At 62.5% G+C, this 82,535-nt stretch carries 80 protein-coding genes; 60 read left to right on the plus strand and 20 right to left on the minus strand.

Features of this window, described 5'->3' with window-relative positions:
• The first annotated feature begins 376 nt into the window (after positions 1–376).
• The 7 genes from RIN13_RS09880 (at position 377) to RIN13_RS09910 (ending at position 8,668) form a co-directional block, all read left to right on the plus strand.
• Entirely contained in the window at positions 377–1,381 is a 1,005-nt protein-coding gene (locus tag RIN13_RS09880) for a bifunctional riboflavin kinase/FAD synthetase (RefSeq protein WP_309107159.1), read from the plus strand.
• A 29-nt stretch (positions 1,382–1,410) separates the two neighbouring features.
• Positions 1,411–2,265: a tryptophan 2,3-dioxygenase gene (gene kynA, locus RIN13_RS09885; protein WP_309107160.1), complete on the plus strand. Its 855-nt coding sequence runs from the start codon at positions 1,411–1,413 to the stop codon at positions 2,263–2,265.
• Positions 2,266–2,300: 35 nt separating this feature from the next.
• Entirely contained in the window at positions 2,301–3,551 is a 1,251-nt protein-coding gene (gene kynU, locus RIN13_RS09890; RefSeq protein ID WP_309107229.1) for a kynureninase, read from the plus strand.
• 237 nt (positions 3,552–3,788) lie between these two features.
• Positions 3,789–4,058 carry a 30S ribosomal protein S15 gene (gene rpsO, locus RIN13_RS09895; RefSeq protein WP_247048644.1) on the plus strand — a complete coding sequence of 90 codons (270 nt, stop codon included), beginning with the start codon at positions 3,789–3,791 and terminating at the stop codon, positions 4,056–4,058.
• Positions 4,059–4,306: 248 nt separating this feature from the next.
• Positions 4,307–6,574, plus strand: a complete 2,268-nt coding sequence (locus RIN13_RS09900) for a polyribonucleotide nucleotidyltransferase (protein WP_309107230.1) — start codon at positions 4,307–4,309, stop codon at positions 6,572–6,574.
• 134 nt (positions 6,575–6,708) lie between these two features.
• The gene (locus RIN13_RS09905; RefSeq protein ID WP_309107161.1) at positions 6,709–8,052 is read left to right on the plus strand and encodes a pitrilysin family protein; all 1,344 of its coding nucleotides are present in this window, start codon (positions 6,709–6,711) and stop codon (positions 8,050–8,052) included.
• 154 nt (positions 8,053–8,206) lie between these two features.
• On the plus strand, positions 8,207–8,668 hold the full coding sequence (locus RIN13_RS09910) for a DUF1579 family protein (protein WP_309107162.1): 462 nt from the start codon (positions 8,207–8,209) through the stop codon (positions 8,666–8,668).
• Between the two features lie 38 nt (positions 8,669–8,706).
• On the opposite strand, the gene RIN13_RS09915 is transcribed toward RIN13_RS09910, so the two are convergent.
• From RIN13_RS09915 to moaA, 4 genes are all read right to left on the minus strand, one after another.
• Positions 8,707–9,024 carry a trypsin-like serine protease gene (locus tag RIN13_RS09915; RefSeq protein ID WP_309107163.1) on the minus strand — a complete coding sequence of 106 codons (318 nt, stop codon included), beginning with the start codon at positions 9,022–9,024 and terminating at the stop codon, positions 8,707–8,709.
• A 16-nt stretch (positions 9,025–9,040) separates the two neighbouring features.
• Entirely contained in the window at positions 9,041–9,511 is a 471-nt protein-coding gene (locus RIN13_RS09920) for a trypsin-like serine protease (RefSeq protein WP_309107164.1), read from the minus strand.
• Positions 9,512–9,646: 135 nt separating this feature from the next.
• A complete protein-coding gene (locus RIN13_RS09925) occupies positions 9,647–9,913 on the minus strand; it encodes a MoaD/ThiS family protein (protein WP_309107165.1) in 267 nt (88 codons plus the stop codon).
• Positions 9,914–9,917: 4 nt separating this feature from the next.
• Positions 9,918–11,051 (minus strand): GTP 3',8-cyclase MoaA, encoded by a 1,134-nt coding sequence (gene moaA, locus RIN13_RS09930; RefSeq protein ID WP_309107166.1) that lies wholly within the window; start codon positions 11,049–11,051, stop codon positions 9,918–9,920.
• Between the two features lie 132 nt (positions 11,052–11,183).
• Here moaA and RIN13_RS09935 point away from each other — a divergent pair, with 132 nt between their 5' ends.
• The 9 genes from RIN13_RS09935 to RIN13_RS09975 are packed head-to-tail and all read left to right on the plus strand — an operon-like array spanning position 11,184 to position 18,685.
• Positions 11,184–11,969 carry a response regulator transcription factor gene (locus tag RIN13_RS09935; RefSeq protein ID WP_309107167.1) on the plus strand — a complete coding sequence of 262 codons (786 nt, stop codon included), beginning with the start codon at positions 11,184–11,186 and terminating at the stop codon, positions 11,967–11,969.
• On the plus strand, positions 11,956–13,182 hold the full coding sequence (locus RIN13_RS09940; protein WP_309107168.1) for a HAMP domain-containing sensor histidine kinase: 1,227 nt from the start codon (positions 11,956–11,958) through the stop codon (positions 13,180–13,182). Before RIN13_RS09935 ends, RIN13_RS09940 begins: the two co-directional genes overlap by 14 nt.
• Positions 13,169–14,698 (plus strand): molybdopterin-dependent oxidoreductase, encoded by a 1,530-nt coding sequence (locus tag RIN13_RS09945; RefSeq protein ID WP_309107169.1) that lies wholly within the window; start codon positions 13,169–13,171, stop codon positions 14,696–14,698. The genes RIN13_RS09940 and RIN13_RS09945 overlap by 14 nt, the downstream gene beginning before the upstream one ends.
• Positions 14,699–14,721: 23 nt before the next feature.
• Entirely contained in the window at positions 14,722–15,981 is a 1,260-nt protein-coding gene (glp, locus tag RIN13_RS09950; RefSeq protein ID WP_309107170.1) for a gephyrin-like molybdotransferase Glp, read from the plus strand.
• Positions 15,969–16,463: a cyclic pyranopterin monophosphate synthase MoaC gene (gene moaC / locus RIN13_RS09955; RefSeq protein ID WP_309107171.1), complete on the plus strand. Its 495-nt coding sequence runs from the start codon at positions 15,969–15,971 to the stop codon at positions 16,461–16,463. The genes glp and moaC overlap by 13 nt, the downstream gene beginning before the upstream one ends.
• Positions 16,460–16,972 carry a MogA/MoaB family molybdenum cofactor biosynthesis protein gene (locus RIN13_RS09960; protein ID WP_309107172.1) on the plus strand — a complete coding sequence of 171 codons (513 nt, stop codon included), beginning with the start codon at positions 16,460–16,462 and terminating at the stop codon, positions 16,970–16,972. Before moaC ends, RIN13_RS09960 begins: the two co-directional genes overlap by 4 nt.
• On the plus strand, positions 16,962–17,420 hold the full coding sequence (locus RIN13_RS09965) for a molybdenum cofactor biosynthesis protein MoaE (protein ID WP_309107173.1): 459 nt from the start codon (positions 16,962–16,964) through the stop codon (positions 17,418–17,420). Before RIN13_RS09960 ends, RIN13_RS09965 begins: the two co-directional genes overlap by 11 nt.
• A gap of 23 nt (positions 17,421–17,443) precedes the next feature.
• Positions 17,444–18,202 (plus strand): 4-hydroxy-tetrahydrodipicolinate reductase, encoded by a 759-nt coding sequence (dapB, locus tag RIN13_RS09970; RefSeq protein WP_309107174.1) that lies wholly within the window; start codon positions 17,444–17,446, stop codon positions 18,200–18,202.
• A gap of 6 nt (positions 18,203–18,208) precedes the next feature.
• Positions 18,209–18,685 (plus strand): hypothetical protein, encoded by a 477-nt coding sequence (locus RIN13_RS09975; protein ID WP_309107175.1) that lies wholly within the window; start codon positions 18,209–18,211, stop codon positions 18,683–18,685.
• Positions 18,686–18,754: 69 nt separating this feature from the next.
• Here RIN13_RS09975 and RIN13_RS09980 read toward each other — a convergent pair whose 3' ends face one another.
• Complete coding sequence (locus RIN13_RS09980) at positions 18,755–19,990, minus strand: heparan-alpha-glucosaminide N-acetyltransferase domain-containing protein (RefSeq protein WP_309107176.1); 1,236 nt, start codon at positions 19,988–19,990, stop codon at positions 18,755–18,757.
• A 105-nt stretch (positions 19,991–20,095) separates the two neighbouring features.
• On the opposite strand from RIN13_RS09980, the gene RIN13_RS09985 reads away from it, so the two are divergent.
• Together RIN13_RS09985 and RIN13_RS09990 are read left to right on the plus strand one after the other, a co-directional pair.
• On the plus strand, positions 20,096–20,533 hold the full coding sequence (locus tag RIN13_RS09985; protein ID WP_309107177.1) for a hypothetical protein: 438 nt from the start codon (positions 20,096–20,098) through the stop codon (positions 20,531–20,533).
• A gap of 9 nt (positions 20,534–20,542) precedes the next feature.
• Complete coding sequence (locus RIN13_RS09990; protein ID WP_309107178.1) at positions 20,543–21,295, plus strand: carbon-nitrogen hydrolase family protein; 753 nt, start codon at positions 20,543–20,545, stop codon at positions 21,293–21,295.
• Positions 21,296–21,313: 18 nt separating this feature from the next.
• Here RIN13_RS09990 and RIN13_RS09995 read toward each other — a convergent pair whose 3' ends face one another.
• Positions 21,314–22,138, minus strand: coding sequence for an alpha/beta hydrolase (locus RIN13_RS09995; protein ID WP_309107179.1), 825 nt, complete (start codon positions 22,136–22,138; stop codon positions 21,314–21,316).
• 150 nt (positions 22,139–22,288) lie between these two features.
• Here RIN13_RS09995 and dapA point away from each other — a divergent pair, with 150 nt between their 5' ends.
• Both dapA and RIN13_RS10005 read left to right on the plus strand, forming a co-directional pair.
• The gene (dapA, locus tag RIN13_RS10000; RefSeq protein ID WP_309107180.1) at positions 22,289–23,197 is read left to right on the plus strand and encodes a 4-hydroxy-tetrahydrodipicolinate synthase; all 909 of its coding nucleotides are present in this window, start codon (positions 22,289–22,291) and stop codon (positions 23,195–23,197) included.
• A 42-nt stretch (positions 23,198–23,239) separates the two neighbouring features.
• A complete protein-coding gene (locus RIN13_RS10005; RefSeq protein WP_309107181.1) occupies positions 23,240–24,931 on the plus strand; it encodes a ribonuclease J in 1,692 nt (563 codons plus the stop codon).
• Positions 24,932–25,014: 83 nt separating this feature from the next.
• Here RIN13_RS10005 and RIN13_RS10010 read toward each other — a convergent pair whose 3' ends face one another.
• Positions 25,015–26,901, minus strand: coding sequence for a chorismate-binding protein (locus tag RIN13_RS10010; protein WP_309107182.1), 1,887 nt, complete (start codon positions 26,899–26,901; stop codon positions 25,015–25,017).
• Between the two features lie 258 nt (positions 26,902–27,159).
• Between RIN13_RS10010 and RIN13_RS10015 the strand changes: the two genes are divergently transcribed.
• From RIN13_RS10015 to RIN13_RS10030, 4 genes are all read left to right on the plus strand, one after another.
• Positions 27,160–30,072 carry a DNA translocase FtsK gene (locus tag RIN13_RS10015; RefSeq protein WP_309107183.1) on the plus strand — a complete coding sequence of 971 codons (2,913 nt, stop codon included), beginning with the start codon at positions 27,160–27,162 and terminating at the stop codon, positions 30,070–30,072.
• 9 nt (positions 30,073–30,081) lie between these two features.
• The gene (pgsA, locus tag RIN13_RS10020; protein ID WP_309107184.1) at positions 30,082–30,708 is read left to right on the plus strand and encodes a CDP-diacylglycerol--glycerol-3-phosphate 3-phosphatidyltransferase; all 627 of its coding nucleotides are present in this window, start codon (positions 30,082–30,084) and stop codon (positions 30,706–30,708) included.
• Positions 30,705–31,184: a CinA family protein gene (locus RIN13_RS10025; protein ID WP_309107185.1), complete on the plus strand. Its 480-nt coding sequence runs from the start codon at positions 30,705–30,707 to the stop codon at positions 31,182–31,184. Before pgsA ends, RIN13_RS10025 begins: the two co-directional genes overlap by 4 nt.
• A 153-nt stretch (positions 31,185–31,337) precedes the next feature.
• Positions 31,338–31,790 (plus strand): helix-turn-helix transcriptional regulator, encoded by a 453-nt coding sequence (locus tag RIN13_RS10030; protein WP_309107186.1) that lies wholly within the window; start codon positions 31,338–31,340, stop codon positions 31,788–31,790.
• Positions 31,791–31,940: 150 nt separating this feature from the next.
• Here the strand turns inward: RIN13_RS10030 and RIN13_RS10035 are convergent, their stop codons facing one another.
• Positions 31,941–32,471 (minus strand): MarR family transcriptional regulator, encoded by a 531-nt coding sequence (locus RIN13_RS10035; RefSeq protein ID WP_309107187.1) that lies wholly within the window; start codon positions 32,469–32,471, stop codon positions 31,941–31,943.
• Positions 32,472–32,512: 41 nt separating this feature from the next.
• Here RIN13_RS10035 and RIN13_RS10040 point away from each other — a divergent pair, with 41 nt between their 5' ends.
• The 6 genes from RIN13_RS10040 (at position 32,513) to dapF (ending at position 38,136) form a co-directional block, all read left to right on the plus strand.
• Complete coding sequence (locus tag RIN13_RS10040) at positions 32,513–32,737, plus strand: DUF3046 domain-containing protein (protein WP_309107188.1); 225 nt, start codon at positions 32,513–32,515, stop codon at positions 32,735–32,737.
• A 185-nt stretch (positions 32,738–32,922) separates the two neighbouring features.
• Complete coding sequence (recA, locus tag RIN13_RS10045; RefSeq protein WP_309107189.1) at positions 32,923–33,975, plus strand: recombinase RecA; 1,053 nt, start codon at positions 32,923–32,925, stop codon at positions 33,973–33,975.
• Positions 33,976–33,982: 7 nt separating this feature from the next.
• Complete coding sequence (locus RIN13_RS10050) at positions 33,983–34,504, plus strand: regulatory protein RecX (RefSeq protein ID WP_309107190.1); 522 nt, start codon at positions 33,983–33,985, stop codon at positions 34,502–34,504.
• 99 nt (positions 34,505–34,603) lie between these two features.
• Positions 34,604–36,160, plus strand: a complete 1,557-nt coding sequence (miaB, locus tag RIN13_RS10055; protein WP_309107191.1) for a tRNA (N6-isopentenyl adenosine(37)-C2)-methylthiotransferase MiaB — start codon at positions 34,604–34,606, stop codon at positions 36,158–36,160.
• A gap of 2 nt (positions 36,161–36,162) precedes the next feature.
• The gene (gene miaA, locus RIN13_RS10060; RefSeq protein WP_309107192.1) at positions 36,163–37,098 is read left to right on the plus strand and encodes a tRNA (adenosine(37)-N6)-dimethylallyltransferase MiaA; all 936 of its coding nucleotides are present in this window, start codon (positions 36,163–36,165) and stop codon (positions 37,096–37,098) included.
• Between the two features lie 93 nt (positions 37,099–37,191).
• Entirely contained in the window at positions 37,192–38,136 is a 945-nt protein-coding gene (gene dapF, locus RIN13_RS10065) for a diaminopimelate epimerase (protein WP_309107193.1), read from the plus strand.
• On the opposite strand, the gene RIN13_RS10070 is transcribed toward dapF, so the two are convergent.
• Entirely contained in the window at positions 38,117–38,731 is a 615-nt protein-coding gene (locus tag RIN13_RS10070) for a methyltransferase (protein ID WP_309107194.1), read from the minus strand. The genes dapF and RIN13_RS10070 overlap by 20 nt on opposite strands.
• 578 nt (positions 38,732–39,309) lie before the next feature.
• On the opposite strand from RIN13_RS10070, the gene hflX reads away from it, so the two are divergent.
• Entirely contained in the window at positions 39,310–40,878 is a 1,569-nt protein-coding gene (hflX, locus tag RIN13_RS10075) for a GTPase HflX (RefSeq protein WP_309107195.1), read from the plus strand.
• Entirely contained in the window at positions 40,871–42,949 is a 2,079-nt protein-coding gene (locus RIN13_RS10080; protein WP_309107196.1) for an ATP-dependent DNA helicase, read from the plus strand. Before hflX ends, RIN13_RS10080 begins: the two co-directional genes overlap by 8 nt.
• A gap of 15 nt (positions 42,950–42,964) precedes the next feature.
• Here the strand turns inward: RIN13_RS10080 and lexA are convergent, their stop codons facing one another.
• Positions 42,965–43,714 carry a transcriptional repressor LexA gene (lexA, locus tag RIN13_RS10085; protein ID WP_309107197.1) on the minus strand — a complete coding sequence of 250 codons (750 nt, stop codon included), beginning with the start codon at positions 43,712–43,714 and terminating at the stop codon, positions 42,965–42,967.
• Between the two features lie 363 nt (positions 43,715–44,077).
• On the opposite strand from lexA, the gene RIN13_RS10090 reads away from it, so the two are divergent.
• From RIN13_RS10090 to RIN13_RS10125, 8 genes are all read left to right on the plus strand, one after another.
• The gene (locus tag RIN13_RS10090) at positions 44,078–44,599 is read left to right on the plus strand and encodes a LysM peptidoglycan-binding domain-containing protein (RefSeq protein WP_375164757.1); all 522 of its coding nucleotides are present in this window, start codon (positions 44,078–44,080) and stop codon (positions 44,597–44,599) included.
• A 78-nt stretch (positions 44,600–44,677) separates the two neighbouring features.
• Entirely contained in the window at positions 44,678–45,796 is a 1,119-nt protein-coding gene (locus RIN13_RS10095; RefSeq protein WP_309107198.1) for a histidinol-phosphate transaminase, read from the plus strand.
• Between the two features lie 61 nt (positions 45,797–45,857).
• Complete coding sequence (hisB, locus tag RIN13_RS10100) at positions 45,858–46,484, plus strand: imidazoleglycerol-phosphate dehydratase HisB (protein WP_309107199.1); 627 nt, start codon at positions 45,858–45,860, stop codon at positions 46,482–46,484.
• Complete coding sequence (hisH, locus tag RIN13_RS10105) at positions 46,481–47,269, plus strand: imidazole glycerol phosphate synthase subunit HisH (protein WP_309107200.1); 789 nt, start codon at positions 46,481–46,483, stop codon at positions 47,267–47,269. The genes hisB and hisH overlap by 4 nt, the downstream gene beginning before the upstream one ends.
• Positions 47,269–47,427: a hypothetical protein gene (locus tag RIN13_RS10110; RefSeq protein ID WP_309107201.1), complete on the plus strand. Its 159-nt coding sequence runs from the start codon at positions 47,269–47,271 to the stop codon at positions 47,425–47,427. The genes hisH and RIN13_RS10110 overlap by 1 nt, the downstream gene beginning before the upstream one ends.
• Positions 47,428–47,479: 52 nt before the next feature.
• Complete coding sequence (gene priA / locus RIN13_RS10115) at positions 47,480–48,226, plus strand: bifunctional 1-(5-phosphoribosyl)-5-((5-phosphoribosylamino)methylideneamino)imidazole-4-carboxamide isomerase/phosphoribosylanthranilate isomerase PriA (RefSeq protein WP_309107232.1); 747 nt, start codon at positions 47,480–47,482, stop codon at positions 48,224–48,226.
• A 2-nt stretch (positions 48,227–48,228) separates the two neighbouring features.
• Entirely contained in the window at positions 48,229–49,098 is an 870-nt protein-coding gene (locus tag RIN13_RS10120; RefSeq protein WP_309107202.1) for an SseB family protein, read from the plus strand.
• Positions 49,099–49,152: 54 nt separating this feature from the next.
• Complete coding sequence (locus tag RIN13_RS10125; protein ID WP_309107203.1) at positions 49,153–50,451, plus strand: MFS transporter; 1,299 nt, start codon at positions 49,153–49,155, stop codon at positions 50,449–50,451.
• A gap of 118 nt (positions 50,452–50,569) precedes the next feature.
• Here the strand turns inward: RIN13_RS10125 and RIN13_RS10130 are convergent, their stop codons facing one another.
• Complete coding sequence (locus tag RIN13_RS10130; RefSeq protein ID WP_309107204.1) at positions 50,570–50,956, minus strand: DUF1844 domain-containing protein; 387 nt, start codon at positions 50,954–50,956, stop codon at positions 50,570–50,572.
• Positions 50,957–51,343: 387 nt separating this feature from the next.
• Here RIN13_RS10130 and infC point away from each other — a divergent pair, with 387 nt between their 5' ends.
• The 4 genes from infC (at position 51,344) to RIN13_RS10150 (ending at position 54,287) form a co-directional block, all read left to right on the plus strand.
• Positions 51,344–52,477 (plus strand): translation initiation factor IF-3, encoded by a 1,134-nt coding sequence (infC, locus tag RIN13_RS10135; RefSeq protein WP_375164758.1) that lies wholly within the window; start codon positions 51,344–51,346, stop codon positions 52,475–52,477.
• Positions 52,478–52,591: 114 nt separating this feature from the next.
• Positions 52,592–52,786: a 50S ribosomal protein L35 gene (rpmI, locus tag RIN13_RS10140; protein WP_009358635.1), complete on the plus strand. Its 195-nt coding sequence runs from the start codon at positions 52,592–52,594 to the stop codon at positions 52,784–52,786.
• Between the two features lie 117 nt (positions 52,787–52,903).
• Positions 52,904–53,353 (plus strand): 50S ribosomal protein L20, encoded by a 450-nt coding sequence (rplT, locus tag RIN13_RS10145; protein ID WP_247048688.1) that lies wholly within the window; start codon positions 52,904–52,906, stop codon positions 53,351–53,353.
• Between the two features lie 37 nt (positions 53,354–53,390).
• Complete coding sequence (locus RIN13_RS10150; protein WP_309107205.1) at positions 53,391–54,287, plus strand: RNA methyltransferase; 897 nt, start codon at positions 53,391–53,393, stop codon at positions 54,285–54,287.
• A 131-nt stretch (positions 54,288–54,418) separates the two neighbouring features.
• On the opposite strand, the gene RIN13_RS10155 is transcribed toward RIN13_RS10150, so the two are convergent.
• Both RIN13_RS10155 and RIN13_RS10160 read right to left on the minus strand, forming a co-directional pair.
• The gene (locus RIN13_RS10155) at positions 54,419–54,688 is read right to left on the minus strand and encodes a GlsB/YeaQ/YmgE family stress response membrane protein (RefSeq protein WP_247048690.1); all 270 of its coding nucleotides are present in this window, start codon (positions 54,686–54,688) and stop codon (positions 54,419–54,421) included.
• 175 nt (positions 54,689–54,863) lie between these two features.
• Positions 54,864–56,075 carry an MFS transporter gene (locus RIN13_RS10160; RefSeq protein WP_309107234.1) on the minus strand — a complete coding sequence of 404 codons (1,212 nt, stop codon included), beginning with the start codon at positions 56,073–56,075 and terminating at the stop codon, positions 54,864–54,866.
• 151 nt (positions 56,076–56,226) lie between these two features.
• On the opposite strand from RIN13_RS10160, the gene RIN13_RS10165 reads away from it, so the two are divergent.
• The gene (locus RIN13_RS10165; RefSeq protein WP_309107206.1) at positions 56,227–56,682 is read left to right on the plus strand and encodes a (deoxy)nucleoside triphosphate pyrophosphohydrolase; all 456 of its coding nucleotides are present in this window, start codon (positions 56,227–56,229) and stop codon (positions 56,680–56,682) included.
• Here RIN13_RS10165 and RIN13_RS10170 read toward each other — a convergent pair.
• The 3 genes from RIN13_RS10170 to RIN13_RS10180 are packed head-to-tail and all read right to left on the minus strand — an operon-like array spanning position 56,669 to position 59,059.
• Positions 56,669–57,835, minus strand: coding sequence for an Rv2578c family radical SAM protein (locus RIN13_RS10170; protein ID WP_309107207.1), 1,167 nt, complete (start codon positions 57,833–57,835; stop codon positions 56,669–56,671). The two genes, RIN13_RS10165 and RIN13_RS10170, sit on opposite strands and share 14 nt — an antisense overlap.
• Before the next feature lie 51 nt (positions 57,836–57,886).
• A complete protein-coding gene (locus tag RIN13_RS10175) occupies positions 57,887–58,531 on the minus strand; it encodes an SIMPL domain-containing protein (protein WP_309107208.1) in 645 nt (214 codons plus the stop codon).
• A gap of 9 nt (positions 58,532–58,540) precedes the next feature.
• On the minus strand, positions 58,541–59,059 hold the full coding sequence (locus tag RIN13_RS10180; protein WP_309107209.1) for a hypothetical protein: 519 nt from the start codon (positions 59,057–59,059) through the stop codon (positions 58,541–58,543).
• Between the two features lie 240 nt (positions 59,060–59,299).
• On the opposite strand from RIN13_RS10180, the gene pheS reads away from it, so the two are divergent.
• Together pheS and pheT are read left to right on the plus strand one after the other, a co-directional pair.
• A complete protein-coding gene (gene pheS / locus RIN13_RS10185) occupies positions 59,300–60,361 on the plus strand; it encodes a phenylalanine--tRNA ligase subunit alpha (RefSeq protein ID WP_309107210.1) in 1,062 nt (353 codons plus the stop codon).
• A 2-nt stretch (positions 60,362–60,363) separates the two neighbouring features.
• Positions 60,364–62,907 carry a phenylalanine--tRNA ligase subunit beta gene (gene pheT, locus RIN13_RS10190; RefSeq protein WP_309107211.1) on the plus strand — a complete coding sequence of 848 codons (2,544 nt, stop codon included), beginning with the start codon at positions 60,364–60,366 and terminating at the stop codon, positions 62,905–62,907.
• A 99-nt stretch (positions 62,908–63,006) separates the two neighbouring features.
• Here pheT and RIN13_RS10195 read toward each other — a convergent pair whose 3' ends face one another.
• Both RIN13_RS10195 and RIN13_RS10200 read right to left on the minus strand, forming a co-directional pair.
• A complete protein-coding gene (locus tag RIN13_RS10195) occupies positions 63,007–63,972 on the minus strand; it encodes a quinone oxidoreductase (protein WP_309107212.1) in 966 nt (321 codons plus the stop codon).
• A 150-nt stretch (positions 63,973–64,122) separates the two neighbouring features.
• Positions 64,123–65,214: an acyl-CoA desaturase gene (locus RIN13_RS10200; RefSeq protein WP_309107213.1), complete on the minus strand. Its 1,092-nt coding sequence runs from the start codon at positions 65,212–65,214 to the stop codon at positions 64,123–64,125.
• A gap of 198 nt (positions 65,215–65,412) precedes the next feature.
• On the opposite strand from RIN13_RS10200, the gene argC reads away from it, so the two are divergent.
• From argC to RIN13_RS10245, 9 genes are all read left to right on the plus strand, one after another.
• Positions 65,413–66,444, plus strand: a complete 1,032-nt coding sequence (argC, locus tag RIN13_RS10205) for an N-acetyl-gamma-glutamyl-phosphate reductase (protein WP_309107214.1) — start codon at positions 65,413–65,415, stop codon at positions 66,442–66,444.
• Positions 66,441–67,607, plus strand: a complete 1,167-nt coding sequence (gene argJ / locus RIN13_RS10210; RefSeq protein ID WP_309107215.1) for a bifunctional glutamate N-acetyltransferase/amino-acid acetyltransferase ArgJ — start codon at positions 66,441–66,443, stop codon at positions 67,605–67,607. Before argC ends, argJ begins: the two co-directional genes overlap by 4 nt.
• A gap of 15 nt (positions 67,608–67,622) precedes the next feature.
• The gene (argB, locus tag RIN13_RS10215; protein WP_309107216.1) at positions 67,623–68,564 is read left to right on the plus strand and encodes an acetylglutamate kinase; all 942 of its coding nucleotides are present in this window, start codon (positions 67,623–67,625) and stop codon (positions 68,562–68,564) included.
• On the plus strand, positions 68,561–69,868 hold the full coding sequence (locus RIN13_RS10220) for an acetylornithine transaminase (RefSeq protein ID WP_309107217.1): 1,308 nt from the start codon (positions 68,561–68,563) through the stop codon (positions 69,866–69,868). The genes argB and RIN13_RS10220 overlap by 4 nt, the downstream gene beginning before the upstream one ends.
• Complete coding sequence (argF, locus tag RIN13_RS10225; protein ID WP_309107218.1) at positions 69,865–70,854, plus strand: ornithine carbamoyltransferase; 990 nt, start codon at positions 69,865–69,867, stop codon at positions 70,852–70,854. The genes RIN13_RS10220 and argF overlap by 4 nt, the downstream gene beginning before the upstream one ends.
• Entirely contained in the window at positions 70,854–71,384 is a 531-nt protein-coding gene (locus tag RIN13_RS10230; RefSeq protein ID WP_309107219.1) for an arginine repressor, read from the plus strand. Before argF ends, RIN13_RS10230 begins: the two co-directional genes overlap by 1 nt.
• A 102-nt stretch (positions 71,385–71,486) precedes the next feature.
• Complete coding sequence (locus tag RIN13_RS10235; protein WP_309107220.1) at positions 71,487–72,692, plus strand: argininosuccinate synthase; 1,206 nt, start codon at positions 71,487–71,489, stop codon at positions 72,690–72,692.
• 6 nt (positions 72,693–72,698) lie between these two features.
• A complete protein-coding gene (gene argH / locus RIN13_RS10240) occupies positions 72,699–74,150 on the plus strand; it encodes an argininosuccinate lyase (RefSeq protein WP_309107221.1) in 1,452 nt (483 codons plus the stop codon).
• Between the two features lie 89 nt (positions 74,151–74,239).
• Entirely contained in the window at positions 74,240–74,998 is a 759-nt protein-coding gene (locus RIN13_RS10245) for a maleylpyruvate isomerase family mycothiol-dependent enzyme (protein ID WP_309107222.1), read from the plus strand.
• 52 nt (positions 74,999–75,050) lie between these two features.
• On the opposite strand, the gene RIN13_RS10250 is transcribed toward RIN13_RS10245, so the two are convergent.
• Positions 75,051–75,545 carry a methylated-DNA--[protein]-cysteine S-methyltransferase gene (locus RIN13_RS10250; RefSeq protein WP_309107223.1) on the minus strand — a complete coding sequence of 165 codons (495 nt, stop codon included), beginning with the start codon at positions 75,543–75,545 and terminating at the stop codon, positions 75,051–75,053.
• The gene (locus RIN13_RS10255) at positions 75,542–77,050 is read right to left on the minus strand and encodes an AlkA N-terminal domain-containing protein (RefSeq protein WP_309107224.1); all 1,509 of its coding nucleotides are present in this window, start codon (positions 77,048–77,050) and stop codon (positions 75,542–75,544) included. The genes RIN13_RS10250 and RIN13_RS10255 overlap by 4 nt, the downstream gene beginning before the upstream one ends.
• A gap of 94 nt (positions 77,051–77,144) precedes the next feature.
• Here RIN13_RS10255 and RIN13_RS10260 point away from each other — a divergent pair, with 94 nt between their 5' ends.
• From RIN13_RS10260 to tyrS, 4 genes are all read left to right on the plus strand, one after another.
• The gene (locus tag RIN13_RS10260) at positions 77,145–77,825 is read left to right on the plus strand and encodes a DNA-3-methyladenine glycosylase (RefSeq protein WP_309107225.1); all 681 of its coding nucleotides are present in this window, start codon (positions 77,145–77,147) and stop codon (positions 77,823–77,825) included.
• Between the two features lie 9 nt (positions 77,826–77,834).
• A complete protein-coding gene (locus RIN13_RS10265) occupies positions 77,835–78,392 on the plus strand; it encodes an adenine phosphoribosyltransferase (protein WP_309107226.1) in 558 nt (185 codons plus the stop codon).
• 79 nt (positions 78,393–78,471) lie between these two features.
• Positions 78,472–80,700, plus strand: a complete 2,229-nt coding sequence (locus RIN13_RS10270; RefSeq protein ID WP_309107227.1) for an AAA family ATPase — start codon at positions 78,472–78,474, stop codon at positions 80,698–80,700.
• 44 nt (positions 80,701–80,744) lie between these two features.
• Complete coding sequence (gene tyrS, locus RIN13_RS10275; protein WP_309107228.1) at positions 80,745–82,058, plus strand: tyrosine--tRNA ligase; 1,314 nt, start codon at positions 80,745–80,747, stop codon at positions 82,056–82,058.
• Positions 82,059–82,535 lie beyond the last annotated feature (477 nt).

Consider the following 82,535-nt stretch of genomic DNA (forward strand, 5'->3'; position numbering starts at 1 on the left):
CACCCTCCTCTGCACCCACCACCACCACCTCATCCACAAAGAACACTGGACCATCCACATGCCCCACGGCATCCCCTGGTTCATCCCGCCACCACACATCGACCCCACCCAACAACCCCGACAAAACAACTACTTCCACCAATAAGCAGCAAACCGAACAGACAAGCGGAAAGGTGGTTCCAACACGGATTGACGCGAGGAGCGCCCAGGCCTTCCGTTCTCAGATGCGGCCCGTTCCAGCTCTCACCTCCCGCGTAGCAGGTACGCAAGCAACGGCTGCCGCGTCGGTTCCCACTTGGATTTGCGGGTAATCTAAAAGTGTTCCGGGCCCAGAGCGGCCCGGTGCGACTCCATGGCAGGCAGTAAGGCGAGGTTGATGGCCCACATCTGGAACGATCTGACTGAGGTCCCGGCGGACTTCGGCCCCTCGGTTGTAACAGTCGGAAATTTCGACGGCGTGCACCGCGGGCATCAGCAGGTGCTTTCGCAGCTCATCCGGACCGCCCGCCTCAACGGTGCCAAGTCCGTAGCAGTCACTTTCGATCCCCATCCCGCTCAAGTGCACAGGCCTGAATCCGCGCCCGAACTCATCATGGGACTGCAGGACAAACTGGATGCCCTGGGAGAACTTGGCCTGGACGCAATATTGGTCATGAAATACTCGCTGGAACTCGCGAGCCTGACTCCAGAGGAATTCGTCGAGCAGGTCCTCGTCGGTGCTTTGAAGGCCAGCCACGTAGTGATCGGCCATGATGCCCGGTTCGGTCGAGGCAATTCCGGCGACCTTTCCACTATGCAGGCACTGGGGGAGAAGTTCGGCTTCAACGTCCAGGTCATCAGCGAGTTCGGTTCCGAAGGCTATCCCTTGCATGACCCCGAACCCGGGGAAGGCAAGAACGACGACGGAAACCGCCGCTGTTCTTCCACTTGGGTAAGGGAAGCCTTGCGCGACGGCGACGTCGCCACCGCAGCGGCTGTGCTGGGGCGTCCACACAGGATGCGCGGCCAGGTGGTCCATGGCGCAGCAAGGGGGCGCGCCCTTGGATTTCCTACCGCCAACCTGTCCTCGGATGCCACTGGCTATATCCCTGCTGACGGCATCTACGCGGGCTGGCTGGTGGACCAGGCGGGCACGCGGTGGCCTGCTGCTATTTCCGTTGGCTCCAACCCCACTTTTGAAGGTGTAAGCCGACAGGTGGAAGCACACGTCATCGACAGGCCGGAAGAGTCGGCCGATGACTTCGATCTGTATGACCAGACAGTAGTGGTTGAATTTGTGGCCAGGCTGCGGGGAATGGTGGCGTACCGTGGGCCTGAAGCGCTCGTCGAGCAGATGCGCCTGGACGTTGTCCAGGCTCACGATCTGCTGGTGAGGCGCTGATTTCCGGTCCTTGGAAGGAAGGCGGCACCGTGGCTGTCGAAAACAACACCAGAAAGCTCGACAAGGGGATTGTGCGCGACTTCAGCTCGCGCATGAGCTATGCCTCCTACCTGCAGCTGCCGACATTGCTCAGCGCACAACAGCCTGTGAGCAGCCCCGAACATCACGATGAAATGCTCTTCATCATCCAGCACCAGACCACCGAGCTCTGGCTCAAGCTGGTGCTTCACGAACTCCAGAGCGCGGCCGAGCACCTCCGCGCGGACAACCTCGGTTCGGCCCTAAAGGAAATTGCCCGCGTCAAGCACATCCAGAAGACGCTGACCGAGCAGTGGTCCGTCTTGGCTACCCTCACACCCACCGAATACGCCCAGTTCCGCGACTTCCTCGGTAACTCCTCAGGGTTCCAATCCAGCCAGTACCGCGCCGTGGAATTCGTACTGGGCAACAAAAACCGCAAAATGCTCCCAGTCTTCGAATCCGATCCCGAAGCCCACGAACAACTGAGGCTCCTCCTGGAGGCTCCGAGCATCTATGACGAGTTCCTCGCTTATCTGCACCGGCAAGGCTTCGACATTCCTGAGTCGGTGCTGAACCGTGACGTCACCCATGCCCACGAATTCAGCCCTGAACTGATCCCCGTGTTCAAGCACATCTACGAAAACGCCGTGGACAACTGGGGGGCCTATGAGGCGTGTGAGGAACTGGTGGACCTTGAGGACAACTTCCAGCTCTGGCGGTTCCGGCATCTGCGGACAGTTCAACGGACCATCGGCATGAAAACGGGCACTGGCGGATCCACAGGGGCTGCCTTCCTGCAGAAAGCCTTGGAACTGACCTTCTTTCCCGAGCTGTTCGCTGTCCGGACGGAGATCGGGAAGTGAAGCGACCAACCCCGGCAGACGTCGGACAGCAGCCATTGGCCGAGCGGACGGCCAGCGATGACAGCCTTTTGGCCCGCGCGAAGCAACTCGACGCAGAGGATCCCCTGGCTGCCTCCCGAGGGCGGTTCATCGGCGCCGAGAGCACCTTGTCCTATCTGGACGGCAATTCGCTGGGCCGCCCTCTGAAAAGAACGCCTGAAGATCTCAGCCGCTTTATCGAGGATAGCTGGGGCGGCCGGCTTATCCGGGGCTGGGACGAGGAATGGCTTGACCTGCCGCAGGCCATCGGCGACCAACTCGGACGCGCTGTTCTGGGCGCTGCCCCAGGACAAGTAATTATCGCGGATTCCACCACCGTGGTGCTTTACAAGCTCATAAGGGCGGCGCTTGCAGCAAGCACCGATCCCGGCCGGAACGAAATCGTCCTGGACACCGAAAACTTCCCTACGGACCGGTACCTCGTCGAAGGGATTGCCCGCGAGCAAGGCCTCGCCCTGCGATGGATCACACCGGATCCCGCCGCGGGCGTCACTGTCGAAGAGGTGCGCGCCGTGACCGGGCCGGCCACCGCCGTCGTCGTCCTGAGCCATGTGGCTTACCGCTCAGGCCACCTCGCGGACCTGCGGGGCATTACCAAAGCAGTGCATGATTCCGGCGCCCTGGTGGTCTGGGATCTCTGCCACTCCGCCGGATCGGTAGAAATTGGGTTGGATGCCAGTGAAGTGGACTTCGCTGCCGGCTGCACCTACAAGTACCTCAACGGCGGACCAGGGTCACCGGCGTTCGCCTATGTCAACGCCCGGCACCTTCCCGGGCTGACTCAACCCATCTGGGGCTGGATGGGCCGCAAGGATGCTTTCGAGATGGCCGCCGGTTATGAAGCAGCGCCCGGAATCCGAGGCTTCCTCAGCGGAACACCCGCCGTATTCGCCATGATAGCCATGCGCGGCATGTTGGACCTGATTGAAGAGGCCGGCATGGAGGCAATCCGCCGGAAGTCGTGTCTGCTTACCGCATTTGCCGTGGAACTTCACGACTCGTGGCTTGCGCCGCGGGGGGCCCAACTTTCCACTCCACGGGATCCGGATCAGCGGGGCAGCCACATCACGGTGGACCATCCTGCGTTCCGGGAGATGACGACGGCGCTCTGGGAACAGGACATCATCCCGGACTTTCGCGCTCCGCACGGGCTCAGGATCGGTTTGTCACCGCTTAGCACGTCGTTCCATGAGCTGTTCGAGGGCATGGCTGCCATCCGTCAACTGATGGGCGCGACTGACGGGTGAACGATGACTGATGGTGAACTACGGACGGCTGCAAGACCAACAACAGTTGGCAGCTTCTGCCCAGTCGTGCTCTGTTTCGACAAGATTAGGCCGCTGCCGGTAAACTAAACGATGGATCCGGCTGCAGTCCGTGGTGGCTGGCTCCTGTTGCGTCATGGCCTTCTCTGGAAAGTCGGACCAGCATCCCCGGCAGTGAATTACTGATTCGGGCCTCACGGCACATCTCTAGGAGTTATTGTGGCACTTGACGCCGCTGTAAAGCAGTCCATCATCAAGGATTTCGCAACGTCCGAGGCCGACACCGGTTCACCGGAGGTCCAGGTTGCAGTCCTGACTCAGCGGATCAAGGATCTCACTGAGCACATGAAGGAGCACAAGCACGATTACCACACCCAGCGCGGCCTGCTGGCCATGGTTGGGCGTCGTAAGCGCATGCTGACCTACCTCAAGAACACTGACATTGCCCGCTACCGTGCGCTCATCGAGCGCCTCGGCCTGCGCCGCTAGTCAGATTTAGGGGGCGGCCCTTTCCTGCACGGAACGGGCCGCCTTCTTCACAATAAAATTCAACAGGAGGATCAACCGCATCACGCATTCGCGGTCCTCGGTAGTGATCCCCGGGAACGGCTTCGAAGAACGAAGCCCCGGCCCGTGGGTCTCGATCGATGACCGGGTGCAGTGCAATCCAGTCGACAGATGCTGGGTTGGGTTGATGCGGCTGGACTTCCGTTAAACAAGAAACGGAGGTGACTCTCTTGGAGGGTCCCGAAATCCAGTTCTCAGAAGCAGTTATTGACAATGGCCGCTTCGGCAAGCGTGTAATCCGCTTCGAAACCGGCCGCCTCGCCAAGCAGGCAGCCGGCGCAGCAATGGTGTATATCGACGAAGACACCGCGCTGCTCTCCGCAACCACCGCAGGCAAGCAGCCGCGCGAAGGTTTTGACTTCTTCCCGCTGACGGTAGACGTCGAAGAGCGCATGTACGCTGCGGGCCGTATCCCGGGTTCGTTTTTCCGCCGCGAAGGCCGCCCGTCCACCGAGGCCATCCTGGCCTGCCGCCTCATGGACCGCCCCCTGCGCCCGGCCTTCGTTAAGGGCCTGCGCAACGAGGTTCAGATCGTTGTTACCGTCCTCGCCATCAACCCGGACGAGCTCTATGACGTTGTAGCCATCAACGCTTCCTCGATGTCCACGCAGCTCTCGGGCCTGCCTTTCTCCGGCCCCATCGGCGGCGTGCGCGTTGCCCTCGTGGCAGACGAGAACGGTTCCCAGTGGGTCGCGTTCCCGAAGCACTCGCAGCTCGAAAACTCGGTGTTCAACATGGTCGTTGCCGGCCGCATCGCTGGCGACGACGTCGCCATCATGATGGTCGAAGCCGAAGCAACGGATAACTCCTGGAACCTCATCAAGGAACAGGGCGCTACTGCCCCCACCGAAGAGGTTGTTTCAGAGGGTCTCGAGGCTGCCAAGCCGTTCATCAAGGCTCTGTGCGACGCGCAGGCTGACCTCGCCGCCCGCGCGGCCAAGCCCACCGTCGAGTTCCCGGTTTTCCTGGACTACGAAGACGACGTCTATGCAGCAGTTGAGTCTGCTGCAGCTGACAAGCTGGCCGCTATCTTCCAGATCGCCGACAAGACGGAGCGCAACGACGCTTCGGACGCGCTCAAGGACGAGGTCACCTCCTCACTCGCCGGCCAGTTCGAAGGCCGTGAGAAGGAGCTCTCCGCAGCATTCCGCTCGGTCACCAAGCAGGTTGTGCGCCAGCGCATCCTCAAGGACCAGATCCGCATTGACGGCCGTGGCCTGACGGACATCCGCCAGCTCACAGCCGAGGTTGAGGTTCTGCCCCGCGTGCACGGTTCCGCGATCTTCGAACGCGGCGAAACCCAGATCATGGGCGTCACCACCTTGAACATGCTCAAGATGGAACAGCAGATCGACTCCCTGTCACCTGTGACGCGCAAGCGCTACATGCACAACTACAACTTCCCGCCGTACTCCACCGGTGAGACCGGCCGCGTCGGTTCTCCGAAGCGCCGCGAAATCGGCCACGGTGCCCTTGCCGAGCGCGCGCTCGTTCCGGTGCTGCCGTCCCGGGAGGAGTTCCCGTACGCCATCCGCCAGGTATCTGAGGCTCTCAGCTCCAACGGTTCGACGTCGATGGGTTCAGTTTGTGCATCAACCCTGTCGATGCTCAACGCAGGTGTGCCGCTGAAGGCCGCTGTTGCAGGTATCGCCATGGGCCTGGTCTCCGACCAGGTCGACGGCCAGACCCGCTACGCAGCGCTGACCGACATCCTCGGTGCCGAAGACGCCTTCGGCGACATGGACTTCAAGGTCGCCGGTACGTCCGAGTTCGTCACAGCCATCCAGCTGGACACCAAGCTCGACGGCATCCCGGCATCGGTCCTTGCAGCAGCCCTGAAGCAGGCCCGCGAAGCCCGCCTGCACATCCTCGAGGTCATCAACGCAGCCATCGACACCCCGGACGAGCTCTCCGAGTTCGCCCCCCGCGTCATCGCCGTGAAGATCCCCGTGGACAAGATCGGCGAGGTCATTGGCCCCAAGGGCAAGATGATCAACCAGATCCAGGAGGACACCGGCGCCGACATCTCCATCGAGGATGACGGCACGGTCTACATTGGCGCCACCAACGGTCCGTCTGCAGACGCAGCACGTTCCGCCATCAACGCCATTGCCAACCCCCAGGTTCCGGAAATCGGCGAGCGCTACCTCGGCACTGTCGTCAAGACCACCACCTTCGGTGCGTTCATCTCCCTGACCCCGGGCAAGGACGGCCTGCTGCACATCTCCGAGCTGCGCAAGCTGGCCAGCGGCAAGCGCGTGGACAACGTCGATGACGTTGTTTCGGTGGGCCAGAAGATCCAGGTGGAAATCACCAAGATCGATGACCGCGGAAAGCTGTCCCTGTCGCCCGTTGTGGCTGAAGAAGAAGGCGCGGGCGAAGAATCAGAACGCGTCCACGCTTCGGCTCCTTCCGAGGGCGCTGACATCTCCGAGTAGTCAGCAACACCAGCAATAACGGCGGGGCCGGTGGACGATCCACCGGCCCTCGGCCGTTAAGCCCCTGAACCTTTAGAACAGCAGCCGCTGATAGCATTGCAGGCAGATTTGACCTGCATCATTGAAAGGCCTTGATGACTGTCGTACCCCTGCCGCTCAAGCAGAACCAGCCCGGTGACACCCTGATCCACGGAGCCGACGGCGGGCCCGTGGTCCGGCGCTCTGTGCTCCCCGGGGGTGTGCGCGTCCTGACGGAGGAAATGCCGGGTCAGCGCTCTGCCACCATCGGGTTCTGGGTAGGCGTCGGTTCCCGCGACGAAGCTCCTGGCCAGCACGGTTCAACCCACTTCCTTGAGCACCTTCTGTTCAAGGGGACCCGCAGGCGTACCGCCCTCGAAATCGCCTCCGCCTTTGATGAGGTGGGAGGGGAATCAAACGCTGCCACTGCCAAGGAAAGCACGTGCTACTTCGCCCGGGTGCTGGACACGGACCTCCCCATGGCAATCGACGTCATCGCCGACATGATCACCGGTGCCGTCCTGGATCCCCAGGAGATGGAGCAGGAGCGCGACGTCATTCTGGAAGAGATCGCCATGGACAGCGACGACCCCACCGACGTCGCCCACGAGCACTTTGTGGCGGCCGTGCTGGGAACGCATCCCCTCGGCAGGCCCATCGGCGGAACCCCTGAAGCAATCATGGCGGTGGCCCGCGACTCCGTCTGGGACCACTACCGGCGCTATTACCGCCCTGACGAATTGGTGATTACCGCCGCCGGCGGTCTGGATCACGACGTCGTCTGCCGCCTTGTGGTGGACGCCCTGCGCGCCGCGGGCTGGGAACTCGAAAGTGGTGCCGAGCCCGTCCAGCGACGCTCCACGGCGCCGGCCAAAATTACCGGCACGGCGGGGTTGCACGTCATCAAGCGACCGGTGGAACAAGCCAACATCATTGTGGGTTGCCCCACCATCGTCGCGACGGACGACCGCCGGTTTGTCATGAGCGTGCTGAACGCTGTCCTGGGCGGCGGGATGTCCTCCCGGCTGTTCCAGGAGGTCCGTGAAAAGCGCGGGCTGGTCTATTCCACGTACTCCTTTGCCTCCTCTTACGCCGATGCCGGATACTTCGGCATGTATGCAGGCTGCACTCCATCCAAGGTGCGGCAGGTCCTCCAGCTCCTGGGCGCCGAGCTCGATAAGCTCGCCCAGGACGGAATCTCGGAGGACGAACTCCGTAAAGCCGTGGGCCAGCTCTGTGGCGGAATCGTCCTTGCCCTGGAAGATACCGGGTCACGGATGTCACGGCTGGGCCGGGCCGAGTTGGTCTCGGGGGAGTACCAGGACATCGACGAGACCCTTCGCCTCATCAAGTCCGTGACCGCAGCTGAAGTCCAGACGCTGGCGCGCGAGCTCGCCGCGGCTCCACGTACCGTGACCGTGGTGGGCCCGTTTGAGGAAAGCGAAACGTTCGGGCTCTGACTCACTCCAACCATGGGGGGTGGGTCTGACGCTGGTCCCGACCTCCCGCTGACTCGCGCCGGGGCACACCGCTCTGGCCACGGTCTGTTGCTCTGGACACCGTCTGTTGCTGTGGCAATGATGGTGCCATAAGCGGCTCCAGTCGGGAGGAAGCATGGACGGTGGGCAGCCCGGCAAGGGGCATTCGGCTCTGGAGGTGTTCCTCGGACACTGGACGGGCGTCACAGAGCTCGCTGCGACCGCCTGGAGTCCGGCGCGGACAGCGGACGCAGAGGTGACATTCACACGCGCGGCAGGAGGCTTCGCCGTCGTTCAGAGCTACCGCCACGTCGAGGCAGACGGCACCCACTTCGAGGGCCACGGAGTCTTCACAGTGGACCCTGACCACCACGAAACCCTGTGGTACTACGTGGACAGCATGGGAGGGCCGCCCGGGACTCCCGCCCGCGGCTCCTGGCATGAAGGAACACTGACGGTTGAGCGTCGCAGTGAGGATGGAACGGCCAGGCACCGGTTCCGAGTGGACGACGGCGTGTTGACGCACACTGCCGATCTCAGGCTTCGGGATGACCACCATTTCCGCCCCTTCATGACGTCAGTCTGCCGGCGCGCCTGACTCGTTCACCCCGCCGTAGCCTTTGACGCCGGCTGCAGCTAAACCTCCACGAAGCTGATCTGGGCGAATTGATCCTCAGTCAGGACAGACCGGATCCATTCGATGACGGCCACCGTGTCCGTGCGGAAAGAGAAGTCGATACCCCGGCACCATGGGTTCAAGCCGAACGACGTGACTGCCACGATCGTGTTGGAAGTGACGTCACCGAGGAAAACGGGACCGCCGGAATCGCCTGAGCACGCTCCGCCCCGACCCTTGCCGTTGCCATTGGTTTGCAGGTTGAATCCGCTGGTCAGCGCATTATTGAGGTTGATCAACCTGCTTTCGCCCATGAGACGCTGACCAAGAGATGTCACGTCTACCGGGTTGATCTCAATGAGGCCGTAGCGAGCCGTATTCGTCGAGAAGGATGGGCTGGTCCAGGATGACAAGGCCGGCATCGCGAGTGTTGGGGAAGGTAACGCCATCGAACCCGAAATTGTACAGCTCGGCGGAAGTGGCACACAGTACTCCGAGCGTTCCCGCAGCGCACGTCTCCGGAAAACCAGTGAACGGGTCAACCAGGGTGGCAGGGTCGAAGCGGGCCGCCGCATCCTGCTGGAAGTAGACGCGGGCGGCAGCTGCTCCTGCAGTGCAATGGCCAGCGGTCAGGAACACCGTGGGGGATAGGAGGGAACCCGAACACCCATGGCTGACCTCTCCAGTCTCGTCATAGAAGACAACCAGCCCAACAAAGGGGTGTTCAAAGTCTTCGACAAAATCGCCGGTGATGGCTGTCGCTGGTGTTGAATACCCAATCACCAGGGCCGTTGCCAGGACGATCACAGCAAATAGTTTCCGCATGATTCCTCCTCAGCCGTGGCCGGAGGTCTTAGTGGACTTTCCGCCACTCATTGGCAGGCCGGTCCTGCCTCTTTCAAAGTTAAAGGAAAGGCGTTCGGGAGCGCCACAGCCTGCGGAAGCTGAATGAGGGGGAGCCTAGCCGCCGGCGAAGGGCGGAAGCACATCGACGACGTCGTCCGGTCCCACCACAACTGACCGGTCCCGGACAGCTACCTCATTCAACAGGAAACTGCTCCGTGACAGGAGGCGCGCCAGCGGCGGGGTCCCGGCAGGAGGTTCAGGACGTTCCACCTCGAGCACAGCTGCGAGGAGGTCCTTCACCGAAGATCCCGCGGGCAGTTCGAAGCGCTCCTCCTCTACACCTGCCGCGGCGCGCGCGGCAGCGAAGTAACGGACGTTCAAGGGTTCAGCCTCCGATGGCGCTCATGCTGCGGTCCGGCTGGACGAAGTCCGGGGCGTCAAGTCCTACATGTTCCATGCCGTGGGCCTTGGGCTTGAGCCACATCGCGTCCTGCCACCGTTCGGCGAGCTGTTGGTCAGTGGCTCCTGCCCGCAGGTGTCCCAAGAGGTCGAACTCCTCCCGGGAGAACAGGCAGCTCATGATCTTGCCCTCTGCGGTGATGCGCGTCCGGCGGCAGTCTGAACAAAACGGCTCAGTGACAGATGCGATGATGCCAACAGTGCCGAGCACGGGACCGGTGGCATCACCGGAACCAGTGTCCCGGCGTCGTACTTCAAAGCGTTCGGCAGGAGCGCCGTCCCGGGCACGCGGGTCCGGACCCAGGACGTAGTCCACCGAAAGCAGTTCGCGGATTTCCGCAGCCGTGATCATGTTCCGGCGGGTCCACCCGTGGTCGGCGTCGAGAGGCATCTGCTCGATGAAACGCAGCTCGTAGCCGCGCTCAAGTGCCCAAGCGAGCAACGACGGCGATTCTTCGTCGTTGATCCCGCGCATGAGAACGGCATTGAGCTTCACAGGCCCCAGCCCGGCGGCCCATGCGGCATCGACCCCGGCGAGCACCCGGTCCAGGAACGGGCGGCGGGTCAGCTGGGCGAAAGTCTCTTCGTGGAGCGAATCGAGGGAGACGTTGATGCGGGAAAGCCCCGCTGACTTCAGAGCAGCGGCCTTCTTGTCGAGCCCCACCCCGTTGGTGGTCATGGAAATGGGAAGTTCCGGATGCGCCTTGCGAAGGGCGGAAATGATATCGATCAGGTCGGCCCGGACGAGGGGCTCCCCGCCGGTGAGGCGAAGTTCACGGACTCCGAGATGGTCGACGCCGACCCGGACAATGCGGACGATCTCCTCCGCAGTCATCACAGCCTGCTTTGCCAGCCATTCGAGGCCTTCTGCGGGCATGCAGTAGGTGCACCGCAGATTGCATTTATCTGTCAGCGACAACCGCATGTCCGTGGCTCGGCGGCCGTAGCGGTCCACCAGACCGGGTGCGAGACCGGCCGGACGGGCGCTGGGGAGAGGCGCCCGGTCACCCGGACCGGAGCCACTTTCGCGCGGCTGCGGCATGCCTAGCTGAACACTCATGAAATCAGGCTACGCCACCATCGGGGCATCCATCACGCATGTGACTTCCATGGATCTTACGGAATCCCAACGTTTGGCCCTTCAGATGCTGAAACGGATGCCCGGCGGTGAACGCGAACCTATGCTGAAGACGTGACCAAGCTCCCGGTGCCGGCCCACGAAAGCGGGAACCCGGCCGAAACAGGCAATCGGCGTATCCTCCTTGTCGAAGACGAACAGATCCTCGCGGATGTCGTCCGGAATTACCTGCTGCAGTCCGGATTCCAGGTGGACGTCGCGGGGGACGGCTTTACCGCCTTGCGGTTGGCGTCCGAGCGGAATCCGGACCTGGTGATCCTGGATCGTATGTTGCCTGGCCTGGACGGCGTGGAGGTATGCCGCCGGCTCAGGCAAAGCATGGAAGTGCCTGTCATTATGCTCACCGCACTGGGGACCGAAGATGACCGTATTCTGGGCCTCGAAGCCGGGGCGGACGACTACATGACCAAGCCTTTTTCACCCCGCGAGCTGGTGCTGAGGGTCAAATCCGTCCTTCGGCGCAGTATCCAGGCCTTCAGCCCGGAACCTCCGGTTGAGATTGGAGGGTTTGATCTCAATCCGGCTGCCCGTACCGTGACGCACAACGGCCGGCCGCTCACGCTCACTGTCAGGGAGTTCGACTTATTGGCCTTCTTCCTGCGCCGGCCGAACCAGGCCTTCAGCCGGGAGAACCTTATCCGTGCCGTGTGGGGATGGGACTTCGGCGATCTCTCCACCGTCACGGTCCATGTGCGGCGGCTCCGGGAAAAGATTGAACGCGATCCTGCCCGGCCAACGCTCCTCAAGACGGTGTGGGGGGTCGGCTACAGGCTGGATCCCTCAGCCGACAGTGAATCCCGGCTAACCGGCCACGAGGGTGTTGCAGATGCAGGCCGCTGAGCTGATCGGCATTGTCGCCTGGGCCTTGCTATGGGCGGTGGTGATCGGTGGCGGCTCCATGCTGGTCCTCAGGTCCCTGCGCCGCACCTCCCTCGCCATTCAGATTTCCGTGGCCGTGCTTGCGACCGTTGCGGTGCTGACGGCGGGTATGGTGAGCGCCTTCAACGCTATGTTCATTTCCGCCCGCGACCTCGAAGTCATGTGGTACATCCTGGCCATTGCCGCCGTCGTCGCCGTAGCCATGTCCTTGATGCTGGGGGCACGGGTATCACGGAACGCACGCGCCCTGGCCGACGCCGCCCGCGATCTTGGCCGCGGCAAGAAGGCCGGCACGGCCATTCCCGTGATGAGTTCCGAACTGGCAGCGCTCGCCGAGGAACTGCAGCTGAGCAGCAAAAGGCTCGAGGAATCGCGCCAGCGCGAGGCGGCCGTGGAAAAATCGCGCCGCGAGCTGGTCTCGTGGATTTCCCACGACCTTCGCACTCCGTTGGCAAGCATGCGAGCCATGGCCGAAGCGCTGGAGGACGGAATGGCCGAGGATGCGGACAGCTACCATCGCCACATCATCTCGCAGACGGACCAGATGGCAGGAATGGTCAATGACCTCCTGGAACTCTCCAAGATCCAGGCCGGTACCCTGCAGCTGACCTCCGAACCACTGGACCTGTATGACCTTGCCAGTGACGCTATCGCCGACCTCGCCCCGTTAGCTGCCCAAAGGAATATAAGACTCGACGGCGGAGGGGAACGGGAGTGCCTTGCCCTCGCGGACGGTCCATCAATGGGTCGGGCCATCCGCAACGTCGTCCTCAATGCGATTCTTTACAGCCCCAGGGGCTCACTGGTGCACGTTGAGGTTGGCCGTGAGGGTGAGGATGCAATGGTCTCTGTCAGGGACAGCTGCGGCGGGATAGCCGAAGAGGACCTGAAGCACGTTTTTGAGACCGGGTGGCAGAAGGACCTTGCCCGGACTCGTGCCGGGCAGAACGCCGGTACGGTCATGGACACCGACGAGAATGCACGCACGCCATACAGCGGGGCGGGGGTCGGGCTGAGCATGGTGGCAGGGATTGTGCGTTCACATGGTGGCACGGTAACAGTGCATAACGTGGGCGAGGGGTGCAGATTTTCCCTTCGGATACCGGCGGAGGGCTCCAAGCCGGTGGAACTGCCAGGCGACGGAAATCAAGGAGGCTCCCATGGAAAGGCCTGAGCGATGGGCGGCTGCAGCGGGCATCGTGGCCATTGGAGCCGGTGTGGCGGGTGGCGAGCTGGTAGCCGGTTTCCTTAGTCCCTCCCTGACCCCCATGACAGCCGTGGGTGGCGCAATTATTGATGCCGTTCCTCCGGCAGTCAAGGACTGGGCGATAGCGGTGTTCGGAACCGGGGACAAGCTTGCACTGCTGACCGGCATGATGGTGATCATTGCTGCGCTTGCTGCGGTGGCCGGAGCCGTGGAGCGGCGGCGGCGTTTCGCAGGCGTATGGCTGATCGGCATTTTCGGCGTGGTGGGATTCCTCGCAGTGCTGAGCCGTGCTCAATTCAGTGAACAAGCGCTTGCCGGGCCCCTGGTCGCGGCCGTTCTGGGTATCGTGCTGCTGCGCCGGCTCATTCAGCAACTACGGGATTGGGAGGCGGCGGAACGGATTTCCCGACAGCCTGCCAGGCGCCGGTTTCTGCAGGGTCTTGCATGGGGAGGAGCCTTAGCGGCTGGCGGGGGCGCGCTCGGAGCGATCCTGAGCGGGGCCGTCGTCGGGGTGAATGACGTGCGGAGGAAGCTGATCCTTCCGCGGCCGCGCTCCGCAGCTCCGCCTATTCCTACCGGCGCCGAGATGGCCGTGGACGGAGTCGGACCGCTTGTGACGCCCAATGCCGACTTTTACCGGATAGACACTGCCTTGAGGGTGCCTGCACTGGATGCTGACGCCTGGACCCTTAAAGTCACGGGCATGGTGGAGCGGGAGGTTCAGCTGGATTTTGCTGAACTTCTGGCAAAGCCGCTGATAGAACGACATGTGACTATCTCGTGCGTTTCCAATGAGGTGGGTGGGGATCTCATCGGCAACGCCTTGTGGCTTGGGTGGCCCGTGCGTGAGCTGCTGCTGATGGCCGGCGTCAAGAGCGGCGCCGATATGGTGCTGTCGCGGAGCGCCGATGGCTGGACGGCGGGGACTCCACTGGAGGCACTGACGGACACCAGGGATTCCATTCTGGCGGTGGGCATGAACGGGGAGGCTCTGCCACTGGAGCACGGGTTCCCGGTCCGAATGATCGTCCCGGGGCTCTACGGCTACGTTTCGGCCACGAAATGGCTCACGGAACTGAAGGTAACCAGGTTCGCGGACGACGTCGGCTACTGGACTCCACGGGGCTGGAGCGAACGGGGTCCCATCAAGATGTCGTCCCGGATCGATGTGCCTGCCACGGACAGGGTGGTGAAGGCGGGCGCCACCACCTTCGCTGGCGTCGCGTGGGCCCAGCACACCGGGATAAGCAAGGTGGAGCTCCGGGTGAACCGGGGGGAGTGGCAGGAAGCGCAGCTGGCCCCGGGGATTTCCCGGGATACCTGGTACCAATGGCAATTGCCCCTGGAGTTCACGCCTGGGCAGTACGAGGTCCAGGTTCGTGCAACAGATCTTGACGGTGATGTGCAGGTAGAAGAACGCCGGCCCGTCGCCCCCGACGGCGCTACCGGCTATCACACGGTTAGAGTGGTCGTGACGTCGTAGCAGCTCTCACCGAAGGCAGGACAATGGACTCCACCCCGCACCGGCACAGCAGCGTGGAGGAGCACAGGTCTGTGGAGGAACACAGATCCGTAGAGGCGCACAGATCAGCAGTCAAGGATCTGCTGAAACCGCTCGCGTCATCCGGCCGGACAGAACGCCTTCCCCTCCTGGAAGCGTTGGGCCGGGCGCTCGCCAGCGACGTGCACGCGCCGCTCGACCTGCCGCCATTCGCAAATTCCCAGATGGATGGCTTTGCCATCCGCACTGCTGACCTTCCTCCGGGCGGCGCTGAACTGCGCGTGGCAGCTCCTGTTCCGGCAGGTGCCGGCGCATCCATCCTTGAGCCCGGAACCGCCGTCCCCATCATGACCGGGGCCATGATGCCCGCGGGGGCCGACGCCGTCGTGCCCATTGAGCGGGCAGTTCCCGATTCCTTTCCCGTCCCTGGTGCTGACGCTCTGGTCCGCTTGCCCGCCACAGTGGCAGGAACCTTCGTCCGCATCGCTGGCAGCGATGTCGCTGCAGGCCAGTTGGCGCTCTCTGCGGGAACGCATCTGGGGCCGGGACAGCTGGGGCTCCTCGCCGGACTGGGGATGGCGGAGGTGGAGGTGCATTCGCCGGTGACGGTGCTGCTGATCACCACGGGGGACGAGGTAGTGGAACCTGGGCTTCCGCTTGATCCCGGGAAAATCTATGACGCCAACGGCACCCTCCTGGCGGCCTCCATGAGGCAAGCCGGCCTTCAGGTGACCCGGACCGGGATCGCCACCGACGACCCACGGGAACTGCAAGCACTGCTGCGCAAACATTCCCACGGGATGGACCTCATTGTTTCTACCGGAGGCGTCAGCAAGGGCGCGTACGAAGTAGTCCGCCAGGCCATGGAGGATCGCGACGTTGAGTTTCTCCACGTCGCGATGCAACCCGGGGGACCGCAGGGGATAGGAACCTTCGACGGCGTCCCCTTCCTGGGGTTCCCCGGGAACCCTGTCAGTTGCCTGGTCTCCTTTGAGATGTTCCTCAGGCCCGCGCTGACCTCGTTGCTCGGAGCACCGGCCACGCGACCGCTGGTCAAAGCCCGCCTGGCGGATCCACTCACCTCCCCTGAAGGGAAGCACCAGGTCCGCCGGGGCACGTTCCTGGCTGACGGCACGGTCAGGCTCGAGGGCGGCCCGTCGTCCCACCTCGTCCACGCCCTGGCCCATTCCAATGCCCTGGTGCATATCCCTGAAGGGACCGCGGCGCTCGCTGAGGGCGCAGAAGTGGAAGTATGGATCCTGTGAACGATCAAGACAACGCCACCGCCCTGACCCATCTGCGCAGCGACGGAACCGCCCAGATGGTGGACGTTTCAGCCAAGGCCGAAACAACCCGCGAGGCAACAGCCACGGCCACCGTCCGCAGCACGGCCGAAGTGCTGACCCTCCTTGGGGCCGGAGGCCTGCCAAAAGGCGACGCCCTGGCAGTTGCCCGGGTGGCAGGGATTATGGCGGCAAAAAAGACACCCGAGCTCATTCCGCTGTGCCACCCCTTGCCCATCTCCAAAGTGACCGTGGACTTCGAATTGGCGGAGGACTCAGTCATTGTGTTCTCGACGGTCCGCACCCGAGGGGTCACCGGCGTCGAAATGGAAGCCCTTACGGCGGCGTCGGTAGCCGCCCTCAGCGTCTACGACATGATCAAAGCGGTGGACAAGCACGCTGTCCTGACAGACATCAAAGTGCTCGCCAAAAGCGGCGGCAAGAGCGGGGACTGGGCACTGTGAACACTACCGAACCACACCGTCACGGAGACGTCACCGGACGGAAGGCCGGCGTCGTCATCGCCTCTACGAGAGCCGCGGCGGGCATGTACCAGGATGAAACGGGGCCGGTCATCATTGATTGGCTGACAGAGCACGGCTTTGAGCCGTTCCCTGCAATGGTGGTTCCGGACGGGGAACCCGTGGGAGCGGCCATCCGTGCCCTGCTGACCCAGCGGCCCGCCGTCGTCATTACCAGCGGTGGCACAGGACTCAACGCAGACGATCTCACCCCCGAGATGACCCTTCCCCTGCTGGATCGTGAGATCCCGGGAATCATGGAGGGCATGCGGCAGGCTGGCCGCGCGAAAACGCCCATGGCCATGTTGAGCCGCGGCTATGCCGGGGCGGCAGGATCAACGTTCATCGTGAACCTGCCGGGATCGCCGAAAGGCGTTATGGACGGACTGACGGTGCTTGATCCGGTCATCGGGCACCTCTGTGATCAATTGGAGGGAAGCAATGGGCATTGAATCCGGATTCGAAGTGGTACATGCCGTCTTGAGTGAGCAACCCATCTCGGTGGATCAGGCCATCACAGCTGTTGAATCGGATACAGCCGGCGCAGTGGTCAGCTTCAGCGGAGTAGTACGGAACCACGACGGCGGCAAGGCCGTTGAGCGGCTCAGCTACAGCGCCCACCCTACCGCCCACCAGGTAATGACCGACGTCGTCGCGCAGCTCGTTGCAGAGTATTCCGCGGACGCGGAGGGGCCCGCCGTGCGGATCTGGGCAGCACACCGGGTAGGCACGCTCGAAATCGGCGACCCGGCGCTTGTTTGCGCCGTTTCAGCGGCCCATAGAGGCCAGGCGTTCGCCGTGTGCTCGGAATTGGTGGACAGGATCAAGGAACAGGTTCCCATCTGGAAGGAACAGTTTTTCAGTGACGGGACTGTTGAATGGGTGGGCGCAGGCGCCTGATCCCCGGCGGTAGGGTTAACGCCATGACCGAACAACTCGCAGTCGCCGTCCTGGGCGCGAACGGGCGCATGGGCGCCGAAGCCGTCAAAGCGATCGAAGCCGCCTCCGACCTGAAGCTCGTAGCGGCGTTGGGACGCAAGGATTCCCTGGACTCGCTCGTTGACTCGGGTGCCGCTGTTGTAGTGGACCTGACTGTGCCGGAGAGCACTGAGGCAAACGTGCGGTTCGCCGTCGAACACGGGATGCATGCCGTGGTCGGCACCACCGGCTGGAACGGTGAACGCCTGGACGCCCTTCGCTCCCTCCTGGCTGCCCACCCTGGTGTCGGGGTCCTTATCGCACCAAACTTCGCGCTCGGTTCGGTCCTTGCTTCCGCTTTCGCAGCCAAGGCCGCCAAGTACTTCGAGTCAGTGGAGATTATTGAACTCCATCACCCGGACAAGGTGGATGCGCCGTCCGGCACTGCAGTCCGCACCGCCCAGTTGATCGCCGCTGAGCGCAGCGCCGCCGGTGTCTCTGCAAGTCCCGACGCGACGACGTCGGAGCTCCCGGGGGCCCGCGGCTGTGACGTGGACGGGGTACGGGTCCACAGCGTAAGGCTGCGCGGTCTGGTGGCTCACCAGGAGGTGCTGCTGGGTGGCCCGGGGGAGCAGCTGACCTTACGCCATGATTCGTTCGACCGGGCATCATTTATGCCCGGAGTGCTGCTCGGCATCCGAGGCGTCGGTGGCAAGCCTGGCCTGACAGTGGGGCTGGACGGCTACTTGGATCTGGGGCTTTAAGCGGCGATGGCCAACGTCCTCCTAAGTCTAAGAAAAAACCGCACAAAGATCTGGGTGGGTGCTGTTACGCTCCTGCTCGTCTTTTATCTCGTGGTCGCCTTCCAGCGCTCTGTCTTGCTTCTCGGTGATCCCAACCTGGTTGCCAAGGCAATCGGTGCCGGCTATCTGGTGCTCCCCGTTATCGGTGCCTGGGCCTTGATCCGTGAGCTGATGTTTGGTGCCCGTACGGAGCAGATGGCCAAGGTCCTCGAAGCCGAAGGCGGGCTGCCGGTGGACAACCTTCCCCGCACACCTGCCGGCCGGATCATCAGGGAAGCGGCTGACCTTGAATTCGAGAAGTACCGCGAGGAAGCTGAGGCCGCCCCTGGGGACTGGCGTTCCTGGTTCCGCCTGAGTTGCGCCTATGACGCGGCGGGCGACCGTAAACGCGCCCGGGCGTCCATGAGGGATGCCGTGAAGCTGTTTCGAGGGATGGCCGGCTGACCTGCCGATACGCTCGGTTATCGGGGCGTTCCCGGGCGGGTGGAGACCTGAGATCCCACAGCCGACGGGTCAGCGGACCCGTGGCGGCTGGTAACGGCCTGCTTGGTTTGCCGCATGCGCCACCCATTCAAGTGGGCCGCGCCATTTGAGGATGGCGAAAAGGGTGCCAAGTAACACTGCAGCGGCCGCATGGGCGAAGTACATGCCGTCCTCGGTCCACCCTTTTGGCAGAGGTTGCCGGTACATCGCGGCGATCACCCACACGTGTGCCGTGTAAAGGCTCAGGGTCATGGCCCCCGCGCCCCTCAAGGGGAGGAGAAGGTCCAGGGCAAGCCATTCACCGAGCCTTCCCAGCAAGAGGAATGCACCAACAACTGCTGCCGCCACTGCCGAGGTATGAAGCAGGTCCAAGGTGGTGGCCGAGTGTGGAGCACTCGATGCCAGCCACCACCACGAACCGGTCTGCTGCACGCCGGACAAATTGACCTGCAGCACACTGTCCAGGGGATAGGACGGGTCCCTGATCAATTCCTGCAATGCTTCCCTGCCGCCCCAGTCATTCATCATCACCACGCCGAACCACTTGGCCAGAACGGCAACCCCGGTTCCAATCGCAACCAGCAGAACGGGAACCGCCGCTTTGATGAGGGCAAGACGTCCGATGACCAGCCCGACGAGCAGGTAGCTGAGCCACTGAAAGACCGGGTAATACCCCGTGAACAACAGGTCACCCAGCAATTGGGCCGGCGTCCCCAGGTCCTCCCATTTCGGATTGTGTCCCAGCTTCAGGGACGGGGAGGCTGAAAGGAGCCAGGGCCTCACCATAAATGCGACCAGGGGAGAAACCAGGATCCAAGTCCCTGCCATAATGCAAAGGCGCTTCAGGCTCATCCCCAGGAATGGCAGCACGCACAGGAACAACAATGCGTAGTGGACCAGGATCACTGCGACGTTGACTTCCAGCCCCCCAAGGAAAAGGCCGACGACGGCGATCACCAACACCCTTAGTGCGACCCCGCGCCTCGCGGCCCACAGCTGGTCCCCGGCCAGCGGGCGCTCTTTCCCTGTGGACAGGGCAAGCCCGATTCCTGCCAGCACCGCAAACAGGGCAGCCGCCCGGCCCGAAAAGGTCAGGCCCACCCATGTCGGGGTCAGGGCCGCGGTCCGCTCGAAGGTAGGCAGTAAATGGGTGGCCATCATGCCGAGCAGCGCCAGGCCCCGGGCTGCGTCTATACCTGACAGCCTGCCAGTTGATTGACCGCGCTTGATGGTCCGGCCGGCTGCAGCGGTGCCACGGGAGGTCATGAGCCGATCGTCTCACATCGCGTCCCTGCAGGTCCGGTTGATGTTCAGGGCTTGGCCAGGAAGAGCCACTTGTTTTCGAATATATGTTCGAATAACATGAACGGCATGAGCAGTCCCATGGAGCCGGTCTTTCCTGAACGCAGCTTTCCCGAGCGCAGTTTTTCTGGACGTGAGGCCGGTCCCTCAGGGGTCCTCAAAGCGATGAGTCCCGGTGTCGTTGGCTTCCTGTTCCGGCGGCTGGTAGCCGGTGAGCCTTCAGAGGACGTGCAGTGGAACCGGGAAGGCACGGAGTTGGCGGCTCAGCCAGTGGGTGCTGAGCTCGCCCGGAGGCTGGCTGAGACAGATCTGGAGGCGCTGACCCCCATGGAGCTTTTCCATTATGTCCGGGCAGCCCAACGGCTCGCGGCGTGGGCTGAGTCGCTAAAGGAGGAGGCTGTGCAGCGATACTGCGACGGGTCTGATCCGCGCGATGGAGTGCCGCTTCACGAGGGCGGGAACGCCGGTGCCGGCAACAGTGGACGACGCCGGGGGAGTTCCACCTAGAATGACGCTGTGACTTCCCCTCTGACTGTCTCTGTCGTCCAATATCGAGCCCTTTACGGGGGTGTGGCGGCCAACGTTCCAGAGCATGTGGCGCTCATTGAAGACGCCGCTTCTCACGGTTCCAGGTTTGTCGTTTTTCCCGAGCTTTCGATTACCGGATACTCACTGGCGCTGCTCCAGGAGCCGCAGCAGTGGATCACCGGTGATGACAGGCGCCTGGATCCCATCAGGGAGATCTGTCGTCGGACGGGAATTACAGCAGTTATTGGCGCCCCGTTGGCGGAGGAAGACGGTACGCGTCGGCTTGCCGCACTTGGCATTCATCCTGAAGGAACAATTGATCGCGCCTTCAAATCCCGGCTCCACGGGCAGGAACTGGAGCTCTTCACGCCTGGCGACGGGGTCAAGTTAATCGAGGTTGATGGCTGGACGGTGGCGCTGGCCATCTGCTACGACGCCGCGCACCCTGCCCACGCCGATTCAGCGGCCCAAGCGGGAGCCGATATTTATGCTGTCTCTGCCCTCTACACCGACGTCGAAAGTCACCGGCTAGGTCTGCATCTGGGCGCCCGCGCCATGGACAACAGAATGTTCACGCTGGTCGCCAATCTCGGAGGCAGCACGGCCCTGGGAACTTCATGTGGGCTGAGCGGGTTCTGGGGGCCCGACGGCCTTGTTATGAAACAGGCCGCCGGCGTCGGCTCCGAAGTGCTCACCACCACTTTGCGGCACGGCGCGATCGAACGTTACCGCGCCGGATAGCCGGCCTCAGCAGGGGTGTCACACAGGGAGACCTGCAAGGAACCCATTCACATCAGAGGCAATCCGCTCTGGAAACTCCCAGAGGAGCATGTGCCCCGCTTCTTCGTAGACCACAAGCCGGGATTGCGGAAGCCGCTGCGCCAAAGTCTCCTCGTCCTGTCGGGACAGCAGATCGTCTCTGCCGCCCCAGAGAATCAGGGTCGGGGCAAGAATCTCTCCAGCCTCCGTGGGTGGAACGGCGTTACCGAGTCCAGCGAGGCTGCTCTTCCAGACCTGGGCGGGCAATTTGCAGCCATCGCTGACGCGGTCCTCGAGGTAATCCTTGGGTACCGGCTGAAACAGCGGGAACCAGGAGAGGGACTCGCGGACCCAGTTTTCAGCTACAGGTTCTGTCAGCTGGTCCACCTCATCGGCAAAGCCGGGCCCTCCGCTGAGGCTCAACGGCGACCCAATCAACACAAGGGCTGCGACCTTCTCCGGATGCGAGATTGCCAGCTGCTGGCCGGCGTACCCTCCGCTGGAGGAGCCGATTATCACGGCCTTGGGTATGGCCAAAGCATCCAGAAGCGCAGCAAGATCGTCGGCGACCTCGGCCAGGGAATAGCCGGAAGCCGTCTTGTCTGAATCTCCGTGCCCGCGAAGGTCAGGGACAACCACGCTCCGCCCTCTCAGCAGTGGACGCAAGCGATCAAAGCTGCCCCTGGACTCCGTCCAGGCATGAACAAGAAGAAGAGGGGTGTCAGCCAGGTTCCCGGCGCCGGGGTCGTCCCGCTGACGGTCTTCGACCAGGCACGCCAACGACACCTCCGTGCCAAGGCGTAGAGAGCGGACTTCCGGCATCATGGCCTCAGTCTAGGAGCCTTCTGCCGGCAACAGAACCTCCTCCCGTCCGCTTGCAAAGTGACCCAAGACCGCTCGCAGCGCAGTCCGATTGACGTTCATCACTCCGATGCCGTTGTTCTAACACGCCGCAGACAAGGTAACGTTTTTCCTATGGCTGACTCTGACATTCGCTCGCACCGCTTCGGGACCCTCCTGACCGCTATGGTCACCCCTTTTACTTCCGACGGTGAGGTCGACTATAAGCAGGCCGCTGAGCTCGCCAACAAGCTGGTCGACGACGGCTGCGACGGCCTGGTGGTAACCGGAACCACCGGGGAAACCTCCACGCTCACTGACGAGGAGAACCTCGGCATGTTCCGCGCGGTCAAGGATGCAGTCGGAGGCCGCGCCGCCATCATCGCAGGCACCGGGACCAACGACACAGCCCATTCGGTGCATCTTTCCCAGCAGGCTGCAGCCCTCGGGGTTGACGGCCTCCTGATCGTCACGCCGTACTACAACAAGCCCAGCCAGGGCGGCGTCCGCGCACACTTCGAGAAGATCGCCTCATCAACGGATGTCCCTGTCATGGTCTACGACATCCCGGGCCGCTCTTCCATCCCGATCCACCCCGAAACAATGATCCGGCTTGCCCAGCACCCGAATATTGTCGCGGTCAAGGACGCCAAAGCCGATTTCGCTGCTGCCACACGGGTTATGGCTGAAACTGACCTCCTCTTTTACTCCGGCGACGACGGACTGACCCTTCCCTGGATGGCGATGGGCGCAGTGGGCCTGGTGGGCGTCACAACGCACGTGGCCACCCGCCGCTTCCGCGAACTGATTGACGCCGTCAATGCGAACGACCTGGGAACGGCACGCAAGATCCACCTGGAGCTTGAGCCCGTGGTGCGCGCAACCATGACCCGCGTCCAAGGGGCCGTCGCGGCCAAACAAATTCTTAAATGGCAGGGAGTCCTGCCCAACTCGATTGTCCGTTTGCCCCTCGTGGAGCCGGACGAAGCCGAGATCGAAACCATCCGCGAGGATTTGGCGCAAGGAGGGCTGGTCTTTTCCTAAGGGACTAAGATCAGGACTCTTTCGCCTGGAAAGAAGTGCATTATGACTCAAGTAGCCCTACCCGGCCTTGTCACGCCTCCGAAACTTCCGCAAGGAACCCTTCGCATTGTTCCGCTGGGAGGTTTGGGGGAGATCGGCCGCAACATGGCGGTCTTCGAAATTGACGGCAAGCTCCTCATTGTCGACTGCGGTGTCCTCTTCCCTGAGGAAACCCAGCCGGGCGTGGACCTGATCCTGCCCGATTTCTCCTACATCGAGGACCGGATGGACGACGTCGTGGCTGTCGTCCTCACACATGGCCACGAAGACCACATCGGTGCTGTTCCCTACCTGCTCCGTCTCCGCAGCGATATCCCCCTGATCGGATCGCAACTGACCCTTGCCCTCATCGAAGCGAAGCTGCAGGAACACCGCATAAAGCCCTACACCCTCACTGTCACCGAAGGGCAAGTGGAGAAGTTCGGCCCCTTCGAATGCGAATTTGTGGCCGTGAACCACTCCATCCCCGATGCTTTGGCTGTCTTCATCCGCACGGCCGGCGGCACCGTCCTGCACACTGGCGATTTCAAAATGGATCAGTTGCCCCTGGACGGACGGATCACGGACCTCCGTCACTTTGCCAAGCTTGGCGAGGAGGGCGTGGATCTGTTCATGTCGGACTCGACCAACGCCGACGTTCCCGGGTTCACCACCGCTGAAAAGGAAATCGGACCCACCCTGGACCGCCTCTTCGGCCAGGCCACGAAACGCATCATTGTTGCTTCGTTCTCATCTCACATCCACCGGGTGCAGCAGGTCCTCGACGCCGCGGTCAAACACAACCGTAACGTCGCCTTTGTTGGCCGCTCCATGGTCCGCAACATGGCGATTGCCGCGAAACTTGGCTACCTGGACGTGCCGGACGGCGTCGTCGTAGATATCAAGAACATCGACAACCTTCCTGACAACCGCGTGGTCCTTATGTCCACCGGCTCACAGGGCGAGCCGATGGCTGCCCTGTCGCGGATGGCCAACGGAGACCACCGTGTGATCGTGGGCGAGGGCGACACCGTTATTTTGGCGTCAAGCCTTATCCCCGGCAATGAGAACGCCGTGTACCGCATCATCAACGGGCTGCTTAAGCTCGGTGCCGACGTCATCCACAAGGGCAACGCCAAGGTCCACGTTTCCGGCCACGCAGCCGCAGGCGAACTCCTCTATTGCTACAACATTCTTGAGCCGCTGAACGCAATGCCGGTGCACGGCGAAACGCGGCACCTGATCGCCAACGGCAAGATCGCCGAGGAATCCGGAGTGCCGGCGGAGAGCATTCTGCTCGCTGACAACGGCACTGTAATCGACCTCAAAGACCACCGTGCCGACGTCGTAGGCCAGGTCGAGGTCGGATTCGTCTACGTCGACGGATCGAGCGTCGGTGAAATTACGGACGCCGACTTGAAAGACCGCCGCGTCCTGGGCGACGAAGGATTCATCTCCATCATCACTGTCATCAACCGTGCAACGGGCAAGGTAGTCTCCGGGCCTGAAATCCATGCCCGCGGCGTTGCCGAGGACGATTCTGTGTTCGATGACATCATTCCGAGGATCAATGCAGCGCTGGAAGAAGCAGTGCTCAACCACACTGATCACACAACCCATCAGCTCCAGCAGGTTGTCCGCCGCGTGGTTGGAACGTGGGTCAACCGCAAGCTCCGCCGTCGTCCCATGATCATCCCGGTGGTTCTGGAGGCATAGCCTTAGAGCACCGTCTCAGCTGCATCAGCTATGAAAAGGCCCGGTTCTGCGAACCGGGCCTTTTCGTTTTTTTGGCGCTTGTCCTATACCGGGGCTTTGTCCCTCGCAAAGGCGGAAGCCACGAGGCGCTCAAGTATCGCAAGGCCGTCGGAGGAAAGAACCGACTCCAGATGTCCCTGGACGGATGCGACTCCGGCTCCTCTTAATGCCATGACGACACCGTCCTCGGCGGAAATGTCGAGATTGAGCCTGGGCGTGACAAGTTGGCCTCTTTCTGCAATGGAGGTGAAGGTGTTGTAGAAGCCGAGGGCAGCCCGCGTCCCGAACACATCTGTCTGTAGCCGCACGCCCTGACGTGGTACCGGCAACGCCTCGACAGGAAGCCCGGCAAGCATCGACAGGATCTGGTGGCTGAGGCAGACGGCGAGCAACGGCCTGCCCAGATCCAGCCTGGAAAGCAGGTGAGAGCGGACCGTCTCAAGCCGAACATTGTTGACCTCGCGGGGGTCTCCCGGGCCAGGGCCGAATACCACCAGATCCGGACCGGAAACATCTGCCACTGAATCCCAGCGGGCCACAGAAGTCCGCAACCCCAAGTGACGCAGTTGGTGGGCAAGCATTTCGGTGAACTGGTCCTCGCAGTCGATGACCAGGGCCGTGCTGCCGGCGAAGGGAGGATGTTGTTCCCATTCCTGGGAGCGGATCCAGAAGGAGGCCAGCTGGTGATTCCGTTCGGCGAGCGCTTCTGCAACTCCGGGCTGGGCGTTCAGGTCAGTCGCCGGCGGCAGGGGAACCGGCGGGATAAGTCCCAGGGCGGCGAGGATACCGGATGCCTTTGCGTGCGTTTCGGCCACCTCGCCTTCCGGCGTGGACAACCGAACAAGAGTGGCCCCAGCCGAGACAGTGACAAGTCCATCGCCGTCGAGGTGGGCAGTGCGGATCAGGATCGGTGCATCGAGTTCATACGAAACGGCACCACTCTCATCAGTCCGCGACTCGAACAACGCCAGGACCCCTGAGTAGTATCCGCGTCCGCCACGTTCATGGCGTTCGATAACGGCGCAGGCGTTCTCCATGGGGGATCCGGTGACGGTCGGGGCAAACATTGTGGCCCGGAGAATATCCCGAAGGTCCGAATCGGTACGCCCCTCGAGCAAATACTCTGTGTGGCTGAGCCTGGACATTTGCTTAAGATACGGGCCGAGGATGCGTCCACCCGCCGGGCATACGCTGCTCATCATCTTCATTTCCTCGTCGACCACCATAAAGAGTTCATCGCTCTCCTTGACGTCGGACAGGAACTTCAGGACGCCTCCTGCCGTCGGGCCTCCTGCCGGGTGCCGGAAAGTTCCCGAGATCGGATTCATCGTCACCAACCCGTCCCTGACGGAGACGTGGCGCTCTGGGGTTGCTCCTACCAGGGAATGGCCGGGGGAGTGGACGGCGAAGGTCCAGTAGGCGCCCTGCTCAGAGAGGAGCAGCGTGCGCATCCAGGCGAGCACCGCTGTTGCCGGCGAGACAGGGGTGGTGCCGCGGAACGATCGGCGGATGACGAAGTTGGCGCCTTCTCCCCTCCCGATTTCGTCCCTGACCACCCGTCGCACTATCTCCGCGTAGTCCTCGTCGGTGGTATCGAACCCCAACGACTCGATGGGTACCTCAGCCTCGGGAAGAGCCGCCAGCGCTTCGTGCAAGGAGACGGTTTCACGCTCTTCCACCAGGAGACAGCGGAGCGGGGCGCCGTCGTCGGTCGCAGCGAATCCACGCTCCCGGACCTGACGAAAAGGCACAAGAACAAGTACGTCACGCCCGCTCCGGCTCCCGTCCAGCGGGATGTCGGCCAGCTTGTCCACGTCGACGATCCCGCCGGTGAGGACGTCGACGAGGTCAGACTCGTGCCGCCGGATAACGGCGAAGGGAATTGAAGCATCGCCCGAGGTTTCGACGATGCGGGAGAGGAGCGAGGTCATTGGCAGTCCCTGAAATTGAGTCCACCTCACCGACCGGTGCCGCAAAAAAACGACCGCCTGGCGAGGCGGTCGTGAGCGTAATGGTGCGCGCGTCTGTCCGCCTAAGGGGCGGGCCACCAAGAGGAGCAGATCGAGAAGCGCATGGCCCGATTGTAGGCGGGTCCGTCGGATCCTGGCAAGCCAGGCCGACGGGCAACATGGATCAGTCCGGCCCGGAAATCCGCGGAATTCCGGCCTGGCTCAGGTAGCGTGGCAGCTATGGCGACACGTACTTCCTCCACGCCTAGAGGAAACCCCCGCAACAAGTCAGGCACCGCCTCCGGCCGGGGCACAGGCTCCTCCGCGCCCAAAACCAGCCGGTCCACCACAGCCGCCCGGACCCGGCAGATGCCTGCTGTCGTTCCCCACCAGCCGTGGCCCGTGCGGATGCTCTCCGGTGCGTGGCTGGGGATCGGCCATCTCGTTGGGGGCGGGGTGCGGCGGATAGGACATGACGTCAGCGACCTGGCACCAGAGGACCGCAGGGACGGAGCAGCCCTCTTCAACCTCGCTCTCGCTGTCTTCATTGCAACGTTCGCATGGTGGGGAATGCAGGGCTGGTTCCCCGATGCCGTCTACGCCGTGGTCAACGGGACCTTTGGCTGGATGTCACTGCTGCTGCCGCTGATGCTGATGGTCTGCGCCGTCCGCCTCTTCCGCCAGCCGGCTGACAGCCGCGGCAACAACCGGATCGGCATCGGCTTCCTGATCATGACCTTCGCCGGGTCGGCCCTCGCGCATATCATCGGCGGCCAACCAACCGTGGCGGATGGCTTCGAAGGCCTGAGGCAAGCGGGCGGAATGCTGGGATTCCTGGCTGCCTCGCCCCTGGCCGCCATTCACGTCGCCGTTCCCCTGGTGGTCTATGGGCTGCTGGCATTCACTTCGTTGCTGATCGTCACGGCAACTCCCTTCGGAGCTATTCCGCGCAGGCTCAAGAGCGCCTACGAACACCTCATGGGCATCGATCTCCAGGAGCCAGGGGACCAAGCGGACGGTCATGACCGCAGCTACCTGTACGGCGATTCAGCGGCCGGATCGCCGAAGAAGAAAAAGCGCATGCGGCTCTTCGGCAAAGACCAGGACGCCGACGCCGGTCTGGAAGGCTATGTCGGGGATGAAGCCTTCGAGACCCCGGTCATCGACGACGACGAGCCCGGTTCCAAGGGTGACAAACGGTCGGCCTCCGCTGCGCCTGGTGTGCGTCGGCCCACCCAGGCTGAAATTGCCATCGAAAAGATCAAGGCGGCCCAGGGCCTTGGCTCCCGGGCTGCTGATGTGGCCGGGGAGAACGCCACCGAGGCCATTCCCCTCGTGACACCCGGCATGGTGGCCGCGGGATCCCTGAACACGGCCTCTTCGAAGCCATCAGGTGTTTCGGCGAGCCCCGTACCGGCGAATCCGGTGGCCCCCGCGCCTCCGCCCACTCCCATCCCGCAGCGCACGGAGCAGCTCTCGCTTGCAGGGGATGTCACCTACACTCTGCCGTCGTCGGATGTCCTGACCCCCGGATCCATCCCGAAAGAGCGCACTGAGGCCAACGACGCCATCGTGGCCTCGCTGACCGAAACGCTGAACCAGTTCAATGTGGAGGCGCAGGTCACCGGCTTCAGCCGCGGCCCCACCGTGACGCGCTATGAGATCGAACTGTCTCCCGGGACCAAGGTGGAGCGCGTCACCGCTTTGTCGAAGAACATCTCCTACGCTGTGGCGAGCTCGGATGTGCGTATTCTCAGCCCGATTCCCGGCAAATCAGCCATCGGTATCGAGATCCCCAACACTGACCGTGAGACGGTGTCCCTGGGCGACGTGCTCCGCAGCCAGAACGCCCGCCGTACCGACCACCCCATGGTGATGGGCGTCGGCAAGGACGTCGAAGGCGGCTACGTCGTCGCGAACCTTGCGAAGATGCCGCACCTGCTCGTTGCCGGTGCTACCGGCGCCGGTAAGTCTTCCTTCGTGAACTCCATGATCACGTCGATCCTGATGCGGGCCACCCCGGACGAGGTGCGGATGGTCATGGTGGACCCCAAGCGCGTGGAGCTGACCGCCTACGAGGGCGTACCCCACCTGATTACGCCCATCATCACCAACCCCAAGAAGGCGGCGGAAGCCCTGCAGTGGGTGGTGCGTGAGATGGACGCGCGGTACGACGACCTCGCCAACTACGGCTTCAAGCACATCGACGACTTCAACAAAGCAGTCCGTGCCGGGAAGGTCCACCCTCCGGTCGACTCAAAGCGGGTCATCCGCCCGTACCCGTACCTCCTGGTAATCGTGGACGAGCTCGCCGACCTCATGATGGTAGCTCCCCGCGATGTTGAAGATTCCATCGTCCGCATCACCCAGCTTGCCCGTGCCGCCGGAATCCACCTGGTGCTCGCCACCCAGCGACCGTCCGTGGACGTTGTTACCGGCCTGATCAAAGCCAACGTGCCATCAAGGATGGCCTTTGCCACTTCGTCAGTGACCGACTCCCGCGTTGTCCTTGACCAGCCTGGTGCCGAAAAACTCATTGGGCAGGGCGACGCGCTCTTCCTGCCGATGGGAGCCTCCAAGGCCATGCGTGTACAGGGCGCGTGGGTGACGGAATCGGAAATCCACAAAGTTGTTGAGCACGTCAAGAGTCAACTCCAGGCAACTTACCGGGACGACGTCGCCGCGGAGGCCCCCAAAAAGCAGATTGACGACGACATTGGCGATGACCTTGAGGTGCTGCTGCAGGCTACCGAGCTTGTGGTGACGACCCAATTCGGTTCGACGTCGATGCTCCAGCGCAAGCTCCGCGTCGGGTTCGCGAAGGCGGGCCGCCTGATGGACCTGCTCGAGTCCCGGGGTGTAGTGGGCCCGTCGGAGGGATCGAAGGCGCGTGATGTTCTGGTCAAGCCCGATGACCTCGCTCCTGTGCTGGCAGCAATGAAGGGGCAGGAAACCCCGGCCACGCCGGACTCACACACCGCGGCCCTGAGTGACAACGCCAATGCCAACATCGCCCAGGGCGGCTATGCCGAGGACCTGGTCGCTTCAGACATGGAGAACCGCACCCAGAACGTTGAGTATTACGACGGCGCCGATGGCACCCCGGATGACGAAGACGGCTCCGAGGACGCCTGGTCGCTCACCGGACGGTAGCCTAGGAGGGTGACTAGCACCGAGGCCCACAGCACCGGTTCCTCCTCGGGAATCTGGAATCTGCCGAACATCCTGACCATGCTCCGGATTGCGTTGGTGCCATTCTTCGTGTGGTTCCTCGCGGCTGATAACAGCAGCCACGGTTTCTGGCGATGGGCAGCGGTAGTGGCGTTCGCCGTCGCGATCTATACCGACAAGCTCGACGGCGACATCGCCCGCAGCCGCGGCCTCGTGACCGACTTCGGAAAGATTGCCGATCCCATCGCCGACAAGTTGCTCATCGGTTCGGCACTGGTGATGCTGTCAATCCTGAACGAACTGCCGTGGTGGATCACTATCCTGATTCTTGTCCGCGAGTGGGGCATTACTGCCCTGCGTTTCTTCGTCATCCGCTACGGTGTGATTCCAGCCTCTCGAGGCGGGAAGCTGAAAACCGTGGTGCAGACCCTGGCCATCTTCCTGTACGTGATTCCGCTGGCGTCCCTGGCACCATGGCTGGGATTCCTCGCTCTGGGAGTCATGCTCGTTGCCGTTGTTATCACGGTCTGGACTGGGGTGCAGTATGTGGTGGAAGCGCTTAAACTGCGGGCACAGGGTCTGCCTTCCAAGCGGCAGCCGGACGGGAGCGCGTCATGAGCAACCTTCACAGAAGTGCGGAAGCCGCGGTAGCAAAGGCCAGGGAACACGGCCTCACGGTCGCGACAGGTGAATCACTCACAGCCGGCATGATCGCAGCAGTATTAGCCGACACTCCCGGCGCCTCAGCCATGCTGCAAGGGGGCATTGTCGCCTACCAGAACGAGGTCAAGAGCGGTGTCCTTGGCGTATCGGCAGAACTCCTGGCCGAAGTTGGTTCGGTGGATGGCAGGGTTGCCGAAGCCATGGCGGCAGGTACCCGCACTCTCTGCGGTGCCGATATCGGAGTGTCAAGTACAGGCGTCGCAGGCCCTGATCCGCATGACGGCAAAGCGGTTGGCCGGGTGTACATTGGCATTGCTACAGCGTCAGGATCCTTTGCGTCATCGTATGACTTCGAAGGGAACAGGGCCGAGATTCGCGGACAGGCATGTGCGGCGGCACTGGAACAGTTGTTGAAGGCGCTTCCTTCGTAAAGCTACCGGGCGTAAAGTTGCCGGGAACAAAAATCGAAACCCAATAGTTGTTACATTGTGTCGCTTCCGGATCGCGGAGGCGCCTAGGATAAAAAGACCACACTGGTTCCCCCGAGTGGAGAACCTGAAGTATGAGGGAGCAAGGCGATACAGATGGTAAAGCAGCCCGTATCCGTTAACGGCGTTGTCCGCTGGAAGGATGTGGGCCTCGCCGATCAGGCTAAGAGTGAACAGAAGGAGCGCAAGATGGTTGTTCTTCGTCACGAAATTGGTGATGTCCTTCGCGATGTCCGCCAGCGCCAAGGCCGTACCCTCCGCGAAGTCTCACACAGTGCCCGCGTTTCGCTTGGCTACTTGAGCGAAGTGGAGCGCGGCCAGAAGGAAGCCTCTTCGGAGTTGCTTTCATCGATCTGCTCGGCCCTGGATGTTCCCTTGTCCGGCATGCTCCGCGAGGTCAGTGACCGCGTGGCCATTGCCGAGGGCGTGGCAGTGCCGGACACCGTCCCGCAGGAGTTCTCCCAGCGCTATGGCCGTGACCTCGACCGCGAGCTGAACACGGACCTTAACGACGAACTCACCACGGGCCTTCTGTCAGGCGCCCGCTGATCCGTTCCGGCGTAAGCTGTGACCCCGGATCTTGAGGTCGCCGGACTGGTTTCGACCTCATGACTTCATATCGACTGTTTGACTGAACGAAGGGCCTGCCGCGGTTGCGTCAGGCCCTTCGTTTTCACGCTAGTTCCTGGGCCGGCCCCGTTACTGTGCCTGGTCTCTCTTCGATTCGTCCTTGGGGAAGCCATCCCGCTCGTAGGTACTGTTCAACTTCGCGATGTAGCGGGCCAGGGTCTCTAGCTCCGAGACCGGCCATTCCCCTAACCGTTCCCGGAACACCTGATTGCGGGCGTCCTGGACCTGATGCATCTTCTCCTCGCCACGGGGCGTGAGCCGAATGGACTGTGCGCGGCCGTCCACAGGATCGGCTTCCTTGAAGATAAGGCCGATGCTCTCGAGAAAGGCAATCTGCCGGCTCACAGACGGTTTTCCAACGCCGACGCAGGACGCCAGATCGGTCAGGCGCATTGGTCCTTCCCTCCTGATGATGGTCAAGAGGCCGTACGCCGCAGGCTCCATATCGGGGTGGACCTGCCGGGACAGTTGCTGGGAGACCGAGCGTGCCCTCCGCCAGAAAAGACTCAGTTGCTGTTCCACGGACTCCAGGGCGGCGTCGACGCCGTCGGCGCCCGTAAGATCTTCGGGCGGGCCTGGGCTGTCAACTGGGTTGCTCATGGCAACAATTCTAGAGTCAGGGTCCGTGAGAGACTCTATTGGTGCGGATTAGTGAATTTTGGCGGCTTATGGACGATGAATTTGGCGCCGGTTACTCACGCGTCCTGAGCAGTTCGTTGGTGCTGGCTGCTGTTGGCGGACGAACGGCGGACCAGGCCCTGGCTGCCGGCGTCAGCCCCCGCTCCGTGTGGCTTGCCATCTGCGAGTTGCAGGATGTTCCCCCGGAGCGGCGCCTAGGAAGGGACATCAGCCCCCGTCGCGATTAGAACCGGCTGACACGCCGGGCACTTGTTCGAATATCTGTTCGGGTAGGACTATGCTTTTTTCAGAGGTTATCCACATAAGCGATGTGTCCCGGCCATAATGTCGGTGGGTGCAATTAGCGTCGTTGATGACAAAGAATCGGCCGCTAAGGCCACTCCAAAGCGAGAAAGCATTAGAGGTGTGAACCATGGCGGCAGCCCCGGATCGTGAAAAGGCGCTTGAAGCAGCGCTCGCGCAGATTGACAAGCAGTTCGGCAAAGGCTCTGTCATGCGCCTCGGAGACGAGGTCCGGGCGCCGATTGAGGTTATCCCCACCGGTTCTATCGCGCTGGATGTCGCCTTGGGAATTGGCGGGCTGCCCCGCGGCCGGGTGGTGGAAATTTATGGACCGGAATCATCCGGTAAAACCACAGTTGCATTGCACGCTGTGGCCAATGCCCAGCGCCAGGGCGGCATAGCCGCTTTTATCGACGCCGAGCACGCCCTCGACCCTGAGTACGCCGCGAAACTGGGCGTCGACACCGATGCCCTCCTGGTATCCCAGCCGGATACCGGAGAGCAGGCGCTCGAAATCATGGACATGCTGATCGGCTCCGGTTCCCTGGATGTCATTGTCATTGACTCCGTGGCAGCCTTGGTTCCGCGAGCCGAAATCGAGGGCGATATGGGCGACAGCCACGTGGGCCTCCAGGCACGGCTCATGAGTCAGGCACTCCGGAAGATCACCGGACGCCTGAGCCAAACCAAGACCACGGCGATCTTCATTAACCAGCTGCGTGAAAAGATCGGTGTCTTCTTCGGATCACCGGAAACCACCACAGGTGGTAAGGCGCTGAAGTTCTATGCCTCCATCCGTATCGACGTCCGCAGGATCCAGACGCTGAAGGAAGGCGCGGATTCGGTCGGAAACCGAACCAAGGCCAAAATCGTCAAGAACAAAATGGCGCCCCCCTTCAAAATCGCCGAGTTCGACATCATCTACGGTCAGGGAATCTCCCGTGAGGGCGGCATCATCGATATGGGTGTCGAGCACGGAATCATCAAGAAGTCGGGTTCCTGGTTTACATATGATGGCGATCAGCTCGGCCAGGGTATGGAAAACTCGCGCCGCTTCCTGCGCGACAATCCCGAGCTTGCCGCCGAGCTGGAAAGGCTCATCAAGGAGAAGCTCGGCGTCGGAGTGAAGCCGGCAGCAGAGACTGAAGCCGCACCGAAGCTCAAGGCCGTTGACGGCTTCTAAACGCCCCATGGATCCGGCTGCGCTGGATGCGGAGCCGGATCCAGCGTCAGTCGCCCGCGCCATAGTTTTGCGGCAGCTGACCAATTCGCCCAAGAGCCGCCACCAGTTGGCCAGGAAGCTCGCAGAGCGGAACATACCCGAGGACGTTGCTGAAGCGGTCCTTGACCGCTTCGAAGAGGTGCGTCTGGTTGACGACGCTGAATTTGCTGATGCCTGGGTACGAAGCCGCTCCCAGTCGCGAAAACTGGCCCGTGGCGCCCTGAAAAGGGAGCTTGCGGAGAAGGGCATCGATTCCGAGACGGCATCCCAGGCGCTTGAGCAGATCACGGATGAGGCCGAGGAATCCAAGGCGCGGGAACTTGTGATGCGGAAGCTGCGTGGTTCCGCCCAGATCCAGGACCGAAGCGAACGGGACAAGGTCACACGGCGGCTCGCGTCCATGCTTGCACGCAAGGGCTACAACCCGTCCGCAGCCTTCAGGATTGTCGGCGAGGTCCTGGATTCGTCTGGCGATCCCGGCCTTGGCTGAGTTCAGGACTGATTCCCCGATTCCGGATTCCAGGCCATGGAGAATGGCCATAACGGACCGCCACGAGCAGGCAACCGTTTCAACCGTTACCCTTAATGGGTGAGTTTGACCATTCCTTCGCCGGCAGCCGGCACCCATTCCATTTCAGCCGCTTCCCCTGTCCCGGAAGCGCCAGGTCCTCGTACTTACGAGGTCCGCACGTTCGGGTGCCAGATGAACGTTCACGATTCAGAACGTATGGCAGGGATGCTTGAGTCTGCAGGGTACATTCCGGCTGGGGCGGAACAGGCTGATGTCGTCGTGTTCAATACCTGTGCGGTGCGGGAGAACGCTGACAATAAGCTCTACGGAAACCTGGGCATGCTGGCGTCGGTCAAGGAAGCCAATCCCGGTATGCAGATAGCTGTTGGTGGATGTCTGGCCCAAAAGGACCGTGAGACGATCCTCCGAAAAGCGCCGTGGGTGGACGCCGTCTTTGGCACACACAACGTGGGTGCCCTGCCGGCGCTGCTGGAACGGGCACGGCATAATAACGAGGCCCAGCTTGAGATCCTGGAATCCCTCGACGTGTTTCCGTCCACCTTGCCCACCAAGCGTGACTCAGTGTATTCGGGGTGGGTGTCCATCTCGGTTGGCTGCAACAACACCTGCACGTTCTGCATTGTGCCCGCGCTTCGTGGCAAGGAGAAGGACCGCCGCCCGGGCGATGTGCTGGCAGAAATCCAGGCCCTTGTTGATGACGGCGCCATCGAAGTGACCCTCCTTGGACAGAACGTCAACTCTTACGGCGTCGAATTCGGGGACCGGCAGGCGTTCTCGAAACTGCTGCGGGCTTGCGGGAGCATCGAAGGCCTTGAGCGGGTTCGATTCACGAGCCCTCACCCTGCTGCCTTCACCGACGACGTGATCGATGCCATGGCCGAGACGCCCAATGTCATGCCGCAGCTTCACATGCCGTTGCAGTCAGGGTCAGACAAAGTACTCAAGGACATGAAGAGGTCCTACCGGTCCACGAAATTCCTCGGAATCCTGGACAAGGTCCGCGAAAAGATTCCCCATGCAGCGATCTCTACCGACATCATCGTCGGATTCCCCGGTGAAACTGAGGAGGACTTCCAGGCGACCCTGGATGTCGTGGAGAAGTCTCGCTTTGCAACAGCATTTACCTTCCAGTACTCCAAGCGGCCCGGAACACCTGCCGCTGACCTGCCCGATCAGCTGCCCAAGGCAGTTGTCCAGGAGCGCTTCGAACGGCTCACCGCCTTGCAGGACAGGATCGCGGCAGAAGAGAACGCGCGGCAGCTTGGCAAGCGTGTCGAGGTGATGGTGACGGCCCAGTCCGGACGAAAGGCAGGGGAGACCCACCGGCTCTCCGGGCGTTCCCAAGACCAGCGGCTCGTACACTTCAGCGTTCCCGAAGGCGCAGAAGCTCCCCGGCCCGGTGATCTCGTCACGGTCACCATTACTGAGGCCGCTTCCTTCCATCTGGTCGCTGACCCTTCGTCACCCGAGGATTACAGCCTGCGCCGCTCCCGCGCTGGCGATGCCTGGGACAGGTCCCAGGCCGACTCCTGTGGGCTGCCCGCCCCTTCAGGGAAATCAGGTAAGGCCGGAGTCTCCCTGGGAATGCCCTCACTTCCCGTCCGCGGACGCTAGGAATGTCAGCCCCGTATACCGGCACAGCGCACATACCCGCCGGCGGGCCACCACCGGTGATCGCTGTCGTAGGGCCCACCGGATCCGGCAAGTCTGATCTGGCCGTCGGGCTGGCCCTGGAACTTGATGGTGAGGTCATCAATGCCGATTCCATGCAGTTCTACCGGGGCATGGACATTGGTACAGCCAAGATCAGCGTGGAAGAACGCAGGGGAGTGCCCCACCATTTGCTGGATACCCTCGACGTCACCGAGGAAGCCAGTGTTTCGGACTTCCAGCAGCAAGCCAGATCGGTGATCAATGCGATTCATCGCCGCGGAAAGAGAGCAATCCTCGCGGGCGGCTCCGGACTCTACCTGCGGGCTGCCTTGGATGTCCTTGAGTTTCCCGGTACGGATCCCGGCATCCGCCGACGCCTTGAGAACGAGGCCGCATCACAGGGCGAGGCCGGCCTGCGCTTCCGCCTTGAACGTCTTGACCCGGTATCGGCCGCACGCCTTGGAGACACCCGCCGGGTCATCCGCGCCTTGGAAGTTTATGAGTTGACCGGTCGCCCTTTCAGCTCCTACATGCCAAAGCGCGAGTACGTCCAGCCCGCTGTGCAAATCGGGCTTGAAGTGGATCGGGAGACGCTCCGCGCCCGCCTCGCCCAGCGCGTCCACCGCATGGTGGAGAGCGGCCTGCTGGAGGAGGTAAGCCGGCTCGAATCACGCGGATTGAGGCAAGGGAAAACCGCATCCCGCGCCCTCGGGTACGCCCAATTCCTGAAGGTACTCGACGGTGTCAGCGACATTTCGGAAGCGGCGGAAGAGACCATTCTGGCCACCAGGCAATTCGCACGCCGGCAGCTGACGTGGTTCCGGGCGGATCCCCGGATCGCTTGGCTGGACTGGCAGGACCCTGCGCTGCTGGAGAAGGCGGCCGCTCTCTGTGCGTGAGGCCCCTTCAGGGGATGTGGAGCCTGATTTCCGGGGAAGGGGGTCCGGAGGACGGCTTTACGGCGAACACGACCAAGACGGTAACCTTGGACCATGAATGAAACCCTCGAAGAGACCCCCGCTCACGCTCACCGAGGCCTGAGCGGCTTAGCGTTCTCGAAGGGGCACGGCACGGGAAACGACTTCGTCCTGATAGCTGATCCGGCCGGCGTGTGGCCTGTTGGGCCTGAACAGGTAGCCGAACTGTGTGATCGACACCGTGGAATAGGCGGGGACGGCCTGATCCGCGCTGTTCCGTCACGTTTCCTTCCTGAAGGCCGGGACCTGCTGGCCCAGCATCCGGATGCCGAATGGTTCATGGACTACCGCAACGGTGATGGCTCGTTGTCCGAGATGTGCGGAAACGGAGTGCGTGTTTTCGTGCACTTCCTCATCGCCCAGGGACTTGTCCGTCTGGACGAAGGAGCCTCATTGACGGTGGGCACCCGCGGAGGCGTGAAAGTGATCGTCCGCAGCGGTTCGGGATATGCGGTGGACATGGGGCCGTGGGAATTCATCTTTCCTGAGGACGCTGCGGCCCGGGCAATGGACTCCCTCGTAAGCGCAAGCGGACTGGAGGTGGCCCGGCCTGCTCTCTCCGTCAGCATGGGAAATCCGCACACTGTGGTTGCCCTTGCAGAGCTTTCCGAGCTCGAGGCGACCCAGCTGTTTACCGCCCCTCACGTAGATCCCACCCCGCCCAACGGCACCAACGTCGAGTTCGTAGTTCCGTCCGAACCACTCGTTCACGACGGTGTGGGGACCATCACCATGAGGGTTCACGAGCGGGGTGCCGGCGAAACACAGTCGTGCGGCACGGGCGCGTGCGCAGCAGCTGTCGCGATCCGGCACTGGGCCGGCGAGGGCGCTCCGAATGCGTGGAATGTCACAGTACCGGGCGGCATCGTCGGCGTGAAGTTTTTCCCCGGGCCTGACGGGCGCGAGCACGTCGAGCTTAGTGGTCCCGCCGTCATCGTTGCTAGTGGGACGCTTTCCTGACCTTCAGGATCCGGAAGGACTTCGAGGTACTCTCGCGGGTAACCGTGAAGGATGAATCAAGCTCTGCGGCAAGCCAGCGCTGCAGCGAATCGGAACCGAGGTTTTTCTGGACCACCAGCCAGGCGGAACCACCAGGGGCGAGCCGGGGCAGCCAGCGCAGTAACAGCGAATGGAGCTCGTCCTTACCGATCCGGATCGGCGGATTTGACCAGATGGTATCGAAGTGGAGCCCGGGATCTACCCCGTCCGGCAAGCTGGCCCGGAGATTCTCCAGCCCGAGTGCGGCGGCGTTCTCGTTCGTCAGGGTCACGCACCGCTCGTTGACATCTACGGCGTAGACGGTTGCATGGGGGGCCCGCAAAGCCATGGTCAGGGCGATTGGACCCCAGCCACACCCGATATCCAGCAGGTTCCCTTGGGGAGAGGGGGCTGGTACCTCGGCAAGTAGAACGGCCGTTCCCTTGTCGATGCCCTCGGGGCTGAAGATCCCCGACGACGTCTGGAGCTTCCGCGTTTCACCGGCAAGTTCGACCGTCAGCGGCTTGCGGGTGAAGGGCCCCGCCGGCTGGGCGCTGAAATAATGTGCAGACTCCATAACTGGCCAGATTAGTTGCCCCGCAGCTGGATGGGAAACCGGGGGTTTGGCCCGTCTGGTATTCTTTAATCCATGTTCTTGATCTTTGAGTAGCGGCGCAGCCCGGCGCAGGCGCGTTGGCATCATAGCCCGCCTCACGCCCCGCTTAGTGTCCCGCAGCGATGCAGGTAAGTCCTTCCGCTTAGCGCGCTCAGCACCAGTGCTTTCAAAGTCAATGAACCTTCAGATGAACTCTCCCGGACTCACACCACCCAGCTACCGTGCCGGGTCCGGAGCCTACGTCTATGAAACAGTGGCGAAAGATCCAACTGGCAGATCAACTGGGCGCCCGATCCCCATGGAGTCCATCATGATCAACCCAAGCATCTGACATATCCGGACTGGAAATCACTCCGGCCAGCCGTTCCCTTTCCTGGGAACCGCAGACACACAAACGTCCCGAACCATACCTGCCACGGCGCCGCTGCCGTGGCCACCTGGAGGAACAATTGACCAGCAGCCGTCAGCCCACCGCGAATTCAGCACCACAGCCCGGCAAAGGGCACTATTCTGAAGATGTAGAACCTCTTAAGGAGACCATGACCAGTCAGCACAACACCGGACCAGATTCAGCCGCCGAGGATATGTCCCCCGAGGAGATTCAGGCTGTAATTGACCGGATTCTCGCCAAGGATGTACCTGCCAGGAACGTCCGGAAGGCGGACGAGGACAGCAAGGCTGTTTTCGGCAGGGCCCAGGCCATTTCAGGGCTCGACGACGAGCACACCAGCTACGACGGTGATCAGCAGGATCTTGAGGAACGTCGCGCACTGCGCCGTACTGCAGGCCTTTCCACAGAGCTGGAGGACGTTACCGAAGTCGAGTACCGGCAACTCCGGCTCGAACGGGTGGTCCTGGCGGGGTTGTGGTCGGAGGGAACCCTGGCCGACGCCGAGAACTCCCTCCGGGAACTGGCGGCACTGGCAGAAACCGCCGGCTCCGAAGTGCTCGATGGCCTCGTTCAGCGCCGAGCCAAGCCTGATCCCGGAACTTTCCTTGGCTCAGGCAAAGCCCTTGAACTGAAGGACATTGTTATGTCGACGGGGGCGGACACCGTTGTGGTCGACGCCGAATTGGCTCCATCACAGCGGCGCGGCCTTGAAGATATCGTCAAGGTCAAAGTCATTGACCGTACCGCTCTCATCCTCGATATTTTTGCCCAGCATGCTAAGAGCCGCGAAGGCAAAGCCCAGGTGGAACTGGCCCAGCTCGAATACCTGTTGCCGCGACTGCGTGGTTGGGGTGAGTCCATGTCCCGCCAGGCCGGTGGCCAGGTGGGTGGGGCAGCGGCCGGAATGGGTTCACGTGGTCCTGGTGAAACCAAGATCGAACTGGATAGGCGCCGGATCCGGACACGGATGGCGAAACTGCGGCGGGAAATCGCGGCCATGAAGCCTGCGAGGGAGACGAAACGGGCCAACCGCCGTCGTAATGCGGTTCCGTCTGTTGCTATCGCCGGATACACCAACGCCGGCAAGTCCTCGCTGCTCAACAGGCTGACCGACGCCGGAGTCCTCGTGGAGAACGCGCTTTTTGCCACCTTGGATCCAACGGTCCGCAAGGCTGAAACTGCCGACGGATTGGGCTATACCCTGGCCGACACCGTGGGTTTTGTCCGCTCATTGCCCACGCAATTGGTGGAAGCGTTCCGCTCTACGCTGGAGGAAGTGGCCGATTCCGACCTCATCCTCCACGTTGTGGACGCCTCACATCCGGATCCGGAAGGCCAGATTGCCGCCGTCCGTGCGGTGTTCAGCGAAGTGGATGCGCGCAAGGTGCCCGAGATCATCGTGCTGAACAAGGTGGACGCTGCTGATCCCTTCGTGGTGGAGCGGCTGAAGCAGCGCGAACGCCGGCACGTTGTGGTTTCCGCCAGGACGGGCCAAGGCATCAGCGATCTGCTCAAAGCCATCAGTGACTCCATCCCCAGGCCAAGTGTCAAGCTGGAATTGCATATCCCGTACAACCGGGGTGATTTGATCAGTAAGCTCCACGAAACCGATGCTGAAATCCTTACCCTCGATCACGATGAGCATGGCACACGAGCCGTTGTGATGGTTCGGGAAGGTCTTGCCGCTGAGCTGGAATCCTTCGTCAGCAATGACTGAAGCGGATCCGGAGGCGAATGCATCGGCCAGCGAGCGGTTGGTGGTTGAACTGCTCGACCGGGCTGTCTCCGGAATGGGCGGCGAGAGCCGCACCGGTCAGCACGAAATGGCCCGGCAGGTGGCGCGCGCAATAGACAGCGGCGACCACCTGCTGGTCCAGGCAGGAACAGGGACCGGTAAGTCCCTCGCCTACCTGATTCCTCTCATCGCCCACTCGCTTGTCAGCGACAAACCCACTCTCGTCTCGACGGCCACATTGGCCCTGCAGACTCAGATTGTGGGAAGGGACTTGCCCAGGCTGCTGGAAACGATAACTCCGGCGCTGGACCGGCCCGTGAAGGTGGCGCTCGTCAAGGGCCGAGCCAACTACGTCTGCAGGCACAAGCTCGAGGGCGGTTTCCCGTCCGAGGAGCCGGCAGAGGGACAGTTGTTCTCTTTGGGGGAGGACACCAGCGTGCCGCATTTTGCGGCAGCCATGGGTGGTCCTTCGTCCCAACTGGGCAAAGAAGTGGTCCGGCTGCGTGACTGGGCAGAAAAGACCATCACCGGCGACCGCGACGAGCTGATGCCAGGCGTGACCGACAGGGCGTGGCGGCAGGTATCCGTCACGTCAATGGAGTGCCTGGGGGCACAGAAATGCCCCATGGCCGCCGAGTGCTTCAGCGAACTGGCCCGTCAAAACGCAGCCGAGGCCGACGTTGTTGTCACCAACCACGCCATGCTCGCCGTCAGCGCTTTCGAGGGCCTGGCGGTGCTTCCTGAGTACGACGTTGTGGTGGTGGACGAGGCCCATGAACTGCAGGACCGGGTCACGGGTGCAGTCTCCGGGCAACTCTCCGTTGCCATGGTCCATGCGGCGGCATCAGGAGCGCGCAAGCATACGGGCATCACCGTTGACGCCCTCAACTCCGCGGCTGCCAACCTCGAAGTTGCGGTTGCCGGGATCCCCAGCGGTCTCCTCCCCAGCGGGCTCAGCGACGAACAACTCGACTGTGTGGACCAACTCCGCGACGCATGCCGCGCTGCACTCTCTGATTCCAAGGGGGACAGTTCCACCACGGCCGACGGCGGGCGGCAGTTGGCGCGCTCCCGCCTCCTGGTGATTCTGGAACTGTGTGAACGACTTATCGCAGCGCGGGAAAACGGCGAAGTGGTGTGGATTTCCCGAAACAGTACCTTTGATCCGCAACAGGGTTACTCCACACCGGATGACGCCTCGCCGGCGCTGATCAATGTCGCACCCCTAAGCGTGGGCGGCCGGCTCCGGGAGGGCCTGTTCGAGGGACACACCGTCGTGCTGACTTCCGCTACGCTCGCGATCGGCTCCGCCTTCGAACCTGCGGCGGGCGGCCTTGGTCTCGTGGGCCCGGGTGCGCCGAGCTGGACCGGCATCGACGTCGGCTCTCCTTTCGACTATCCGAAACAAGGGATTCTCTACGTGGCGGGTCATCTGCCAAAACCGGGTCGAGGCACGTCACCTGAAGCTCTCGACGAGCTCGAAAAGCTGATTCTTGCCTCCGGGGGCGGCGCGCTGTGCCTGTTTTCCTCTCGCCGGGCAGCGGAGGACGCTGCCGAAGCCCTGCGTCCCCGACTCGACGTGAACATTCTCTGCCAAGGTGATTCAACGATGACGGCGCTGGTCCGGCAGTTTGCGGATGAGCCCGACACCTGCCTGTTCGGCACCATGTCCCTTTGGCAAGGTGTGGACGTTCCTGGGGGCTCGTGCCGCCTCGTAGTGATCGACAGGATTCCCTTCCCCCGTCCCGATGATCCCCTTATGACAGCACGGTCCCGGGCGGTAGCAAAGGCAGGCGGCAACGGCTTTATGTCTGTTTCTGCCACGCACGCCGCCATCCGGCTTGCCCAGGGGGCTGGCCGCCTTATTCGTTCCACAGGCGACAAAGGCGTGGTCGCCGTGCTGGACTCGCGGCTATCAACTGAGCGATACGGCAATTTTCTGCGCGCTGCCCTGCCGCCCTTCTGGCCCACCACGGACTCTGCGATTGCCGTGGCTGCACTTAAACGGCTGGCTGACGAAACCCGGGTGCCCAGTACCGGAGCGCGGGGCTGAGCTGGAGGGCGGGTTCTATATGGAGCGCAGGACTGAGACTACTTTGCCCATAATGGTGGCATGATCGCCCAGGATGGGCTCATACTGCGTGTTCTGTGGCAGCAGCCATGTGTGGCCGTCCCGTTGGCGGAACGTCTTGACTGTCGCTTCATCGTCCAATAGCGCGGCCACGATATCGCCGTTGACAGCGACGCTCTGACGGCGCACAACCACCCAGTCACCGTCGCAAATTGCGGCATCAATCATGGAGTCTCCCGCAACCTTCAGCATGAACAGCTCTCCGTGGCCAACCAGCTGGCGGGGGAGCGGCATAAACTCTTCCACCAGCTGCTCGGCGAGAATGGGACCGCCTGCGGCGATACGCCCGACCAGTGGGACCATGGCGGTGTCTGTTGCGCCTGCGAGTTCCGTCACCGGTTGACGGCCTACACTCCTGAGCCGGGTGGGCTTTTCCGGCCGTGAAGGCTCCGTTGTGCCTTCCTCCAGTGTCAGCGGCATCAACACTTCCATGGCGCGCGGACGCTTCGGATCGCGGCGCAGGTATCCGAGTTTCTCCAGCTGGGACAGCTGGTGGGTCACGCTGGACAGGCTCGCAAGGCCGACTGTGTCCCCGATTTCGCGCATGGATGGGGGATAGCCGTTGTCATTGACGGACCGCTGAATGGTCTCCAGGATTCTCTTTTGGCGAAGAGTGAGGCCCTTGGGCGTCCGGGCATTCTGCGAGGCCCCTGCGGTGGCCTTGCTGCCCGCGGCTTGTGCTGCCATTTTCGCCAACGCCTTTCCATTTCTCCCAGCTTCTGAGCGCCAGCCGCCGGGGATGTTCTGCCTGAATGTCAGACCCTGCTGATCAACTGCAGATGTGGTTGTCCTGATCTATGTTTCTTTGATCAAACGTAGGCCAGCCACGGGAGTTTTTCAAACATTTGTTCTAGTGAGTCTCGACAATGTTCGATCATAGATGCTAAAACTTAGTCAGTAAGGTTCGAATATGTGTTCTAGTCAGTTTTCTCATTTGCTTGCTCCGGTGGCCGGATTCGTTCAGACGTTCGAAGCCGGAGGCCGCTGGCAATGAATACCTTGCCATCAATGAACACGACGGGCAGCACAGTATGGTCCAGGAGGACGGTCATGTCAGCTACATCCGCGTTCCACGAGTTCTTTCCGCAATCGGTCTCCGGAGAGTCTCAATCGGCGACGACGCTGCACAGTTCCCTCGCCCCACAGGGGCCCGCTGTGTATATGCCCGAAATGACCTCTGCCGATCGAAGGGCCAGTGCCTGTGAAGAAGCGAGCGCTTACGGTGCCGACACCCCTGGCCAAGCCCATGGCCGGGTGCAGGCACCGCTGCGGCTTACCCGGCGCGGATGGATTGTCCTGGTGGTCTTGCCCCTTATGCTGCTGACTGCCTTGCTGATGTCACTCTCGGGTTTCCTTACGTCTCCGGCCAAGGCAGCTGACACCGCCGCCGAGCTCTCCCTGACTCCCACCGTGACCGTCACCGTGCAGCAGGGCCAATCCTTGTGGGCCATCGCCGGCACTGTTGCACCTAAGCGCGATCCGCGGGATGTCGTGGCTGACATCGTGCAGTTGAATAACCTCGATGGAGGTGCGGTCAGTCCGGGGCAGCAGCTCTTTGTCCCCTCCGCGTGAGCCCAGTCCTCGAAGCCCGGCTTTGCCTGGAGGCGTCACAGTTTTCCGGGCCCGGCATCAGGCACTTAAACTGTTCTGGTGACTGACCAGCTAGCGCGCTTGAACCGACTGCCACTCCGCGACAATCTCCGGGGCCTGACGCCTTACGGTGCGCCGCAATTGGATGTGCCCATCCTGCTGAACGTGAATGAGAACACTCACGGCGTGCCAGAGGATGTTCTGAAGGCCATCTCCGAGGCCGTAACCGCTGCAGCCGCCGGACTGAACCGGTACCCCGATCGGGAGTTCAGTGAGCTCCGGTCAGCCCTGGCGGAGTATCTGGGGCATGGGCTCGAGGCCGAAAATATCTGGGCAGCCAATGGATCCAACGAAGTCCTGCAGCAGACACTGCAGGCTTTTGGCGGACCTGGCAGGACAGCTCTGGGCTTTCCCCCCACGTACTCCATGTACCCCTTGCTTGCCAGCGGTACTGACACCGAATACGTTTCCGGCCTGCGCGCTGCCGATTACGGGCTAAGCGCAGAATACGCCGCCGAACAGGTCCGGGAGCTTGAACCGAACGTAGTTTTCCTGAGCTCACCCAACAACCCCACCGGCACCGGCCTCGGCCTGGACGTAGTGAAGGCTGTCTACGAAGCGGGTGAGGAAAGCCGCACCATTGTCATCGTGGACGAGGCCTACCACGAGTTTGCACACGACGGTACTCCCAGTGCACTCACGCTCCTCCCCGGACGGGAACGCCTGATCGTAACGCGGACCATGAGCAAAGCATTCGCCCTGGCCGGAGCCCGGCTCGGCTACATGGCGGCAGCGCCGGAAGTCACTGATGCCTTGCGCCTTGTCCGCTTGCCATACCACCTGTCAGCCGTCACCCAGGCAACGGCCCTTGCTGCACTTCAGCACAGGGAAGCGTTGATGGCTGACGTCGAGGACATCAAAGCCCAACGCGACAGGATTGTCTCGGAGCTTACTCGAATGGGCCTGACACCTGCCGCTTCTGATTCCAACTTTGTTTTCTTCGGGGGACTGGAGAATCCGCATGCAGTCTGGCAGGCACTTCTTGATTGCGGAGTCCTGATTCGCGACGTCGGCATTCCCGGACATTTGCGGGTTACGGCAGGAACAGAGGCCGAGACCACAGCATTCCTTGAGGCACTGGAGCGCATTCTGACAAGGCAAACCGCAGTACCGGCCTAAACTTTAACCAAGACCCAGAAGCTTCAGGCTTTCAGGCCCTTCTTCCTAAGGACACATCACCATGAGCAACACCGGATCCATTGCTGCCGCGGCACGGACTGCGCGCATGGAGCGCGCGACCAGTGAATCGTCTGTGCTGGTAGAGATCAATCTGGATGGAACCGGAACATCGGATATCGATACTTCGGTTCCCTTTTACGATCACATGCTCACGGCGCTCTGCAAGCACTCCCTGATCGACATCACGGTCAAGGCCACCGGTGACACCCACATCGATGTCCACCACACAGTGGAAGACGTCGCGATTACCTTTGGAGAAGTCCTGAAAGTGGCCTTGGGTAACAAGGCAGGCATCCGGCGTTTCGGAGAAGCCACCGTTCCCCTTGATGAAGCACTGGCGCACGCAGTTGTGGACGTCTCCGGCAGGCCTTATCTGGTCCACGGCGGCGAACCTGCCGGCCAGGAATACCACCTCATTGGCGGCCACTTCACAGGCTCACTCACCCGCCATGTTTTCGAAGCCATCACCCTGCACGCGGGAATATGCCTTCACATGAATGTCTTGGCCGGCAGGGACCCCCACCACATTGTGGAAGCACAGTTCAAGGCGTTCGCCCGTGCACTGCGCGCGGCCGTGGAAACCGACCCACGCGTGGACGGAATCCCATCAACCAAGGGGGCATTGTGACCGGAAAGCTCATCCAGGACGGCGCGATCCTTGATCCGGATGCCGCCGTCAAGCCCTCTTCGCCGGAGGGTAAGCCCACCGTCACTGTCCTGGACTACGGCTCGGGCAATGTCCGCTCTGCTGTCCGGGCGCTGGAACGTGCCGGAGCTGAAGTGATCCTGAGCGCCAAGCCGCAGGACGTCCTCAACGCCGATGGCCTGGTGGTGCCCGGCGTCGGCGCTTTCGAGACCGTTATGAACGAGCTGAAAGCCGTAGACGGTATCCGGATGATCGGCCGGCGTGTGGCTGGCGGCAGGCCTGTCCTGGCCATCTGCGTCGGACTTCAGGTGCTGTTCGAAGCCGGCGTTGAGCACGGCACAGAGGCCGAAGGAATGGGTGAATGGCCTGGGAAAGTCGAGTTACTCCCGGCCGACGTCGTGCCGCACATGGGCTGGAACACAGTGAAGGTTCCCGAGGGTTCGCACCTCTTTGAAGGTGTCGAGAATGAACGCTTCTACTTCGTTCACTCCTACGGCGTCCAGACCTGGGACTTCGATGTGATCCAGCCGCGGATGGCTCCGCCACTGGTCACCTGGTCAGAGCACGGGGCACCTTTCATCGCCGCGGTTGAAAACGGCCCTCTGGCTGCCACGCAGTTCCACCCCGAGAAGTCCGGTGATGCAGGTGCCCGTCTATTGCGTAACTGGGTCAACGGCCTGCGTCATGGGCGGCGTGCCGAGGCTCCTGCTTCCGCAGAAGCCGCTCCCGCCAACCCCTCTTCAGTTCAACCTGCAGCAGACGCATAGTGTGGTCCATAGTGCTGATGGGCCTCGCCGGGTTGCTGGTCGGCGGGGCGTTGTCCTTCCGGCAACAGAAAGCACCACGCTGGATCCAGGTGGTGTTCTATACCCTTGCTGGAATGGCGCTCCTGGCCGCCTACATGCTGACGCTGCCTGCCGCCTGACATCCCAGCCGGCTACATTTCCTACTCCGCTCCACCACCCTTGAGGACCATGATGAACGACGAAACCCCGCTGCCGGTACTTGAACTGCTCCCGGCCGTTGACGTAGTGAACGGCCAGGCCGTACGACTGGTCCAGGGCGAAGCAGGAAGCGAGACCAGCTACGGGACTCCGCTCGAGGCTGCGCTGAACTGGCAACAGCAGGGTGCCGAGTGGGTTCACCTTGTTGACCTCGATGCTGCCTTCGGGCGCGGCTCGAACTCAGAGCTGCTGCGGGAAGTCGTTGGCCAGCTCGACATCAAAGTGGAACTTTCGGGTGGATTGCGGGACGACGAATCACTGGAGAGGGCCCTGGATCTGGGTGTCGCCCGGGTCAATCTCGGGACCGCCGCCCTCGAAAACCCGGAGTGGACGCAGCGTGCCATTGACCGCTTCGGTGACCGGATCGCCGTCGGCCTTGACGTCCGGGGCACCACCCTTGCGGGCCGCGGCTGGACGAAGGAAGGCGGCGACCTGTGGGAGGTACTGGAGCGGCTTGAGGCGGCCGGTTGCGCCCGCTACGTTGTCACTGACGTCACCAAGGACGGCACGCTGCAGGGTCCAAATGTGGAGCTGCTGCGCCAGATGGTGGAGAAGACCCGCAAGCCTGTAGTCGCTTCGGGAGGAATCTCGACCCTGGAAGACCTCAGGGTGTTGCGTTCACTTGTTCCCTTGGGCGTCGAAGGAGCCATCGTGGGCAAGGCCCTCTATGCCGGCGCCTTCACCCTGCCCCAGGCGCTCGACGTCGCCGGCCGCCGCTGACAGTGGAAGGCACACCCGGCTCCCGGCCCTTGCCAGGCCATATCGCTGCAGCCCTGGCCGGTGCCGGGGGCGCCGCCGATTCGGCGGGTCAGCCGTGGACAGGGCGCAGCCTCGCCGGTGAGGATGCCCGGATCCACAATTTTGAGGACGACGACGGCACAGCCGACGCCGGATACCTCGCCGCCGTTTCCGCCATGGTGTCGGGTATCGGTGATGAAGAAGACATCGTGAAGGCCTTGGCCCATGCCAGGGTTTTTGTCCCGATAGTCGCTCAGCTGGGTGAAGAGGGGCACGACGCTGCCGGGCTCCAGGCCGACAAACAGGCAGACATGGCACTTGTGACGCTGAAGGCTCCTGACGGACGCACAGCATTGCCGGTATTCTCCTCTGCCGAGTCCCTCCACGCTTGGCATCAGGAGGCCAGGCCTGTTGCGGTCTACGCTGCCAGGGCTGCCTTATCCGCAGCCGCTGAAGGCGCCGAACTGATGGTGATGGACCCAGGCTCGGAGGTCACCATAGTTGTCCGGCGGCCTGCGGTCTGGGCGTTGGCTCAACAGCTCCCCTGGTCACCGTCCTATGCAGACACCGATGTAGCGGAAGCTGTGGCAGCAACTGCCTCCGATGTTCCCCAGATTCGGCGTATCGAGCTCCACCGAGGCGGGGGAGTAGGCGCCCTGACATCCAGAGGCCTGCAGCTCAAAGGCGGTGGTGCAGGTCCGGAGCTGCGCGTCGTCCTGTATTTGGTGGACGGGCTGGACGCCGCCGGAGTCCAGGAAGTGGTGACAGCCTTGAATGGCGCCTGGGCCCGGAATGAATTGCTGGCCGAACGGGTTGACTCCATCGAGGTCAAGCTGCGGCGCGCAGTAGAGTAGCTTTCGGTCAGGGGATGGATCCTCCTGCCGCTGGCAAGATTAAGGATGTAACCCGTGAATTTCGCTCTGTACAGGGAGCTGCTTGCTGTCCGGCCCGTCCGGCGACTGTTGGTCGTCGGAATGATCGCCCGCATTCCACACTCAGCCGCGGGGGTACTTCTTACCCTGCATATAGTCCTGTCTCTGGGCCAGGGCTACGCAGCAGCCGGGGCGGCCGCCGCCGTCATGACCATTGGCATCGCCGTCGGTGCGCCATGGCGCGGCCGCCGCGTTGACACTGTCGGCTTGCGGAAAGCATTGATACCTTCGGTGATTTCGGAGGCCCTGATCTGGTCGATCGTGCCTCACGTCAGTTATGAGTGGCTGCTGCCTCTGGTCTTTGTGGGCGGACTGTTCACCCTTCCGATCTTCAGCGTGGTACGTCAGTCGCTCGGCGTCATGGCCACGGGCGAGCAGCGCCGTACTGCGTTCGCCCTCGACGCGATCTCCACCGAGATGGTTTTTATGATCGGACCGGCCGCTGCAGCGATTGTGGCCACCAGCGGATTCTCCGTTCTGGGGCTCACGGTGGTGGGCATAACGACGTCGGCCGCGGGACTTTTCCTGATGTGGTTCAACCCGCCCACCCGAAGCGAAGCGGCCGACGAGGACTGCGCGGCCGAGCAGCAGCAGGCAGCTGAACTGGCTGTCGTGGCTGCAGCCCCCGCCCACGTTCAGGAGGCAGCGGCCGGGTTGAAGCCGGCGGACTCCGGTGAGCGGGCTCCATCACGCCTTCGGGGCGCCGTAGCGCGGAACTTCACCTGGTTTACCGCTTCAGTGGCCGCGGTCTTTTCGGTCGCGGCCGGCGCCGGTATGGTCCTGAGCGGTACCGACGTCGGGATCGTCGCGATGCTTGAGAGAGGCGGTCACCAGGCCGAGATCGGGCTTGTCTTCTTCTTCTGGTGCGCCGCCTCGGTGGCCGGTGGTTTGATCTATGGAGCCATGCACCGCCCGGTTTCCCCCTTGGTGCTGCTGCTGGGAATGGCTGCCCTGACCATTCCCATGGGCTTCGCGCAGGATACGCTGACGCTCGGGCTCCTGTCACTCCTGCCGGGTCTCCTTTGCGCTCCCGTCTTGTCATCTGCTTCGGAAAAAGTAGCTGACCTCGTAGACGAGGCACGCCGGGGCGAAGCAATGGGTTGGTACGGCTCCGCCCTCACCGCCGGCGTCGCTCTCGGCGCCCCGCTGGCCGGGCTTTTCATCGACGGGATCGGACCCTCTGCAGGTTTTGTCTCCGTCGGTGTGGCTGGCGTAGCCATCTGCCTGTTGGGGCTTGTGCTCCAGCAGCGCCGCCGGAGCCAGGCGGCGTCGTAACCAAACCCCGGTTAAGTGACCAAACGACGACGACGGCGACCCGAACCTTAAAAGGTGGAGGGCCGCCGTCGTGGTCAGTCAGCAGTAAATGCTGTGTGTCAGGGGCAAACAGTAATGGCTAGTTGACCGGCCCGGTGTACTTTTCTCCGGGGCCTTTGCCAGGAGCGTCCGGGATGGTGGATTCCTCCCGGAATGCCAGCTGAAGTGAGCGCAGCCCATCGCGCAACGGACCCGCATGCTGGGATCCGATTTCCGGCGCCGCTGCCGTGACAAGGCCTGCCAGGGCGGTAATAAGCTTGCGGGCTTCGTCGAGGTCCTTCAGTTCTGCTGCATTGTCCTCGGCGGCAAGGCCCAGCTTCACGGCTGAAGCGCTCATCAGATGAACTGCAGCAGTGGTGATCACCTCGATTGCCGGCACCTCGGAGATGTCCCGGATCTGCTGGGCCACATTGCCCTGCTCATTCGCGGGCTCATACACGTGTGAATTACTGTCTGGAGTGCTCATACTGGTAAGCTTGTCACAGACCGACTGGATGTCGTTATTTTGCGATGGATGCTCATTCCCGCCAACGTGCGGAGAACGGGTATCTTTCTGTAGAATTGGCATCTAGTTTGCAAGCGGAGATCTCTCCCACCCGCGTCAGCCGTTTTCCACGAGGAACTTTCCCAGTGGCAGCAAGGTTGCCGGGTAGCGGTCGGGCGCTTCAATCAGGCGATAGCCTGTTCGAAGCGCGTGCCACCTCACCCTGAGGCGGGCACATCCGATCCTCGAGGCCTTCGATTGCTCCGGCAATTGGGGGCCTTCTCTGTTTGCCGGTGGAGTACTCATCACAACCACAGGAGCTTTAACATTAGCGAGCCAAGAATCAATGAGCGTATCCGCGTCCCCGAGGTGCGGCTGGTCGGCCCTGCAGGCGAACAAGTAGGGATCGTCCGTATTGAGGACGCGCTGCGTTTGGCTGCCGAATCCGATCTGGATCTCGTTGAAGTTGCGCCGCAGGCTAAGCCTCCGGTGTGCAAGCTGATGGACTTCGGCAAGTACAAGTACGAGGCTGCCGTCAAGGCACGCGAAGCCCGGAAGAACCAGACCAACACTGTTCTGAAGGAAATCCGTTTCCGTCTGAAGATCGACACCCACGACTACGAGACCAAGCGGGGCCATGCGCTTCGTTTCCTCGGTGCCGGGGACAAGGTCAAGGCCATGATCCAGTTCCGCGGCCGTGAGCAGCAGCGCCCGGAGATGGGTATCCGCTTGCTTCAGCGCTTTGCGGATGATGTTGCCGAGGTGGGTGTGGTTGAGTCCAGCCCGCGCATCGACGGCCGCAACATGGTCATGGTTGTTGGTCCGCTGAAGAACAAGGCCGAAGCAAAGGCAGAAGCACGCCGTGCGACTCAGCGTGCAGAGGCCAAGGCGCAGAACGAAGCCAAGGCTTCCGGCCGCGTAGACACCAGCGGCGAAAACCAGGATTCCCTGACGCAGACCTTGGGCGATCTTCTGCCTGAAGGTTTCCTGTCTTCAACCGATGAAACCACCGAGGGCGTTCAGCCGGAGGCAGTCGAAATCGATGGTGAAGATGCAGTCCAGGAACAGCAGGCATCCGCTCCCGACGCAGGGAACGAGGCTCCCGTAAAGGAGGCTCCCGTGGAAGAGGCGCCTGCTCAGGACGCTCCCGTCGCTGAAGCTCCGGCTGTCAAGGCTCCGGTAGCTGAAAAGGCTCCGGTAGCTGAAAAAGCTCCGGTTGCCGAAACGGTGAAGGAAGAAGCCGCCGAGGCTCCCCGTCAGGCTGCTCCCAAGGCACCTGCCCCGAAGCGCGAGGCTCCGGCTGCACCTAAGGCATCACCGGCCAAGGCTCCCGTTGCCAAGGCTGCGGAAGCCCAGGCGCCTGCCTCTGAGGCTGCTGCGGCTCCCAAGCCGGCAGCAGTACCGTCGCCGCCGAAGCCGGTGGCCCGGCCAGCGGCACCGAAGCCTGCTGCACGGCCTGCAGCCCCCAAGGCTCCCAAGCCTGCGGGGAAGAAGACCAACTAGTTCAAAGCTGCAGAGGCATTGCTTCCGCAGTAAGCAACCAGCATGCCGCTCCACAGGCGGCTGCTCGAAAGAACTGCAGACATTGTCTGCGGATACGTAAGGAGATCGGTTCCCATGCCGAAGATGAAGACCCACAGCGGTGCTAAAAAGCGCTTCAAGCTGACCGGCAGCGGCAAGCTGCGCCGCCAGCAGGCCAACCGCCGTCACTACCTCGAGCACAAGTCCTCGCGCCTGACCCGTCGCCTTGCCGGCGACAAGATCGTCTTCAAGGGCGACGCCAAGGTCATCCGCAAGATGCTCGGCATCTAATTTCCAAGTTCTCTGGCTGATGCCCCCTGGCAGCAGCCAACTACCAAAAAGCCTTCTCAGGCCGGCCGGGTTTCCGGCAGTAGACGCTTGGGATCAGAATTCTAAAGGAGTACGCACGTGGCACGTGTGAAGCGGGCGGTAAACGCCCACAAGAAGCGCCGGGTTATCCTCGAACGCGCCAAAGGTTACCGTGGACAGCGCTCACGCCTGTACCGCAAGGCAAAAGAGCAGCTGCTGCACTCGTTTGTGTACAGCTACGGCGACCGCAAGAAGAAGAAAGGCGATTTCCGTCGCCTCTGGATCCAGCGCATCAACGCTGCATCGCGCGCCAACGGTCTTACCTACAACCGTCTGATCCAGGGCCTCAAGGCCGCTGAGGTCGAGGTTGATCGCCGTATGCTGGCCGAACTCGCAGTGTCCGACGCCAACGCGTTCGCCGCTCTGGTGAAGATCGCCAAGGACTCCCTGCCTGCTGACACTTCAGCTCCTGCCGTCAAGGCAGAGACGGCACCTAAGGCCGCAAAGGCCAAGGCCGCCAAGAAGCCGGTTGCTGCAGCCGCTGAGTAATTCAGGAACTGCTGGCAACAGCAACTAAAGTTCTTGTATGAACGAAACCGGGCGCCCGCAAGTCTTTCCACTCTCCAATCCCCGAGCTGATCGGGTGAGGGATGTGGCAAAGCTTGCAGGGCGCCCGGCCCGTTTAAAGCGGGAACAGTTCCTTGTTGAAGGGCCGCAGGCCGTCCGGGAAGCCCTTGTCCTCCATGCAAAACGAATTGCAGCCGGTGAGCCGGGGGTGGTGCAGGAGGTTTTCGCCAGCGAGGCATGCCTGGACCGTTATCCCGAGTTTGATGAGCTGGCCGAGGGCACCAACGCCAGGCTCGCCAGTGACGAAGTCCTTGCAGCCATGGCAGATACAGTCAATCCGCAGGGCATCATCGCCGTCTGCAGTTTTATTGATGTGAGCCTTGAATCTGTTCTGGAAGCCTCACCACGATTGATCGCTGTTCTGTGCCAGGTCAGAGATCCCGGAAATGCGGGAACAGTCCTTCGGGCGGCTGATGCAGCCGGCGCCGACGCCGTGGTGCTCACCCAGTCCAGCGTGGACGTCTACAACCCCAAGGCGGTTCGGTCGACTGCCGGTTCCCTCTTCCACCTGCCGGTCGTGCTCGGCGTCGACGTCCAGGACTTCGCGGAGCAATGCCGGGATCGCGGGATCGGAATTCTGGCGGCGGACGGCTACGGACAGCTCAACCTTGACAAACTGCAGGACGAAAACGCAGCCCGGCGTCTTGGCCTGGGTGAGGGCCCTTCTGGCTACCACCTGGAACGGCCCACAGCCTGGCTCTTCGGAAACGAAGCCCAAGGCCTGTCAGAAGAAGAACTTGCCTTGGCTGATCATCGGGTGGCCGTGCCGGTGTACGGGGCAGCGGAGAGCCTGAATCTTGGCACTGCCGCTACTGTCTGCCTCTACGCGAGTGCCCGGTCGCAACAGCGGGGATAGTCGCCTAAACAGCAGCACGGCAGTCGAACAGCGGGGATAGCCGCTCAAGCAGCGGCGGGGCCCACCTGGTGGTGAACCCCGCCTCTTATTCCGCCCTGACGTTCAGCCGTCAGCGGCTGTCAATTCGTTAGTTATGTAGTGGTCTTGTTGCGGCCGGTAATTGCGCCGTAAATGCCGGCTACGACGAGGCCGCCGACAATAGCGAGGATCCAGGAACCAAGGTTCCAGAATTCCATCCTGCCACCGCCGAACAGAAGGTCGCCGATCCAGCCGCCAACAATCGCGCCGACCACGCCGAGCACAAGACTGGTTACCCAGCCCCCGCCGACGCGCCCAGGCATTACTGCCTTGACGATTGCTCCAACAATGAGTCCGAGAATGATCCAGCCGAGAAAGCCCATTTCTCCTCCTACATATTCGTCGGGATTCCTGTACAGCTCCCGATTATGGCTTCAAGCTAACACACCGCCTTTACCTTGTCAGTAGGCTTACTTGTGCGTCGTGGGGCTGTCTGAGCCTCCGAAAGCGCAGTCCCGGAAATTCTTCGAAGAGACCGATGGCTGCCTTGAGGGGCAGCTAAGGGGCCAGAGGCTTTTTTCGTTCGAGGAGGCCACTCAGCAGGGCTACGCCCAAACCGAGGACGGCCAGGACCGCGCCCACCAAGGCCGGAGCCACGTAACCCCAGCCCCAGGCGATGACCAGGCCACCAAGGAATGCCCCGAGGGCGTTGGCAACGTTAAGGGCAGCGTGGTTCAGGGATGATGCAAGCGAGGGTGCGTCCGGTGATGCATCGAGCAGCCGGGTTTGAAGCGCGGGGATGAGCAGGGAGCCCGCGGCGCCGACAACGAACACCATAATCAACGCGGACCACGGCCAGTGGGCGGCAATGGCATAGACGACCAACGCCACGGCAATCCCCGGTAGCACCCAATAGATGGTGCCCATCACCGATTTGTCTGCAACCCTGCCTCCGATGATGTTTCCTGCCACCATCCCCAGGCCGTAGAGGGCAACCACCACTGGCAGTAGCGAGGCTGGAATCCCTGCCACCGACGTCATGGTGTGGGCAATGTAGGTGTAGGTGGCAAAGAAGCCGCCGAAGCCGACGATGCCGATCAGGATGGCAAGCCACACTTGGAGACGCTTCAACGCGCCGAGCTCCCTGCGGATGCTTGCATCGGCATGAGCTTTTTCAAACGGCACGTACTTCCATAGGCAGGCGAGGGTGGCGAAGCCGATCACGCCGACCAGGACAAACAGGAGGCGCCAGCCAAAGGTCTGACCCAGCCACGTTGCGAACGGAACGCCCACCACGTTGGATATGGCCAGGCCGGACATCACCATGGAGATTGCCCATCCGCGCTTTGTAGGCGCCACCAGGGAAGCAGCGATGACGGCTGCGACTCCGAAGAATGCGCCATGCGGGAGCCCGGCAGCGAATCGCGAGACAAGCATGGTGCCGTAGTCCGGGGCAATATATGAGGTGAGATTTGCCAGGGTGAAGAACAGCATCAGTCCCATCGCCAGGTACTTCCGCGGGAGCTTTGCGCCCACCGCGGCCAGCAGCGGAGCTCCAATGACCACGCCCAGCGCATAAGCCGAGATCAGGTGACCTGCCTCAGGAGTGCTGATGTTAAGCCCGAGCTCCACTTCCTTCAGCAGGCCCATCATGGTGAATTCCGTCACTCCAATGCCAACACCACCCACGGCGAGCGAGAAGATTGCCCAAGCAAGCTGCCTGCTGCTGAGCCTGGGCTTGAGGGCGGGGACGGTGGCGGCGACGGACATAAGCCTGCTTTTCACGAGACAACGATGGAAGGCGCGGCAATGGCACCAATAAATCAGATTTTAGCTGCTTGTGTATAACCTCGACCCTGCGAGGCGTATTCCCCGAAAAGGAGAGCAGTTGCTTCTCCATTGTCCCCCATAGACTGATGCGGTGACTGGACTGATCAAAGTGGTGGGCGGGGCCGTCCTGGATTCGCTTGAAGAACCGACGCGCCTGCTTAGCGCCCGCCGTACGTCGCCACCGAAATTCGCCGGTATGTGGGAGTTCCCCGGCGGCAAAGTGGAACCTGGCGAGTCAGCAGAGAACGCGCTGCATCGTGAGTTGAGGGAAGAACTAGGCATAGGGGTTCGCCTGGGTGCAGAGCTTCATTCAGGGCTGGAGGACGGGTGGCCGCTGAACCCCAACGCCTCAATGCGTGTGTGGTTCGCCGAAATCGCTGAGGGCGTCCCGGCCCCTCTGGAGGACCACGACGAATTGCGCTGGGTGGAACTTGGTTCCGACGCCCAGGCGCTTGATCTTCCGTGGATTCCGGCCGATCTTCCAATCGTGCGCAGGCTGCTGGAAACAGTAACGCACCAGGCAAGGAGTGGAGTCAGAACAACATAGGCTGCGCGGGGGCCTGGCTTGGCCGGGTGCGAACGGCTGTTTCCTCTTCCGGTCCGGGAATAAGGCCCGCCGGATACTGGGCTTCTTCATCCCTGGCATCAAGCGTGCCAGCCGACTGAGCCCCAGCGTTTTGAGTGGCTCCGGCCTCCATGTCCCTATGGCTGAAACCTGAAGCGTCAGTGAAACCGTGCAGCTTTTTGAAGTATTTGACCCGGCCCGCGAGCCACATCCGGTATTCCTTGGACGCATACGAACCTGAGGCATACAAGCGGCCGTATCTACCTGCGAGTTCCGGGTGGTGAGCGGCGATCCACTTCATGAACCATTCCCTTGTTCCCGGTTTCAGGTAAAGCGCCCCGGCGGTAACCCCGGTTGCGCCGGCTTGTGCGAGCGAACTGAAGAGGTGGTCCAGTGCCTCGTCGCTATCGGAAAGCCACGGCAGAATGGGCATTGCCATCACTCCGCAGGGCAACCCCGCTTCCCGCAGGCGCATGACCAGTTTCAAGCGGGCCCGGGGTCCGGGCGTCCCCGGCTCGATAGCCTCTGACAATTTTTCGTCCGTCATTGCCAGGGAGATGCCTATGCCCACAGGTACCTGGGTTGCGGCATGTTTGAGCAGCGGTATGTCCCTGGCAAGGAGCGTGCCCTTGGTAAGAATGGATAGGGGAGTACCCGAGTCCGCCAACGCGCCGATAATGCCCGGCATGAGCTGATAACGCCCTTCGGCCCGCTGGTAAGGGTCCGTATTGGTGCCCAGCGCCACTTGGTGGTGCCCCCACGAGGGCTTGGCTAATTCCCTTTTGAGGACCTCGACTGCATTGATCTTCACTACCACCTGACTGTCAAAGTCAAGGCCGGCGTCGAAGTCCAAATAGGTGTGGGACTTGCGGGCAAAGCAGTAGACGCAGGCGTGACTGCAGCCACGGTAGGGGTTGATGGTCCATTCGAAGGGCATCCGGGATCCGGCAGGGACCTTATTGAGGACCGATTTGGCAGCCACCTCGTGAAAGGTAATTCCCGCAAATTCAGGCGTGGTGACGGATCGGACAAGCCCGGCGAGAGGCAACAAAGCGTCGGACGGCGCGGCTGCGGCAGCCTCATCCTTGTTGCCGTCTTCAGCAACCGGGGTGATTGCCTGTGCGTCCCATCTCATACGTCTATTCGAATCTATGTTCTAATAAAAGTCAAGGTGCGGAAGGGATCCTCAGTCAGGGGAGCGGAGCTCCCACACCACATGGACCTGTGCGTTGATGCTGGTTTCCCCGGCTTCCACTGTCAGCGAGTCTGCGGCCAGTGCCCTTTCCATTTTCGCGACGGGAATGGGAATGGACGACGACGGCTGCTGCGTGAGTGAAACCACCCTGCCAAGCGCAGTGCCCGAGAGCGCTGCGTATTGTTGCCCTGCCGCAAGGGCGTCCGTCCAGGCGGCTTCCCGTGCCCGTGCCTGGACGCCTGCAGGATCGGTGAAGCCGCGTTCCAGGCCGTTGAGCCGCACATCGTTTCCCCCGGCCTCAACGGCTGCAGCGATAGCTTCAGCCGAACGCGCAAAGTCGCGAAGGCGTACTTGGAGAATGCTGCTCGCGATGTATCCCGTCACGGTCTGCCCATGGCCCTCTTGCCAGGCCAGGTCAGCCCTGACGTTCAGGCCTGTGGTGCTGATGTCCGCTGCACTGACGCCAAATTTGCGGAGCGAAGCTGAAATCTGCCCGGACAATCTTCCTGCTTCACCATAAGCAGCAGCAACATCCTGGCGATGGCAGTCAACGCCGATCGACAGGATCAGCAGGTCCGGTGCAGCTTCAGCCGTGCCGGTGCCGGTGACCGAAATGGTCCGGGGAAGGCTCTTCATGGTTTTGCCTCATTTCTCTTCTTGGCCGGGCTGCTTCCTGGCAGCCCCGGTTCGACGGGGCGTGCCAATGTGGTTGATCCGGTGCCGGTTCTTGGTCAGGCTTCGGTTGCCGGCCAGGCGGTACCCATGTGACTCCACGTACCCGCCGGCCTCAAGGCCGGCCATCCGCTCAAAGATGTTGGCGCTGCCGGCGCTGCCGGTGCGAAGGAATGACCAGCCCGCAGCGAGGAAGTACAAGGGAAGAAACGGCAATCCGAGGCACCACGCATACTGCGTGCAGTGCCGCTCCTCGTGCTCAAGCAGGACCGGGTTTCCCCACACCTGCCCGGCATCACTCCGGAAGAGCACCACATTGCCGACGGCGAACGCCCCGGCAACGGGCAACCGGGGCCGGTAGCTGGTGGCGATGACCAGTCCATGTGGTCCCTTACAGACATTGCATCCCGCGAAGCGTGCCAGCAGCAGACCCAGGACGGTAGATCCATTGAGCAGGTTGGCAACCTGCCGGAGCCGCTGTGCTGGCGTCATGTGGCCATGGTAGCGAACGCAGGAAATGGAACAATCAGGTTCAGGCCAACCGCTGCTCTCTACTAGACTGGGAAGGAGCGCGTCCCGGACTAAATCCGGTACGCCCTGCCCGTTGTTGTTTTGCCGGGACCTTCAGGGGAGCCGTCGAACAACTTGTCAGTGCAGAGACTATTGCCGGACCGGACAGGCCACGGCGCAATCAGGCACTGACGCCATCCGACTCGTAGCTAAGAACAGTAGATGACTGAAACTTTGCCGGACGCTGCCATCCCGAACCCTCTGGATGAAGCTGCCATCACAGCCGCCGTTGAAAACGCCATTGCCGCCATCGCCGCCGCGGCCACCCTCGAGGAGCTTAAGGCCGTTCGCCTGGCCCACACGGGGGAGAAGGCGCCTCTCAGCCTTGCCAACCGTGAAATCGGTTCACTGCCGAAGGACCAGAAGGCCGTGGCCGGGAAGCTTTTGGGGTCCTCCCGCGGACGGGTCAACCAGGCACTCGCAGCCCGCACAGCGGAGCTTGAGGCAGAGAACGACGCCCGGATCCTTGTTGAGGAAACAGTTGACGTCACGGCTGCACCGCGCCGTCGCCGTGCCGGCGCCCGCCATCCTTTATCCACCCTGCAGGACCGCGTCGCGGATATTTTTGTGGGGATGGGCTGGGAAATCGCCGAAGGCCCTGAAGTCGAATCCGAATGGTTCAACTTCGACGCCCTTAATTTCAAGCCGGACCACCCTGCCCGGGAAATGCAGGACACATTCTTCGTGGAGCCCCCCGAAGCCCACCTCCTGATGCGTACGCACACTTCACCCGTGCAGGTCCGCTCCATGTTGGAACGCGATCTTCCCATCTACGTGCTGTGCCCCGGCAAGGTGTTCCGCACTGATGAACTGGACGCCACCCACACCCCTGTTTTCCACCAGTTCGAAGGCCTCGCCATCGACAAGCACCTCAGCATGGCGGACCTTCGCGGTACCCTTGAACACTTTGCCCGGCAGATGTTCGGTGACGAAGCCCAGATCCGGCTCCGCCCCAACTACTTCCCGTTCACCGAGCCGTCCGCTGAGCTGGACATCTGGCACCCGGGTGCCAAAGGCGGTCCGCGCTGGATCGAGTGGGGCGGCTGCGGCATGGTCAACCCCAACGTCCTCAGGGCAGCAGGCATCGATCCGGACGTCTATTCAGGTTTTGCCTTCGGCATGGGCATCGAGCGGACCCTCATGTTCCGCAACGAGGTTGGCGACATGCGCGACATGATCGAAGGCGATGTACGTTTCAGCGAGCACTTCGGGATGGAGATCTAACAGTGCGTATCCCACTTTCCTGGCTGCGTGAATTCGCGCAGGTACCGGCCGGAGCCACGGCCGAGGACGTTATGGCCGAGCTGGTCAAGGTCGGTTTTGAAGAAGAAGCAGTCCACCGGCCTACAGACACCCTTCAAGGTCCCATCGTGGTGGGCCAGGTGCTCAGCCTCGTAAAGGAACCGCAGTCCAACGGCAAGACCATCAACTGGTGCCAGGTCCGCGTTGTCCCCGAGGGACGGGAACAGACCCTCACCGGTGACGGCATTGATCCCTCAGGAGTCCAGGGCATCATCTGCGGTGCCCACAACTTCGTTGAAGGGGACAAGGTGGTGGTCACCCTGCCCGGCGCTGTGCTGCCCGGCGACTTTCGGATCTCCGCGCGCAAGACCTATGGCCACCTCTCGGCCGGGATGATCGCCTCCGTGCGCGAACTCGGGATCGGCGAGGACCATGACGGCATCCTCGTTCTGTCCCGTATAGGCCTTGACCCTGAGATCGGTACGGACGCCATGGAGCTCTTGGGGCTCTATGACGAAGCTGCCGAGATCAACGTCACCCCGGATCGCGGCTACGCCTTCTCCATCCGCGGTGTTGCCCGCGAATACGCTCATGCTACGGGAACTGCTTTCACGGACCCGGCTGCCAAGGTGCAGGCACCCGCGGTGCTCGCCGGTGGTTACGGCGTCAAGCTCAACGACGACGCCCCCATCTACGGCAAGCCAGGTTGTGACCGTTTCGTCGCCCGCACTGTGCGTGGTGTTGATGCTTCCCGGCCGACGCCGCCATGGATGTCCGCACGCCTCCGTCTGGCGGGTGTGCGTTCCATTTCTCTTCCCGTGGACATCTCAAATTACGTCATGTTTGAGCTCGGCCAGCCCCTGCACTTTTATGACCAGGACAAGCTGTCGGGCGAGATCGTGGTCCGGCGTGCTGTGGCGGGGGAGACGCTCACCACTCTCGACGGCAAGGAACGCGCGCTTGATCCCGAGGATCTGCTAATCACGGACGATACGGGCCCCATCGGTGTCGCGGGCGTCATGGGCGGCGCATCCACCGAAGTCTCCGAGGCCACGTCCACCGTGCTGATAGAGGCCGCGCACTTCGAGGAAGTCTCGATCGCCCGCTCACGCCGTCGCCACAAGCTGCCGTCTGAGGCGTCGAAGCGTTTTGAGCGCGGCGTCGACTGGCAGGTGGCGAACATCGCCGCCCAGCGCGCCGTAGACCTGCTCGTAGAGCTTGCCGGGGGCACCGCTGACGAGGCGGGGACCGACGTCGGAACCGCACCGGACGCCGTGTCCATTGCCCTGCCGGCGGCTTTCGCCGGCGAGCGGATCGGCATCGACTTCACGGAAGAGCAGATCGTCACCTCGCTGGAGGACCTCGGTGCAGCGGTTGAGAAGTACGACGGCGGATGGCGGGTCACTGCGCCGAGCTGGCGCAATGATCTGGAAACCAAGGAAGACCTGTCAGAGGAGATTGCCCGTCTGGTCGGATACGACCAGATTCCTGCAACACTTCCGGTAGCCCCGCCAGGCCGCGGCCTGACCCGTGTGCAGCAGCAGCGCCGGAGGCTCATCCAGGCCTTCGCTGATGCCGGGCTCACTGAAGTGCTGGCCTACCCGTTTGTTTCCAAGGCAGCCAACGACACATTTGGCATCGCTGAGGAGGGGGCCCCCCGTTCCGCGGTCAAACTGGCCAACCCCATCAGCGAGGAACAGGGCTTCCTGCGGACGTCCATCCTTCCCGGACTGATCGAGGTAGCCAAACGCAACCATTCACGGGGTTTCCGCGACCTCGCTGTTTTTGAAGCCGGGCTGGTGTTCCTTCCGGCCGGCCAGGTGGGGACAGCTTCCATACCGCCGCTTGGCGTCAAACCTGCTGATGAGGTGCTGGATGCGCTGTACGACGGCGTTCCGGACCAGCCGCTGCACATCGCCGCGGTGTTGACGGGGCACGATTCACCGGCGGCGGCCAGTCACACGCCCCGTCCCTGGGACTGGGCAGATGCGTTGGACATAGCACGCCTCGCCGGTGACGTCCTCGGAGTGGAACTGGTTGTCAGCCAGGGGAGGCACCAGGCCTTCCATCCGGGCCGGGCAGCCCGGCTGTCACTGCGCTCCGGAGAAGTAGTGGGTTACGCCGGCGAGCTTCATCCGAAGCTGCTAGCGGCCCATGACATGCCGGAACGCTCGGTAGCCGTGGAAATTAATGCCGACGTCCTGTTTGAGGCCGCGGCTGACGTGATCGTGGCCCGGCATATTTCAACGTTCCCTGTAGCTACCCAGGACGTTGCCCTCGTTGTGCCGCAAGACGTGCCTGCAGATGACGTCCTGACCGCGCTGCGTGAGGGTGCCGGGGAACTGCTTGAGGATGTCGCGCTGTTCGATGTTTATGCCGGCAAAGGCATTGAGGACGGCAGGAAGTCTCTGGCGTTCAGTCTCCGCTTCCGCGCCGCTGACCGCACCCTGACGGCAGAAGAAGCGTCGGCTGCCCGTGGGAGCGCTGTTGCCTTGGCGGCCAGCCGGTTTGGTGCCGTTCAGCGCTGATTCGTCTCGGCCGTAACACTGAACGCAGAAGATCCCCCGCAAATATCTTGCGGGGGATCTTCTGCGTTCAGCACAGCTACACGCCCATAAGGGTGGATGCTAGGGAACCAGCAGTACCTTCCCGGTGGTGCGCCGGCCTTCGAGGTCGCTGTGGGCCTGATGGGCATCCTTTAGCGGATAGGTGGCGCCGATCCGGACCTTGAGGTTTCCGTTGGCGGCAGCAGCGAAGATTTCCCCGGAGCGCCATCGGCGTTCCTGAGGGTTACCGAGGAAATGAGCCAGTGAGGGGCGTGTCAGCGTAAGCGAGCCGGCTGCATTGAGGCGTTGCGGGTCAAAGGGCGGAACCGGGCCGGAGGCTGCCCCGAAAAGCACCAGGGTACCCCGGGTGCGCAGGCACGAGAGTGAACCATCAAAGGTGTTGTGGCCGACGCCGTCGTAGACCGCGTCCACCCCTCTGCCTCCGGTCAGTTCGCGGACGCGGTGGGGAAAGCCGACGTACCGCAGAACTTCGTCGGCGCCTGCTTCCCGTGCCAGTTCTTCTTTAGCATCCGAAGAGACGGTGGTGATGACGCGGGCGCCTCTCTCCTTGAGCAGCTGAATCAGGAGCAGGCCGACGCCGCCGGCTCCGGCATGCGCCAAAATGGTGTGGCCCGGCTCAACCCTGAAAGAGGAATTGATCAGGTAGTGGGCGGTCATGCCCTGCAGCGGCAGGGCGGCTGCGGTGAGGTCATCGACGTTGTCCGGCACAGGCAGGGCCTTGCCCGCATCAAGCACGGCATAGCCGGCATAGCAGCGGGAGCCTTCTGCCGTGGCGACGCGGTCACCCACGGCAAGATCGCTCACTCCTTCGCCAAGTTCCTCCACGGTACCCGACGCTTCGGAGCCCGGAGTGAACGGAAAAGGGACGTTGTACGTGCCGCTGCGGTGGTAGGTGTCGATGAAGTTGACGCCTGCTGCTGCAACCTTGACCAGCACCTGGCCAGGGCCCGGTTGCGGGCGGTCAACCTCCGCGTATTTCAGGACTTCAGGTCCGCCCGGCTGCTGGGCGAGGATGGCATGCGTCATGGGAACTCCTTCTCCGAACAGGGACTTCCTGTGCCCGGGTCGTGAATCCCATCCTAGGTACCCATGACGGCCACAGCGAACGCGACCGTAGGTGGGGCAGGCGCGCAGGTGAGGCAGGCCCGGGTTAATAAGGAGCCGGCGAAGCGGGAATCAGTACCGGCGGGTAACAGTAGCCATGGGGCACTCAAAGTGGCGCCCGGCTGCCAATCCCACGTCATTGAGGTAGCGCACGATAATCCCATACGACTGAAGCAGAGTGGTTTCGGTGAATGGGATATCGTGCTTGTCGCAGTACTGACGAACGATCGCGCTTGCGCGGTGCAATTGGGGTCGGGCCATGTCCGGGAAGAGGTGGTGCTCCACCTGGCGGTTGAGGCCGCCCATGAGGATGTCCATGAAGCGGCCACCGGAAATGTTGCGGGACGTCAGAACCTGGCGGCTGAGGAAGTCCACCCGGCTGTTCGTGGGCAGGACGGGCATGCCTTTGTGGTTCGGAGCAAATGATGCGCCCATGTAGAAACCGAAAACGACCAGTTGAACGGCGAGGAACGCAAACGACATTCCAATCGGGAGGAATGAAAAGGCGAGGACGGGCAGAATGCTCAGCCGGACGACGAGGATGGGCAGCTCAACCCAGCGGTGCGTCACCTTGGCGCGGCGGAAGACGAACTTGACCGAATCGATCTGAAGGCCCAGGCCTACGAGCAAGAGAAGCGGAAAGAAGAACCAGCCCTGCCTGCGGGTCAGCATGGAGGACAGCCTTCCCTGTCGGGAGGCCGATTCCTCGACATGGAATGCTATGGGGCTGTCCATGATGTCCGGATCCTTGGAAATTACGTTGGGGTGATTGTGATGGGCACCGTGCTTCTGCTCCCACCAGGAGTAACTCATTCCGGCGACAGAGGTGGCGAGAAGCCGTGCCGACCAGTCATTGGCACGGCGTGAAGCGAAGATCTGCCGGTGGCCGGCCTCATGCGCCAGGAAGCTTAGCTGGGTGCAAATGACGCCCAGGGCTGCGGCGATCAGGAGCTGGAACCAACTGTCACCGATCAGGGCGAAACCGAACCACGTTGCGGTCATCAGGAGGACGAGGCTGGAGAAGAGTGTGACGTAAAAACCGACACGGCGCTCAAGCAGGCCTGCGGCTTTGACGCTCTTCAAGAGTTCGGAATAGCTTTGAACAACCGGGTTTGCCTTCACAACACGTGATTTAGGGCGCTCCGAGGTGATGGTTGGGGTCATAGATGTCTGCCTTGCCATTATTACGGGCAACGCTGCATCCGACACTCGGCCTGCACGGTCTGGATCACCCTCCACTCAGCATACGCTGTCCGCTCAGCATCAATCGTCGTTTTGCTGCTTTCGGTTATCGAACTGAGCGGGCAAAAGACCGTGCATAAATATCGAGACATATGCATACTTTTGCTGTAGGGTGGTAGTATGACTATTTCTGTTGCCGTCTCAGGTGCCAGTGGCTACGCCGGTGGCGAAGTCCTGCGTTTGCTTGCCGCTCACCCGGACGTGACCATCGGGGCAATCACAGCGCACAGCAACGCCGGTTCCAGACTAGGCGAATTGCAGCCCCATCTCCATGGCCTTGCCAGCCGGATACTGGAAGACACCACTGTCGAGAACCTCGCGGGCCACGACGTCGTTTTCCTGGCCCTTCCGCACGGCGCTTCTGCCGAGATTGCAGCAAGACTGCCGGAGGGTACGGTGGTGATCGACGCCGGCGCGGACCACCGCCTGGAAGACTCGGCCGCGTGGGAGAAGTTCTATGCGTCCACCCATGCAGGCAGCTGGCCATACGGCTTGCCGGAACTCCCGGGTCAGCGCGAGGCCCTTAAAGGTGCAAAGCGCATTGCCGTCCCGGGTTGCTACCCGACGTCCGCTCTCCTGGCACTCGCTCCTGGCTTTTCGAACAACCTGCTGCAGCCTGACGACGTCGTAATTGTCGCGGCGTCCGGGACATCGGGCGCCGGAAAGGCAGCGAAAGTAAACCTCATCGGTTCGGAGGTCATGGGCTCCATGACCCCGTACGGGGTGGGTGGAGGGCACCGGCATACGCCTGAGATTGAGCAGGGCCTGTCCAAAGCAGCCGGCGAAGCTGTGACTGTTTCCTTCACTCCCACTCTGGCTCCAATGAGCCGCGGCATCCTGACTACGGCCACGGCGAAAGTCCGTGCCGGTGTGACAGCTGAGGACCTCCGCAGTGCCTGGGCGGACGCGTACGACGACGAGCCTTTTGTCCACCTGCTCCCTCAGGGCCAATGGCCCTCCACCAAGTCTGTTGTGGGATCCAACCACGCGGCCATGCAGCTTGCGTTCGACGACCACGCCGGCCGCGTCATTATCACCTGCGCCCTGGACAACCTCACCAAGGGGACAGCCGGCGGAGCAGTACAGTCCATGAACATTGCCCTTGGCCTGCCAGAGACCGCCGGCCTCAACCTGCAGGGAGTCGCACCGTGACCGTTACCGTACCCAAAGGGTTCCGCGCCGCCGGAGTCACAGCCGGCCTGAAGGCGTCCGGTAAGCCGGATCTCGCCCTGGTGGTCAACGACGGGCCGTCGAAGGCGGCAGCGGCAGTATTTACGAGCAACCGTGTGGCCGCTGCGCCCGTTCACTGGTCGCGGGAAGTGATAAAGGACGGGCGGGTCGACGCCGTGATCCTCAACTCCGGTGGCGCAAACGCCTGCACGGGTCCCCAGGGATTCCAGAACACACACACGACGGCGGAGAAGACAGCTGAGGCGCTGTCCCTGTCGGCCACCGACGTTATTGTCTGCTCTACCGGCCTCATTGGCGAGCACTTGCCGATGGACAAACTCGTGCCCGGTATCGACGCCGCTGTGTCGGCCTTGAGCGGCGAGGGCGGCTCGGACGCAGCAACCGCCATCATGACCACGGACTCCGTTTCCAAACAGGCGGTGTTCATCGGCCAGGATGCCGAGGGCAATGAATTCGCCATCGGAGGCATTGCCAAGGGGGCCGGCATGCTGGCACCCGGGCTCGCCACCATGCTGGTGGTCCTCACCACTGATGCCGACGTCCCGGCGGAAATGCTCGACGTCGTCCTCCGGGACGCCACCAGGGTCACGTTTGACCGGGCAGATTCCGACGGCTGCATGTCCACCAACGACACGGTGGTGCTGCTGGCTTCCGGTGCGTCCGGCGCGGTACCCAGCGCCGAATACTTCGGTGAAGGATTGACGAAGGTCTGTGCCGAACTGGCACGGAAGCTGATCGGCGATGCTGAAGGCGCCAGCCACGATATCGCCATCAGGACGTTCAACGCCGAGAGCGAGCGGGACGCTGAAATCGTGAGCCGCGCCGTCGCCCGTTCCAATCTTTTCAAGGCAGCGATCTTCGGCAAGGATCCCAACTGGGGCCGAGTGCTGTCCGCCGTCGGGACCACGGATGCTGCATTTGACCCGGATGAGCTCAACGTTTCCATGAACGGTGTGCAGATCTGCCAGAAGGGCAGCATCGGGGAGGACCGCGGGCTTGTGGACCTTGACCCTCGCGAAGTCCTGGTGGAGATTGACCTCCAGGCAGGCGGTGCCGAAGCCACCATCTGGACCAATGACCTCACCCATGACTACGTTCACGAGAACAGCGCCTACTCCAGCTAGGGAGAAACAGCAGCAATGAACACCCAGACCCGTGAACCCACGGCTACCAGCGCGGCCCAGAGCAAGGCCGAGACGCTCATCGAGGCGCTGCCCTGGATCCAGCGTTTTGCCGGCACCACCATGGTGATCAAATACGGTGGAAACGCCATGGTCAACGAGGACCTTCGCCGGGCTTTTGCCGAGGACATTGTGTTCCTCCACCATGTGGGCATCCACCCTGTAGTGGTGCACGGGGGTGGCCCGCAGATCAATGCGATGCTTAGCCGGCTCGGCATCGAGTCGGAATTCAAGGGCGGCCTGCGCGTCACCACCCCCGAAGCCATGGACGTGGTCCGGATGGTGCTGACGGGCCAGGTCGGCCGCGAACTTGTTGGCCTCATCAACTCCCATGGGCCTTACGCCGTTGGCATGTCCGGGGAAGACGGCGGATTGTTGCGCGCGGTTCGCACCGGAACGGTGGTGGACGGGGAAGAAGTGGACCTGGGCCTCGTGGGCGAAGTCGTGGGTGTGAATCCGGAAGGCATCCTGGACATCCTGGCAGCAGGCCGCATTCCCGTGATCTCCACTGTTGCTCCTGAAATCGCTGACGACGGTACCGGGTTCCAGACCACCGGCCAGGTCCTCAACGTCAACGCTGACACAGCCGCCGCCGCCCTGGCCGAGGCGCTGGACGCATCGAAGCTGGTGATCCTGACCGACGTTGAAGGCCTCTACGCCAACTGGCCCGACCGGAGCTCACTGATTTCTTCACTGACCGCTTCCGAACTCCGCAAGCTCCTGCCGTCGCTGGAGTCGGGCATGATTCCCAAGATGGGGGCGTGCCTGAAGGCTGTCGACGGCGGCGTGGGACAGGCGCACATCGTGGACGGACGGCTTCCCCATTCCATGCTGCTGGAAACCTTCACTACCGCCGGCATTGGCACCCAGGTTGTTTCGGACGAGGACATAAACGCATGAACAAACTTGAGAACGCCACGGAACACACTGCGCCAGGACAGGCGGCACCGGGACAAACAGGGGTGGAATCCTCTCCGATCCGGGAGCTCGTGGCAGCCCACAGCAGCGGCGCGGAATGGCTGGCACGCTATTCGTCCTCCCTTATCGGCGTCTTCGGAACTCCCCAGCGGGTCCTGGTCCGTGGAGCGGGTTGCCTTGTCTGGGATGCGGATGGGAAGGAGTACCTTGACCTGCTGGGCGGCATCGCAGTCAATGCCCTGGGCCATGCACACCCCTTCGTCACTTCGGTGATCTCAAGCCAGCTCGCCACGCTTGGCCACGTCTCCAACTTCTTCACCAGTCCCACGCAAATCGCGCTGGCTGAGAAGCTGCTGGCCGTCACCAATGCCCCCACGGGTTCGAAGGTGTTCTTCGCGAACTCCGGCACTGAAGCGAACGAGGCCGCCTTCAAGCTGGCCCGCCGCAACACCGGCACCGAAGGAAAGCCGCGGACCAAGATCATCGCGCTTGAGGGCGCATTCCACGGGCGGACCATGGGCGCCCTGGCTCTCACTGCAAAGGAAGCGTACCGTACGCCATTTGAGCCGTTGCCGGCCGGAGTGGTCCACGTACCGTTTGGCGACGTGGATGCGCTTCTCAACGCCATTGACGAGTCAGTGGCCGCTGTCTTCCTGGAGCCCATCCAGGGCGAAGCCGGTGTCAGGCCGCTGCCTGCCGGCTACTTGCAGGCTGCCCGGGAAGCAACCAGCAAGGCTGGCGCCCTCCTCATCCTCGACGAAGTCCAGACCGGTATCGGCAGGACCGGAAAATGGCTCGCCAGCGAGGACGCAGGCATCGTTCCTGACGCCATAACCCTGGCAAAGGGGCTGGGCGGCGGGTTTCCGGTTGGTGCACTGATCACCTTCGGCGAGCTGGCGTCGTCGCTCCTCACGGCCGGCCAGCACGGAACCACCTTCGGGGGAAACCCCGTGGCGACGGCGGCCGCTCTGGCGACGCTTCACACACTCGAGCACCAGCACGTCCTCGAAAATGTCCGGGAGGTAGGTGAGCATCTGCGGCTGGCCCTCGCCGGCGTGGAAGGCGTTACCGAAGTGCGGGGCGAAGGGCTCCTGATCGGCTTCGACCTCGACGCCGACGTTGCTCCTGCGTTGGTCACAGCCGGGCTGGAGAACGGGTTCATTGTCAACAGCCCCGGTCCGCGGACCATCCGCCTGGCTCCGCCGCTCATTCTCACCGTCGAACAGGCCGACCGCTTTATCAAGGCCCTGCCCGTGCTCCTCACCATCGCAAAGGACGCCCAGTGACCACCACGCGCCATTTCCTCAAGGACACCGACCTCACCGCGGCCGAGCAGGCTGAAGTGCTTGATCTGGCCATCCGGCTGAAGGCCGCGCCCTACAGTGCCCAGCCGTTCGCAGGTGAAGGAAGCGGACGCAAGACCGTTGCCGTGATTTTCGACAAGACGTCCACCCGGACACGCGTCTCCTTCGCGGCTGGTGTGGCGGATATGGGCGGCAATGCGCTGATCATCAATCCGGGGGAAGCACAGATCGGCCATAAGGAATCGGTGGAAGACACCGCCAAGGTCCTCGAACGCATGGTCTCCACCATCGTGTGGCGAACGGGAGCGCACTCCGGCCTGGTTGCCATGGCGGAAAACTCCAGCGTTCCCGTCATCAACGCCCTGTGCGACGACTACCACCCCTGCCAGCTCCTCGCCGACCTCCTGGCGGTGAAGGAACACAAAGGCGGGCTCAAGGGTCTCACCATGAGCTACCTCGGTGACGCCGCCAACAACATGGCCAACTCCTACCTCCTGGCCGGAGTGACCGCCGGAATGCACGTCCGCATCGCCGGGCCGGAAGGGTACCTGCCGTCAGCGGACATTGTGGCAGCCGCCGAGAAACGTGCCGGTGAGACCGGCGGGTCGGTCCTGATCACCACCGATGCAGCCGAAGCGCTGGCCGGGTCCGATGTTGTCGCCACGGACACCTGGGTGTCCATGGGACAGGAAGCCGAAAAGGAAGCCAGGCTGCAGCTGTTCCGGGAGTACTCCGTCGATGAGGCAGCGATGCAGCACGCGGCACCTGACGCCGTCGTTCTTCACTGCCTGCCGGCCTACAGAGGTTACGAAATCTCCGCAGGAGTCATCGACGGTCCCCAGTCGATCGTTTGGGATGAGGCGGAAAACCGGCTGCACGCCCAGAAGGCGCTGATGGCATGGCTGATGCACCAGTCGGGACTGGCCGTCGTGGAAGGTCTCCCGCCGGTGAACAGGGACGGAAATTAGTGTCCGTTCCCTCCGTTTCACCTGGCGCCAGCCCCGCTACAAAGACGGCCCGGCAGGCCCGCATCATCGCCATCCTGACGGGGGAGTCGGTCCGTTCCCAGGCAGAACTGGCGGCGCTGCTGGCGGACGACGGCGTCCAGGTCACCCAGGCGACGTTGTCCCGTGACCTGGTTGAACTCGGAGCCGTGAGGGTCCGGGGCAAGGAAGGCGCTCTGGTGTATGCAGTGCCCGGCGAGGGCGGCGAGCGGGCGGCCAAGAGCGGCGTCACCCAGGAAATCCTGGACAGCCGTCTGGCGCGGTTGTGCGGGGAACTCCTGGTCACAGCCGAGGCCTCAGCCAATATCGTGGTGCTCAGGACGCCACCGGGGGCAGCCAACTTCCTGGCATTGGCCATCGACCATTCGGTGATGCCTTCCATCCTCGGAACCATCGCCGGCGACGACACCGTCATGCTGGTGACGCGTGATCCTCAAGGCGGAGCCGAACTTGCTGCCCGGTTCCTTAGATTGGCTGATGAAGCAGGCCAATAAGGTTTAGCGGGCGGACCCCTAAGCTGTAAGCAGACCAGCCGTGCGACCACTTGGCGGCTAACCAACAAACAACAACAACAAACACAACTGAGGAGCATTTCCGTGACTGAGCGTATTGTGCTGGCCTACTCCGGTGGCCTTGATACTTCCGTAGCCATCGGCTGGATCGGTGAAGCCACCGGTGCCGAGGTCATCGCCGTGGCAGTCGACGTCGGACAGGGCGGCGAGTCCCTGGAGACCATCCGCCAGCGCGCGCTGGGCTGTGGGGCTGTCGAAGCCTACGTTGCCGACGCGAGCGACGAGTTCGCCAACGAGTACTGCGTCCCCACCCTGAAGGCGAACGCCCTCTACCAGGGCCACTACCCGTTGGTTTCTGCCATCTCGCGTCCGGTCATCGTCAAGCACCTCGTCAAGGCCGCCCGTGAATTCGGCGCCACCACCGTCGCGCACGGCTGCACCGGCAAGGGCAACGACCAGGTCCGCTTTGAAGTGGGCATCCAGACCCTCGGGCCGGACCTGAAGTGCATCGCGCCTGTCCGCGACCTCGCCCTGACCCGCGACAAGGCCATTGCCTTCGCCGAGGAAAAGGGTCTGCCGATCGAGACCACCAAGAAGAACCCGTACTCGATCGACCAGAACGTCTGGGGACGCGCCGTCGAAACCGGCTACCTCGAAGACATCTGGAATGCCCCCACCAAGGACATCTACGACTACACCGCCACCCCCGAGTTCCCGCCGGCCCCGGATGAGGTCACCATTTCGTTCGACGCCGGAGTACCGGTGGCAATCGACGGCGTCAAGGTCACCCCGTTGCAGGCCATCAAGGAACTGAACCGCCGCGCAGGTGCGCAGGGCGTGGGCCGCATCGACGTCGTCGAGGACCGCCTGGTGGGCATCAAGTCCCGCGAAATATACGAGGCGCCGGGAGCCATGGCCCTGATTACTGCCCACAAGCACCTCGAGGACATCACCATCGAACGCGAGCAGGCACGCTTCAAGGCCACCGTCGGCCAGCGCTGGGCCGAACTGGTCTACGACGGCCAGTGGTTCTCCCCGCTCAAGCGCTCTCTGGACGCCTTCATCGAGGACACCCAGAAGTACGTCTCCGGCGACATCCGCATGGTCCTCCACGGCGGCCAGGCGATCGTCAACGGGCGCCGCTCCGAGACCTCGCTGTACGACTTCGACCTCGCCACCTACGACACCGGCGACACCTTCGACCAGTCCATGGCGCGGGGCTTCATCGAGCTCTGGGGCATGTCTGCAAAGGTTGCCTCCGGCCGCGACATCCGCGTCGCGGGAAAGTAGAACGCTGTGGTTGACCCTGTCGAAACCACCAAATCAGCGGTGGAGCGCTCGGGGACCAATGAAGGTGCACTGTGGGGCGGCCGTTTTGCCGGCGGCCCCGCGGATGCCCTGGCCGCCCTGAGCAAATCCACGCACTTTGACTGGCGGCTGGCCCGCTATGACATTGCCGGCTCGGTGGCGCACGCCCGCGTGCTCCACAAGGCCGGGCTGTTGGACGAGGCCGAGCTCAAGGGCATGCTGGCTGCGTTGGCACAGCTGGACGAGGACGTAGCCTCAGGGGCCTACCTGCCCGCTGAATCAGATGAGGACGTTCACGGCTCACTGGAACGCGGGCTGATTGAGCGTGCCGGAACGCAATTGGGCGGGAAGCTCAGGGCAGGACGTTCACGTAACGACCAAGTGGCCACGTTGGGCCGTATGTTCCTACGGGACCACGCGCGCATCATCGCCCGCGGAGTGCTGGCCACCATCGACGCCCTCGTCGGACAGGCGAAGGCGCACCAGGGCGTGGCCATGCCCGGACGCACTCACCTCCAGCACGCCCAGCCGGTCCTGCTCAGCCATCACCTTCTGGCCCATGCGTGGGCTTTGTTGCGCGATGTGCAGCGTCTCCAGGACTGGGACAAGCGGGCAGGTGTTTCGCCCTACGGCTCGGGTGCCTTGGCGGGTTCTTCACTGGGACTGGATCCGGAGGCCGTCGCCGCTGACCTTGGCTTCTTCTCGGCAACCCACAACTCGATCGACGGCACCGCCTCCCGCGACGTCTTCGCCGAGTTCGCCTGGGTTACGGCCATGATCGGAGTGGACCTTTCACGGGTCTCGGAGGAAGTGATCCTGTGGGCCACCAAGGAGTTCTCCTTCGTCACGCTGCATGACTCCTACTCCACAGGGTCCTCGATCATGCCGCAGAAGAAGAACCCGGACGTTGCCGAGCTGGCCCGGGGCAAGGCGGGGCGCCTGATCGGCAACCTGACCGGACTGCTGGCCACGCTCAAGGGCTTGCCGCTCGCCTACAACCGGGACCTGCAGGAGGACAAGGAGCCGGTCTTTGACGCCGCCGACACCCTCGAGCTGCTGCTTCCGGCGGTGTCCGGCATGATTGCCACTTTGAAATTCAACACGGAACGGATGGAATCGCTGGCTCCGCAGGGGTTTGCGCTCGCTACTGACATTGCCGAATGGCTGGTACGCCAAGGCGTTCCGTTCCGGGAAGCACATGAGCTTTCCGGCGCCGCCGTCAAGCAGGCCGAGAGCCGCGGCGTCGAACTGTGGGATCTGACGGACGAGGAGTACGCCGCCATTTCGGAGCACCTCACTCCCGCGGTGCGGACCGTCCTCAGCACGGAAGGTTCGCTCAACAGCCGGAACTCGCAGGGCGGGACCGCGCCGGCCGCCGTCGAACGCCAGTTGAAAGCCCTCGAAGTGGAAGTCTCCATGGTCCGGGCGTACGCCGGCTGACCAGGCCCAATCCGCCCGAGATGGCACTTCACGGCAGTATTCTTCGGGATAGCGGCCGTGAAGTGCCATCCCGCGTTTAGGATGGCGCAATGACCACGATCACAACTGACGATTTCCTGGTAGAGCTCCATAAAGCGGCCGATGTCGTGGACCGCCTTGCCGCCAAGCTGAGCGAGGAGGACGTTCCCGCACCCTCCGAACTGCCGGGATGGAGCCGTGGACACGTGCTGGCGCACATCAGCGGCATAGCGAACGCCATGGCCCGCCAGCTGGAGTTCGCAGCCCGGGGCGAGACTGTGGAACTGTATGACGGCGGCTTTGAGGGCCGGAACCAAGCCATCGATATGGCGGCGAGTCGATCCTTGTCGGAGCACCGGACGGCCCTCAAGGCCGCCTTGGAACGGGTCCTGGGCGCCTTCGATGGTCTAGCCAGGCCCGAGGACTCAGGGGAAGCAGGATGGCAGGCTCCCATCTCGTACCGCGGCGGTGTGGTGTACGACGGCGGCCTGGCCCTCTGGCGTGAACTCACCATCCACGCCGCTGACCTCGGTATGGGCCATGGTCCGGAGACCTGGAGCAGGACGTTTTGCGGGCACCTGTTCGATTTCCTCGCTGCACGGGTTCCCGAAAATCAGCGGTTTGTATTCCAGCCGCCAGGTTTGCCTCCCATCACCCTTGGTTCCGGAGGGGAAACAACGGTGATAAGCGGCATGCTGACGGACATTGCCGCATGGCTTGCCGGCAGAACTCCTTCGCTCGGCAGCCTCCGTGCTTCGGCCGCCGCTGACGGTGTTGACCTCCCGGAGCTTCTGCCATGGCCGGCAGGCGTTCCCGCAGTCCGGCCCTAGAGCTGCAGTAAAGCCAGGAGCCCGCAGCCAGGCGCCGGCCCCCGCAGCAACCTCACCTTGTTTCGCGCGCCAGCAGACTTTCCTTGACAGCAAGGCCCCACCGGAAGCCGCCCAACGTTCCGTCCGTCCTGATCACCCTGTGGCAGGGCACAAACAGGGCTGCAGCGTTGAACGCACATGCGCTTGCCGCGGCACGGACAGCCAGCGGATTCCCGGCGAGCATGGCGTACTGGGCGTAGGTAACCGGCTTACCCGGGCTAACGGTGCGAAGCATGTCCCAAGCGTGGCTGCGGAAAGGACCGGATTTCTGCAGCACCGGAACCTGCATGGCCGGATCAGGATTTCCTGCATAGTAAGCCTCCACGGCCTCAGAAACGGAACCCATCTCCAGGACGGCCACGACTTCGGAGGGACGCAGCAAGGGGTGGACCTGGCCGGTCAGGTCGTCGGGCTCAGCAGTCCAGCCGGACGCGAGGACTTCGCCATCCCGGGCAATGATGGTGAAGGGACCGTCGGGGGTGGGCAGGGTCAGAAGCTCGGCTTTCATGATTTCACTTTCGTTGCGGTGGCGCCTGTGCGTGATAGCGGAGAGGTGGACGATGCGGCCCGCCACAGGTGCATGGTGGCGTAGGACCGCCACGGGCTGACTTCCCTGAAGTCCGGGGTACCGGCGTACTGGTTGGTCACCGGCCGGTTAGCCGAAAGGGAACGGATTCCGTTGCGAACGGCAGCATCATTGGCCAGGAAAACATCCGGAGCACCGATCACGCGCATGGCCACGTATCCCACGGTCCATGGACCGACTCCGGCCAAGGGCAAGAGCTTGTCCGCAAGGCTGGCGAAGTTGTCTCCGTAGCCAAATGACAGATCACCTGCTGCCATGGCGGCTGCCACCGACACCAGCGAGTCGATCCGCCGCTGAGGGCCCTTGAGTAACAGGGGCGATGATTCTGACAGTTGGGCCGGCGTTGGAAACAGGCGATCAAGGCCGTCGCCGGGCACGGAGGTCTCGCTGCCGCTTAAGGCCAGTTGGGTGAGGGCGGTCCTGGCTGAAGCCACTGTGATCTGCTGGCCCACCATCGCCCGAATCAGCAGTTCCTGGGGGTCCACTGCGCCGGGCAGACGCATGCCGGGGGCTTCGGCAACGGATTGTGCGAGGCGGGGTTCTGCCGCCAGTGCTGAGTCCACTGCCCCGGGGTCGGCGTCGAGGTCCAGGAGCCGGCGCACCCTGCTCAACAGGACAGGAAGATCGCGGAGATCCACGGCACCAATGGTGAGAATCAACGGCCGGCCGGGGGCGCCGTCGTCGTACTCCACCTTGAAGCGGGCATCACCGTGCTGCAAGCGAAGCGTTCGGGCGTACGAACTCTGCGTGCCCGTCTCTATGCCTGGGATCGCGCGGACGGCCAGGAAGGTGAAGATGCCGGGGTTGAACGGTTCCCGGTAGGGGAGTTGGAGCGTCAGCGCCGTAGTGGTGGCTACCGGAGCCTTCTGCTGCCTGGCTGTGCCGCGGAGAGCTGTCGGGGTCATGTCGAAGACCTCCACCACGGTGTCGTTGAACTGGCGTACGCTGTTGAAGCCCGCGGCAAATGCAATATCGGCGAACTTCATCGACGTCGACACCAGCAGCGTCCTTGCTGTCTGTGCCCTGCCCGCTCGTGCCAGCGACAGGGGACCGGCACCGAGTTCTGTGGTGAGGATCCTGTTGAGCTGGCGGGAGGAGTAGCCCAGGCGCGAAGCCAGGCCTTCCACTCCGTCGCGATTGATGACGCCGTCATTAATGAGGCGCATCGCCCGTCCCGCTACGTCCGAACGCATGTTCCACGCCGGGGTTCCTGGTACGGCCTCCGGAAGGCAGCGCTTGCAGGCCCGGTAACCGGCTTCATGGGCAGCCGCCGATGTTTCGTAGAAGGTCACGTTTTCGGCCTTGGGGGTTCTTGCGGGGCAGGACGGTCGGCAGTAAATCCCCGTCGTTCGGACAGCGGTGAAGAATTGCCCGTCGAAACGGGGATCGCGGGCGTCTATTGCCCTGTACCGCTGCCAGAAGTCCATGTCTTTATCCTGTCAGCTCCGGGACAGTCGGGCTAGCGGAATTCGGACATGGCCGTGGGGTGCCATCCGTCCCATCTTTGTTAAGGTTTTGACCATGAATGCGAGCCAGCCCACCGGTGCTCCGCAGCCGACTCCGGTGCGCGAGGTGCTTTCCGCCGATCCTCGGTATGTTGCACCTTTGCTGTTGGGGGCGGTCCTCACCCACAAGAGTCCAGCGGGGACGGTCTCTGTCCGGATTACAGAGGTTGAGGCCTATCTTGGCCCTCACGATTCCCTGCATCCTGATCCCGGGTCGCATACTTTCCGGGGTCTGACGCCCCGGAACGCGCCAATGTTCGGCCCGGCCGGGCATCTCTACGTCTACTTCACCTACGGAATGCACTACTGCGCCAATATTGTCTGCGGGCCTGAGGGCGTGGCATCCGCGTTGCTGTTGCGCGCCGGAGAGGTGGTTGCCGGTCAGGATCTTGCCCTGGCCCGGAGGCCCGCTTCCAAAACGGCCGTTGATTTGGCCAGCGGTCCGGCCCGCCTGGCCACTGCGCTGGGATTGACGACGGCGGACAGCGGCAGGGACGCCCTCAAGGCGCCCTTCGCGCTGGAACTGCCTGCTACCCCTGCGTCGGCCATCAGTGCCGGGCCGCGGGTTGGTGTTGCCGGCGCCGGTGGAACGCATGAATATCCCTGGCGGTTCTGGATGACTGGTGACCCCACGGTCTCGCGCTACAAGGCCGCCAAGAGCAAGGCCATCACCGGGAAGTCGGCCAGCACCCAGTAGGGTGGATGCGTGAATCCAAGCGAGCCAGTTACCACCCGGCGCCCCGTCCCTGTGGACGAGCTCATCACGAGCCTCTGCATAACAGTGCCGGACTACCCGGAACCCGGCATCTCCTTCAAGGACCTGACCCCCGTTTTTGCCAATCCCACAGCGTTCAGGTCCGTCGTCGAATCTTTGGTGGAGCCGTTCAGGGGACAGTTCGACGCCGTCGCGGGAGTTGAAGCCCGGGGGTTTCTGCTGGCTGCCGCAGCCGCCTACGCAACGGATACAGGAGTGGTTACCGTCAGGAAGGCCGGAAAGCTTCCCCGGGCTGTCTTTGCCGAGGACTATGCCCTGGAATACGGCACGGCAACATTGGAGCTGCACACCTCGGACTTGCCGGCCGGCAGCCGTGTGCTGATTCTCGACGACGTCCTGGCAACCGGGGGCACGCTCGGTGCAGCCACCCGGCTCTTTGAACGATGCGGCATCCACGTGGCCGGGGTCGGAGTGGTGATGGAGCTGGGCGAGCTCCGGGGACGGTCAGCCCTGACCGGTCACCGGGTCCGTTCGCTACTGCGCCTGTAGCAAGCGCGTCATCTCACACGCGGGCAACGGATTGGTTGTAGAATGTTAGGTCTGTCTTTTGCGATAGGGGAACGTCTCAATGCTCGACGCTGATTTAGCCCATGAACGGGACTATGTAGCGGGGTTGTATGCCCGTTTGGATGAACTGCGCGAGGAAAAGCGCGCCCAGCTGGCGCAAGTGCGCCGTGCCGGCGCCGTAGGAACCATGCAGAACGTCTCCGAGCGTGATGCCTTTGCCGCGCTGTACGAGGACCGCCTGGCGCAGCTCGACGCCGTCGACGACCGCCTCGTGTTCGGCCGGCTGGACCTTGACTCGGGTGAAGCCCAGTACATCGGACGCATCGGCCTCACCACTGAGGATCTCCAGCGGCTCATGGTCGACTGGCGGGCACCTGAGGCGGGCCACTTTTACCAGGCCACCGCCTTTGACCGGCAAGGCGTACGCCGTCGCCGCCATCTCATCCTTCAGGGACGGGAAGTACGGGCCATCGAAGATGATGTCCTGGACGCAGACATGCTGGCGGACAACGCTTCCTTGCAAGGGGAGGGCGCGCTCCTGGCCGCCCTCGATTCAAAACGCACCGGACGCATGTCCGACATTGTGGGCACCATCCAGTCCGAGCAGGACAGGATCATCCGCTCCGCCATTTCCGGAGCCTTGGTTGTCCAAGGGGGTCCGGGCACCGGCAAGACGGCTGTGGCACTGCACCGCGCCGCCTATTTGCTGTACACACACCGCGACCGCCTGAAGACTGCAGGCGTCCTGCTGGTCGGCCCGTCGTCGTCCTTTATGAAGTACATTGAACGCGTCCTCCCATCCTTGGGTGAGACCGGCGTCGTAATGGCGAGCCTCGGCAGGCTGATGCCGGGCATTAATGCCATCGGTGAGCCGGAAGGCGACGTCGCCGCCCTCAAGGGCAGCCTCCAGATGGCTGAAGTGGTGGCCAATGCAGTGGCCAACCGTCAACGGATCCCAGCGGAGAACCGGATTCTCGAGGTGGACGGCCGCAAACTCGTGCTCACTCCCCGTCAGGTCCGCCGCGCGAGGGACAAGGCCCGTGGAACCGGCAAGCCTCACAACGAGGCCAGGGTTACTTTCGTGAAGATCCTGCTCAGGGAGCTGACGGAGCAAATGACCGAGCTGGTCGAAGCCGGCAGTATCGGCAACAATGCCGACCGCTCCTACCTTGCGGAGGATGTCCGTTCGGCAAGGGACGTCAGGATCGCCCTGAACCTGTGCTGGATGCCCATGACTCCGGAAAAGCTGGTGGGCGAACTGCTTAGCAAACCGGCAATCCTGGAAGCGTGCACCCCAGGCTTCACCCCAGAGCAGCGTGCCCTCCTCTTACGGCCCGCGGATTCTCCCTGGACAGAATCGGATGTGCCGCTGCTGGACGAGGCTGCGGAATTGCTGGGCGAACTGGACGCTGCTGCCGGCCGTGGGCTGGCCCAGCAGGAACACGACCGTGCCCGCGATCTCGCCAACGCCCGCCAGACGCTCGTCAACATGGAGACTGCCGGCGTGGACGTCCTCATGAGCGCCGAGGAACTGGTCGACCAGAACCAGGAGCGCGAAGCCCGGCTTACCGCAGCCGAGCGTGCCACCAGTGATCGAACGTGGGCGTTTGGCCACATTGTGGTGGACGAGGCACAGGAGCTGTCGCCCATGCAGTGGCGCCTGCTGGTTCGGCGGTGCCCGCTCAAGTCCTTCACCATCGTCGGTGATATCGCCCAGACCAGTTCAGTTGCCGGCGCGAAATCCTGGCAGGGAGCACTGGAACCTCTCTTCGGCGACCGCTGGCAGCTCGAAGAGCTGACAGTGAACTACCGGACGCCGTCCCAGATCGCCGAGGCCGCTGCGCGGATGGCAAATGCCGCTGGCCTGGTGGTGTCAGCGCCGAAGGCTGTCCGCGAGGGCCGCTGGTCACCGATCATTGACGAGGTGGGGCAGGGCGCCATTGTCAGTCGTCTTGTGGACGTACTCCCCGAGGAACTGGAAGCGCTCGACGGCGGACTGCTGGCAGTGATTGCCGACGGCCCGTTGCTCCCCGAAGCCACAGCCGCCCTGCGTGCCGCCTATGGCCGCAGGGTGGGAACCGGCGCGGGAAGCTACGAACAGGACCTTGTGGTCATCAGCCCGCGCGAGGCAAAGGGCCTGGAGTTCGACGGCGTCGTGGTTCTGGAACCTTCGGCCATGCTCAACCATGAGCACGGCCGCGTAGGCGATCTCTATGTAGCGATGACCCGGCCCACCCAGCGGCTGAGACTCATCGCGTCAGCAGGGATACCGGCCGGCATCGAAGGCTGAACCCTCGGCGCTGCTGACCCGTCAATCCTGCTAACTTAGATCACGTGTCACAACTAACTGATCTTGAATCCCAGCAGAACGATCCCAGCTTCGCCAACATCTGGCAGGAGCTGAAATGGCGCGGACTTGTCCATGTGTCCACCGACGAAGTGGAACTGGAAAAGCTCCTCGCCGGCGACGCGATCACCTATTACTGCGGATTCGATCCCACTGCGCCGAGCCTCCATCTGGGCAACCTGGTGCAGTTGTTGCTCATGCGCAGGCTGCAGCTTGCCGGCCACAATCCTCTTGGGCTTGTGGGCGGCTCCACCGGCCTTATCGGCGATCCTCGGCCGACGGCTGAACGCACGCTGAACACCAAGGACACGGTGACGGAGTGGGTCGGATACCTTCAGGCCCAGGTGCGCCGGTTCCTGAGCTTCGAGGGCGCTAACGCGGCCCGTATGGTCAATAACCTGGACTGGACTGCCCCTTTGAGCGCTATCGACTTCCTGCGCGAAATCGGCAAGCACTACCGCGTAGGCACCATGCTCCGAAAGGATGCGGTGGCTTCGCGGCTCGATTCCGAAGAGGGAATCAGCTACACCGAGTTCAGCTACCAGATACTGCAGGGCATGGACTACCTGCAGCTCTTCCGGGACTACGGCTGCGTACTTCAGACGGGCGGTTCGGACCAGTGGGGCAATCTGACGAGCGGCACGGAGCTCATCCGCAAGGTTGAGGGGAAGCATGTGCACGCCCTGGGAACACCCTTGATCACTAACTCGGACGGCACCAAGTTCGGCAAGAGCGAAGGCAACGCCATCTGGCTGGATCCGGACATGTGCAGCCCGTACGCCTTCTATCAGTTCTGGCTGAACACTGCTGACGCTGACGTTGCAGCACGATTGAAGGTCTTCACCTTCCTGAGCAGGGCCGAGATCGAGGCACTCGAGCTCTCGGTGGCGGAACGTCCCTTCGCACGCGAAGGGCAACGGAAGCTGGCCTATGAGGTCACGTCACTGGTTCATGGCGTGGAGGCAACCGAAAAGGTCATCGCAGCCTCGGCTGCACTGTTCGGCAACGGCGATCTCAGCGCGCTGGATGAGAAGACCCTCGCAGCGGCAACGTCAGAACTTCCCTCCGTGAAGATCGACGACGGCGGCCTGGGCATCATTGAGCTCCTGGTAGCCTCCGGGCTCTCCGAGAGCAAGTCAGCGGCGCGGCGCACAGTAGGGGAGGGGGGCGCTTACGTGAACAACGCCAAAATCTCCGATCCTGAAGCAGTGATTGCACATGAGCAGTTGCTCCACGGCCGCTACTTGTTGCTGCGACGAGGCAAGAAAAACCTGGCCACAGTGGAAGTCGCGGCTCACTGAGCACACGGCACCACCTGGTCAAAGCACTACGCATAATCTGAACAGAGCACGCTCCTTTCCGCCGATTTGCACGGCCGGGGAGGAGCGTGTAATGTCTTCTGAGTCGCCGCCGCTGAGTGGTGACAGACCCCCTACAAATGAGAAGCAATTCTTCATGCGCAAGGCGCACAAAATGAGAATTGTTTCCAATTTCGCTGGGCGGATTCATTGGAAACCAAGTGAATTTACGGAGAATATCCGGATTTGCAAAGTGAATATGAATGAAATAAGCTGGAAACATCGCAGCGAAGAAATGCGAACAAAAGAAATTCGAAGTAATTCGGATAAACATTGTTTAGTAAGTATTCGAATGTGTCTGTTGTTTGAGAACTCAATAGTGTGCCAAGTTTGTTGATACCAATTGTTTTATTGATTGGTTGAATTGGCCAGGTTGTCCACCCCGTGGATGGTCTGGTTTTTTTGGCTGGTTTCAAATTT

Origin of the sequence: Arthrobacter sp. (assembly GCF_031179985.1) — a bacterium.
GTDB lineage: Bacteria > Actinomycetota > Actinomycetes > Actinomycetales > Micrococcaceae > Arthrobacter.

Coding starts and splice junctions, on each gene's coding strand:
- RIN13_RS09880 (WP_309107159.1), top strand. CDS start 377: ATGGCCCACATCTGGAACGATCTGACTGAGGTCCCGGCGGACTTCGGC.
- RIN13_RS09905 (WP_309107161.1), top strand. CDS start 6,709: ATGACTGTCGTACCCCTGCCGCTCAAGCAGAACCAGCCCGGTGACACC.
- RIN13_RS09910 (WP_309107162.1), top strand. CDS start 8,207: ATGGACGGTGGGCAGCCCGGCAAGGGGCATTCGGCTCTGGAGGTGTTC.
- RIN13_RS09920 (WP_309107164.1), bottom strand. CDS start 9,511: ATGCGGAAACTATTTGCTGTGATCGTCCTGGCAACGGCCCTGGTGATT.
- moaA (WP_309107166.1), bottom strand. CDS start 11,051: ATGAGTGTTCAGCTAGGCATGCCGCAGCCGCGCGAAAGTGGCTCCGGT.
- RIN13_RS09940 (WP_309107168.1), top strand. CDS start 11,956: ATGCAGGCCGCTGAGCTGATCGGCATTGTCGCCTGGGCCTTGCTATGG.
- RIN13_RS09945 (WP_309107169.1), top strand. CDS start 13,169: ATGGAAAGGCCTGAGCGATGGGCGGCTGCAGCGGGCATCGTGGCCATT.
- glp (WP_309107170.1), top strand. CDS start 14,722: ATGGACTCCACCCCGCACCGGCACAGCAGCGTGGAGGAGCACAGGTCT.
- moaC (WP_309107171.1), top strand. CDS start 15,969: ATGGATCCTGTGAACGATCAAGACAACGCCACCGCCCTGACCCATCTG.
- RIN13_RS09965 (WP_309107173.1), top strand. CDS start 16,962: ATGGGCATTGAATCCGGATTCGAAGTGGTACATGCCGTCTTGAGTGAG.
- dapB (WP_309107174.1), top strand. CDS start 17,444: ATGACCGAACAACTCGCAGTCGCCGTCCTGGGCGCGAACGGGCGCATG.
- RIN13_RS09975 (WP_309107175.1), top strand. CDS start 18,209: ATGGCCAACGTCCTCCTAAGTCTAAGAAAAAACCGCACAAAGATCTGG.
- RIN13_RS09980 (WP_309107176.1), bottom strand. CDS start 19,990: ATGACCTCCCGTGGCACCGCTGCAGCCGGCCGGACCATCAAGCGCGGT.
- RIN13_RS09985 (WP_309107177.1), top strand. CDS start 20,096: ATGAGCAGTCCCATGGAGCCGGTCTTTCCTGAACGCAGCTTTCCCGAG.
- RIN13_RS09995 (WP_309107179.1), bottom strand. CDS start 22,138: ATGATGCCGGAAGTCCGCTCTCTACGCCTTGGCACGGAGGTGTCGTTG.
- dapA (WP_309107180.1), top strand. CDS start 22,289: ATGGCTGACTCTGACATTCGCTCGCACCGCTTCGGGACCCTCCTGACC.
- RIN13_RS10005 (WP_309107181.1), top strand. CDS start 23,240: ATGACTCAAGTAGCCCTACCCGGCCTTGTCACGCCTCCGAAACTTCCG.
- RIN13_RS10010 (WP_309107182.1), bottom strand. CDS start 26,901: ATGACCTCGCTCCTCTCCCGCATCGTCGAAACCTCGGGCGATGCTTCA.
- RIN13_RS10015 (WP_309107183.1), top strand. CDS start 27,160: ATGGCGACACGTACTTCCTCCACGCCTAGAGGAAACCCCCGCAACAAG.
- RIN13_RS10025 (WP_309107185.1), top strand. CDS start 30,705: ATGAGCAACCTTCACAGAAGTGCGGAAGCCGCGGTAGCAAAGGCCAGG.
- RIN13_RS10030 (WP_309107186.1), top strand. CDS start 31,338: ATGGTAAAGCAGCCCGTATCCGTTAACGGCGTTGTCCGCTGGAAGGAT.
- RIN13_RS10035 (WP_309107187.1), bottom strand. CDS start 32,471: ATGAGCAACCCAGTTGACAGCCCAGGCCCGCCCGAAGATCTTACGGGC.
- recA (WP_309107189.1), top strand. CDS start 32,923: ATGGCGGCAGCCCCGGATCGTGAAAAGGCGCTTGAAGCAGCGCTCGCG.
- RIN13_RS10050 (WP_309107190.1), top strand. CDS start 33,983: ATGGATCCGGCTGCGCTGGATGCGGAGCCGGATCCAGCGTCAGTCGCC.
- miaA (WP_309107192.1), top strand. CDS start 36,163: ATGTCAGCCCCGTATACCGGCACAGCGCACATACCCGCCGGCGGGCCA.
- dapF (WP_309107193.1), top strand. CDS start 37,192: ATGAATGAAACCCTCGAAGAGACCCCCGCTCACGCTCACCGAGGCCTG.
- RIN13_RS10070 (WP_309107194.1), bottom strand. CDS start 38,731: ATGGAGTCTGCACATTATTTCAGCGCCCAGCCGGCGGGGCCCTTCACC.
- hflX (WP_309107195.1), top strand. CDS start 39,310: ATGACCAGTCAGCACAACACCGGACCAGATTCAGCCGCCGAGGATATG.
- RIN13_RS10080 (WP_309107196.1), top strand. CDS start 40,871: ATGACTGAAGCGGATCCGGAGGCGAATGCATCGGCCAGCGAGCGGTTG.
- lexA (WP_309107197.1), bottom strand. CDS start 43,714: ATGGCAGCACAAGCCGCGGGCAGCAAGGCCACCGCAGGGGCCTCGCAG.
- RIN13_RS10090 (WP_375164757.1), top strand. CDS start 44,078: ATGTCAGCTACATCCGCGTTCCACGAGTTCTTTCCGCAATCGGTCTCC.
- hisB (WP_309107199.1), top strand. CDS start 45,858: ATGAGCAACACCGGATCCATTGCTGCCGCGGCACGGACTGCGCGCATG.
- priA (WP_309107232.1), top strand. CDS start 47,480: ATGAACGACGAAACCCCGCTGCCGGTACTTGAACTGCTCCCGGCCGTT.
- RIN13_RS10130 (WP_309107204.1), bottom strand. CDS start 50,956: ATGAGCACTCCAGACAGTAATTCACACGTGTATGAGCCCGCGAATGAG.
- rpmI (WP_009358635.1), top strand. CDS start 52,592: ATGCCGAAGATGAAGACCCACAGCGGTGCTAAAAAGCGCTTCAAGCTG.
- RIN13_RS10150 (WP_309107205.1), top strand. CDS start 53,391: ATGAACGAAACCGGGCGCCCGCAAGTCTTTCCACTCTCCAATCCCCGA.
- RIN13_RS10155 (WP_247048690.1), bottom strand. CDS start 54,688: ATGGGCTTTCTCGGCTGGATCATTCTCGGACTCATTGTTGGAGCAATC.
- RIN13_RS10160 (WP_309107234.1), bottom strand. CDS start 56,075: ATGTCCGTCGCCGCCACCGTCCCCGCCCTCAAGCCCAGGCTCAGCAGC.
- RIN13_RS10170 (WP_309107207.1), bottom strand. CDS start 57,835: ATGAGATGGGACGCACAGGCAATCACCCCGGTTGCTGAAGACGGCAAC.
- RIN13_RS10175 (WP_309107208.1), bottom strand. CDS start 58,531: ATGAAGAGCCTTCCCCGGACCATTTCGGTCACCGGCACCGGCACGGCT.
- RIN13_RS10180 (WP_309107209.1), bottom strand. CDS start 59,059: ATGACGCCAGCACAGCGGCTCCGGCAGGTTGCCAACCTGCTCAATGGA.
- pheS (WP_309107210.1), top strand. CDS start 59,300: ATGACTGAAACTTTGCCGGACGCTGCCATCCCGAACCCTCTGGATGAA.
- RIN13_RS10195 (WP_309107212.1), bottom strand. CDS start 63,972: ATGACGCATGCCATCCTCGCCCAGCAGCCGGGCGGACCTGAAGTCCTG.
- RIN13_RS10200 (WP_309107213.1), bottom strand. CDS start 65,214: ATGACCCCAACCATCACCTCGGAGCGCCCTAAATCACGTGTTGTGAAG.
- argC (WP_309107214.1), top strand. CDS start 65,413: ATGACTATTTCTGTTGCCGTCTCAGGTGCCAGTGGCTACGCCGGTGGC.
- argB (WP_309107216.1), top strand. CDS start 67,623: ATGAACACCCAGACCCGTGAACCCACGGCTACCAGCGCGGCCCAGAGC.
- RIN13_RS10220 (WP_309107217.1), top strand. CDS start 68,561: ATGAACAAACTTGAGAACGCCACGGAACACACTGCGCCAGGACAGGCG.
- RIN13_RS10245 (WP_309107222.1), top strand. CDS start 74,240: ATGACCACGATCACAACTGACGATTTCCTGGTAGAGCTCCATAAAGCG.
- RIN13_RS10250 (WP_309107223.1), bottom strand. CDS start 75,545: ATGAAAGCCGAGCTTCTGACCCTGCCCACCCCCGACGGTCCCTTCACC.
- RIN13_RS10255 (WP_309107224.1), bottom strand. CDS start 77,050: ATGGACTTCTGGCAGCGGTACAGGGCAATAGACGCCCGCGATCCCCGT.
- RIN13_RS10260 (WP_309107225.1), top strand. CDS start 77,145: ATGAATGCGAGCCAGCCCACCGGTGCTCCGCAGCCGACTCCGGTGCGC.
- RIN13_RS10270 (WP_309107227.1), top strand. CDS start 78,472: ATGCTCGACGCTGATTTAGCCCATGAACGGGACTATGTAGCGGGGTTG.